Annotated in this window: 79 protein-coding genes and 1 pseudogene; 47 read left to right on the forward strand and 33 right to left on the reverse strand. The window is 71.4% G+C overall.

Going from position 1 to position 88,512, the window contains the following annotated elements; genetic code table 11:
- The 3 genes and pseudogenes from IH25_RS43025 to IH25_RS0127920 all read right to left on the reverse strand — a co-directional run.
- Positions 1-3,751: pseudogene (locus IH25_RS43025) on the reverse strand (putative T7SS-secreted protein); the annotation flags it as partial.
- Positions 3,751-4,401: a hypothetical protein gene (locus IH25_RS0127910; RefSeq protein WP_030616402.1), complete on the reverse strand. Its 651-nt coding sequence runs from the start codon at positions 4,399-4,401 to the stop codon at positions 3,751-3,753. The pseudogene IH25_RS43025 and the gene IH25_RS0127910, both read right to left, overlap by 1 nt.
- 357 nt (positions 4,402-4,758) lie before the next feature.
- Positions 4,759-6,477, reverse strand: a complete 1,719-nt coding sequence (locus tag IH25_RS0127920; protein WP_037655731.1) for a chitinase — start codon at positions 6,475-6,477, stop codon at positions 4,759-4,761.
- 371 nt (positions 6,478-6,848) lie between these two features.
- Here IH25_RS0127920 and IH25_RS0127925 point away from each other — a divergent pair, with 371 nt between their 5' ends.
- The 20 genes from IH25_RS0127925 (at position 6,849) to IH25_RS0128020 (ending at position 26,836) form a co-directional block, all read left to right on the forward strand.
- On the forward strand, positions 6,849-7,670 hold the full coding sequence (locus tag IH25_RS0127925; RefSeq protein WP_245172903.1) for a hypothetical protein: 822 nt from the start codon (positions 6,849-6,851) through the stop codon (positions 7,668-7,670).
- 59 nt (positions 7,671-7,729) lie between these two features.
- Positions 7,730-8,434: a Flp pilus assembly protein CpaB gene (gene cpaB / locus IH25_RS0127930; RefSeq protein WP_030616414.1), complete on the forward strand. Its 705-nt coding sequence runs from the start codon at positions 7,730-7,732 to the stop codon at positions 8,432-8,434.
- A gap of 9 nt (positions 8,435-8,443) precedes the next feature.
- Complete coding sequence (locus IH25_RS0127935; protein ID WP_030616417.1) at positions 8,444-9,679, forward strand: AAA family ATPase; 1,236 nt, start codon at positions 8,444-8,446, stop codon at positions 9,677-9,679.
- A 104-nt stretch (positions 9,680-9,783) separates the two neighbouring features.
- The gene (locus IH25_RS0127940) at positions 9,784-10,113 is read left to right on the forward strand and encodes a pilus assembly protein (RefSeq protein ID WP_245172899.1); all 330 of its coding nucleotides are present in this window, start codon (positions 9,784-9,786) and stop codon (positions 10,111-10,113) included.
- Between the two features lies 1 nt (position 10,114).
- The gene (locus IH25_RS0127945; protein ID WP_030616425.1) at positions 10,115-10,501 is read left to right on the forward strand and encodes a TadE/TadG family type IV pilus assembly protein; all 387 of its coding nucleotides are present in this window, start codon (positions 10,115-10,117) and stop codon (positions 10,499-10,501) included.
- A gap of 19 nt (positions 10,502-10,520) precedes the next feature.
- Entirely contained in the window at positions 10,521-11,858 is a 1,338-nt protein-coding gene (locus IH25_RS0127950) for a CpaF family protein (protein ID WP_030616428.1), read from the forward strand.
- 10 nt (positions 11,859-11,868) lie between these two features.
- The gene (locus IH25_RS0127955) at positions 11,869-12,813 is read left to right on the forward strand and encodes a type II secretion system F family protein (RefSeq protein ID WP_030616431.1); all 945 of its coding nucleotides are present in this window, start codon (positions 11,869-11,871) and stop codon (positions 12,811-12,813) included.
- A gap of 12 nt (positions 12,814-12,825) precedes the next feature.
- Positions 12,826-13,713 (forward strand): DUF5936 domain-containing protein, encoded by an 888-nt coding sequence (locus IH25_RS0127960; protein WP_030616434.1) that lies wholly within the window; start codon positions 12,826-12,828, stop codon positions 13,711-13,713.
- A 569-nt stretch (positions 13,714-14,282) separates the two neighbouring features.
- Positions 14,283-15,959, forward strand: coding sequence for a sensor histidine kinase (locus IH25_RS0127965; protein WP_342447381.1), 1,677 nt, complete (start codon positions 14,283-14,285; stop codon positions 15,957-15,959).
- Positions 15,960-15,970: 11 nt separating this feature from the next.
- The gene (locus tag IH25_RS0127970; RefSeq protein ID WP_030616439.1) at positions 15,971-16,735 is read left to right on the forward strand and encodes a response regulator; all 765 of its coding nucleotides are present in this window, start codon (positions 15,971-15,973) and stop codon (positions 16,733-16,735) included.
- A 113-nt stretch (positions 16,736-16,848) separates the two neighbouring features.
- A complete protein-coding gene (locus tag IH25_RS0127975; RefSeq protein WP_030616442.1) occupies positions 16,849-17,046 on the forward strand; it encodes a Flp family type IVb pilin in 198 nt (65 codons plus the stop codon).
- Positions 17,043-17,759 carry a pilus assembly protein TadG-related protein gene (locus tag IH25_RS0127980; RefSeq protein ID WP_030616445.1) on the forward strand — a complete coding sequence of 239 codons (717 nt, stop codon included), beginning with the start codon at positions 17,043-17,045 and terminating at the stop codon, positions 17,757-17,759. The genes IH25_RS0127975 and IH25_RS0127980 overlap by 4 nt, the downstream gene beginning before the upstream one ends.
- 17 nt (positions 17,760-17,776) lie before the next feature.
- Entirely contained in the window at positions 17,777-18,358 is a 582-nt protein-coding gene (locus IH25_RS0127985; protein WP_030616448.1) for a hypothetical protein, read from the forward strand.
- A gap of 7 nt (positions 18,359-18,365) precedes the next feature.
- A complete protein-coding gene (locus tag IH25_RS0127990) occupies positions 18,366-18,989 on the forward strand; it encodes an OmpA family protein (protein ID WP_030616450.1) in 624 nt (207 codons plus the stop codon).
- A 279-nt stretch (positions 18,990-19,268) separates the two neighbouring features.
- Positions 19,269-20,945: an NAD(P)/FAD-dependent oxidoreductase gene (locus IH25_RS38680; RefSeq protein ID WP_051754158.1), complete on the forward strand. Its 1,677-nt coding sequence runs from the start codon at positions 19,269-19,271 to the stop codon at positions 20,943-20,945.
- 247 nt (positions 20,946-21,192) lie between these two features.
- A complete protein-coding gene (locus tag IH25_RS0128000) occupies positions 21,193-23,103 on the forward strand; it encodes a GMC family oxidoreductase (protein ID WP_107058482.1) in 1,911 nt (636 codons plus the stop codon).
- Between the two features lie 92 nt (positions 23,104-23,195).
- Positions 23,196-24,338 (forward strand): ferritin-like domain-containing protein, encoded by a 1,143-nt coding sequence (locus tag IH25_RS0128005; protein WP_051754159.1) that lies wholly within the window; start codon positions 23,196-23,198, stop codon positions 24,336-24,338.
- 22 nt (positions 24,339-24,360) lie between these two features.
- Complete coding sequence (locus tag IH25_RS0128010) at positions 24,361-24,906, forward strand: hypothetical protein (protein WP_030616461.1); 546 nt, start codon at positions 24,361-24,363, stop codon at positions 24,904-24,906.
- Between the two features lie 17 nt (positions 24,907-24,923).
- Positions 24,924-25,841 (forward strand): myo-inosose-2 dehydratase, encoded by a 918-nt coding sequence (gene iolE / locus IH25_RS0128015; RefSeq protein WP_030616464.1) that lies wholly within the window; start codon positions 24,924-24,926, stop codon positions 25,839-25,841.
- A gap of 2 nt (positions 25,842-25,843) precedes the next feature.
- A complete protein-coding gene (locus IH25_RS0128020) occupies positions 25,844-26,836 on the forward strand; it encodes a sugar phosphate isomerase/epimerase family protein (protein WP_030616467.1) in 993 nt (330 codons plus the stop codon).
- Positions 26,837-26,877: 41 nt separating this feature from the next.
- Here IH25_RS0128020 and IH25_RS0128025 read toward each other — a convergent pair whose 3' ends face one another.
- The gene (locus tag IH25_RS0128025) at positions 26,878-27,267 is read right to left on the reverse strand and encodes a DUF192 domain-containing protein (protein ID WP_030616471.1); all 390 of its coding nucleotides are present in this window, start codon (positions 27,265-27,267) and stop codon (positions 26,878-26,880) included.
- A 51-nt stretch (positions 27,268-27,318) separates the two neighbouring features.
- Here IH25_RS0128025 and IH25_RS0128030 point away from each other — a divergent pair, with 51 nt between their 5' ends.
- The 6 genes from IH25_RS0128030 to IH25_RS0128055 all read left to right on the forward strand — a co-directional run bounded on the left by IH25_RS0128030 (position 27,319) and on the right by IH25_RS0128055 (position 35,021).
- Positions 27,319-28,227: an LLM class flavin-dependent oxidoreductase gene (locus tag IH25_RS0128030; protein ID WP_268694947.1), complete on the forward strand. Its 909-nt coding sequence runs from the start codon at positions 27,319-27,321 to the stop codon at positions 28,225-28,227.
- 73 nt (positions 28,228-28,300) lie between these two features.
- Positions 28,301-29,086, forward strand: coding sequence for a class I SAM-dependent methyltransferase (locus tag IH25_RS0128035; RefSeq protein ID WP_030616477.1), 786 nt, complete (start codon positions 28,301-28,303; stop codon positions 29,084-29,086).
- Positions 29,087-29,851: 765 nt separating this feature from the next.
- The gene (locus IH25_RS0128040; RefSeq protein WP_030616480.1) at positions 29,852-30,625 is read left to right on the forward strand and encodes an isoprenyl transferase; all 774 of its coding nucleotides are present in this window, start codon (positions 29,852-29,854) and stop codon (positions 30,623-30,625) included.
- A gap of 349 nt (positions 30,626-30,974) precedes the next feature.
- Positions 30,975-32,300 carry a PhoH family protein gene (locus IH25_RS0128045; protein ID WP_030616483.1) on the forward strand — a complete coding sequence of 442 codons (1,326 nt, stop codon included), beginning with the start codon at positions 30,975-30,977 and terminating at the stop codon, positions 32,298-32,300.
- 398 nt (positions 32,301-32,698) lie between these two features.
- Positions 32,699-33,415: an aggregation-promoting factor C-terminal-like domain-containing protein gene (locus IH25_RS0128050; protein ID WP_030616486.1), complete on the forward strand. Its 717-nt coding sequence runs from the start codon at positions 32,699-32,701 to the stop codon at positions 33,413-33,415.
- A 151-nt stretch (positions 33,416-33,566) separates the two neighbouring features.
- Complete coding sequence (locus IH25_RS0128055; RefSeq protein WP_037655739.1) at positions 33,567-35,021, forward strand: AI-2E family transporter; 1,455 nt, start codon at positions 33,567-33,569, stop codon at positions 35,019-35,021.
- A gap of 20 nt (positions 35,022-35,041) precedes the next feature.
- Here IH25_RS0128055 and IH25_RS0128060 read toward each other — a convergent pair whose 3' ends face one another.
- Both IH25_RS0128060 and IH25_RS0128065 read right to left on the reverse strand, forming a co-directional pair.
- Entirely contained in the window at positions 35,042-35,575 is a 534-nt protein-coding gene (locus IH25_RS0128060) for an alkyl hydroperoxide reductase (protein ID WP_030616493.1), read from the reverse strand.
- A 3-nt stretch (positions 35,576-35,578) separates the two neighbouring features.
- Entirely contained in the window at positions 35,579-36,133 is a 555-nt protein-coding gene (locus IH25_RS0128065; RefSeq protein WP_030616495.1) for a peroxiredoxin, read from the reverse strand.
- A 135-nt stretch (positions 36,134-36,268) separates the two neighbouring features.
- Here IH25_RS0128065 and IH25_RS0128070 point away from each other — a divergent pair, with 135 nt between their 5' ends.
- Positions 36,269-37,222, forward strand: a complete 954-nt coding sequence (locus tag IH25_RS0128070) for a LysR substrate-binding domain-containing protein (RefSeq protein WP_030616497.1) — start codon at positions 36,269-36,271, stop codon at positions 37,220-37,222.
- Between the two features lie 99 nt (positions 37,223-37,321).
- Here IH25_RS0128070 and IH25_RS0128075 read toward each other — a convergent pair whose 3' ends face one another.
- From IH25_RS0128075 to IH25_RS0128095, 5 genes are all read right to left on the reverse strand, one after another.
- Complete coding sequence (locus tag IH25_RS0128075; RefSeq protein ID WP_030616499.1) at positions 37,322-39,655, reverse strand: ABC transporter permease; 2,334 nt, start codon at positions 39,653-39,655, stop codon at positions 37,322-37,324.
- Positions 39,652-40,341 carry an ABC transporter ATP-binding protein gene (locus tag IH25_RS0128080; protein ID WP_030616500.1) on the reverse strand — a complete coding sequence of 230 codons (690 nt, stop codon included), beginning with the start codon at positions 40,339-40,341 and terminating at the stop codon, positions 39,652-39,654. The genes IH25_RS0128075 and IH25_RS0128080 overlap by 4 nt, the downstream gene beginning before the upstream one ends.
- Complete coding sequence (locus IH25_RS0128085) at positions 40,338-40,862, reverse strand: PadR family transcriptional regulator (protein ID WP_030616502.1); 525 nt, start codon at positions 40,860-40,862, stop codon at positions 40,338-40,340. The genes IH25_RS0128080 and IH25_RS0128085 overlap by 4 nt, the downstream gene beginning before the upstream one ends.
- Before the next feature lie 160 nt (positions 40,863-41,022).
- The gene (locus IH25_RS0128090) at positions 41,023-41,274 is read right to left on the reverse strand and encodes a type II toxin-antitoxin system antitoxin (protein ID WP_030616504.1); all 252 of its coding nucleotides are present in this window, start codon (positions 41,272-41,274) and stop codon (positions 41,023-41,025) included.
- Complete coding sequence (locus IH25_RS0128095) at positions 41,271-42,182, reverse strand: SPFH domain-containing protein (RefSeq protein WP_030616506.1); 912 nt, start codon at positions 42,180-42,182, stop codon at positions 41,271-41,273. Before IH25_RS0128095 ends, IH25_RS0128090 begins: the two co-directional genes overlap by 4 nt.
- 216 nt (positions 42,183-42,398) lie before the next feature.
- On the opposite strand from IH25_RS0128095, the gene IH25_RS0128100 reads away from it, so the two are divergent.
- The gene (locus IH25_RS0128100; protein ID WP_030616508.1) at positions 42,399-44,726 is read left to right on the forward strand and encodes a transglycosylase domain-containing protein; all 2,328 of its coding nucleotides are present in this window, start codon (positions 42,399-42,401) and stop codon (positions 44,724-44,726) included.
- A 69-nt stretch (positions 44,727-44,795) separates the two neighbouring features.
- Here the strand turns inward: IH25_RS0128100 and IH25_RS0128105 are convergent, their stop codons facing one another.
- From IH25_RS0128105 to IH25_RS0128115, 3 genes are all read right to left on the reverse strand, one after another.
- The gene (locus IH25_RS0128105; protein WP_030616511.1) at positions 44,796-46,898 is read right to left on the reverse strand and encodes a SpoIIE family protein phosphatase; all 2,103 of its coding nucleotides are present in this window, start codon (positions 46,896-46,898) and stop codon (positions 44,796-44,798) included.
- Between the two features lie 268 nt (positions 46,899-47,166).
- A complete protein-coding gene (gene fomD / locus IH25_RS0128110) occupies positions 47,167-47,856 on the reverse strand; it encodes a cytidylyl-2-hydroxypropylphosphonate hydrolase (RefSeq protein ID WP_030616515.1) in 690 nt (229 codons plus the stop codon).
- Between the two features lie 83 nt (positions 47,857-47,939).
- Complete coding sequence (locus tag IH25_RS0128115) at positions 47,940-49,337, reverse strand: class II fumarate hydratase (protein WP_030616517.1); 1,398 nt, start codon at positions 49,335-49,337, stop codon at positions 47,940-47,942.
- Between the two features lie 103 nt (positions 49,338-49,440).
- Here IH25_RS0128115 and IH25_RS0128120 point away from each other — a divergent pair, with 103 nt between their 5' ends.
- Positions 49,441-50,964, forward strand: coding sequence for a ricin-type beta-trefoil lectin domain protein (locus IH25_RS0128120; protein ID WP_030616520.1), 1,524 nt, complete (start codon positions 49,441-49,443; stop codon positions 50,962-50,964).
- Positions 50,965-51,023: 59 nt separating this feature from the next.
- Here IH25_RS0128120 and IH25_RS0128125 read toward each other — a convergent pair whose 3' ends face one another.
- Complete coding sequence (locus IH25_RS0128125) at positions 51,024-52,718, reverse strand: fumarate hydratase (RefSeq protein WP_030616523.1); 1,695 nt, start codon at positions 52,716-52,718, stop codon at positions 51,024-51,026.
- Positions 52,719-52,863: 145 nt separating this feature from the next.
- Between IH25_RS0128125 and IH25_RS0128130 the strand changes: the two genes are divergently transcribed.
- Together IH25_RS0128130 and IH25_RS0128135 are read left to right on the forward strand one after the other, a co-directional pair.
- On the forward strand, positions 52,864-53,541 hold the full coding sequence (locus IH25_RS0128130) for a DUF1707 SHOCT-like domain-containing protein (protein ID WP_030616526.1): 678 nt from the start codon (positions 52,864-52,866) through the stop codon (positions 53,539-53,541).
- A gap of 175 nt (positions 53,542-53,716) precedes the next feature.
- Complete coding sequence (locus IH25_RS0128135) at positions 53,717-54,094, forward strand: WhiB family transcriptional regulator (RefSeq protein WP_078844453.1); 378 nt, start codon at positions 53,717-53,719, stop codon at positions 54,092-54,094.
- A 110-nt stretch (positions 54,095-54,204) separates the two neighbouring features.
- Here IH25_RS0128135 and glpX read toward each other — a convergent pair whose 3' ends face one another.
- A complete protein-coding gene (gene glpX, locus IH25_RS0128140) occupies positions 54,205-55,239 on the reverse strand; it encodes a class II fructose-bisphosphatase (RefSeq protein WP_030616532.1) in 1,035 nt (344 codons plus the stop codon).
- A gap of 127 nt (positions 55,240-55,366) precedes the next feature.
- Here glpX and IH25_RS0128145 point away from each other — a divergent pair, with 127 nt between their 5' ends.
- On the forward strand, positions 55,367-55,894 hold the full coding sequence (locus tag IH25_RS0128145) for a DUF4245 domain-containing protein (RefSeq protein ID WP_030616535.1): 528 nt from the start codon (positions 55,367-55,369) through the stop codon (positions 55,892-55,894).
- A gap of 75 nt (positions 55,895-55,969) precedes the next feature.
- On the opposite strand, the gene IH25_RS0128150 is transcribed toward IH25_RS0128145, so the two are convergent.
- The 4 genes from IH25_RS0128150 to IH25_RS0128165 all read right to left on the reverse strand — a co-directional run bounded on the left by IH25_RS0128150 (position 55,970) and on the right by IH25_RS0128165 (position 59,816).
- Positions 55,970-56,560: a malonic semialdehyde reductase gene (locus IH25_RS0128150; RefSeq protein WP_030616538.1), complete on the reverse strand. Its 591-nt coding sequence runs from the start codon at positions 56,558-56,560 to the stop codon at positions 55,970-55,972.
- A 259-nt stretch (positions 56,561-56,819) separates the two neighbouring features.
- Positions 56,820-57,050 carry an exodeoxyribonuclease VII small subunit gene (locus tag IH25_RS0128155; RefSeq protein ID WP_030616541.1) on the reverse strand — a complete coding sequence of 77 codons (231 nt, stop codon included), beginning with the start codon at positions 57,048-57,050 and terminating at the stop codon, positions 56,820-56,822.
- Complete coding sequence (gene xseA / locus IH25_RS0128160; RefSeq protein WP_030616544.1) at positions 57,047-58,255, reverse strand: exodeoxyribonuclease VII large subunit; 1,209 nt, start codon at positions 58,253-58,255, stop codon at positions 57,047-57,049. Before xseA ends, IH25_RS0128155 begins: the two co-directional genes overlap by 4 nt.
- Before the next feature lie 202 nt (positions 58,256-58,457).
- Positions 58,458-59,816, reverse strand: a complete 1,359-nt coding sequence (locus IH25_RS0128165) for an APC family permease (RefSeq protein ID WP_030616547.1) — start codon at positions 59,814-59,816, stop codon at positions 58,458-58,460.
- A gap of 64 nt (positions 59,817-59,880) precedes the next feature.
- Between IH25_RS0128165 and IH25_RS0128170 the strand changes: the two genes are divergently transcribed.
- Positions 59,881-60,897, forward strand: a complete 1,017-nt coding sequence (locus IH25_RS0128170; RefSeq protein WP_107058484.1) for a 4-hydroxy-3-methylbut-2-enyl diphosphate reductase — start codon at positions 59,881-59,883, stop codon at positions 60,895-60,897.
- A 29-nt stretch (positions 60,898-60,926) separates the two neighbouring features.
- The gene (gene ppgK / locus IH25_RS0128175) at positions 60,927-61,673 is read left to right on the forward strand and encodes a polyphosphate--glucose phosphotransferase (RefSeq protein ID WP_030616554.1); all 747 of its coding nucleotides are present in this window, start codon (positions 60,927-60,929) and stop codon (positions 61,671-61,673) included.
- Between the two features lie 201 nt (positions 61,674-61,874).
- Here ppgK and IH25_RS42545 read toward each other — a convergent pair whose 3' ends face one another.
- Positions 61,875-62,414, reverse strand: a complete 540-nt coding sequence (locus IH25_RS42545) for a DUF6542 domain-containing protein (protein WP_342447382.1) — start codon at positions 62,412-62,414, stop codon at positions 61,875-61,877.
- A gap of 341 nt (positions 62,415-62,755) precedes the next feature.
- Between IH25_RS42545 and ychF the strand changes: the two genes are divergently transcribed.
- Positions 62,756-63,844: a redox-regulated ATPase YchF gene (gene ychF / locus IH25_RS0128185; protein WP_030616561.1), complete on the forward strand. Its 1,089-nt coding sequence runs from the start codon at positions 62,756-62,758 to the stop codon at positions 63,842-63,844.
- On the opposite strand, the gene IH25_RS0128190 is transcribed toward ychF, so the two are convergent.
- From IH25_RS0128190 to IH25_RS0128210, 5 genes are all read right to left on the reverse strand, one after another.
- Positions 63,834-64,739, reverse strand: a complete 906-nt coding sequence (locus IH25_RS0128190) for a hypothetical protein (RefSeq protein ID WP_245172901.1) — start codon at positions 64,737-64,739, stop codon at positions 63,834-63,836. The genes ychF and IH25_RS0128190 overlap by 11 nt on opposite strands.
- A gap of 124 nt (positions 64,740-64,863) precedes the next feature.
- Positions 64,864-65,409, reverse strand: coding sequence for an HAD domain-containing protein (locus IH25_RS0128195; RefSeq protein ID WP_030616566.1), 546 nt, complete (start codon positions 65,407-65,409; stop codon positions 64,864-64,866).
- A 33-nt stretch (positions 65,410-65,442) separates the two neighbouring features.
- The gene (locus tag IH25_RS0128200; protein WP_030616570.1) at positions 65,443-66,135 is read right to left on the reverse strand and encodes a class I SAM-dependent methyltransferase; all 693 of its coding nucleotides are present in this window, start codon (positions 66,133-66,135) and stop codon (positions 65,443-65,445) included.
- A gap of 1 nt (position 66,136) precedes the next feature.
- A complete protein-coding gene (locus IH25_RS0128205; protein ID WP_030616575.1) occupies positions 66,137-67,048 on the reverse strand; it encodes a phosphotransferase family protein in 912 nt (303 codons plus the stop codon).
- A gap of 76 nt (positions 67,049-67,124) precedes the next feature.
- Complete coding sequence (locus tag IH25_RS0128210; protein ID WP_030616578.1) at positions 67,125-67,874, reverse strand: hypothetical protein; 750 nt, start codon at positions 67,872-67,874, stop codon at positions 67,125-67,127.
- Between the two features lie 221 nt (positions 67,875-68,095).
- On the opposite strand from IH25_RS0128210, the gene IH25_RS0128215 reads away from it, so the two are divergent.
- The 3 genes from IH25_RS0128215 to IH25_RS39975 all read left to right on the forward strand — a co-directional run bounded on the left by IH25_RS0128215 (position 68,096) and on the right by IH25_RS39975 (position 71,824).
- Positions 68,096-69,451, forward strand: coding sequence for a hypothetical protein (locus tag IH25_RS0128215; RefSeq protein ID WP_030616580.1), 1,356 nt, complete (start codon positions 68,096-68,098; stop codon positions 69,449-69,451).
- A 1-nt stretch (position 69,452) separates the two neighbouring features.
- Positions 69,453-69,989 carry an NUDIX domain-containing protein gene (locus IH25_RS0128220; RefSeq protein WP_030616583.1) on the forward strand — a complete coding sequence of 179 codons (537 nt, stop codon included), beginning with the start codon at positions 69,453-69,455 and terminating at the stop codon, positions 69,987-69,989.
- A 101-nt stretch (positions 69,990-70,090) separates the two neighbouring features.
- Positions 70,091-71,824 (forward strand): AIPR family protein, encoded by a 1,734-nt coding sequence (locus IH25_RS39975; protein WP_078844454.1) that lies wholly within the window; start codon positions 70,091-70,093, stop codon positions 71,822-71,824.
- Here the strand turns inward: IH25_RS39975 and IH25_RS0128230 are convergent.
- Positions 71,815-72,087, reverse strand: a complete 273-nt coding sequence (locus tag IH25_RS0128230) for a CPCC family cysteine-rich protein (protein WP_078844455.1) — start codon at positions 72,085-72,087, stop codon at positions 71,815-71,817. The genes IH25_RS39975 and IH25_RS0128230 overlap by 10 nt on opposite strands.
- Positions 72,088-72,387: 300 nt before the next feature.
- Positions 72,388-73,701, reverse strand: coding sequence for a hypothetical protein (locus IH25_RS0128235; protein ID WP_030616594.1), 1,314 nt, complete (start codon positions 73,699-73,701; stop codon positions 72,388-72,390).
- Between the two features lie 172 nt (positions 73,702-73,873).
- Here IH25_RS0128235 and IH25_RS0128240 point away from each other — a divergent pair, with 172 nt between their 5' ends.
- The gene (locus IH25_RS0128240) at positions 73,874-74,437 is read left to right on the forward strand and encodes a dihydrofolate reductase family protein (RefSeq protein ID WP_030616597.1); all 564 of its coding nucleotides are present in this window, start codon (positions 73,874-73,876) and stop codon (positions 74,435-74,437) included.
- Between the two features lie 292 nt (positions 74,438-74,729).
- Here the strand turns inward: IH25_RS0128240 and IH25_RS0128250 are convergent, their stop codons facing one another.
- Complete coding sequence (locus IH25_RS0128250; RefSeq protein ID WP_030616600.1) at positions 74,730-75,734, reverse strand: NADP-dependent oxidoreductase; 1,005 nt, start codon at positions 75,732-75,734, stop codon at positions 74,730-74,732.
- 125 nt (positions 75,735-75,859) lie between these two features.
- Complete coding sequence (locus IH25_RS0128255; protein ID WP_030616602.1) at positions 75,860-76,546, reverse strand: SDR family oxidoreductase; 687 nt, start codon at positions 76,544-76,546, stop codon at positions 75,860-75,862.
- 115 nt (positions 76,547-76,661) lie between these two features.
- Here IH25_RS0128255 and IH25_RS0128260 point away from each other — a divergent pair, with 115 nt between their 5' ends.
- A complete protein-coding gene (locus IH25_RS0128260) occupies positions 76,662-77,222 on the forward strand; it encodes a TetR/AcrR family transcriptional regulator (protein ID WP_030616605.1) in 561 nt (186 codons plus the stop codon).
- 398 nt (positions 77,223-77,620) lie between these two features.
- On the opposite strand, the gene IH25_RS0128265 is transcribed toward IH25_RS0128260, so the two are convergent.
- Positions 77,621-78,190, reverse strand: a complete 570-nt coding sequence (locus IH25_RS0128265) for a hypothetical protein (RefSeq protein ID WP_030616607.1) — start codon at positions 78,188-78,190, stop codon at positions 77,621-77,623.
- A gap of 238 nt (positions 78,191-78,428) precedes the next feature.
- On the opposite strand from IH25_RS0128265, the gene IH25_RS0128270 reads away from it, so the two are divergent.
- Positions 78,429-79,823, forward strand: a complete 1,395-nt coding sequence (locus IH25_RS0128270; protein WP_078844456.1) for a DUF1266 domain-containing protein — start codon at positions 78,429-78,431, stop codon at positions 79,821-79,823.
- A gap of 83 nt (positions 79,824-79,906) precedes the next feature.
- Here IH25_RS0128270 and IH25_RS0128275 read toward each other — a convergent pair whose 3' ends face one another.
- On the reverse strand, positions 79,907-81,136 hold the full coding sequence (locus IH25_RS0128275; protein WP_030616614.1) for a serpin family protein: 1,230 nt from the start codon (positions 81,134-81,136) through the stop codon (positions 79,907-79,909).
- A 292-nt stretch (positions 81,137-81,428) separates the two neighbouring features.
- On the opposite strand from IH25_RS0128275, the gene IH25_RS0128280 reads away from it, so the two are divergent.
- The 6 genes from IH25_RS0128280 (at position 81,429) to IH25_RS0128305 (ending at position 87,987) form a co-directional block, all read left to right on the forward strand.
- Entirely contained in the window at positions 81,429-82,508 is a 1,080-nt protein-coding gene (locus IH25_RS0128280; protein WP_037655744.1) for a DUF4190 domain-containing protein, read from the forward strand.
- Between the two features lie 162 nt (positions 82,509-82,670).
- Entirely contained in the window at positions 82,671-83,423 is a 753-nt protein-coding gene (locus tag IH25_RS0128285) for a GntR family transcriptional regulator (protein ID WP_030616620.1), read from the forward strand.
- A gap of 384 nt (positions 83,424-83,807) precedes the next feature.
- Positions 83,808-84,002, forward strand: a complete 195-nt coding sequence (locus IH25_RS0128290) for an SPOR domain-containing protein (RefSeq protein ID WP_030616622.1) — start codon at positions 83,808-83,810, stop codon at positions 84,000-84,002.
- Between the two features lie 30 nt (positions 84,003-84,032).
- Positions 84,033-84,467, forward strand: a complete 435-nt coding sequence (locus IH25_RS0128295) for a (deoxy)nucleoside triphosphate pyrophosphohydrolase (protein ID WP_030616625.1) — start codon at positions 84,033-84,035, stop codon at positions 84,465-84,467.
- A 200-nt stretch (positions 84,468-84,667) separates the two neighbouring features.
- The gene (locus IH25_RS0128300; protein WP_051754161.1) at positions 84,668-85,129 is read left to right on the forward strand and encodes an ATP-binding protein; all 462 of its coding nucleotides are present in this window, start codon (positions 84,668-84,670) and stop codon (positions 85,127-85,129) included.
- Between the two features lie 269 nt (positions 85,130-85,398).
- Positions 85,399-87,987: a SpoIIE family protein phosphatase gene (locus IH25_RS0128305; RefSeq protein ID WP_030616632.1), complete on the forward strand. Its 2,589-nt coding sequence runs from the start codon at positions 85,399-85,401 to the stop codon at positions 87,985-87,987.
- On the opposite strand, the gene IH25_RS39980 is transcribed toward IH25_RS0128305, so the two are convergent.
- Positions 87,950-88,318, reverse strand: coding sequence for a hypothetical protein (locus IH25_RS39980; protein ID WP_209445384.1), 369 nt, complete (start codon positions 88,316-88,318; stop codon positions 87,950-87,952). The two genes, IH25_RS0128305 and IH25_RS39980, sit on opposite strands and share 38 nt — an antisense overlap.
- Positions 88,319-88,512 lie beyond the last annotated feature (194 nt).

The following is an 88,512-nucleotide window of genomic DNA, read 5'->3' on the forward strand; positions in this document are numbered from 1 at the left end:
GCGGAGTTTGGCGGTGCGGCGGCCCAGGGGGTCGTAGGTGTAGCGCCAGCGGGTGCCGTCCGGTGTCACCACCGACGTCAGGCGGTCCTCGGCGTCCCATTCGTAGTGCCAGGTGTCCGGCTTGCGGGACAGGCGGGTCTTCCGGCGCAGGGTGATGCGGCCCAGGGCATCGTGTTCGTAGCGGACGTTGCCGGCCCGGGTGATGCGCGTGCCGGTGTAGGAGCGGGGGCCCGTCGACTCCGCTCCGGGGTGGGTCGCCGGCCAGGCGGCTTCGGTCTGGTTGCCTGCCTCGTCGTAGGCGTAGCGTTCCGTCCAGCCTGCCGCGTGGACCGCCGTCACTCTGCCCGTCGCGTCCAGGGTGCTGGACCCTCCGGCCGCCGGCGCCGGTCACCGACTGGGTCGTCAGGCGGCCCAGCGGGTCGAAGGACTGCTCCAGGGTGATCGTTCCGCCGACCAGGCGCTTCAGTTCGTGCCCGGCCTCGTCGTACGTGAAGTCGATCGTCCGGCCCGATGCCACCATGGCTGTGCGGCGGCCCGCCGCGTCGTACGTCCACGTCGTCTTCGCCCCGGTCGGGGTTACCCGGCTGATGCGGCGGCCCAGGGCGTCGTAGGTGTACGTCACCGTGCGGCCGTCGACCGTCTCCGAGCGCAGGCGGCCGTGGCGGTCGCGCAGGAGGGACACAGTCGTGCCGTCCGGGCCTACCGCGTGGGCGAGTTGGTCGGTCAGGTCGTAGGCGTACGTCGTGGTGCCGTTTGGTGTGGTCTTGCGGAGTACCTGGCCGAGGGCGTTGCGGGCGAACGTCGTCTCCTCGCCGAGGGCGTTCCGCCGTGCCGCCAAACGGCCTGCCGCGTCGTACTCGTACGTCAGCGTGCGGTGGTCGAAGTCCGTTTCCCGGGCCAGGTGGCCTGCAGGGTCGTACTCGTACGTCCAGGTCAGGCCCTGCGGGTTGGTGACCTTCGTCAGGCGCAGCTCGGTGTCGTGGGTGAACTCGTAGCGGACGCCGTCCGGGCCGGTGCGGGCGGTCAGCAGGTCGAAGTGGGTGTACTCGAAGCGGGTGACGCCGCCGAGGGGGTCGGTGTGGGTGGTGCAGTTGCCCTCGCCGTCGTACGTCCACGTCTCCGTCGTGCCGTCGGGGGCCGTGCGGTGGGTCAGCCGGCCCTCCACCGTCCATTCCAGGCGGGTCGTCGCGTCGGCCGGGTCCGTGATCGCGGTCGGGAGGCCGAGGGCGTTGCGTTCACAGCGGGTGGTCGCGCCCAGGGGGTCCGTCACCTGCACCGGGAGGCCCGTGCGGTCGCAGACGACCGTTGTCGTGTGGCCCAGCGGGTCCGTCACCGAGGTCAGGTGGCCGGCCTCCGTGTAGGTGAAGCGGGTCGTCTGACCGGCCGGGTCCGTCACCGACGTGCGGTTGCCCCGCTCGTCGTACGTCTGGCGGATCACCGTGCCGTCCGCGTTCACCACCCTCACCGGCAGGCCCAGAGCGTTGTACTCCGCCCTCGTCTCGCGGCCGTCCGGGCGGACCACCCGCGTCAGGTTGCCCGCCTCGTCGTACTCGAACGCCGTGGTGTGGCCCAGCGGGTCGGTGATGGACAGCAGGCGATGGTGGCGGTCCCGGCGGTAGTGGGTGGTCGCGCCGAGCGGGTCGGTCTCCGCGACCACCTGCCAGGTGTCGTTGACCAGGTAGCGTCGGGTGTGACCCTCGGCCGTCGTCACCGTTGTCGTCCGCAGGCCCGTCTCCGGGTCCGGGTCGCCGTAGCTCAGGCGCAGCGCCATGTGGCCCGCCTCGCCGGCCTCCGCGACGCAGCGGTCCTGCTCGTCGTAATCGTAGGTGTAGCCGCGGTCGTTCGTGTCCGTCCAGGACGTCACCCGGCCCCGGTCGTCGTAGCCGAAACGCAGCGCCAGGCCGGAGGAGTTGACGACCTCCGTCAGGTTGCCGTCCGTGTAGCCGAAGCGCTTCAGTTCCTCGCCGGTCGCGGCCAGATGGTACGCCGTGACGCGGCCCGATTCCGTTGTGACGCGGACGCCCTGGCCGGCGCTCGTGTGCACGCCGCGCGGGGTGCCTTCGGTGTCGTACTCGAAGGTGATCCAGTTGCCGTTGCGGTCGTCGATCTGTTCCAGGAGGGCCAGGTCCGGGCCTCGGTCGGCGAAGTGGCGTACCCGGCCGGTGTGCGGGTCCGTGATCGTGTAGCCGCCGTCCACCCGGTCCAGGGTGAGGCGGGGGCCGTGGCTCGCCAAGGTGGGCAGGCCGGGTGCCGGGTGGGGGTACGAGAGAAGGAGGCCGTCCTCCGTGACGTAGACGACTCCCTCCGCGTCGACCTCCAGGCGCTCGTCCAGGGTGGAGGACCAGGAGGGGCCGAACCAGCGGCCCAGGTGGTAGCCGGACTCCACCCGGCGGGTCAGCAGCAGGGGGAGTACGCCGGGGAGCGTGACGTCCGTCTGCGGCAGGTACATCCTGCCGGTGGCCACGTTGACCGGGTCGCCGCAGCCCTTGGTGCTGTTCTGGTCGTGAGAGTGCTTCGGCGGGTCGTTCTCGACCGTGTCCCGGGCCGACTTTCCGGCCGCGTCCTCCGCGCCTTGTCCGACCGCGTTGCGGGCGCCCTTGCGCGCCCCTTGCTCAGCGGCTTCCTCCACGCCTCTCTTCAGTCCGAGGCGCAGTCCGCCGCGTGCCAGTCCGGCGCCCTTGCTTCCGATGAGTTCGGGTACGAGGCGGCCGAGGAACTCGGAGGGGTCTTTGCGGAAGGTGTCCCACATGGCTTTCGCGGCCTGGTCGGGGTGGGCGGCGGTGGTGACCAGGCCGGAGAGCGTCATGCTGACGTTCTGCAGGTAGGCGGCGGGGTGGGTGAGATTGTAGGGGTCGACGGGGTTGACCCCGCGGACGAAGGTGACCAGGCCGGCGGTGCCCTTGATCATCCCGCCGGCGAAGTGGGACAGTTCCAGGCTCGTGGCCACGGCCCCGTCCATCACGTCGGTCTTCAGGCGCTCCAGTGGCGGGGGTTCGGCCGGTGCGTGTGCCATAGCCGAGCGGACCTTGGCCTGAGCGTCGGTGGCGGCGGTGTTGCGCTGCTCGCGGGCTTTGGCCAGCTGGTGGAACGCGGCCTGCACATCGGCCTTGCCCGGGTCCTGGAACTCGCCCGGCGAGGGCCCGGGGTCCTCACCCGCGTCCGCTTTCGCCTTGTAGGCGGCGACCTTCTCCTGGTGGGCCTCGAACGCCTCCTTGGACGCCTTTACGCCTTTGTTGTACCGGCGGACGGCCTCCTCGGCCTGCTTCTGCGCCCACGTGACGGTGTCGGCGTACGCCTCCAGCGCGCCGGCCGCCGTCCGGCACGCCTCGGCCGCCTGCGCCCACTTGGCCGGGTGCACACCGAACTTCTCACGGAAGGCGTCCCCGCCCTCACCCTGCCAGCCGGAGGAGTCGACCTTCCTCAGCCCTTGTCCGACCCGGTCGAACGCACCGTGGAAGTCCCGCAGGTGCTTGGCGGCCTCACGGATCTTCGACGGGCTGCCGTGGACGAGCTCGTCGGCCTCCTCGCTCTCACCGAGCTGCTGCTCACCCGGCGTGGCCCCCAGATCGGAGGCGACCCCGTCTCCCCAGTCCTCCACCACGTCGGCCCACTGGTGCGCCCCGAGACGGTCCAGGCCCTCACCGATCTTGTCGGTGGTGTAGTCGACACCCTTGCCCAGCCACTTCTTGCCGCCGTCGACCAGGTGCTCACCGCCGTCAAGGATCTTGTTGGTGATGTTCCCCAGGCCCATCAGCCCTCACCCCCCGCCTGGCCGGCGGCCCGCGCGCGGGACTCGGGGGAGGGGTCGAAGGTCTCGGCCAGCATCTCCTCGTACCGCTCGGCCGAGACACCGAACCTCTCCTGCATGTCCTCCCGGTCCAGGCCCGGCAGGGCGGCCTGGTCGGAGGTCAGCACCTCATAGGAGGCGTCCGCCCAGCCCTGCCTGCTGTTCGCCCACGCCTGCCGGAACGACTCCTGGCTGTAATCCACCCCCGAACCGGAGTCCACGATCTGATCCCAGCTCCTGTTCTGCACCTCCTCCTCGGAGGCGTACGGGTTGCCCACGACCGCGTTCCCGGCGACCTTGAAAGCACCCCTCACGTACTGGTCCGTCTCGTGGTACGTGCCCGCCGCCAGACCCGTCTTCGCCGCGAAGTCGTTCCCCTCGACCACCAGCGCCCGCACCCCCCACTCCCAGCGCTCGCAGAACGACGCGAACTCATCCGTCAACCCCTGATGACCCAGTTCCAGACCCGACAGCGCCAGACCGGAAAAGCCCCGCCCGGCCCCCGCCCGGCTGTCCATCCCCAGCTCCTTCAGCTCCCCCAGCGCCTCGGTCAGACCCTGCGCGATCAGGCCCAGCCCCTGCGTCGTCAGGTCCTTGCCCCCGCCTCCGCTCACCGCACGTCCCCCGTCCCGCCGTCGGCGTCCACCGCCACCCCATCCGGCACGATCCCCCGTACATCGGAACTCACCCGGTAGCGCCGCCGACTCGCGCCTTGCGCGCGCGCTTTCCTCGGCGGCCTCTGTCGGCGGGGCTCGGACGCGTCCACGTAGTCGTACAACCGTGACCTGCGTGTCTGCCCCACCGAGTCGGTCTCTCCCCCGTGTTCGGCCATGGCCGGGATCATCACACCGCTGTGGCGGTGGGGCCAACGCGATACCCGGGCGAGGGATCGAGTCCGGCCATCTCGGGGCGTACGCGGCGGCGCCCGGACCGTGGGGTGGTCCGGGCGCCGGGGGAGGGGACGGGGGCGGTTACGGGAGGGCGTGGACGTGGGCTCCCACGCTGGTGGACCAGGCGTTGCCCGAGGCCGCGTCCCAGTTGGTGGACCAGGTCATCGCGCCGCGCAGGTCGGGGTAGGTCTTGGACGGCTTGAAGGTGCCGCAGTTGGCGGCCTTGGTCAGGCAGTCCAGGGCGTTGTTGACGACCGCCGGGGAGACGTAGCCGCCGCCCGCCGCGCGGGTGGAGGCCGGCAGGCCGAGGCCGACCTGGGACGGGGACAGGCCGCCCTCCAGCTGGATGCAGGCCAGCGAGGTGAGGAAGTCGACCGTGCCCTGGCTGTAGACCTTGCCGTCACAGCCCAGCATCGAACCGCTGTTGTAGTACTGCATGTTGACGACCGTCAGGATGTCCTTGACGTTCAGGGCCGTCTGGAAGTACGAGTTCGACGTCGACTGCATATCGATCGTCTGCGGGGCCATCGTGATGATCAGGGACGGGCCCGCCTTCGCCGACAGGGACCGCAGGGCCTGCGTCATGTACGTCGCGTTCAGGCCGTTCTCCAGGTCGATGTCGACGCCGTCGAAGCCGTACGTCTGCATCAGGCCGTACACGGAGTTCGCGAAGTTGGCGGCCGAGTTGGCGTCGCTGACCGACACCGAGCCCTTCTCGCCGCCGACCGAGATGATGACCTTCTTGCCGGCCGCCTGCTTGGCCTTGATGTCCGCCTTGAACTGGTCGACCGTGTAACCGCCGAGGCCGGCCGAGTCCAGGTTGAAGGTCACCGCGCCCGGGGTCGACGTGGCGTCCGCGAAGGACACCGCGATGATGTCGTAGGCGGCGGGGACGTCCGACAGCTTCTGGACCGTGGCCCCGTTGTTGAAGTTCTGCCAGTAGCCGGTCACCGCGTGCTTGGGCAGGGAGCCGCCGCCCCCGCCGCCCGAGCCGGCGGTCGTCGTGCCGGTCACGGTCGCCGACTTCGCCGACTCGCCCGCCGCGTTGGTGGCCGTCACCTGGAAGGAGTACGCCGTGGAGGCCGCGAGGCCGGTCACCGTCGCCGAGGTGCCCGACACCGCCGTGACCTTCGTACCGTCGCGGTAGACGTTGTAGCCCGTCGCGCCGGTCACCGCCGACCAGGACAGGGAGACCGAGGACGACGTCGTCCCGGTGACGGTCAGGCCGGCGGGGGCGGCCGGGACCGTGGGGGACGGGTTGCCGCCACCGCCGCCGTCGGGGCCGTAGACGGAGAGGTCGTCGGCGTAGTAGGCCGCCTGGCCGTACCAGCCGTGGGTGTAGACCGTGACCGAGGTGGTGGAGGAGCCGGTGGTGAACGTCGTCTGGAGCTGCTTCCAGGACGGCGTGTCGGGGGTCCAGGTGGAGACGTCCGTGGTGCCCGTGCCCGTCACGCCCAGGTAGGTGTAGCCGCCCTGGACCCACGCGCTCAGCGTGTACGTCGAGTTGGGCTTGACCGCGACCGTCTGGGAGCACTTGGCGGTGTCCTGGCCGGCCGGGGTCGCCTTCAGCGCGCCGGTGCCGCCGTGCACGGGGGACGTGACCGTCGCGCCGCTGCCGGCCGTGCACGTCCAGTCGGTGAGGCCCGACTCGAAGCCCGCGTTCCGCACGTTGTTCACGTCCGCCGCCGAGGCGGGGGAGGCCGCGGCGAGGCCCGCGACCGAAAGGGCCAGGGCGGTGGCGGCGGACCATGCCGCGAGGCGCCGTCCGGTGGGTCTGGATATGCCTGGTGCGCGGTCCACTGAAGCCTCCGGTGGGGAGTCGGGCAGGGGAGAAGAGGGGAGAGAGAGGACGGTGGCCACCGCTCGCCCTACAAGTTGGTCCAGACCAATCCGGGGTGTCAAGAGGTCCAGACCGGATTGGTTCCGAGTCGACGGCTCAACCCGTGCCGGCCCGGCGGCTCAACCTGTCCTGGTTTGGCGGGGCTTGCGGCGGGAGAGTTCCCCACCGGCTTCCCCCACGCTGTTCTCCCGGTGATACGGCCGTGGATACAGTGCTCGGGTAGTCACGCAATGAAGTCGTCCCGGCGCACCGGAGTGATGCCGGTGGGCCGACGGATGGGAAGAGCGGAGAGCTGCGCGTGCCAACAGCCATTGCCGTGACCAGCGCCGACATGGCGCTGCCGGCGCAGGACGAGCGGACCGTGCCCGCCGTCGTGCTGACCGGACTCGACCGCGGGCCGCTGGACGAGGGCCTCGCCGGACTCCACCGGCTCACCGAGCAGTACGGATACGTGGTCGTCGTCTGTTCCGAGGCCACCCCGGAGCCGGTCGTCCGGCGGCTGCACACCCTGCGCGCGCTGCTGGAGAGCGACCGCATCGCCCTGTTCCGGCCCGCCCTGCCCCCGCTCGGCGTCGCCGTCCTGGCCCGGCAGTTACGCCAGCTCGCCTCCTGCGAGCTGAGCCCGGGCGTGCTCGCCTCCGCCGGGCGGCTGCTCACCCACTACATCCACGCCGGCGCCGTCCTCGGCTCGGTCGCCCGGCTGGACCGCGTCCCGGTCGGGCTGAAGGCGCACGCCAGATCATGGGTGCCCGGCAGCCAGTTCGCCGTCCTCGCCCACCCCGAACCGCAGGTCGTCAGGGTCGGCCCCGAAGCCACCCTCAAGGGACCGGAGTTCGGCACCTGGATGCTCGTCGCCAAGGGGCAGTCGCACAGCGACTGGGTCGCCGGCCTCGGCACCCGGTGGGGCGTGCACGGGGTGCGCGAGGCCCCGCTGCCCGCCGAGTCCCCGGTCTGGTGGGGGACCGGCCGCCTGGTCGAGTTCTGCGGCTACCTCGCCGACCTGTCCGTCCTGTACCAACTGGTCACCTCCGTACGGCAGACCCGCTGTCACTGGTGCGGCCTCGACGTCATAGGCGACCGCTGCGTCTTCTGCGGCGCCATCTCCCAAGTCTCCGCGTCCCCCCGCGCCCTGGAAGCGCGAACGCCCGCCTGACCTGCGCGAACCTGACCCGTCCCGCTCGAGTCGATCCCCCCGATGAGGTTGCACGGTCCATGAACTCCCGTCAGCGCCGCGGCGTGATACTGCTGATCCTGTCGGCCCTGTGCGCTCTGGGCGCGTTCGCCGGCGTGCTCTCCTTCGTCCACGACGTGAACACCAAGGTCGGACCCGAGACCACCGCCTACCGGGTCAGGTCCGAGGTGAAGCCGTACACCACCCTGGACGCGGACCAGTTCGAGAAGGTCGAGATGCCCAGGCGGTGGCTGTCCGGCAACGCCGTCACCGACCTGGCGCAGATCCGCGGCAAGATCGCGGTGACCACCCTGCGCGCGGGCTCCCTGCTCCAGACCGACATGATCGTGGACCGGCCCGCCCTCCAGCCCGGCCAGCAGGAGGTCGCCATCATGATCGACGCGGCGACCGGCGTGGCCGGGAAGATCACCCCCGGCTCGCGCGTCAACGTCTACGCCACCTTCGAGGGACGCAAGGAGGGCGACCCGGACCAGTCGAAGATCATCGTCACCAACGCCCGGGTGCTCGACGTCGGCCGGATCACCGCCCTCGAACCCGACGACGACAGCCGCCGCCGGCCCACCGACGCCGTTCCCATCACCTTCGCGCTGTCCACCCTCGACGCCCAGCGCGTCACCTACGCCGAGTCCTTCGCCCAGCGCGTCCGGCTCGCGCTCGTGGCACCCGGCAGCGAGACCAGCGTCCCCGACCAGGACCGCACCTACGAACTCGCGACGGACAAGTGAGAGGCGGCCATGCCCACCAGGATCCTCCCGGCCGGCGCGGACCCGGACGCCGTCCGCTCCCTCACCACGCTGCTCAGCCAGCTCCCCGACGCCGAACCGCAGCCCCCGGTCACCGACTCCACCCAGCTGGTGGACACCCTCGCCCGGCTGGCCGCCGAGTCGGTCGACGAGCTGCCCGAGGTCGTCGTCGTCCACGAACGCATCGGCCCCGTACCGGCGCTGGAGCTGATCCGCGAGGTCGCCTTGCGCTTCCCGGCCGCCGGCGTCGTCCTCGTCACCAGCGACGCGAGCCCCGGCCTGTTCGCCGCCGCCATGGACTCCGGCGCCCGCGGCCTGGTCGGACTCCCGCTGTCGTACGAGGAACTGGCCGGCCGGGTGCAGGCGGTCGCCCAGTGGTCGGCGGGGGTACGGCGCCACCTCGGGCACGGGGCGGAGACGCCCGCCGGGGCCGGGGGCACCGTCGTCACGGTCAGCGGCGCCAAGGGGGGCGTCGGCGCCACGCTGACCGCCGTCCAGCTGGCCCTCGCCGCCCAGGCCTCCGGCCGCGCCACCGCGCTGGTCGACCTGGACCTGCAGAGCGGCGACATCGCCTCCTACCTGGACGTCCAGTTCCGCCGGTCGGTGGCCGACCTCGCCGCCATCACCGACATCTCGCCGCGCGTCCTGGCCGACGCCGTCTTCCGCCACGACACCGGGCTCGCCCTGCTCCTCGCGCCCGCCGAGGGCGAACGCGGCGAGGAGGTCACCGACCGGGCCGCCCGGCAGCTGATCGGCGCCCTGCGCTCGCGCTACGAGGCCGTGGTCGTGGACTGCGGCGCCCAGCTGAGCGGGGCCGGCGCCGCGGCCGTCGAGACGGCCGACACCGCGCTGCTGGTCACCACCCCGGACGTGATCGCCGTACGCGCCGCCAAACGCACCGTACGGATGTGGGACCGGCTCCAGATCCGCAAGGCCGAGGAGACCACGGTCGTCGTCAACCGGCACACGCGCGGTACGGAGATCCAGCCCGCGCTGGTGCAGCGCATCACCGGCACCGCGCTCGCCCGGACCGCCGTCCCCGCGGCCTTCAAGGAGTTGCAAGGGGTCGTGGACGCCGGACGGCTGCACGAACTCGACGGCAGGAGCACGGTGAAGCAGGCACTGTGGGCGCTCGCGGCGGAGCTGGGACTGGCCAGGGCGGGGGAGCAGCCCTCGCACCGGGGAACCGGCCGGGCCGCGGTGGGCTTCAGGCGGCGGAAGGAATGAGCGGCGCCATGGGAAGGCCGGACGGGGACCGGGGAGACGGGGTCGGGGGAGACGCGGTCCGGGCAGCCGGGGACCGGGGACAGGTCAGCGTCGAATTGCTCGGCATGACCCCGCTGATCCTGCTGACGCTGGTGCTGATGTGGCAGGCCGTGCTGGTGGGCTACACCTTCACGCTCGCCGGGAACGCGGCCGACGAGGCGGTGCGGGCCGCCACGGCGGCGCCCCGGGGCGGCGCCCGGCAGGCCGCCTGCGCCGAGGCCGGGCTCAAGCACCTGTCGGGGGCCTGGCGGGGGGACGCGTCGGTGCGGTGCAGCACCTCCGGCCACGTCACGGCCGACGTCTCCGTCAGGGTCCCGGTCCTCTTCCCGGGCGTGATCTCCTTCCCCGCCACCGTGCACGGCCACGCCGGGGCCGTGGAGGAGGTGACACGCTGAGATGCCGTACCGCCGAGCGCGCGCCGAGACGCCGTACCCCTGGACACGCGCCGGGAGGCGAGCGCGCGACCGGGGGCAAGTCGCCCTCGAATACCTGGGGTTCATCCCCGTCCTGCTGATCGTCGGACTGGCCGGGGTCCAGCTCGGTGCCGTCGCCTACGCCGCCGAGCAGGCCGGTACGGCGGCCCGGGCCGGGGCGCGGGCCGCGTCCCTGGACCGGTCCTACGCCGAGGCCTGCGCCGACGCGGTGAGCGGCGTGCTGGACGTGTCCTGCTCGGCCGCCGAGGGCGAGGACACGGTGACCGTCACCGCCACCGTCCGCATCCCCGCCCTCGTGTGGGACCTGGGCGACGCCACCAAGTCCGCGACCATGCCGCTCGACCACTGACAAAGGAGGCGACAGACCCATGAGCCTGCGGGCACGCATCAGCGCTCCGGAGGAGCACGGCAGCCGGGGCGAGGACGGACACCTGGTCGCCTCCTACCGGGCCAAGCTGCTGGAGGAGATCGACCTCGCGGAGATGAGCGCGCTGGCCGCCGCCGAACGCCGGGCGCGCCTGGAGCGGGTGCTCGGGCACATCATCAGCCGCGAGGGACCGGTCCTGTCCACCGTCGAACGGGCCCAGCTGATCCGACGGGTGGTGGACGAGGCGCTGGGTCTCGGCATCCTCGAACCCCTCCTGGAGGACGCGTCCATCACCGAGATCATGGTCAACGGCCCCGACGCGATCTTCGTGGAGCGGGGCGGCCGGGTAGAACAGCTGCCCCTGCGGTTCGTCTCCGCCGACCAGCTGATGCAGACCATCGAGCGGATCGTGTCGACGGTCAACCGCCGCGTGGACGAGTCCAACCCGATGGTGGACGCCCGGCTGCCCTCCGGCGAGCGGGTCAACGTCATCATCCCGCCGCTGTCCCTGACCGGCCCGGTGCTCACCATCCGCCGCTTCCCGCGCTCCTTCACCCTCCAGGAGCTGATCGGCTTCGGCTCGCTGGACGAGCACATGGTGTACCTGCTGGCCGCCCTCGTGCAGGCCAAGTTCAACATCATCGTCTCGGGCGCCACCGGCACCGGCAAGACCACCCTGCTGAACGCCCTGTCCGGGCTGATCCCGCCGCACGAACGCATCATCACCATCGAGGACTCCGCCGAACTCCAGCTCCAGCAGAGCCATGTGGTCCGCCTGGAGTCCCGCCCGCCGAACGTGGAGGGAAAGGGCCAGGTCACCATCCGTGACCTGGTCCGCAACTCGCTGCGCATGCGGCCCGACCGGATCGTGGTCGGCGAGGTCCGCGGCGGCGAGTCCCTGGACATGCTCCAGGCCATGTCCACCGGCCACGACGGCTCGCTGGCCACCGTGCACGCCAACAGCGCCGAGGACGCCCTCACCCGGCTCCAGACCCTCGCCTCGATGTCCGACGTCGAGGTGCCCTTCGTCGCCCTGCACGACCAGATCAACAGCGCCGTCGACGTCCTCGTCCAGCTCACCCGGTTCGCCGACGGCGCCCGCCGCATCACCGAGATCGCGCTGCTCGACAGCCACGGCGGGGAGCCGTACCGGCTGGCCACCGCGGCCCGTTTCGAGGCGCGGCCCATGACCCCGGACGGCCGGGTCCACGGTGCCTTCCGGCACTTCCCGCTCCCGCGGCGCACCGCCGACCGCCTCTACATGGCGAGCCAGCCCCTCCCGCAGGCCTTCGGCGTGGCCCGCTCCGCCGACCAGCTCGCCACCCGAGAAGCCAGGTAGGACCCCCACCATGTCACCGAGCACCCTCGCCCAGCTCGCCACCGGTGCCACCCTGCTGGCCTGCGTCCTGGCCGTGGCCGGCGTGCACGCCTACGCCTTGGGCCGGGCCCGGCGCGCCGCCCTCGTCGACCGCCTCGCGCACACCGGCCCGCCCCCCGCGACCGGGCGCAGACGCCGCTTCACCGCCCTGGACCGGCGGCTGCGCCGCACCCGGTTCGGCCGCTGGCTGGAGCGGCGCCTGGCCGCGACCGGGCTGAGCGTCACCCCCGGCGAGTTCTTCGCCGCCATGCTCGCCGCCGTCGCCGCGCTGTGGCTGATCGGCCAGGCCACCCTGGCCCCCTTCTTCGGCCCGCTCGCCGGACTCCTCGGCATCGCGGCGGCCCTGCAGTTCCTCAACTGGCAGCGGCAGAAGCGGATCGAGCGCTTCATCGGCCAACTCCCCGAACTCGCCCGCATCCTGGCCAACGCCACCCACGCCGGCCTCGCCCTGCGCACCGCGATCGGCATGGCCGCGGAGGAGCTGGAGGCCCCGGCCGGCGAGGAACTGGCCAAGGTCGCCGACCAGTTGACCATCGGCCACTCCATGGAGGACGCCCTCGGCGAGCTGGCCGATCGGCTGCCCTCCCGGGAACTCGTCGTCCTGGTCACCACGCTGGTGCTGTCCAACCGGGCGGGCGGGCAGGTGGTCTCGGCGCTGCGCAACCTGACCGAGACGCTGGAGGAGCGCAAGGAGACCCGGCGCGAGATCCGCACCCAGCTCTCCCAGGTGACCATGACCTCGTACGCCGTACCCGTTCTCGGGGTCGGCGCGTTGTTCCTGATGAACGGCGTCAAGGACGGCGCGCTCGACCGCATGACCGGCTCCCCCGCCGGCCAGGTCTGCGTGCTCGTCGCCTTCGTCATGTACGCCGTCGGCTTCGTCCTGATCCGCCGGCTCAGCCGGATCGACGTCTGAGGGAGGTGACCCGTGGAGCTCCTGCTCGCCCTGCTGACGGGCGCCGGTGTCTGGGGCGTCTTCGCCGGCCTGCGCATGTACCGCGCGGACGCCCGGCTCCCCGCCGACCTCGCCGTCGCCCTGGAGGTCGGCGCCACCCGCACCGGCGTGGTCGGCTCGGTCGTCGACCGCCTCGGCATGCGCTGGGCACCGCTGGTGCTGCGCCTGATGGGGCCGCGGCTGGTCGCCCGCTACCGCCGCAGGATCGACCTCGCCGGCAACCCCGGCGGCCTGACCATCGACCGCTACGCCGCCCGCCGCGCGGTCTACGGCGCGCTGGGCGGCGTCGGCTTCCTGGTCTTCCTGCTGCGCGGCCAGTGGTTCGTGGCGCTGCTCCTGCTGGCCTTCGGGGCGCTGTGGACCGAGGTCGGGCTCTGGTCGGCGATCCGGGTCCGCAGACAGGTCATCGAACGCACCCTGCCCGACTTCCTGGACGTGCTGGCCGTGGTGGTCAGCGCGGGCCTCGGCTTCCGCCAGGCCCTGGACCGGGTCGCCGCCCGCTACGAGGGCCCCTGGGCCGACGAGTTGCGCATCACCCTGCGCCAGATGGACCTCGGCATGAGCCGCCGCCAGGCTTTCGCGGAGCTGCGCCGGCGCAACGACTCCGAGCAGGTGGCGATGTTCGTGACGGCGTTGCAGCAGGGCGAGGAGCTGGGCGCGCCCATCGTGGACACCCTGGTCTCCCTGGCCAAGGACATGCGGCGCACCGACGCCCAGAACGCCCGCCGCAAGGCCGCGCGGGCGGTGCCCAAGGCCACGCTGATGATCACCACGTTCATGGTCCCGGCGACGATGCTGCTGCTGGGCGCGGGCCTGCTGCTCGGCTCCGGCGTCGACTTCGGCTCGCTCACCGGGAAGTGAGGACGGACGTGACGGCGATGGGGGTGACGGGCAGGGGGGCGCGCTTACTGGAGCGGTTACGCGGGACGGGCAACGGCCCCCGCCGGACAGGACCGGGGCGCCCTGGCGCCGGCGACCTTGGGGCGCGACCGGGGCGCCTTGGCGCGGAGGGTTCCGGGGGGCGACCGGAGCGTCCTGGCGCGGAAGGCTCCGGGGCGCGACCGGGGCGTCTTGGCGCGGAGGGCCTTGGAGTGTGGCCGGGGCGTTCTGGTGCCGAGGAACCCGGGGCGTGGCCGGAGCGGGTGGGTGCCCAAGGTTCCGGGGTGCGGCCGGAGCGGGTGGGTGCCCAACGCTCCGGGGTACGGCCGGGCGGGGCAGGTGCCGGAGGCTTCCGGGCGTGGGTGCACGGCACGGGCGGCGGGCCGCGCTGGGCGTGGGTGCGCGGCATGGGTGGCGGACCACGCCGGGCGGAGCCGGGGCGTCCTGACGCCGAGGAACCCGGGGCGTGGCCGGAGCGGCTGGGTGCCCAAGGTTCCGGGGTACGGCCGGGCGGGGCGGGTGCCGGAGGCTTCCGGGCGTGGGTGCACGGCATGGGTGGCGGGCCGCGCTGGGCGTGGGTGCGCGGCATGGGTGGCGGACCGCGCCGGGCGGAGCCGAGGCGTCTGCGTGCCGGACGGCGCTGGGCGCTGCCGGGGCGTCTCGGTGCCCCACACCTCCCGGCGCGGCCGGGCCGGGCGGCGCGCGAGCCCGTTCCGCCGGCCGAGGCCGTTCCGCCGGTCGAGCCCGGCCTGTCGGTCGAGTCCGGCCCGTTGGTCGAGCCCGGCCTGTCGGTCGAGTCCGGCCCGTTGGTCGAGTCCGGCCCGTTGGTCGAGTCCGGCCTGTCGGTCGAGCCCGGCCTATCGGTCGAGCCCGGCCTCTCGGTCGAACCCAGCCCGCTGGCCCAGCCCAGCCCGTTGGCCGAGCCCACCCCGCCGGCCGAGCCCGCCCCGCCGGTCGAGCCCGTTCCGTCGGTCAAGCCCTCCGAGAAGCTTCAGGTCAGCGCTCTTCAGGCGATGTGCCGGCAGGTCTTCGGGTTCCGGCTGGCCATGATCGTCGTATCGGCGCCCGCCGCCCTGCTCAACGCGGCCCCCGGGCTGGGCGTCCGCCTGGCCGGCGCGGCCGTGGTCGTCACCGTCATGGTGTCCTACGTCCTCTTCCGCGACTGGGAGCGCTTCGGCCCCCTGCTGCTGCGCCACCCGAGCCTGCTGGCCGCCGACACCCTCTTCGGCTCCTTCCTCCTGGTCTCGGCGGGCCCGGACACCACCCTCGCCTACGTCAGCGTCTGCACCCCCCTGCTGGCCGGCCTGGTCTACAGCTGGCGCGGCGCGGCCTGCTTCGCCTCGCTGCAAGCCCTGATCCTGCTCGTGGTCCACACCGCCCTGAAGGCCGGCCGGCCCGAGCCCGTCGCCGAGGCCCTGCTGCTGCCCGGCCTGTGCGTCATCGCGGGCGCCATGGGCTCGACCCTGCGCAACCTGATGCTCCGCTTCGGCGCCGCGACCGAGGCGCTGACCACCGCGCGGGCCCGGCTCGCGGCGGCGGAGGCGGTGAGCGCCGAACGCGCCCGGCTGGCAAGGGAGATGCACGACTCCGTGGCCAAGACCCTGTACGGCGTGGCCCTCGCCGCCGACGGACTGGCGGCGACCGCGTCGGCCGGCGCCCCGGACCCCGCCCGCATCCGGCGGCAGGCGGAGCTGGTGTCCCGCTCGGCGCGCCGGGCGGCGGCGGAGTCCCGGGAGCTGCTGGCCGACCTGCGCCGGGACCCGGAGCGGGCGCCGCAGGAGATCCCGCTGTGGCGACTCCTCGCCCACCGGACCCGGGAGTTCGGCCGGCGCACCGGCCTGGAGGTCACCTGCCACTGGCCGGCACACCACCCCGCCCCCTTCCCGGCCCTGCCCGCGCCCGTGGCCCGGCACGTCCTCGCCATCGCCACCGAGGCCCTGGAGAACGCCCACCGCCACGCGCGCGCCGGCCGGGTGGACGTACGGGTGACGCTCGACGGACACCTGCTCGGCCTCGCGATCCACGACGACGGCACCGGCCTGCCGCCCGGCACCACCCTGGAACGGCTGCGCGAGCAGGGTCACTTCGGGCTGCTCGGCATGGTCGAGCGGGCCGCGCAGGCGGGCGCCCGCATCCGGATCGGCAGGGGCACGCACGACCGGGGCACGGAGGTACGCCTGGACATCCCCCTGCCCCGGCCCGCGCCCCGGACCCCCGTCAACCCCTGAGAGGAGGCACCATGCGTCCCTTGCCCGGCACCCCCCGGCCCGGCTTTCCACCGCCGGCCCCGGACACCCCGCCCCTGCGGCTGCTGATCGCCGACGACAACCCCGTGGTCCGGGCCGGCCTCGTGGCCCTGCTCTCGGCCGGCGCCGGGACCACGGTGGTGGCCGAGGCCCGGGACGGCCGGGAGGCGTACGAGGGTGCGCTCCGGCACCGGCCGGACGTCATCCTGCTCGACGTCCGCATGCCCGGTGTGGACGGCATCTCGGCACTGCCCCACCTGGTGCCGCTGGCCCCCGTCATGATGCTCACCTACAGCCACGAGACGCAGACCGTACGGGAGGCGCTGCGGCTGGGGGCGGGCGGCTACCTGGTGCACGGCGAGTTCACGACGGAACAGCTGGTGCGGGCGGTACGGGACGTACGGGAGGGACGCCCGCACGTGACGCCCGGGGCGACCAGGGCGTTACTGACGGCACTCCGGTCCGATGCGACTGCACACACCAACCTCAACTCCGTTGAAAAGTCGGCCATTTCCGAACCCCAGGCTCTTTCGCAGTTGCAACCACCTGTGGGACATTCGTTCCGCTCCCGGTTCCGGCTGAGTGAGAGGGAGGCGGAGATCATGGACCTCATCGCGTCCGGCATGACCAACCAGCAGATCGCCGCCGCCTGCTTCATCAGCGAGAAGACGGTCAAGAACCACATCAACCGCATCTTCGCCAAGCTCCACAGCACCACCAGGTCCCAGGCGACCGCCAAGTGGCTGGGGGTGGCGTGAGATGACGGCGCGGCGGAGCGAATGGGTCCGCGGTTGGGCCCTGGGGCCCTTCGGGGACGGGGGCGGCCGGCCGTACGGTGCCCGGACCGGAGGCGAAGCTGGAGGGGAAGACCGTGAGCAAATGGTTCCGCACCACCGCCGCGTATCTGCAGTCCCGGGCCGCGCGCGGCGACCGGGGACAGACCGCGGTGGAGTACCTCGGCATCATCGCGGTGGTCGTCGCGATCGTCCTGGCGATCACCGGCACGAGCATCGGCCAGTCGATCTACGACGCGATCACCAACAAGATCGCCGAGGTCACCGGCGGCTGATCCACGCACGGCACGACAGGGGGCAGGCCTTCCCCATCTACCTCACGGTGGTGGCGGGCCTGCTCTTTCTCGCGTTGGCCTACCTCGCGGTCGGCCAGGCGGCCGTGAACCGCGGCGGCGCCCAGACGGCGGCGGACGCGGCGGCCCTGGCGGCGGCGCAGGAGACCCGCGACCAGCTGGCGGACCTGTGGCGGGAGAACCTGGACGACCCGGCGAGCTGGGGGGCCATCTTCGAGGGGGCGGGCGCCGGCGATTCCTGCTGGCGCGCCGACCAGCTCGCCGCGCTGAACGACGCGGCGGTGCGCTGCGCGTTCGACGCGCCGCTGAGCTATGTGGTCGACGCCCGGACGAACAAGTCCGTCGGCGACTCCGTCGTACCCGGCACCGAGAACGTGCACGCGACGGCGCACGCCAGGGCCGTCATAGAACCGCTCTGCACGCCGCCCGAGACCCGGCCCGGGCCGCCCGGGGACCCGACGGGACCGTCCGGCGATCCGACGGGACCGCCCGGACAGGGGTCCCCGTCGCCCGGGGACGGGTCCCCGCCCCCGGGGGACGGGCAGCGGCCCCCCGAGCCCGGCGACACCCCGCTGCCCCCGCTCACCTGCGAGGACAAGGTCTGGCATCCCGAGCCGGACGACACCTCGGAGCTGCCGGGGCCCGAGGACCTCTTCGACGTCCACCTGGCCGACTCCCCGGCGAACGACCGATGACGAAGGAAGCGACAGTGATGAGCATGCGGTTCGCTGCGAAGGCCCGCAGGGGGCTGGTCGCCTTGACCGTTGCGGCCGGTCTGGCCGCCGGGGTGACCGGCTGCGGGGGAGGCGGGGGCGGGGACGACAAGCCGAGCGGACCGGCGTCCGCCTCCACCGCCGACGGCCCGGGCCCGAGCACCCAGGAGGGCGAGTCCGAACAGCCGCTGGCGGAACTGCGCGGGTCGGACGGCCTGTTGCTGCGGATCACCTCCGCCGAGCGCGACGCGGGCGGTTTCGTGACGGTCAACGGCACGCTGAAGAACGACGGTGCCCGGACCGCCGTCATCCCCTCCGCGCTGAGCGGCAACGAGACCGAGATCATCAAGAACGGCAGATCGCTCGGCGGGGCCACGCTGGTCGACCCGAAGGGCAAGAAGCGGTACTACGTGCTGCGGGACACCGAGGGCCGGCCGCTGACGACCACCGGCTTCACCACCCTGAAGTCCGGCGCCACCCTGGCCGTCTTCATGCAGTTCCCGGCGCCCCCGGCCGGCGTGACCGAACTGGACTTCCAGCTGCCGACGTTCACCTCCGCCGGCCTCAAGGTCTCCGGGTGAGGCACACGTGACCACCACACCCCGCCTCGCCCTCGCCGGCGCCCTGCTGCTGTGCCTGCTGCACCTGCCCGCCACCCCGGCCGCCGCCGACTCCACCGGCCCCGGCGAGCCGCCCCTCACCGAACCCACCGCCGCCGCCCCCGTCGACGTCGACCCCACCGACCCCGACCTCAAGCTCCCCGAGGGCGCCACGCTCGCCGAGGCCAAGGTGCTGGACATCAAGCTGGTCGTCGAGGAGCAGAGCGGCGACGAGCGGCGCGAGGACACCAACGCCGACGTGACCTTCGCCCTCCAGGCCGAGGTGCTGTTCGGCAAGGACAGCGCCAGTGTGGGGGAGGAGGCCAAGACCCGCATCGCCACCATCGCCGAGGAGATCAGGAAGCAGCGCGCCACCCGGGTCCGCGTCTTCGGCTTCACCGACAGCCTCGGCACCACCACCCACGGCGTCGCCCTGTCCAAGCGGCGCGCCAACGCCGTACAGGCCGTACTGGACCAGGACCTGAACACCCCGTCCATCACCTTCGACGTCCGCGGCTACGGCGAGCAGTACCCGATCGCCGACAACGCCACCGAGGCCGGCCGGAAGAAGAACCGCCGGGTGGAGGTGTCGTTCCCCCGCACCGGCCAGTGACCGCACTCAGCACGTGGAGACCCCGACAGCACAGGGCAGACGCCGACGCCGAGGCCGCGCAGCAGTTGCCCTCCTGGTGCGCCGTCCGCTGATCGGGTGAGGCTCCGCGCGCCTCCGTGCCGGTTGTGCCGCGGGCAGTGATCTTGGGGCGAGGCCGCCCGCTTCTGGTGGCCGCACTGGCGGCATGGCAGTGCCCTGACGCTCCGCCGTCGCCCGTCCTCGACACGCGTCCGCACTCGCGGACCGCGGTGCCCTGACCGCGATGCTGAAGGAGCTGTGATGCCCGGCACCACCGACCGACGCGCCACCGTTGTGGTGGCAGGCGCAGACCGCTGGTCGGCGCAGGACCTGGCCGAACGGATCGAGCGCTATTTCGCCGGTGCCTACGAGGTGCTGAGCGCGGCCACCCGTGGTGAGGCCGAGCAGGTACTGGAGGGCGCCGCGTCGGCCGGACGGCGTGTCGCGGCCGTGGTGGCGGCGGAGGACCTGCCCGACGGACCGGGCCTGGACCTGCTGCGGGAGACCGGCGCCGTTCCGCCCGCGGGGCGCCTGCTGCTGTCCGACAGCGCTACCCGGGCCGGCGGTGAGGTCCAGAACGGCATCCAGGTCCTGCCTGCCCGTCCGGACGAGGACGACCTGTGGCCGCGGCTGGAACGGATGCTCTACGACACGGCCCCCGAGGACCAGCAGAAGGTACTGGTCGAAGGCGACCGCCGCGATGCCGCCGTGTACCGCGTGGTCCGTTTCCTGCTGCTCAACCACGTCCCGTTCGCCGTCCGGGACAGCCCCACGGGGCAAGCGGGGGTCATCGTGAGGATCGATGAGCGACAGTGGCGGAACCCGCCGCTGATCGCCCTGGCCGAGGCGCTGCACCTGACCAGGTACAGCGGCGGCACCGACTACGACGTGGTCGTGGTCGGCGGCGGGCCGGCGGGGCTGACCGCGGCGATCAACCACGCCGGCCTGTTCGGCCACAAGGTGCTGATCGTCGAGAACGAGGCGCCCGGCGGCGCGGCCGGTACCGCCGTCAACGTCATCGACAACCACTTCGGCTTCCCCGACGGCATCGTCGCCGGTGAGCTGGCCCAGCGAGGACTTCACCAGGCGCTGAACATGAAAGTGGAGTGGCTCCCCGCCTGCCGGGCCGAGAGTCTGTCGACGCTGGAGAAGCGCGATGCCGGCGACGGGCAGCCCCCGCTCAGGCGCCTGCAGGTGACAGCGCGTCGCGACGACGGCCGGCCGGTCGGACTGAGCGCCGCTGCCGTGGTGGTGGCCTGCGGAGCGGCCGCCCGCCGCCAGGGCGGGAAGCACGAGCGCGATTACGAGGGCCGCGGCGTCTACTACATGGCCCTGCCCGCGGACGCCGAGCAGGTCTCCAAGGACGACTCGGTCGTGGTCGTCGGTGCCGGCGACACCGCGGGTCGCGCCGCGCTGATGTTCGCGCAGAAGTCCACCAAGGTCACCCTGGTCGTCCGCGGCACCCTCGAAGGCTCTGTGATGCTGCCGCGACTGGTGGCGCGCATCAAGCAGTCCGGCATCGTGGTCCGCGAGAAGACCGAGATCGCCGAGTACGTGGGCACGAACGGGCGGCTCACCGACGTGCGGCTGCGGACGCTCAACTCCCTGGAGACCCTGCCGGTGCGCGCGGTGTACGTGCTGATCGGCGCGGACCCGGACACCAAATGGCTCCAGAGCGCAGGCGTCCAGTTGACCAAGGGGTACGTGGCCACGGGTACCGATGTCACCGGTACGGCCGTACCCGCGTACGCCACCAGTGTGCCGGGGGTCTTCGCCGCCGGAGACGTGCGGTACCGCGGGGTGCGTCGCATCGCCATGGCCGCGGGAGAGGGAGCGGCGGCCGCGCTGGCCGTCCACAACTACTTCACCGGCCGCGCCCAACTCCTGCGGATGGACGGCGACACGGCCAACGCGGCGCTGGGCGCCTACTACGCCTGACCAGTCCCGGATTCCCGTCGAACGCCGAAAAGGCTCACCGGTTACGCCCGACGGTGGATTCACCGGCAAGATCCCCGCTGCGGTGAACCGGAATGACAGCGGCATATGCAAGCCTCGTATCGAGGCCCTCCCCGCGATCCCCCAGTGAATCGACGCATCCGTTCTGACGGCTGGTCGGGGCTGAGAGCGGGCGTTTCGCCCATAACCGGGGTGAGTTCACCCCCAGACCCGACAAGGGGCGTCAAAGATGTCTTACGACGGTACGGACCAGGTGGTCTTTCCAGCCGGTGCCGCGACGCAGACCAGCGCCGCGGAGGCAGCGCAAGGCGAGTGGGATGCCGTGGTCGTCGGTGGCGGCATGGCGGGTTCCATCGTCGCCGAGCAGCTGGGCCAGGCAGGCTACAAGGTGGTGATTCTCGAAGCCGGCCCCGGCAAGGACCTGGACCTCGCCGAGTACGAGTCGTACCTGTCGCGGTTCTACGGCGCGGTCGTCAAGGACAACCAGTCTCCGTACCCGTTCAACCCGAATGCCCGGATGCCCAGGAGCACCGACACCATGCCGGTGGATCCGAGCACGCCCCGAGACGACTTCTACCTCGTGCAAGAGGGCGAGTACTGCACGGACACCACCTTCACCCGGGTCCTCGGCGGCACCTCCATGCACTGGGAGGGCAAAGCGCTGCGCATGCTTCCCGAGGACTTCGACCTGCGGACCAAATACGGCCAGGGCCTGAACTGGCCGCTCGGCTATGACGACCTGGAGCCCTACTACCGCAAGGCCGAGGCCGAACTGGGCGTGGCCGCCGAAGTCGAGGACCAGGCATACCTGGGAATGCATTTCCCGAAGGGATACGTGTTCCCGATGCACCGCATGCCGCTGTCGTATCTCGACCAGACGGTCGCCCGGGGCGTGGACGGCATGCGGGTCACCCTGGCGGACGACGAATACACACTCCAGGTACGGAGCTTTCCGCAGGCCCGCAACGGCGTGCCGAACGCCGCGTACGACGGCGGCAAGGGCTTCGTCCCGGTCGGCGCGGTCAGCACGAGCCAGGCGGAAGAGGGCGAGCGCTGCCAGGGCAACACCAACTGTGTGCCGCTCTGCCCGGTGCAGGCCAAATATCACTCGGGAAAGACGCTGGCCAAGGCGCTCAGCAGGGGCAACGTCGAGATCGTGACGCAAGCCGTCGCGTCCAAGGTCGAGATCAACGAGCATGACCGACGAGTGGCCGGGATCACCGTCAAGAAATACGAGTCGCTCGACTCCGAGAAGTACGAGGAGTACACGGTGAAGGGCACCGTGTACATCCTCTGCGCGCACGCCATCGAGAACGCCCGGCTCATGCTGGCCTCCGACATGCAGCGCATGAGCCGCAGCAAGCTGATCGGCCGCAACCTGATGGACCACGCGTACCTGCTGACCTGGGGTCTGCTGCCCCAGCCGGCCGGCACGATGCGAGGCACCACCTGCACGGGCGGGATCACCGACCTGCGCGGCGGGCGATTCCGCGCGTCCCAGGCCGGATTCGGCGTGGACATCCACAACGACGGCTGGGGGTGGGCGACCGGCTCGCCCTACACGGACCTGGTCGAACTCGTGGACAAACGGGGCCTGCGCGGGCGGGACTTGCGCAGGACACTCGGGAACCAGATCTCCCGGCAGCTTCTGCTGGCCTTCATGATCGACCTGCTGCCCGACAGCAGCAACACGGTCACCGTGGACGAACGGTACAAGGATGCCCTCGGCAATCTGAAGCCGGTCGTGTCCTTCAAGATCCCGCCCTACACCATGCGGGGCGCCGCGTTCGCCCGCAAGCTCGCGACCGACATCTTCGAGAAGCTCGGCGCCGAGGACAGGACCACGTACGACAAGGACAGCTACAGCGCCGTCGAACACGACGGCCAGTGGTACAACATCGTGGGCGGCAACCACCTGGCGGGCACGCACATCATGGGGACCGACCCGGCGCACTCCGTGGTCGACCACACCCAGCACTCGTGGGACCACGAGAACCTCTACCTGGTCGGGCCGGGCAGCCTGCCCTCGATCGGGACGTCCAACATCAGCCTGACCATGGCGGCGCTCGCCTTCCGCAGCGCGGGCCACATCGTCAGGCACCTGCGTGCCGCGAAGGCGCCGGCCGTCGTCCGCGCGTAGACGGCTCACCGATCGGCGCGTCGCACGCGACACCGTGATCGGCGGGTCGCCCGCGACGCCACCCACCGCCCACCGCCCACGATTGGGGGAACATGTCCGTTCCAGAGGCAGAGCCCGCTCCGGACCCCAAGATCAAGACCATCGAGGAGCTGTACGACTACCTCTACAAGGGGCTCCAGCTGGAGCATGCGACGCTCCCGCCCTATCTGACCGCGCTCTACTCGCTGCATCCGGGGAAGAACTCGGATGCCCGGCATGTCATCAGGGTCGTGGCCGTCGAGGAGATGCTGCACCTCACCCTGGTCGCGAACGTCCTCAACGCCGTGGGCGGGAAACCGGACCTCACCAAGCCGGGATTCGTGCCGAATTACCCGACGCGTCTGCCGTGTGGCCCCGATTACTTCGATGTCCACCTCCGGCCGTTCTCGCGGGAGGCTCTCGACACGTTCCTGAAGATCGAAAAGCCTCCGGAGGCGGCTACCGAGGCGGACCGGTTCGTACCGGTGGACTGGACGGCCCTCGGACTGACGTCCGACGGAGCGCCGCCGCCACCGGCGAAACTGGCGGAACTCGAGGAGTCCGGGACGATCTTCGGCCTCGTGCCGGGAGATCCAGCCATGCGTTTCTCGAGCATCGGTGAGTTCTACGAGGAGATCATCCGGGGCATCAACCACCTGGAGGACCAGGCCCGTCAGGCAGGGACGACGATTTTCACCGGCGATCCCGCTCGCCAGGTGACCCCCGAGTACTACTACTCCGGTGGCGGCGACGTGATCGAGGTGACGGGCCGCGACACCGCGGTCGCGGCACTCACCCTCGTCGCGGAGCAGGGCGAAGGGCTGCACGGCGGCATCTTCGACAGCCAGGATGAACTCGCCCACTACTACAGGTTCCAGCAGCTGGAAAAAGGAAGGTACTACCAGAAGGGCGATGAGCCGGACTGTCCTTCCGGCCCGGAGCTGAACGTCGACTGGGGTGCCGTCTATCCGGTGAAGCCGGACATCAAGCTGGCGGATCTCGCGGCAGACCCGGAAATCCTGGCGGCGGCCAAGGAATTCAACCAGTTCTACGCCACCTTCCTGACCAGCGTCAATCTGGCCTACAACGGCCGGCCCGACCTTCTGCTTAAGGCGGTCTGGGAGATGTTCCGCATGCGCGACAGCATGAACCGGCTCATCCGCAACCCGCTCACCGGGCATTCCGGGGCGAACGCCGGCCCGACATTCGAGCTCTAAGACCGTCGACGGAGGCGGGATCATGACGCAAAGCACGGACGCGGAGAACAAGCTGCGCGAATTCGTGAAGTTCTCTGCCACTGTGACCGGGTTCAGCGAGTTCGACCTATGGGGAACCGGTCAGGCGGAGGCGTACTACGAGACGGCCGTGAATCAGGAAGGGCAGGAGGCGATCGAGAAGGCGATGGCTTCCGATCCCTCCGCCGTCCCCGCCGATCCGGTGGTGGGAAGCATCGTCAAGCTCTGGTACGTCGGCGTCTGGTACGGCCCGGAACTGGCGGGACGCATGGACGTGGCGGCCTGGACGGCGCCCGGGCGCAGCGGAGCGAAGCCCGCCGTCCCGGATGACAGCCGGCCCGAGGGCAGCCGCCCCTGGCTGGCCGCGTCCGGACGACACCAGGCCGGGGAAGAGCGCGCGCACGGCGGAGACGGACGCGAACCCCTGTTCGTCGTCTCCCCCGACGCCTACACCGAGGGACTGCTGTGGCGGGCGATCGGCGCCCACCCGTCCGGCGCGAAGGCGCCGGGCTACGGATCGTGGGTCAATCCGCCCGTATTCGAGGACTGACAAGAGGAGAAAGTGCCATGACCAGCACCGTCCCGAACCTGGGCCCCGACAAGGTGTCACTCGGCGTCACACCGACGCTGTGGTGGAACGACGACTTCCCGCTGATCGACATCGGGATCCCGTTCGAGCAGTGCGTGAGCGAGATGGCGCTCGCGGGATTCCAGGGCTGCAGCATCGGTCACAAGTACCCGGCCGACCCCGCCGTACTGAAGAAGGCACTCGACCTGCGCGGACTGAAGGTGTCCGAGCCCTGGGTGAGCACCTACTTCACCATCGGCGAAAAAGACCGGACCATCGAGAACTTCAAGAGGCAACTGGAGTTCCTCGAGAAAGTGGGCGGCAGGGACATCGTGGTCGCGGAATTCGGGCTGTCGTCACACCTGCAGCCCATCCCGGTCTTCACGCACCGCCCCGAGTTCACCGACAGAGAATGGGATCTCCTCACCGGCGGGCTCAACGAGATCGGCAAGCTCGCCGCGGACAGAGACATGCGGCTCTGTTACCACCATCACATGGGCACCGGCGTGCAGACGGCCGCGGACATCGACAGGTTGATGGCGGACACCGACCCGGACCAGGTGCATCTGCTGTTCGACACCGGGCATCTCCGGTTCGCGGGCGACGACCCGCTCGAGACCGCCGAAAAACACAAGCAGCGGATCAAGCACGTTCACCTCAAGAACGTCCGCCAGTCCGTGGCCGACAAGGTGAGGAGCGACCACCTGTCCTTCCAGGAGGGCATCCTGCAGGGCGTCTTCACCGTGCCCGGAGACCCGGAAGGCGCGATCGACTTCGAGCCCGTCCTCTCGACGCTGGGGGAAGCCGGCTTCGAGGGATGGCTGGTCGTCGAGGCCGAACAGAACCCGGCGACGGCACACCCGCTGACGTACGCCAAGACGGCCCGTGGTTACCTCGCCGAAGTCCTGGGATGGTAGCGATGAGCACACACGACATCTATCTCAGCTTCTTCATGTTCACCGTCGACCTGCACCCGGATGATTCCCGGTACACCGAGGTCGTCGTCCGGCACATGACGGAGCTGCGGGACATCGGGTACACGGGCTTCGACGTGCCCGTCTTCCCGAACGGCGGGGGCGACCCCCAAGCGGACGTACCCCGCTACGAAAAGCTCAGGAAGGCTCTCGACGAAGCCGGCCTGGAGAACGTGGGTCTGACCACCAACGTGGCCACGACGCCGGCCTGCGACCCCACCTCGCCGGACCCCGAGAAACGCGAGGCGGCCCTGGCCTACCTCAAGTCCCGGGTGGACATCACAGCGGCCCTGCGCGGCACCATCATGGCGGGCCCCGTCCTGTTCCCCTACAACGTGTTTCCCACCCTCAACGGCGTACCGCTGTGGAGTGACGCGCTGCAGGACTGGCTGCGGCCCCGGTACGACATCGCGCGACCGCTCTTCGACCGGCTCGGCGCCTACGCGGAGGAAAAGGGCGTCCGGGTCGCCATCGAACCCGTCGACCACTGGGAGACACCGGCCCCGAACATGGTGCGCGACGTGCTCGACTTCCTCGCGGGCGTGCAGGGTCCGCACATCGGCGTGTGCGTGGACAGCTCCCACGTCGTCCTCGGCAGCAGCGGCCCGGAGGCGTACCGCCGCGACATCCGGGACGCCGCCGAGCAGCGGCGCCTGCACTACGTGCAGGTGTCCCCGCCGGACCGCGGCGAGGTCGCGGACAGCTGGATCCCCTGGCGCACGTTCCTCGATCCCATCCTGCCCGAGTACGACGGACCGCTGCTCATCGAGGTCTTCAACGCCATCCCGGCATTCCTCGACTCGTTGCGGCTGACAAGGCGGAAGTTCTGGATCCCCGGGGAGGACGAGCCGGTCGCGGGCGTGCCGAGCGCCTACGAGGTCGCCGAGGACGCGATCAGGAAACTGCGCTCGGAGCTGGCCACACCGCACACGGCCTGATCCGGGCCGCCCACCGGCCACGGCGCCGCTCCCCGGCTCCGTCACGAAGTGCGCGACTCCACCCACCCCTCCACCTCCACCCGCACACCAGCCCGTACCCCCCACGCCGCCATCGCCCCGGCCGCCGCCTCCAGGACGTGCCGGGCGCGTGGGCGCGGCAGGCCCAGGCGGCCCGGGGGCATCGTGCGCACGGCGAGGACGGTGAGGCGGCGGTCCAGGTAGGCCACGTCGATCGGGATCCGCATCCCGAACGTGTGCACCCCGCTCGCCGGTGACAGCAGCATCGCCCCGTCCACCGCGTCCCGGCCCAGCAGGCCCCTGGTACGGGCCCGGTAGGAGGCCGCGACCTCCAGCGGAACGGAGGCGGCCGGCACCTCCCCGGTGTCCGTCCGCACGACCAGCAGCCCCCGCCCGTCCCGCCAGCGCCCCATGGCCCGCCCTCCGCTTTCCGTGGCTGCCAACTCGCCACATCCGTAAATGCGTTGTCCTTTCGCGTCCTCCCCACTAGGAAGGGCGCTATGACAGGACTCGGTGCCGTATTCCGCCCCCAGCTTCCTCCCGAGCGACTGCGGGCCGTCGCCCGCGTCGCGGACGAGACGGGGCTCGACGAACTGTGGCTGTGGGAGGACTGCTTCCTGGAGGGCGGCGTGTCCACGGCCGCCGCCGCGCTCGCCTGGACCGAACGGGTGCGGGTCGGCATCGGGCTGCTGCCCGTGCCGCTGCGGAACGTGGCCGTCACCGCGATGGAGGCGGCCTCGCTGGAGCGCATGTTCCCCGGGCGGGCCGTGCTGACCGTGGGACACGGCGTGCAGGACTGGATGGGCCAGGTCGGCGCCCGCGCCGCCTCGCCGCTCGGCCTCCTCGGCGAACACCTCGACGCCCTGCGCGCCCTGCTGCGCGGGGAGCGGCTCAGCGTGCGCGGGCGGTACGTCCGACTGGACGACGTCGCCCTCGACTGGCCGCCGCCGCGCCCGGTCGACATCCTCGCGGGCGCGACCGGCCCCCGTACGCTCCGGCTCAGCGGCGAGAAGGCCGACGGCACCCTCCTCACCTCCGCCACGCCGGCGGACGGCGTACGGCGGGCCCGGGAGCTGATCGAGGAGGGGCGGCGGTCGGCCGGCCGCACCGGCGCGCACCGGATCGTCGTCTACCTGCTGACCGCGACGGGCGCCGGCGCCGAGTCCCGGCTGCGTGCCGAGCTCGCCGCCGAGGGCCTGGCGTCGGTGCCGGACCTGGGCGTCGCCGGGGACGCGGAAGCGGTGGCCGAGGCGGTACGGCGGCTGGCCGAGGCCGGCGCGGACACCGTCGTCCTCCAGCCGACGGCCGACGAACCCGACCCGGAGTCCTTCGTACGCTTCGCGGCGGAACAGGTCGCACCCCTGATCCGCTGATCGTTCGGCCGAGGGGGTGCCGGGCCTGGGAAATCCGCGCGCCCCCGCGCCGCTCACCTGGGATCATGGCCGTATGAGCGCCGACCGTTCCTTCGAAGACCTCGTGGCCGAGGGTGTCGCCGTGCCCACCGAGGGGTGGGACTTCTCGTGGTTCGAGGGGCGGGCCGGCGAGGCGCGGCCGTCGTGGGGGTATGCCCGGTCGGCGGGGGAGCGGCTGGCGGGGGCCGAGGCCGCGCTGGACATCCAGACCGGTGGCGGGGAGGTGCTGGACTTCGCGCTGGGGCGGGCGGAGCCGGCCCGGCCGGTGCTGGTGACGGCGACCGAGGGCTGGCCGCCGAACGTGGCCAGGGCCACCGCCCTGCTGCGGCCCCGCGGCGTCGTCGTGGTCGCCGCCCCGGACGACGCGCCGCTGCCCTTCGCCGACGAGGCGTTCGACCTGGTGCTCAGCCGGCACCCGGTGCGTCCGCACTGGGCAGAGATCGCCCGGGTGCTGCGGCCCGGCGGGACGTACTTCGCCCAGCACGTGGGGCCCGCCAGCGTCTTCGAACTGGTCGAGTACTTCCTCGGGCCCCAGCCGGAGGAGGTGCGCCGGGCCCGTGACCCCGAGCGGGAGCGGGCCGACGCCGAGGCGGCCGGGCTGGAGGTGGCCGGCCTGCGGGCGGAGCGGCTGCGGATGGAGTTCCACGACATCGCCGCCGTCGTCCACTTCCTGCGCAAGGTCGTCTGGATGGTCCCGGGCTTCACGGTCGAGGCCCATGAGGCACGGCTGAGGGCACTGCACGAGCGCATCCGGAACGAGGGACCGTTCGTCGCGCACAGCACCCGGCACCTCTTCGACCTGCGCAAACCGGAACGCTGACCCGTAGGCGCACAGAAGCGGGCCGGAACAACGGCACGTACGCAAGTCGTCACGCTCAGGAAACCGGGTTTCCACATTGTTATCGCCCCGGGTTCACATGAGTCCCATCCGTCACGTAAGTTCAGACCAAGGTAATTCGCGCCGGCAAAGCCGCGCGGCCGGCAGCGTGCGGTGGAGGGGGCCGCGCGACGCCGTGGAACCGCCTCGGGCCACCCCCCGGACACCGGACCGGGCCCCGGCGCCGTAGCGGAACGGTCAAGTCCGCCCCGTGTCGGCGGGGTCGCCCATCGGAGGGACCCGGGACGACATCGCGGTGTTTCCCCGAGACGGCCCAACCCTTGTGAATCCGTTTGCATCCGAGCGGATTCTCCTGGGAATCCACTGTGAACCGCCCCGGAAACACCCCTGAATCCCGCATTCCGCGAACGGCCCGGCGTCGTCGCGCGATTCCGGAGAGTAGTTGTGGGGCGTCGATGCACCCACCATCCCTTACGAAGGGTTATGGTGGAAACCCCCCCTCGGGCCGGTCCGTCTCCCCCCCACGGACCGGCCCGTTTTTTCTTGGCGGCGGACGGCGGGGTTCCGGAACCACCCGCCCCCGGTCCGGCGTCCCCCCGAAGGGGCGCGGCCCCCGGCGGTGTACGACACCGGCGCGTGGCCAAACCCCAAACCGGACCGAGCCCGAGGCAGCGGTAGGCTCAACGGCTCCGGCTCCCCCTACGGCTCCGGCACCCCCTACCCCGCGCCCAACCCCCGGAGGGTCACGTGAACCTGCGCGACAAGCTGCGCGGTCTGCTCGTCAGGCTCTACGCACGCCGGGTGGAAGGTCACCTGGATCACGCTCAGGTGCCCAAGCACATCGGCGTCATCGTGGACGGCAACCGCCGCTGGGCGAAGGCGTCCGGCTCCAGCACCGAACACGGGCACCGGGCCGGTGCCGACAAGATCACGGAGTTCCTCGGCTGGTGCTCCGAGACCGACGTCGAGGTGGTCACGCTGTGGCTGCTGTCCACCGACAACTTCGAACGGCCGCAGGCGGAACTGGTCCCCCTGCTCGGCATCATCGAGGACGTCGTGCGCACCCTCGCCGCCGACGGCCGCTGGCGGGTGCACCACGTCGGCGCGATGGACCTGCTGCCCGCCGGCATGCAGCGCACGCTGAAGGAGGCCGAGGAGGCCACCGCCCACAACGGCGGCATACTCGTCAACGTGGCCATCGGCTACGGCGGCCGGCAGGAGATCGCCGACGCCGTGCGCTCCATGCTGCACGAGGCGCAGGACCGGGGCCTGTCCATGGAGGAGGTCGCCGAGTCCGTCGACATCGACATGATCGGCCGTCACCTCTACACCGGCGACCAGCCCGATCCGGACCTGGTCATCCGCACCAGCGGCGAGCAGCGGCTGTCCGGATTCATGCTCTGGCAGACCGCTCACTCCGAGTACTACTTCTGCGAGGTCTTCTGGCCGGCCTTCCGGAAGGTCGACTTCCTGCGCGCCCTGCGCGACTACGCCGCACGTCACCGCCGTTACGGCGGCTGACCGCCCCCGCACCGCCCCGTCGCCGCCCGGTGACGGGGCGTCGTCGTGTCTCCCGATTGGCGCAGGCGTAACAAGGAGTTCACCGGCCCGCCGGTGGCCGCATTTGCATGGCGGCGCGTGTTCGAGGGCATAAACCCAACAGGTCGACGCCCGAACCACGGGCGTCGGATCTCAGCGGGCGGCTCGGGGCCGTCCGCCCGGGAGGCCCTTTGCACCAGCCCGACCGTGCGGTCACGGCACGGAATCAGCCGCGGCGGGCCGGTTCACGGCCCGCCGTGCGCGGGGGCCAGACACCGGTCCAGCAACTCCTCGTCGCTCCCCGACCACATCCGAGGGGGTACGTCCTTCCGTGGTGACCAGCACAAAGCGCCACAAGCCCGACCGGCGCACCTATGTTCTCGACACCAGCGTCCTGCTGGCCGATCCCAACGCCCTGACCCGCTTCGAGGAACACGAGGTCGTGCTCCCCGTCGTGGTGATCACGGAGTTGGAGGCCAAGCGGCACCATCCCGAACTCGGCTACTTCGCCCGGCAGGCCCTGCGCCTGCTGGACGACTACCGGGTCCGGCACGGCCGCCTCGACGCACCCATCCCGACCGGGGACCTCGGCGGAACGCTCCGGGTCGAGCTCAACCACTCGGACCCCAGCGTGCTGCCCACGGGCTACCGACTGGGCGACAACGACTCCCGCATCCTCGCGGTGGCCCGCAACCTCCAGGCCGAGGGCTACGACGTCACCGTCGTGTCCAAGGACCTGCCGCTGAGGATCAAGGCGTCCTCCGTCGGTCTCCTCGCCGAGGAGTACCGGGCCGAACTCGCCATCACGGAGAACTCCGGCTGGACGGGGATGTCGGAACTCACCCTGCCCGGCGAACAGGTGGACATCCTCTTCGAGGAAGGACACGTGTACGTCCCGGAGGCGGCTGGTCTGCCCGTGCACACCGGCCTGACCATCCAGTCCGAGCGCGGCAAGGCGCTCGGCCGGGTCACCGCCGAGGGCAACGTCCGCCTGGTGCGCGGCGACCGGGAGGCGTTCGGCATCAAGGGCCGCAGCGCCGAGCAGCGCATCGCGCTCGACCTGCTGCTGGACCCGGACGTCGGGATCGTCTCGATGGGCGGCCGGGCCGGCACCGGCAAGTCGGCGCTGGCGCTGTGCGCGGGCCTGGAGGCGGTGCTGGAGCGCCGTCAGCACCAGAAGGTGATGGTCTTCCGGCCGCTGTACGCCGTCGGCGGCCAGGACCTGGGCTATCTGCCGGGCACCGAGGCGGAGAAGATGAGCCCGTGGGCGCAGGCCGTCTTCGACACCCTCTCCGCGGTCACCAGCCGCGAGGTCATCGAGGAGGTCACCGCGCGCGGGATGCTGGAGGTGCTCCCGCTCACCCATATCCGCGGCCGCTCGCTGCACGACGCGTTCGTGATCGTCGACGAGGCGCAGTCGCTGGAGAAGAACGTCCTGCTGACCGTGCTGTCCCGGATCGGCGCGGGCTCCCGGGTGGTCCTCACCCATGACGTGGCCCAGCGGGACAACCTGCGCGTGGGCCGCTACGACGGAGTGGTCGCCGTGGTGGAGAAGCTGAAGGGGCATCCGCTCTTCGCCCACGTCACGCTGACCCGGTCCGAGAGATCCCAGATCGCCGCACTGGTGACCGAGATGCTGGAGGACGGCCACATCTGATCCGGCCGCACACCGGTGGGCGCCGCCCGGCAAAGGCTCAAGAGCCTAGCCGGGCGGCGCCGTCATGCGTGGGACTTTCCTGAAATCCCCAGGGCCAAACGGGATGTGAGCTTTCACACGCAACACAGAATTGCCACACGGCGTCCGGTTACGGCAGAGTCTCGTTCCTGTCAGGCCCCGCATACGACACAGTCGTGCCCCCAGCGGCACGGCGCCCCGCAGGCCCCACCAACTCCATAGAGTCGTCGTATGCCGCCCGCGCACCACGCGGCGCTCCCCGCAGGGGAGTTGCCCACCGGGCCCGCGCCTCCCGTGACCCCGCAGTTGGGAGGCCTGTGTCAGGGGCACGATCGCGTCCGCCAGGGTCACCGAAGCGGGCGATGCTGGAAGGAAACCGTGTGAGCCGGATTTCGGTCCGGGGATTCGCAGTGGCCTCGGCCACCGCGGTCACCGCTGTCGGAAGCGTCGTCGGCGTTGCCTCGGGCAGCACCGCGCAGACCAACGACGCCGCCGAGGCGACGGCAGCCGACACCACGCTCCTCGCGGACATACCCGCGGGTCAGCAGGCGCAGGTGCAGACCGCGTCCCTGACGCAGCAGGCCGACGCGCAGGCCATCGCCGCGGACGCGAGCGCCAAGAAGGACGCCGAGGAGGCGGCCCGCAAGGCAGCCGCCGAGACCGCGATCGCGAAGAAGAAGGCCGCCGAGGAGAAGGCCGCCGAGGCCGCCAAGGAGGCCAAGGAGCGCCTCGAGGCCAAGGCCGCGGCCAGCCGTGGCGGGATCGATGTCCGCGACTCCTCCAGCTTCCCGGTCCAGGGCAGCTACAGCGTGGCGCAGATCCAGGCGATGGCGCGCCAGATGGTGGCCGGCGGCCAGTTCGCCTGCTTCAGCAACATCGTGGACCACGAGTCCAGCTGGAACTACCAGGCGGTCAACGCCTCCTCCGGTGCCTACGGTCTCTTCCAGGCCCTGCCCGCCGGCAAGTACGCCTCGGCCGGCGCCGACTGGCGGACCAACCCGGCGACCCAGATCAAGTGGGGCCTCAACTACATGAACGAGCGGTACGGCAGCCCCTGCCAGGCCTGGTCGTTCTGGCAGGCCAACCACTGGTACTAGGCCACCCGCCGGCCCACCCGGCCCCGGCCCGGCCTCGCGCAGCCCTTCCCCGTTCCCAGGGGAGGGGCTTTCGCCCTGTACGGTCTAACGCGGACGACTCCACGGGGGAGTGGTGGCGAGTACGCGGGGACGCGGGGGAAGGGGACGGAGCATGGCGCGAGTACCACGATGGCTGGGCCGGATCGGACGCGGTCTGGCCGAGATGAGCGAGCGGCTGGACGAGCGCCGCGCCGAGGTGGAGAAGGAGCGGGACGAGCCCGGTCCCGAACCGGCGGCCGAGGTGTCCGCCGCCGAGCCGGCGACCCCGCCCGCCCGCGGGACCGCGCCGCCCGTCCGCCGGGCCGCGCCCGGCCGCCGGCCGGATCCCGCCGAGGCCGTGCCCTGGGGCGTCCGGGTCGCCGCCGAGGCGGGCTGGCGACTGCTGGTGCTGGCCGGCACCCTGTGGGTGCTGATGCGGGTCATCAGCGCGGTCCAGCTGGTGGTGTTCGCCTTCGTCATCGCCCTGCTGGTCACCGCCCTGCTCCAGCCGACGGTCGCCCGGCTCACCCGGCGCGGGGTGCCGCGCGGACCGGCCACGGCGCTCACCGCCATCAGCGGGTTCGTCGTCATCGGTCTCATGGGCTGGTTCGTGACCTGGCAGGTCATGGAGAACATCGACACGCTCTCCAACCAGATCCAGTCCGGCATCGACGACCTGCGCAACTGGCTGCTGAAGAGCCCCTTCCACGTCACCGACAAGCAGATCAACCAGATCGCCAAGAACCTCCGCGAGGCGATCGGCGCCAACGCCGACCAGATAACGTCCGCGGGCCTGGAGGGCGTCCAGGTCATCGTGGAGGCCCTCACCGGCATCCTGCTGGTGTTCTTCTCGACGCTCTTCCTGCTCTACGACGGCAAGCGCATCTGGGAGTGGTTCCTGAAGCTGGTGCCCGCCGCCGCCCGCCCGGGCGTGGCCGGGGCCGGCCCGCGGGCCTGGCGCACGCTGACCGCCTATGTGCGCGGCACGGTGCTGGTCGCCCTCATCGACGCGATCTTCATCGGCATCGGCATCTACTTCCTGGACGTGCCGATGGCCGTCCCGCTGGCCGTGTTCATCTTCCTGTTCTCGTTCATCCCGCTGGTCGGCGCGGTCGCCTCCGGCGCGCTCGCGGTGATCGTCGCACTGGTCACCCAGGGCGTGTTCGCGGCCCTGATGACGCTGGTGGTGGTGCTCGCGGTGCAGCAGATCGAGGGCCATGTGCTGCAGCCGTTCATCCTCGGCCGCGCGGTGCGGGTGCATCCGCTCGCGGTGGTCCTGACCGTGGCCGCCGGCGGCATGGTGGCCGGCATCGGCGGCGCCGTGGTGGCCGTACCGCTGGTCGCGGTGACCAACACGGTGGTGGGGTATCTGCGGACGTACGCGCAGCAGCAGTCCGGTGAGGCCGTGGACGAGGACGGTGCCGCCGGGACGGAAGCGGACGCTCCGGCCTCCGGCGAGGGACCCGGGAAGCCCGCCGGCGCGGACTCCGCGGACTCCGGGGACAACCAGGACACCCCGGACGCCGAGGACAAGGCCGCCAAGGACACCGACGCCGGGAACGACGAAGACCCCGCCCACCAGGAGTGAGCGGGGTCTTCGCAGGGGTCCTACTCGGCCAGGACGGCCTCGGCGTCCACGGTGACGGCGATCGCCTGCACCACGGAGGCGATCTTGAACGCCTCCTGGACGGTCTCGCGCTCCACGCCGGCCTTGCGCAGCACCTGCTCGTGCGAGTCCAGGCACATGCCGCAGCCGTTGATCGCGGAGACCGCGAACGACCACAGCTCGAAGTCGACCTTCTCCACGCCCGGGTTGCCGATGACGTTCATCCGCAGGCCCGCGCGCAGGGTGCCGTACTCGTGGTCGGACAGCAGGTGCCGGGTGCGGTAGAAGACGTTGTTCATCGCCATGATGGCGGCGGCCGACTTGGCGGCCTGGTACGCCTCCGGCGACAGGTTCGCCTTCGCCTCCGGCTCCAGCTCACGCAGCACGATCGGGGAGCGGGAGGCGATCGCGGTCGCCAGCACCGTGCCCCACAGCTGCTGCGCCGGCAGCTCCGAGTTGCCGATGACCGAGCCCAGGTTGAGCTTCAGGTCCTTGGCGTAGTCCGGGATACGGGACTTCAGGGAGTCGAGGGACATGGGTCACTCACCGGCCAGCAGCGCGACCGGGTCGAGGGTCTCGTCGCCCTTGGACCAGTTGCACGGGCACAGCTCGTCGGTCTGCAGGGCGTCCAGCACCCGCAGGACCTCCTTGGGGTTACGGCCCACGGAACCGGCGGTGACCATCGTGAACTGGATCTCGTGGTTCGGGTCGACCACGAAGACGGCGCGCTGGGCGTAGCCGTCCTCGCCCTCGATGCCGAGGTCGCGCATCAGCTCGTGCTTGGGGTCCGCCATCATCGGGAACGGCAGGTCGGTCAGGTCCGGGTGGTCCTTGCGCCAGGCGTGGTGCACGAACTCGGAGTCACCGGAGAAGCCGAGGATCTGGGCGTCGCGGTCGGCGAACTCCTCGTTCAGCTTCCCGAACGCGGCGATCTCGGTCGGGCACACGAACGTGAAGTCCTTGGGCCAGGCGAAGACCACGAGCCACTTGCCCTCGTAGGACTTGTGGTTGATCTGCGCGAACTCCTTGCCCTTCTCCAGCGAGACGCAGGCGGTCAGATCGAACTCGGGGAACTTGTCACCGACAGTGAGCACAGGCTCTCCTTGCAGCGAAGAAACTTCCCTTTTGGGGGGCGTTTCCCATGGGGTTGGACTCTGCCGATGGTGGCACAGGGTGCATTGATTAGGGAAATAGCTACACTCGGTCGTGTTGATTGGAGGTGCTTATCAGTGACGGTAGGCAACGGAAAGCGACGGCAGCCGACCCTGTCGCAGCTGCGGGCGTTCGTCGCCGTCGCCGAGCATCTGCACTTCCGGGACGCGGCGGCGGCCATCGGGATGAGCCAGCCCGCCCTGTCCGGCGCCGTCTCCGCGCTGGAGGAGACCCTCGGGGTGACCCTCCTCGAGCGTACGACGCGCAAGGTGCTGCTCTCGTCCGCGGGGGAGCGGCTGGCCGTGCGGGCCAAGGCGGTGCTGGACGAGGTCGGCGCGCTGCTGGAGGAGGCCGAGGCGGTCCGGGCGCCGTTCACGGGCGCGCTGCGCCTCGGGGTGATCCCGACCGTCGCGCCGTATCTGCTGCCGGCCGTGCTCCGGCTGGTGCACGAGCGCTACCCGCAGCTCGACCTGCAGGTGCACGAGGAGCAGACCGCCAGCCTGCTCGACGGCCTGCACTCCGGCCGGCTCGACCTGTTGCTGCTCGCGGTGCCGCTCGGTGTCCCCGGCGTGGTCGAACTCCCCCTGTTCGACGAGGACTTCGTGCTCGTCACCCCGCTCGACCACTGGCTCGGCGGCCGGGAGGGCATACCCCGCGAGGCCCTGAGGGAGCTGCATCTGCTGCTCCTGGACGAGGGCCACTGCCTGCGCGACCAGGCCCTCGACATCTGCCGTGAGGCGGGCCGCGAGGACGCGCCGGTCACCACCACGGCCGCCGGGCTGTCCACGCTGGTCCAGCTGGTGGCGGGCGGCCTCGGCTGCACGCTGCTGCCGCGCACCGCGCTGAAGCTGGAGACCTCCCGCAGCAGCCAGCTGCTCACCGGCTGCTTCGCCGACCCGGCCCCGAGCCGCCGGGTCGCCTTCGCCATGCGCGCGGGCGCGGCCCGCGCCGCCGAGTACGAGGAACTGGCGGCGGCGCTGCGGGAGGCGCTGCGGGCCCTGCCGGTGCGGGTGCTGGACGGGCCGGAGTAGCGCTCCCGCGCCCGAAGGGGTGCGGGTCTGTATCGGCATGCGGCTCCGCCGCGTGGGCGCGACCGGCCACAACGGCGCCGCACCCGGCCCACGACGGACTCACTCCGTGCGCAGCCCCTCCGGCCGCATCATGCGCAGCAGCGGCGGCAGGCTCAGCAAGGTGACCACCAGGACCACTCCCGCGCCCGCGCCCGCCATCGACAGCACGCTCGCCCACTCCACGGACACCGCCGTGTCCGTCATCTTCAGCAGCACCGAGCCGAGGGCCACGCCCACCGTCGAGGCCAGCAGCAGCCCGAGCGAGACCGGTACCGCCGTCTGCCACAGCACCGACAGCCCCAGTGTGCGGCGCCGGGTGCCGAAGGCGACCAGCGACGACAGCAGCTTGCGCCGCTCGCGCAACTGCTCCAGCTGGGAGACCAGCAGGCTCGCCCCGATCAGCACCAGCACGCAGACCGCGCCGACGAACAGACCGGTGCGCAGGGAGGTGTACTTCCGGGACTCGGTGGTCGCCGTCCAGTGCCAGACGGACGCGAGCCGGTCCACCCGTGCCGCGGTGTTCCGCACGTACTGGTCCGCTTCCGGCACCGACAGGTCCAGGCGGGCGTAGACCTGGTGGTACATCGTCGACGCGGCCCCGGACGGCAGCGCGGACGGGGTGACCAGCAGGCCGTTGACGTACGACTGGAGCGCGTCCTTGCGCGCGGTGACCTGGCGCACTCCGGCCGGTACCGTCCACGGGATCTCGCGCCCGCGCACGCCGTCCGAATAGCTGGCGTCGATGAAGCCGTGCCGGCCCGGCCGGGCGAAGGCCAGGTCGTCGGGCTCGTCGCGGGGGTCCGGGACGACGAACACGTCACCGTCCCGGCAGGACGGCAGGTGTGCCAGTTCACGCAGCGCGGCACAGTCGCCGACGGTGATGCCCACCGTGGTGCCGGGGTCGCGGCGCCGGTCGCCCACCGAGCCGGAGGAGATCGCCACCGCCGCCCGTACACCCTTGGTCCGGGGGAACTCGCGGGCCGCCGCGGGCAGCGCGGACCCGTTCGAGAGGTTGATCTCCACCGACGCGCGGTCCGGATCCTGGCCGGTGTTCCGGGTGTACTGCCCTTCGACACCCGCGAACAGCATCTGCAGCGCGATCGCCCCGGCCACCGCCACGGCGATGCCGTTGACCATGCGGGCCGCCGTACCGCTGCTCAGCTGGAGCCGGCGCACGGCCAGCTGCCAGGAGACCGGACCCGCGCCGAGCCGGGCCACGACCGCCTCCACCGCCCAGGGCAGCAGTGCGCTGACGCCGACCAGGAGCAGCAGCACGCCGCCGATGACCAGGTATTCGTTGAAGTCGCCGTGGGACCGGCCCTTGCCGATCATCGGGTACAGCAGCGCGAGGCCCGCCAGGGGCAGCAGCAGCCGCCACCACAGGCGCCGCCGGGCCTGCTTGGCCGTGCGCACCACGCCGAGCGGTTCGACGGCGACCCCGCGCATCGCGAACAGCGTCACCCCCACCGCGGCGGCCGGGACCGCCACCGCGACCAGGACGGCCAGGGCCAGGGAAGGGTTGAGATAGCTCGGGAAGATGCTCACGCCGAGCACCTCGACCGAGCCCGCCGCCTGCCGTCCGACCAGGAAGAACACGGTGCCGACGGCTAGGCCGAGCAAGGCTCCGGCCAGCGCCTCGCCCGCCGCGATCCGGCGGGTCATCCGACGGTCGGACCCGACCAGCCGCAGCGCGGCCAGCCGGCGGTCGCGCCGCTCGCCGCCGAACCGCACGGCCGCGGCGATGAACACGGCGACCGGGGTGAGCAGGGCGACGAACACCACCAGCGTCATCATGATGAGCACCGGGTCGGCCCGTTCGGGGGTCGGGTGCCGGTCCCCGAACGCGGTCAGCCGTACCACGTGCGAGTTGTCCTCCCTCACCGCCAGGTGGTCGGCGCCCGCGTAGAAGGCCAGTTCGTGCGAGCCGATCAGCCCGGGCTCGCCGATCGTGCCGGTGATCCGGTCCGCCAGCCGTTCCCGCAGCAGCCTGCCCTCGTCGGAGGTGAGCAGTTTCTTCAGCGCGGGGGAGACCACCATCTCGCCCGGCGCGGGGAAGCGGTCCACGCCCGGCGGCAGCGGCGCCCGCGCGCCCTCGGGTTCGAGGAAGCGTCCCCGGACGTCCTTGTCGTGCCACCTGGTGTCGGCCATGCCGACCAGCACGGTGTTCCCGCCCTTCGGCGGCACCTTCTCGCTGTAGGTGAGGTCCGTGCGGGCCTGCTCGCGCTGGTGCCGTGCCGCCAGCACGTTCGGCACCGCGGTCGTCAGCAGCAGCAGTGCCACGCCGAGGCCCACGCCGACCGCCGTCAGCACCATCCGGACCCAGCCCTCGCGCCCGCCGGTGACGGCGAACCGGACGCCCATGCCCAGGTCCCTGGACCACTGCCGGAGGTTCATATGGCGCGCTCCATGTCCCGGGACCTGCCGTCGCGTACGACGATCTCCCGGTCGGAGTAGGCGGCCACCCGGGCCTCGTGGGTGACCAGCACCACGGCCGCGTTGGTGGAGCGGGCCGCGTCGGTCAGCAGCTCCATCACCCGTTCGCCGTTGAGGGAGTCGAGCGCGCCGGTCGGCTCGTCGGCGAACACCACCCGGGGTCCGGTGACCAGCGCCCGCGCCACCGCGACCCGCTGGCCCTGGCCGCCGGAGACCTCGCCGGGCCGCTTGCCCTTGAGGTCGTCCACCTCCAGGCGCTCCATCCAGGTGAGCGCGGCCCGCTCGGCCTCCTTGCGGGGGCTGCCGTTCAGCCGCAGCGGCAGGGCCACGTTCTCCACACAGGTCAGCTCCGGCACCAGCTGGCCGAACTGGAAGACGAACCCGAAGTCGCTGCGGCGCAGCGCGCTGCGCGCGGTGTCGCTCAGGCCGGAGAGTTCGCGGCCGTCGTAGGTGATGGAGCCGGAGTCGGGCGGCACGATGCCGGCCAGGCAGTGCAGCAGCGTCGACTTGCCGGAGCCGGAGGGGCCCATCACGGCGACGACCTCGCCGGGGTGGATGGAGAAGTGGGCGCCGTCGAGCGCGACCGTGGGGCCGAAGGTCTTGCGCAGGTTCTCGGCGGCGAGCAGGGAGCCGGGGGGAGGGGTCACCGGGTCACCGCCGCACGGAGCTTGTCGAGGCGCGCGGCGGTCAGTTCCAGCCAGCGCAGGTCGGCCTCCAGGTGGAACAGGGCGTGGTCGCAGATCAGTTGGTCGGCGAGGTCGCCCTTGCGCTTGCGGTCGGTGAGGATGCGCATGCTGCGCAGGTGCTCGGACCGCTGGGTGTCGAGGATGTCGGCGGCGTCGCGGTGGGTGAGGAGGGCGAGGACGACCTTGGTGTAGAGGGTCGACTGGAGGTACTCCTCCGGCTTCTCCGGGGTGGCGAGCCAGCGTTCGACGTCGGTGATACCGGCGTCGGTGATGGCGTACCGCTTCCGTTCGGGGCCGCCGCCGGCCTCGATCCCGTCGACTTCCACGAGACCGTTCTTCAGCAGCCGGGACATCGTGGAGTAGACCTGGCCGTAGTGCAGCGGCCGGTCGTGACCGAACTTCTCGTCGAAGGCGCGCTTGAGGTCGTAGCCGTGGCGCGGGCCGGACTCCAGGAGTCCGAGGAGGGTGTGACCGATGGACATGACGGCACTCTACACAGCGTGTATACCCACCATGTATACACCGGGTGCAGAGTGGGCGAGCGGGAGTATGTCGGCGCAGGTCAGACGCCTTTGTCAGACTTTCGTAACAGCCGCGGGCGCCCGGTACGACGACGGCCGGGCCCCGGTACGGGAGCCCGGCTCAGGCCGGCGGGGTGTCGGGGGCGGAGTCGCCGGGCGGCCGGCCCCGGCGGGGCAGCGGACCCGCGTCCCCCGGGAGCCGCCCCGCCTCCGCGAGGGCGCGCCGCAGCAGGAACTCGATCTGCGCGTTCGCCGACCGCAGCTCGTCCCCGGCCCAGCGGGCCAGCGCCTCGTACACCGCCGGGTCCAGCCGCAGCAGCACCTGCTTGCGCTGCCGCGGCCGGTTCCCGGGTGTGGGTGCCGGGTCGGTCACTGGTAGAGGGTTCCGGTGTTCAGGACCGGCTGCGGGGCGCGGTCCCCGCACAGCACCACCATCAGGTTCGACACCATCGCCGCCTTCCGCTCCTCGTCCAGGTCCACGATGTCCGCCTCCGCTATCCGGGCCAGCGCCGCCTCCACCATGCCCACGGCGCCGTCGACGATCTGCCGCCGGGCCGCGACGACCGCGCCCGCCTGCTGCCGCTGGAGCATCGCCGAGGCGATCTCGGGAGCGTACGCCAGATGCGTGAACCGGGACTCGACGATCTCCACTCCGGCCGTCTCCACCCGGGCCTGGAGCTCGCGGGCCAGCTTCTCGGTGATCTCCTCGGCGTTGCCGCGCAGCGAGAGGCCGTCCTCGTCGTGGGAGTCGTAGGGGTACTCGATGGCGATGTGCCGCACGGCCGTCTCGGTCTGCGTGGCGACGAACTCGGCGAAGTCGTCCACCTCGAAGGTGGCCTGGGCGGTGTCGCGCACCTTCCACACCACGACCGCGGCCAGCTCGATCGGGTTGCCGTAGGCGTCGTTGACCTTCAGCACGGCGGTCTCGTGGTTGCGCACCCGGGTGGAGATCCGGGTCCGGGAGGTGAACGGGTTCACCCAGCGCAGGCCGTCCTGCCGGATGGTGCCCCGGTAGCGCCCGAAGAGCTGGACCACCCGGGCCTCGCCCGGCGCCACCGTGTTCAGGCCGCGCATCGCGATCAGGGCCGCGAGCAGCACGACGACACCGGCGGCGACGAGCCCGCCCCGGACGCCGGCCGAGGAGACGGCCCCGGCGGTCCCGAACAGGGCGGCGGCGGCGCCGAGCCCGAGCAGGCCGAGCAGCAGCGCGAGCCCGCCGCCGATGCTGTGGGCCTGGAACTCGCGCACACGCGGAGCGGGCATCTCGGGTATGTCGGTCATGGGGGTTCCCCGTTCGTTGGAGCATCTAGCGTTGGTCTAGCTAAGTGATATCACTTTTTCGAATGCAGGCAACCCTGTGCGACCCCCGAACGTCGGTTCCCTACGGGTGGGTGCTGATTGTCACGTCCATAAAAGACCGGATCGGTCGCCCTTTGTCATATAGGCGGGTGTTAGCTTTCCAAGCTGACCCCGAGACGGAAGCGAGCGTAGGGACCCATGGGACGAGCGGAAGAGAGACGAGCGCGACAGCGTGGTGGTCACCGCGCGGCGCCCAAGCGCCGCCGCTCCGAACCCGCGGCGGCCGGCAAACCCCCCAAGAGTCTCCTGCGCCGGATGTTCACCTGGAAGAAGATCCTCGGCACCGTCTTCGGCGTGTGCCTGCTCGCCATCCTCGGCTTCGTCGGCCTGTACCTGTACGTCGACATCCCCGAGGGCAACGCCGCCGCCCGGCAGCAGAGCAACGTCTACAAGTTCAGCGACGGCACGCTGCTGGCCCGCAGCGGCAAGGTCAACCGCGAGATCGTGGACCTGTCCAAGGTGCCCCGCAAGGTCCAGCTGACCTTCGTCGCCGCCGAGAACAAGAGCTTCTACAGCGACTCCGGCGTCGACTTCAAGGGCACCGCCCGCGGCCTGCTCAACACCCTGCGCGGCCGGGGCAAGCAGGGCGGTTCCACGATCACCCAGCAGTACGTCAAGAACTACTACCTCAACCAGGACCAGACCGTCACGCGCAAGCTGAAGGAGCTGGTCATCTCGTTGAAGGTGGACCGCGAGAAGTCCAAGGACGACATCCTCGCCGGCTACATCAACACCAGCTACTACGGCCGCAACGCCTACGGCATCCAGGCCGCCGCCCAGGCCTACTTCGGCATCGACGCCGAGGACCTCTCGGTCGAGCAGGGCGCCTATCTGGCCGCGCTGCTCCAGGCGCCAAGCCAGTACGACTGGGCGGTGGCGACCGACACCGGCAAGCGGCTGGTCACCGAGCGCTGGAACTACGTCCTGGACAACATGGTCGAGGAGGGCTGGCTCACCAAGGACCGGCGCACGGCCATGCGCTTCCCCAAGATCAAGGAGCCCAAGCGCGCCCCCGGCCTCGACGGGCAGAAGGGTTATCTGGTCGAGCTGGCCAACCAGCAGCTCGAACAGCAGCTCATGGCGCAGGAGGGCCTGACCCAGTCGCAGGCGGAGAACGCGGTCGAGGGGAAGGGCTGGACCATCACCCTCAACATCGACCGCAAGAAGCAGGCCGCGCTGGAGCGGGCCGTCCGCAGCGAGCTGACCAGCAAGCTCGACAAGACCAAGCGCAAGGTCGACGGCGACATCCAGCCCGGCGCCGTCTCCGTGGACCCCGAGACCGGCAAGATCGTGGCGCTCTACGGCGGCCAGAACTACTACGAGCACTGGACGAGCAACGCCACCCGCAGGGACTACCAGCCGGCGTCCACCTTCAAGCCGGTCATCCTCGCCGCCGCCCTGGAGCGCGAGGCCACCACGCAGGCCGGCAAGCCCATCACCGCCAACACCGTCTACGACGGCGACAACCGGCGCCCGGTGCTGGACCACGGCCGCCCGGTCGGCTTCGCCCCGCCCAACGAGGACGAGGCCGACTACGGCAGGATCACCGTCCAGGAGGCGATGAACAAGTCCGTCAACTCCGTCTTCGCGCAGATGGGCGTCGACGTCGGCATGGACAACGTCATGAGCACGGCGAGCAGCCTCGGCATGGACACCAAGGGCATGCCGGCGGTGCCCGCCCAGACGCTCGGCTCGATGGGCGCGAGCCCCCTGGAGATGGCCGGGATCTACGCCACCTTCGCCAACCACGGCCACAAGGTGACCCCGACCATCATCAAGTCGGCCGAGAGCAAGAGCCGCACGGTGGACATGCCGGACCCCGTCGGCGGTACGGTGCTCAGCCGCACGGCCGCCGACACGGTCACCTCGGTGCTCACCGGCGTGGTGGACGACGGCACGGCCAAGACGTCCGTCGCCGCCAACCCGCTGCGTGACGGCCAGCAGGTGGCCGGCAAGACCGGCACCTCCGACGAGAACAGGTCCGCCTGGTTCACCGGCTACACCCCCGACCTGGTCACCTCCGTCGGCCTGTTCGGCGAGGACCCGAAGACCCACGGCCATGTGTCCATGGAGGGCGCGACCGGACTGCTTCCGGGGCGCGGCCGGATCAACGGCGGCGGCTACCCGGCGCAGATCTGGGCCGCCTACACCTTCGGCGTCACCGACCGGTCCGCGTTCGAACTGGACACCACCCAGGGCGCGGCCGTCGCGCCGCCCCCGCCGCCGTCCAGCAGCGCGCCGCCGACCCCGTCCACGACGCCGTCGCAGACCCCGTCCGAGACCCCGAGCGAGACGCCGTCCCACACGCCGTCGCAGACGCCGTCCCAGACGCCGAGCCGGACGCCGTCCCACACGCCGTCGCAGACGCCGTCCCAGACGCCCACCACCGGGCTGCCGACCGAGCCCACCACCGAGGAGCCGCCCGACCCGGACGACGACGGCCGCTTCGGCCACCTCGGCCAGTAGGACCCGCACACGCCAAGGGGCGCCCGGAGGAGACTCCGGGCGCCCCTTGGCGTCGTAGCGCCGTCCGGCTCAGCGGTTCAGCTCGAACCACACCACCTTGCCGGTGCTCAGCCGGGTCGCGCCCCAGCGCCGGGCCAGCTTGTTGACCAGGTACAGGCCGCGCCCGCCCTCGTCGGTGGCCCGGGCCTGCCTCAGGCGCGGCAGCTGCGGCACGTCGTCGCCGACCTCGCAGCGCAGCACGTCCGTGCGCAGCAGCCGCAGCGTCACCGGCCGCGACGCGTACCGCACCGCGTTCGTCACCACCTCGCTGACCAGCAGCTCCACCGAGTCCGACAGGTCCTCCAGGTCCCACCGGGCGAGCGCCCGGCGGGCCAGCCGGCGGGCCTGGCCGGGGGCGGTGCGCTCCGGCTCCAGCGTCCAGTACGCGACATCGCTCGGCGCGATCCCGTCGAACCGGGCCGCGAGCAGCGCGATGTCGTCGTCCCGGTCGCCCGGGCCGAGCATGTCCAGCACCTCGTCGCACAGCGCTTCCAGCGGCGGCGGATGGTCCGGCCCGGTCAGCTGCGCGGTCGCGGCCAGCCGCTCCCGCAGCTGCTCTATGCCGGTCCACACGTCCCGCAGCCGGGACTTCACCAGCCCGTCGGTGTACAGCAGCAGGGTTGCCCCGGCGGGCGCGTCCAGCTCCACCGCCTCGAAGTCCACCCCGCCGACCCCGATCGGCGCGCCCGGCGGCACCCGTAGCACCTCCGCCCGGCCGCCCAGGTGCAGCAGCACGGGCGGCGGGTGGCCGGCGTTGGCGATGGTGATGCGGTGCGTCACCGGGTCGTAGACCGCGTACAGGCAGGTCGCCATGCGGTCGGTGCCCAGGCGCTGCGCCTGCTCGTCCAGGTGGTGCAGCACTTCCTGCGGCGGCAGATCGAGCCCGGCCAGCGTCTGCGCGGTGGTGCGCAGCTGGCCCATGATCGCCGCCGAGGTCATCGAGTGGCCCATCACATCGCCGACGACCAGGGCGACCCGGCTGCCCGGCAGCGGGATCGCGTCGTACCAGTCGCCGCCGACCCGCGCGGTCTCCGCCGCCGGCAGATACCGCGAGGCCAGCCGGACACCGGTGGGCCGGGGCAGGGTCTCGGGCAGCATGGTGCGCTGCAACTCGTCGGCGATGTACGCCTCCCGGCCGTACAGCACCGCCTTGTCGATGCCCAGCGCGCTGTGCGTGGCCAGTTGCGCGGCCACCAGCAGGTCGTCCGCCTCGAACGCCGGCTGGTCCGGGCGGCGCAGGAACAGCGCCGCGCCGATCACCCGGCGCCGGCCGCGCAGCGGCGCGAGGATCGCGTGCTGCCCGCCCGGTACGACGCCCTCGCCGCTCTCGCCGAGCAGTTCGGGCAGCGCGGCCCGGGCGGCGGGCGCGTCCGCGAACACCGGGCGCACCCCGCGCAGCACCTCGTTCAGCGCGCCGCCCGGCCGTACCTCGCACAGCTCGGTGGTCAGCGCCGACAGGTCCGCCAGCACCGACGGCTCCGGCTCCGGCTCGAACGCCGCCGGCAGCAGCACCCCGTCGGTGTCCCGCTCGTCCGGTATCCGGTCGGTGCGCCGCAGCCGCAGCACCACCGGACCGGTGGGCCGCTCGTCGCCGACCGGCAGCGGATCGCGCAGATAGACCAGGATCGCGTCGGAGAACGTCGGCACGGTGGCCCGGCACAGGCCCATCACGATCTCGTCCAGATCGAGCCCGCGGGCGATGCGCCGGGTGGCCGCGCCCACGAACCTGAGCCGGTCGCCGTCCCGCCGCATCGGCATCGGCCGCCCCGAGGGCACCGTCCGCCCGGTACGGCGCTCCGGACCGCCCGGCGCGCGCTCCGGATCGGCGCCGGGCTGTGCCGGGATGCCGTCCGGCGCGGGCCGCGGGCGCAGCGCGTCGGGTTCGGTGATGGCGGGCTGGGAGTGTTCGGGGCCGCCCACCGGGTGCTCCTTCCCCATGCCGTCCTTTCCCTTGCCACGGGACGTGGCCGTGCCCGGGCCGGCGGGCGTGGTGTCGGCACGGGCCTGCGCGGGTAAGGCCGGCTCGACGGGTTGCCGCGCGGACTGCTCCGGGGCACACAGGAACGCCCCGCGGGCCTCCGCGGGGTCGGCGCCCGGCTGGGGGCGCTCGATGGAGGTGGGCTGCTCCGTCACGCGTGTCGCATCCGTCCGTCCGGGGCTGCGCGCCGGATGCGCCGGGCGCGCAGTTGGTCCCGCCGAAGTCCCGATACCCGCAATACGTGCCCAGGGAACGGAATTCCCGCGGGGCCGGCTTTCGTGGTGGTGCCCTGGTACCCCTCGCTCACGTCCTGCCGTCCCTCGGTGACGATCGGTCAGCCCCGGCGCATGCTCCGGTAGTTGCGTTCACGCGCCCTTGCGGAGGACGATCCTACGTTTCTCGCCCGGGGGCGCATCAAGGGTCTCATGAGGACACATGCGCGGGCGTGCGGTCCCAGTCCTCGGGTAGAGAAGGTACTCCCCAGGAGGGATCCGGGCGCCAGTTCTGCCAGCCGTCCGGGAACGGCGGTCCCCACGCGCGGATGACGTCCACCGCCTCGAGGCCCGCCGCCCGCACCCGTTCTGCGGTCGCCGGGTCCATCAGCCCGTCCCGCTGGGCCTGCGCGAACTCGTCCTCGTCCCGCCAGCGCCAACTGCGGTCCGGCTCCACGGTGATGTCCAGGAAGTGGTCCTCGGAGTCCACCCCGCCCGCCCAACGCATAAGCGGCTGCTCCAGGTTGACGTACCAGTTCTTGAACCGCCAGCCGGGCTCCCAGAACAGCCACACCGACCAGGGCCGGCCGGGCTGGGCGAGTTTCAGCACGCCCGTGCCGAACCAGCGGTCCCGCCGCACCGTGCGCGGCTTGGTGTAGCGGGACTCCAGCGGCTCCCGGTGCACGGGCGTGCCGTCGGCCAGGATCGGTTTCACGCACTCGGTGCCGGGGGCCAGCCACACCGCGAGTAGGTCGGCGTCGTCGCGTACGACGGTGACGGGCCGGGCGATGTGGAACTGCTCGCCCCCGTTCTCCCGGTAACGCCACAGGATGTGCGTTCCCGGGCTCCAGTGCGCCGCCGCTCCCGCCGTCACTCGTGCCATCGCTCCGTCGTCCGTCATGGACAGATTTTAGGTGCCGCCGGCATACGACGCTGCGGCGCGCGTCACGGCCGCCCCGGGTGGCCGGAAACGTTCGCCCGCGGTCACGGACGCGTCATCCGCAGGACGTCCAGCGCCTCGTCGAGCTGCCCGAGCGTCAGGTCGCCGCGCTCCACGTACCCGCTCTCCAGGACGACTTCGCGGATCGTCTTGCGCTCGGCGAGGGACTTCTTGGCGACCTTCGCGGCCTCCTCGTAACCGATGTACTTGTTCAGCGGGGTGACGACGGACGGGGACGACTCGGCGTACTCGCGGGCGCGTTCGCGGTCGGCGGTGATGCCGTCGACCGTCCGGTCGGCCAGCAGCCGGGAGACGTTGGCGAGCAGCCGGATCGACTCCAGGACGTTCTTGGCGAGGACCGGGAGCATCACGTTCAGCTCGAAGTTGCCGGCCGCGCCGGCGGTGGTGATGGTGGCGTCGTTGCCGATGACCTGCGCGGCGACCATCAGCACGGCCTCGGGGACGACCGGGTTGACCTTGCCCGGCATGATCGAGGAGCCGGGCTGGAGGTCGGGCAGCCGGATCTCGGCCAGACCGGTGCGCGGGCCGGAGGACATCCAGCGCAGATCGTTGGCGATCTTCGTCAGGCCGACCGCGATGGTCCGCAGCTGCCCGCTGGTCTCCACGATGCCGTCGCGGGCGCCCTGGGCCTCGAAGTGGTCGCGGGCCTCGGTCAGCGGCAGCCCGGTGACCCGGGCGACCTCCTCGATGACGGCGGCGGAGAAGCCGGGCGGGGTGTTGATGCCGGTGCCCACCGCCGTGCCGCCCAGGGGCAGTTCGGCCAGGCGGGGCAAGGACGCGTGCAGGCGCTCGACGCCGTACCGGACCTGTGCCGCGTACCCGCCGAACTCCTGGCCGAGGGTCACGGGGGTGGCGTCCATCAGATGGGTCCGCCCGGACTTCACCACGTCCGCGAACTCGGCGGACTTGCGCTCCAGGGCCGCGGCCAGGTGCTCCAGGGCCGGGATCAGATCGTGGGTGACGGCCGCGGTGGCCGCGATGTGGATCGAGGAGGGGAAGACGTCGTTGGACGACTGGGAGGCGTTGACGTGGTCGTTGGGGTGCACCTCGCGCCCGAGCCGCTCGCCGGCCAGCGTCGCGATGACCTCGTTGGTGTTCATGTTGGACGAGGTGCCGGAGCCGGTCTGGAAGACGTCCACCGGGAAGTGCTCGTCCCACCGGCCGGCGGCGACCTCCCCGGCCGCCTCCTGGATCGCCCCCGCGATGTCCTCGTCCAGCACGCCCAGCTCGGCGTTCACCTTGGCCGCCGCCGCCTTGATGCGGGCCAGGGCCTCGATGTGGGCCCGTTCGAGGCGCTGTCCGGACACGGGGAAGTTCTCGACGGCGCGCTGGGTCTGCGCGCGCCACTTGGCATGGGCCGGGACCCGGACCTCGCCCATCGAGTCGTGCTCGATCCGGTACTGCGGCTCTTCGGTCGTCATCGTCGTACCTCCGAAAACATGAGCACGTGTCGCGTCACGCGTATTCCCTATCTGACTACCCGCCAGTAAATACCGGGGGTAACACCTGCTTCGGGGAGGCGTCATGAAACGCGTCGGATCCATCGGGTCCAGGATCAGAGGTACGGCCGCCGCTGTCGCGACGGCCGCCACCGTGTTCGCGGGCCTCGCGGCCCCCACCGCCCACGCGGCCCCCGCCGCCACGGCGGCCACCCCCCTCCCGCCCGACCTGGAACGCGTCCGGGCCGCCGAGGCCACCGCCCTCTACGGCGACCCGGCCGAGCGGCCCCTGGCCGACCGCAAGACCTCGCTCATCTCCCTGGGTGACAGCGAGATATCCGGCGAGGGCGTCGGCTCCTACGAACCGGGCACCAACGGCCCGGACAACTGGTGCCACCGCTCGCCCCAGGCTGCCATCCACCGCACCGGCATCCCGGCCGACGTCACCTACAACGTGGCCTGCTCCGGCGCCTACACCGGCAACATCCGCATCGGCGGCGCCAGGCAGTACGCCGACGAACTCGTCCAGAGCGACAGCCTCGCCGTCAAGGCCCGCACCACCCGGATCAAGATGATCGTCCTCGTCGCCGGCGCCAACGACGACCTCCAGTTCGGGCCGGTGATGACCGACTGCGTCACCCGCTACCTCACCCTCCAGGGCACCTGCGAGCCGAAGTACGCGCCCGGCTGGCAGGCCCGGGTGGACGCCCTCGTACCCAAGGTGGAGGCCACCGTCGCCGACCTGAAGGCGGTGATGCGGGACGCGGGCTACGCCGACGGCGACTACAAGCTGGTCCTCATGGGCTACCCGAGCCCCATCGGCCCCGACATCCACGACAACCCCGACTTCCCGGGCAAGCTCCCGGGCGGCTGCACCGGCTACGACTCCGACAGCGCCTGGGGCCGCGACAGCGCCGTTCCGCTCTTCGAACGCGGCATGCGTGAGGCGGCCCGCCGCAGCGGCGCCTCCTACCTGGACAACTCCCGGCTCTTCCACGGCCACGAGGTCTGCATGGAGGACACCTGGGCGCGGGGCCTGTACGTGGACCTCGCGAACCCCTTCCCGCCGGACTCCGACTCGGTACGCCAGTCCTTCCACCCCAACGCCCGCGGCCACGCCGCCTTCGCCGCGTGCCTGACCCGGTTCTACGACTCCGGGCTGCGCGAGGCGGGATGCGCCGACCCGGCGAGCACCGGCACGCCCGAGCTGTACCCGGGCGCCTGGGACGACGCGTTCCGCCCGCTGACCGGCCAGGCCACCGGTGCCTGTCTCGACGCCTCGGGCGGAGCGAGCGCCGACGGCACCGAGGTCATCGGCTGGGACTGCCATGGGGGCCGCAACCAGGGCTGGTGGTACGACACCGGGCGGGGCGCGCTGCACCTGGAGCTGACCCACGACCGCTGTCTGGACGTGCCGGGCGGCTTCTACACCGCCGGCACGGGCCTGGTGCTGTGGAACTGCCACGGCGGCGCCAACCAGCGGTTCGTCCGCCAGTCGGGCACCCTGCGCCCGGCGGCGGCACCGGGCCTGTGTCTGACCCTGACGGCGGCGAAGGAGCGGGCCAGGCTCCAGCCCTGCGACGGCTCGGCGGCCCAGCGCTTCAGCTGACCGCCGGACCGGGGCGGGCGCTTTCGTGCTCCGTACGACGCCCGCCCCGGGTTGCGCGACTAGGCCAGCCCGGGACCCCGTACCGGAATGGTGGTGAACGTCGGCTGGGGCGCCGGGTCCTGGAAGAAGTCGTTGCCCTTGTCGTCCACCACGATGAACGCCGGGAAGTCCTCGACCTCGATCTTCCAGACGGCCTCCATGCCCAGCTCCTCGTACTCCAGGACCTCCACCTTCTTGATGCAGTCCTGGGCCAGGCGGGCGGCCGGGCCGCCGATGGAGCCGAGGTAGAAGCCGCCGTGCGCCGCGCACGCGTCGGTGACCTGCTTGCTGCGGTTGCCCTTGGCGAGCATCACCTTCGAGCCGCCCGCCGCCTGGAACTGCTCCACGTAGGAGTCCATGCGGCCGGCCGTGGTCGGGCCGAAGGAACCGGAGGCGTACCCCTCGGGGGTCTTGGCCGGGCCGGCGTAGTACACCGGGTGGTCCTTCAGGTACTGCGGCATCTCCTCGCCCGCGTCCAGCCGCTCCTTGATCTTGGCGTGCGCGATGTCACGCGCCACGACCAGCGGACCGGTCAGCGACAGCCGGGTCTTGACCGGGTACTTGGTCAGCTCGGCGAGGATCGTGTCCATCGGCTGGTTCAGGTCGATCCGCACCACGTCGGACGACTCGTCCAGGTGCTCGTCCGTGGTGTCCGGCAGGAAGCGCGCCGGGTCGGTCTCCAGCTGCTCCAGGAAGACGCCCTCGGCGGTGATCTTCGCGACGGCCTGCCGGTCGGCCGAGCAGGAGACGGCGATGGCGACCGGGCAGGACGCGCCGTGCCGGGGCAGCCGGACCACGCGGACGTCGTGGCAGAAGTACTTGCCGCCGAACTGCGCGCCGATGCCGATCTTCTGCGTCAGCTCGAAGACCTTCTCCTCCAGCTCCTTGTCCCGGAAGCCGTGGCCGAGCGGCGAGCCCTCGGCCGGCATGTTGTCCAGGTAGTGCGCGGAGGCGTACTTCGCGGTCTTCAGCGCGTACTCCGCGCTGGTGCCGCCGACGACGATCGCCAGGTGGTACGGCGGGCAGGCGGCCGTACCGAGCGACCGGATCTTCTCCTCCAGGAACTTCATCATGGAGGACTCGTTCAGGACGGCCTTGGTCTCCTGGTACAGGAAGGACTTGTTGGCCGAGCCGCCGCCCTTGGCCATGAACAGGAACTTGTAGGCGCCGCCGTCGGTCGCGTACAGCTCGATCTGGGCGGGGAGGTTGGAGCCGGTGTTCTTCTCCTCCCACATGGTGAGCGGAGCCATCTGCGAGTAGCGCAGGTTGAGCTTGGTGTAGGCGTCGAAGATGCCGTGCGAGAGGTGCTTCTCGTCCTCACCGGCCGTCAGCACGTTCTGCCCGCGCTTGCCCATGACGATCGCCGTGCCGGTGTCCTGGCACATGGGCAGCACGCCGGCCGCCGCGATGTTCGCGTTCTTCAGCAGGTCGAGCGCCACGAACTTGTCGTTCGCCGACGCCTCGGGGTCGTCGATGATCCGGCGCAGCTGCGCCAGGTGGGCCGGGCGCAGATAGTGCTGGATGTCGTGGATGGCCTCCTCGGCCAGCTTGCGCAGCGCCTCCGGCTCCACCTTGAGGAACGTCCGGCCGTCCGGGCCCTCCACGGTGGACACGCCTTCGGAGGTCACCAGCCGGTACGGGGTGGTGTCCTCGCCCTGGGGGAGCAGATCGGTGTACGCGAACGCTGGGCGGGTTGGGGGGGAAGTACGAGGCATCTCAGCCTATTCCTCACTCTGACGGACGGCGGCCCGCCGACGCTGGCGAGCCTCCCCAGCGTAGAACCTGCCGCCGGGCGTGAACCTGTGAGGTGCCGCTCAGTCAGGGCTGTCGCGATCTATCGTGTTTCGGTACGCTGCGGTCGTGGACTTTCAGAAGCAGACCGCACCCACACCCGCGACCGAGCTGCGCGCCTCGGACGCCGACCGCGACCGGGTCGCCGACATGCTCCGCGAGGCCCTGGCCGAGGGCCGGCTGACCGCCGACGAGCACGCCGAGCGCGTGGACGGGGCGTTGCACGCCAAGACGGTGGGTGAGCTGGAGGTCTTCATCCGGGACCTGCCCGCCGCCTACCAGCCCCCCGCCGCCCCCGCCCCGCCCCGCCCCGAGCCGGGCGCGATCCCGGTGGCGGCCGACGCCAACGTGGTGGCGGTGTTCAGCAGCGCCGTGCGCCGGGGCCGCTGGCGCGCCGGGCGCCGGCTGCACGCGTACGCGGTCTTCGGCACCGTGGAGATCGACCTCAGCGAGGCGATCTTCGAGTACCAGCACGTGGTCATCAAGGCCGTCTCCGTCTTCGGCGAGGTCAGGATCCGGGTCCCGGAGAACATCTCGCTGCGCGGCACCGGGGGCGGGGTGCTCGGGAAGTTCGAGGTGAGCCCGCTGGACTCGGCCGACTCCGCGGCGCCCGTCGTCTACGTCGACGGCTGGGCGGTCCTCGGCGCCGTGGAGGCGCGGCCCCGGCGCGGCCGGACCGTCTCGGACATCCTGGAGCGCGTCCAGGACAAGGTCGACCGGAAGCTGAGCAGGCACCTCGGCCGTTGAGGGGCGCGAATCCGCCGGTGACCGGAACGTTCCGGTCCGCCTGCGGCGCCGGGGCAGGGGCGGGAACGAGCCGCCGCGCGCATCACCGGCGCCAACGCTGTGCATAGGCGCGCGCACAGCGGGTAGGCCTTGCTGCATCGTCTCTCGCTCGCGAAGCCGTCGTCAGGAGTAGACCGTGCTGCAACCGCCGCATTCGTCCCTGCAGGTAGCTGGCGTTCCGGTCCAGCGGGTGCCAGCGCGAGACAGGGACCAAGACGCACCCTGGCACACCGAGGCGGTGTGCCGGCGCGACGAGGCCGGGCTGTTCTTCGCCCCGTCGAAGGAGCCGACCGCCGCCCGGCTGTCCCGCGAGGAGGCGGCCAAGCGGGTCTGCGCCCGCTGTCCGGTCATGGTCGAGTGCCGTGAGCACGCCCTGCTCCAGCCCGAGCCCTACGGCGTCTGGGGCGGCCTGACGGCGGCCGAGCGCCGGGTGGTCCTGGCGCGCCGGCGCCGCCGCGAGGTGGAGCTGAAGAAGGCGGCGCGGGCGGCGGCGGCGAACCGCATGGCGGGCTGAGACGGCCGAAGAAGGGGCACCCTCCGCGCACGGAGGGTGCCCCTTCTCACGGGCTTACGGGCCCACGGGCCTGCTCGGCCTTGCGGGTTGTCCTTACGGGCTCCGGGGCCCTACTTGGCCCGGTCGAAGTCGATCGCGCTGTAGGCCCGCAGCTTGCGCAGCCGGTGCTCGGAGTCGATCCGGCGGACCGTCCCCGACTTCGACCGCATCACGATGGACTCGGTCAGCGCCGTCTCCGAGCGGTACCGGACCCCGCGCAGCAGCTCCCCGTCGGTGATGCCGGTCGCGACGAAGAAGACGTTCTCCCCGGCGACCAGGTCGTCCGTGGTGAGCACCCGGTCCAGATCGTGCCCGGCGTCGATCGCCCGCTGCCGCTCCTCGTCGTCCTTCGGCCACAGCTTGCCCTGGATGGTCCCGCCCAGGCACTTCACGGCACAGGCCGAGATGATGCCCTCGGGGGTGCCGCCGATGCCGAGCAGCAGGTCGACGCCGGTGCCCTCGCGCAGCGCGTACACCGAACCGGCCACATCGCCGTCGGAGATCAGCTTGATGCGCGCGCCGGCCTCCCGGACCTCCCGGATCAGACCCTCGTGCCGGGGCCGGTCGAGGATGACGACGGTGACGTCCTCCGGCGTGGACCGCTTGGCCTTGGCGATCCGGCGGATGTTCACCTCGACGGGCGCGTTGATGTCGACGAAGTCGGCCGCCTCCGGGCCGGTGACCAGCTTGTCCATGTAGAACACGGCGGACGGGTCGAACATCGCGCCGCGCTCGGCGGCGGCGAGGACGGCGATCGCGTTCGGCATGCCCTTGGCGGTCAGCGTGGTGCCGTCGATCGGGTCCACGGCGATGTCCACCTCGGGACCGGTGCCGTCGCCCACGTGCTCCCCGTTGAAGAGCATCGGGGCCTCGTCCTTCTCGCCCTCGCCGATGACGACCACGCCGTTCATCGACACGGTGGAGACGAGGGTCCGCATGGCGCGCACCGCGGCACCGTCGGCGCCGTTCTTGTCGCCGCGCCCCACCCAACGGCCCGCGGCCATGGCGGCGGCCTCGGTCACCCGGACCAGCTCCAGGGCGAGGTTGCGGTCGGGAGCCTCCGAGGGAACATCGAGCTCGGACGGCAGGTGATGGTGTTCGGTCATCGGAGCGCACCTTTCTGATACGACGACGGCCGGATGAGGGTCTTGGACCCGACTCTATCGTTAGGCATACAAAATGAGCAGGGGACCCCACGGATGAGCGCTTGGGGCACCTGCGACGATAGGGGGCGTGGCAGGTTCGAACCGCAAGCAGAAGACGGCCCGGGACATGGTGCTCTCCCTGGCCCTGATCGTCATCGCGTCGCTGGTCGTGTACTACTTCACCATTCCGCACGACGATCACGCTCCCGAGGTCCAGCGGGTCGACTACCGGGTCGAGCTGCTCACGGCCCGCCGGGCGGCGAGCTACCCGGTGGCCGCGCCCGAGGGCCTGCCGAGTACCTGGAAGCCGACCTCCGTACGCTCCGAGGGCAAGGACGTGGGTCGCTGGCACCTGGGCTTCCAGACCCCCGACGGCCAGTACGCGCAGGTCGAGCAGTCCACGCGCAAGCGCACCGACTTCATCGCCGACGCCACCCAGGGCGGCTCGGCCACCGAGCGGACCGAGCGGATCGGCGACCGCACCTGGACCCGCTACACCGGCGGCCGGTACGACGCCCTGGTGCTGGAGGACACCCCCGGCTCCACCACGGTGGTGTCCGGCACCGCCTCCTTCAAGGACCTGACGACGCTGGCGGCGGCACTGAAGGCGGAGTGACCCCACGCGCGCTCCCCCGTACGTATGAGGAGGCCCCCGGCACTGCCGGGGGCCTCCTCATACGTACGGGGGGCGTCAGACGGTGGTGACGACGTCCTCGTAGGCCAGGCGCGGGGAGCGCGGGAACCAGGCGTCCGGGCCCGGCTTGCCGATGTTGACGACCATCAGCGGGGTGTGGTCGTCGTCCAGGAACTCCTTGCGCACGCCCTCGAAGTCGAGGCCGGTCATCGGGCCGGCGGCCAGGCCCGCGGCGCGGACGCCGATGATGAAGTACGCGGCCTGGAGGGTGGCGTTCATCGCGGCGGCGCCCTCCCGGACCTGGCGCTCGCTGAAGAACGCGTCCTTGGCCTGCGGGAAGTGCGGGAAGAGGGCCGGCAGCTCCTCGTGGAACTCGTTGTCCGCGGACAGGATCGCGACCAGCGGGGCGGCGGCGGTCTTGGGCTGGTTGCCCTCGGCCATGAGGGCAACCAGGCGCTCGCGGGCCTCGGGGGAGCGGACCAGGGTGATGCGCAGCGGGCTCTGGTTGAAAGCGGTGGGGCCGTACTTGACCAGGTCGTAGATCGCCTGCACCTGCTCCTCGGTCACCGGCTCGTCGGTGAAGGTGTTGGCGGTGCGGGCCTCGCGGAACAGCAGGTCCTGGGCGGCGGGGTCAAGAACGAGAGACATGCGTGTACTTCCTGGGTGCGCGTCCGGTCCGACGGGACGCCGGACCGGCTGACGCGGTCGACCCTACGCCAGCTAGGTTTAACGTTCAACTAAAGCGGGGGCGCGGTGAGCCGCCTCACAGCCCGGGCGGGCCGTACGACTCGCCGGCAGCGCGGGTGGCCCGTACGGACTGCCCGGCAGCGTGGGTGGCCCGTACCGGCCGGCCGGCAGGGCGGGGTGGCCCGTACCGGTCGGCCGACAGCCCGCGTGCCCGTACCGGCTACTCGTCCGCCCCTTCGGCGCCCCCCTCTTCCTCGGCCAGGGCCGCGTCCAGCCGGGCCCGGGCGCCCTCCAGCCAGCGCCGGCACACCTTGGCCAGCTCCTCGCCGCGCTCCCACAGCGCCAGGGACTCCTCCAGCGTCGTACCGCCCGCCTCCAGCCGCCGTACGACCTCGATCAGCTCGTCCCGGGCCTGCTCGTAGGAGAGCGCCTCGTCCACCTTGCTCGTCATCCGTCCACCTTCACCGTCAGTTCTCCGTCGGCGACCCGGGCCCGCAGCGCCTCGCCCGCCGTCACCTCGGCCGGATCGCGCACCACGTGCCCGTCCGCCCGTTGCAGTACCGCGTAGCCGCGCCGCAGCGTCGCCGCGGGGGAGAGGGCCACCACGCGCGCGTGCGTGTGCGTCAGCTCCGAGTCCGCGCGGTCCAGCAGATGCCCCAGGGTCCGCCGGCCGCGCTCCAGCAGGGACAGCACGTGGTCGGCGCGCTCGTCGAGCATGCGGTGCGGATCCTGTATCGCGGGCCGGGCCAGGGCGTGCGCCAGCCCGCGCTCCTCCCGCTCCACGAACGCCGCCGCGCACCGCCGGGCCCGGTCCCGCAGCATCCGCACCCGCTCCAGCTCCTCGCCCACGTCGGGCACGACCTTCTTGGCCGCGTCCGTCGGCGTGGAGGCGCGCAGGTCCGCGACGTAGTCCAGCAGCGGGGTGTCCGGCTCGTGCCCGATCGCCGACACCACGGGCGTACGGCAGCCGGCCACCGCCCGCACCAGCTGCTCGTCGGAGAACGGCAGCAGGTCCTCCACGCTGCCGCCACCGCGCGCGACGATGATCACGTCGACCTCGTCCATCGCGTCGAGCTCCTTGACCGCCTGCACGACCTGCGGGACGGCGTGCACCCCCTGCACGGGGACGTTGCGCACCTCGAAGCGGACGGCGGGCCAGCGGTGCCGGGCGTTCTCCAGCACGTCCCGCTCCGCGGCGGAGGCCCGGCCGCACACCAGCCCGATCAGCTGCGGCAGGAACGGCAACGCCTTCTTCCGCTCGGGCGCGAAGAGCCCCTCCGCCGCCAGGGACTTCTTCAGCTGCTCCAGCCGGGCCAGCAGCTCACCGACGCCGACGGGCCTTATCTCGGCGGCGCGCAGGGACAGCTGGCCGCGGGGCGCGTACCACTCGGGCTTCGCCAGTACGACGACCCGGGCGCCCTCGCCGACGACGTCCGCGACCGCGTCGAAGACCTGGCGGTAGCAGGTCACGCTGACCGAGATGTCGTGCGAGGGGTCGCGCAGGGTGAGGAACACGACACCGGCGCCGGGGCGGCGCGACAACTGCGTGATCTGCCCTTCGACCCACACCGCGCCGAGCCGGTCGATCCATCCCCCGATCAGCCGCGACACCTCGCCTACGGGCAGGGGGGACTCCGGGGACGTGTTCACAGCCATGCGGTCGAGAGTAACGGCCGGTACTGACAGCGGGGTGGCCGCGCGGGTGTGCGCCGTGGGGGCGGGGCGCGTCGCCGGGGGCGGGTGCGCGCCATAGAGGCGGTGGCGCGTTGCCGGGTGCGGGTGCGGGTGCGGGTGCGGGCGCGGCTGCGTCGTGGTCGCTCGCGCGGTTCCCCGCGCCCCTCCGGGGCGCACAGGCCGGCTATCCGGGCACCCGGCCCCGCTGCCCCACCAGCACCCCCAGACCGAGCACCAGCCACACCGCCCCCACCACCTGGGCCACCCCGGACGCCGCCACGATGACGGCCACCGTGATGCCGGCCCCGGCCACCGGCACCAGCACGTGCCGCCACCAGCTCACCTCCGCCCGGCGCCGTACGAAGTACCCCACCACGCTCGCGTGCAGCAGCGTGAACGCCGTCAGCGCGCCGATGTCGACCACCGAGACCAGCTTGTCCAGCCCGTCGTCCCGCCGCGCCGCCCACCCGGCCGCGACCAGCGTGACCACCGCCGCGCACAGCAGCGCCACCCGTGGCACGCCCCCGTCCGTCCGGGACAGCGCGCGCGGCAGCCGCCGGTCGCGGCCCATCGCGAACAGCAGCCGCCCGGCCGCCGCCTGCCCCGCCAGCGCCGCGAACGCCGCTCCGACCGCCTTGCTCGCGGCCACCAGATCGTGCAGCCACGTGCCGACCGAGGAGTCCACCGCGTCGTAGAACGCCGCCCCCTGCCGCCCGGGATCGCGCGCGAGCCCCGCGGACGACACCGGCTCCAGCAGCGCCACCAGATACGTCTGCGCCACGAACAGCACCCCCGCCAGCGCCAGACAGAACAGCAGCGCCCGCGCCACCCGCGCCGAGCCCCCGGTGACCTCCTCGGCGAACGTCGCGATGGCGTCGAAACCCAGGTAGGACAGGACCGCCACGGACACCGCGCCGAGCACCGCGGCCGCCGCGAAACCGCCCTGCGTACCGTCCCCCGTCAGCGGCGACAGCGCCCCCCGCTCCGCCCCGTCCCGCGCCAGGACCACGACGGCCGAGACCACGAACACCAGCAGGACCGCGATCTCCAGGGCCAGCACGGCGAAGCCCACGCGCGCGGCGGCCCGTACGCCCCACAGGTTCAGCAGCGTCGTGAGCAGCACGGCCAGCGCCGTCCACACCCACCGGGACACCTCCGGGACCAGCGCGTTCATCGCGATCCCGGAGAAGAGATAGGCCACCGCGGGGATGAGCACGTAGTCCAGCATCGCCATCCAGCCGGCGACGAACCCGGCCCCCTTTCCGAGCCCCGCGCGCGCGTAGGCGTACACCGACCCCGCCTGCGGGACGACCCGCACCATCTGCGCGTAGCTGAACGCCGTGAACCCCATGGCGACCGTCGCCACCGCGTACACCAGCGCCACCGCGCCGTGCGACCTGGCGTCCAGCGCCCCGAACACGCCGACCGGCGCCATCGGGGCGATGAACAGCAGCCCGTAGACCACGAGGTCCCGCAGGCCCAGGCTGCGCCGGAGGCGATGGCCCGCGTCGGCCCCGGAGGTTGTCGTTCCGGTGTTGGACATACACACAAGTCTTCCCCGCGGAGTGTGGGGAAGCGATCTCTGGGCTGGTGAACGCGGCCGTACGATGGGACGCATGACCGCTTCGTCTGGCCGCCGTGTCCTGCTCGCCGCCCCCCGGGGCTACTGCGCCGGCGTGGACCGCGCCGTGATCGCCGTCGAGAAAGCCCTGGAACAGTACGGGGCCCCGATCTACGTCCGGCACGAGATCGTCCACAACAAGTACGTGGTGCAGACCCTGGAGAAGAAGGGCGCCATCTTCGTGGAGCGCACGGAGGAGGTGCCGCCCGGCAACATCGTCATGTTCTCGGCGCACGGCGTCGCGCCCGTGGTGCACGAGGAGGCCCGCCAAGGCCGGCTCGCCACCATCGACGCCACCTGCCCCCTTGTCACCAAGGTCCACAAGGAGGCCGTCCGGTACGCCGCGGAGGACTACGACATCCTCCTGATCGGACACGAGGGCCACGAGGAGGTCATCGGCACCTCCGGCGAGGCCCCCGACCACATCCAGCTGGTCGACGGCCCCGAGGACGTCGCCAAGGTCGAGGTCCGCGACCCGTCCAAGGTCGTCTGGCTCTCCCAGACCACCCTCTCCGTCGACGAGACCATGGAGACCGTCGACGCGCTGAAGACCAAGTTCCCGGGCCTCGTCTCCCCGCCCAGCGACGACATCTGCTACGCCACCCAGAACCGCCAGCTCGCCGTGAAGCAGATGGGCGCCGAGGCCGAGCTGGTCATCGTCGTCGGCTCGCGCAACTCCTCCAACTCCAAGCGGCTGGTCGAGGTCGCCAAGCTGGCCGGCGCCCGCGACGCCCACCTGGTCGACTTCGCCGACGAGATCGACGAGTCCTGGCTGGAGGGCGTGACGACCGTCGGCGTCACCTCCGGCGCCTCCGTGCCCGAGGTGCTGGTCGAGCAGGTTTTGGAGTGGCTCGCCGAGCGCGGTTACGGCGACGTGGAGCTGGTCAGGGCGGCCGAGGAGACGATCACCTTCTCGCTGCCCAAGGAACTGCGCCGCGACCTGCGCGAGGAGGCGGCGGCACTGGTGGCCGAGCGCGGCGGGAGCGGCACACCGGCGGCGTGACCGTCAGTGGTCCGTCGTAACGTGGAGCCATGCAGATCTTCGGCGTGGACATCGGCGGATCCGGGATCAAGGGCGCCCCTGTGGATCTCGAACGGGGCGACCTGGCACAGGAGCGCCACAAGGTGCTCACCCCCCATCCGGCGACGCCCGAAGCCGTCGCCGACGGGGTCAAGCAGGTGGTGGACCACTTCGGGTGGACCGGGCCGGTCGGCCTGACCTTCCCCGGAGTGGTCACCGGCGGCGCCACGGTCCGTACGGCCGCGAACGTGGACCCGGGCTGGATCGACACGGACGCGCGCGCGTTGTTCGGCGACCGGCTCGGCGGCCTGCCGGTGACCGTGGTGAACGACGCGGACGCGGCGGGCGTCGCCGAGATGGAGTTCGGCGCCGGCCGGGGCCGCCGGGGCACGGTCATCCTGCTCACCTTCGGCACCGGCATCGGCAGCGCCGTCTTCGTGGACGGCGCCCTGCTCCCCAACACGGAACTGGGCCACCTGGAGCTGAACGGCCACGAGGCCGAGAAGCGCGCCTCCAGCAAGGCCAAGGAGGACCACGACCTCAGCTGGGAGCGCTGGGCGCGCCGCGTCCAGCGCTATCTCCGGCACGTGGAGATGCTGTTCTCCCCGGAGCTGTTCATCATCGGCGGCGGGGTCAGCCGCAAGGCGGACAAGTTCCTGCACCTCATCGAGGACGTCAAGGCCGAGATCGTCCCGGCGCGCCTCCAGAACGACGCGGGAATCGTGGGCGCGGCGATGAGGGCGGGGCAGTCGGGGTGAGGGGGAGCAGTCGGTGTCACTCGGCTGAGGAGAGCGGGGTGGTCGGCTACCGATCACCCGGTCACCGTCACCGGTGACCGACCGCCGCCTGCTGACCGGTGGCCGCCACGCCGGGCCGATGGGGGCACCGGGCGACGGGGATCCCGGAGTCGACCGGGACCCCGGAGTCGACCGGGACCCCAGGCCGACGGGGGAAGGGCGTCAGCCGCGCCGCTGCCGGCCCCGTACCCACCGCACCCGGCGGACGAGCACGATGGCCGCGGCCAGCAGTGTCCCCCCGTACAGCCACCCGGCCTGGGTGGCGAGCCCGGTGACCAGCCCCATCAGCCGGCCGAACAGCCCTCCGCCGCCCTCCGCGACCGGCAGCAGCCCCACCGCGAACGCGATCGGCAGCACCACGGGCGCGCTCAGCACGTCCCCGCCGCGCACCCACAGCGCGGTCAGTACGCACACCGGCAGGAACAGCACGCCGTAGACCGCCGGGGAGGCACCGAACAGCAGCTGGTCCAGGCAGCCGAGCAGAAACATCGCCACGGCGCAGAACAGCCCGCTGCCGAGCCCGGTCAGCCGGGGATTGGGCAGCCGGGACCCCGAGGGTGGGGCCGCGGACGACACCCGGGTCCGCCGGCCGGAGCGACCGGCACCCGCCCCGGCCCCGCTGCGGCCGCTGCCGTCGCTGCCCCCGCGGGCGCTCCCCGGGCGTCGCCGGCCCTGGGAGGGCATCGGGGAGGGAGGAGTCATGGGAGGCACGGGACCCTTGGAAGCCTCCGAAGCCCTGGCACCAGGTGACGCCCCGGGGGCCGGCGAGGTCGGGGGCTGCCGCAGGCCTCTGGGGCGCTGGGGCGGCATGCCGCGTCGCGGTCCGTCGTTCGGGGGTCGCTGCCTGTGTTGCTCCACAGGAACCAACCTAGGTCTGTTTATGTGCTGAATCAGCCCCCAGACACGCCGGGCGGGGGAGCTTGGCCGGGCGTCCGACGCGCTCGTGAGGCGGACGCGCGGGACGCCGTAAACTGGTGGATCGGCCAGTGTCGGTCTCTGGCCCCTGGCAGCCCCTGGCCCACTCAACTACGGGAAGTCGCAACGTGTCGCTCACGATCGGAATCGTCGGCCTGCCCAACGTCGGCAAGTCGACCCTGTTCAACGCCCTGACCAAGAACGACGTGCTGGCGGCCAACTACCCGTTCGCCACGATCGAGCCGAACGTGGGCGTGGTCGGCGTGCCCGACGCCCGCCTCGCCAAGCTGGCGTCGATCTTCAAGTCGGAGCGCATCCTTCCGGCCACGGTGGACTTCGTCGACATCGCCGGCATCGTGCGCGGTGCGTCCGAGGGCGAGGGCCTGGGCAACAAGTTCCTGGCGAACATCCGCGAGTCCGACGCGATCTGCCAGGTCATCCGCGCCTTCAAGGACGAGAACGTCGTCCACGTCGACGGCAAGGTCTCGCCGAAGGACGACATCGAGACGATCAACACCGAGCTGATCCTCGCCGACCTCCAGACCATCGAGAAGGTCCTCCCCCGCCTCCAGAAGGAGTCGCGGATCAAGAAGGACGTCGCGCCCAAGGTCAAGGCCGTCGAGGAGGCCAAGGAGATCCTGGAGAAGGGCGAGACGCTCTTCGCCCACGGCATCGTCCAGGGCAGCGAGCGCGCGGAGCTCCTGCACGACCTGCACCTGCTGACGACGAAGCCCTTCCTCTACGTCTTCAATGTCGACGAGGACGAGCTGGTGGACGAGGACTTCAAGAACGAGCAGCGTGCCCTGGTCGCCCCCGCCGAGGCGATCTTCCTCAACGCCAAGCTGGAGGCGGACCTCGCCGAGCTGGACGAGGAGGAGGCCCTGGAGCTCCTCCAGTCCGTCGGCCAGGACGAGCCGGGCCTCGCGACCCTGGCCCGCGTCGGCTTCGACACCCTCGGCCTGCAGACGTACCTGACGGCCGGCCCCAAGGAGTCCCGCGCCTGGACGATCAAGAAGGGCGCCACGGCCCCCGAGGCGGCCGGTGTCATCCACACCGACTTCCAGAAGGGCTTCATCAAGGCCGAGGTCATCTCCTTCGACGACCTGGTCGAAACCGGCTCCGTCACCGAGGCCCGAGCCAAGGGCAAGGCCCGCATGGAGGGCAAGGACTACGTGATGCAGGACGGGGATGTGGTGGAGTTCCGCTTCAACGTCTAATACGTTCGGCGAAAGGCCGTCTGACCTGCGACGGAGCGGGTTGGGCGGCCTTTGCGGTCCGGTCCTCACGCTGGCGGCCGAGTCGTTCCGGAGCCGCGGTGTCCTCGGGTTGCTCTTCCAGCCAGCGGATCGCCTGCTCCTGCTCCTGGCCGCCGAACGGGTCCTCCGCCAACTCGCCTGCCCGGTCCAGGGCCGCGCGGCGCTCCTTCTCCGCAGTGACCAGACCAGTGACATCCTCACCCCAGGCAGCCAACCGTTCTCGGGCGATCCACCGGTAGTACGAGTCCGCGCTTACGGCAAGGACCTCGCGAACGGCGGGCGCGTACCGGGGTACGGACGAGGTGAGGGCGGGGTCGGCCAGGAGCAGGGCGGTGGCCGCGAGCGCGGCCTCCCTCACCAGTGGATCGTCGTCGTCGCAGAAATCCGCGATACGGTCGTGGAGTATTGGCCTTGACGCACGAGCGGCAGCCAGATCCTGCGCCGCGCCGACGCCGTCCTCGACGTTCAGGCGTGCGATGTCGGCGAACGAAGCCAGCCAGTTCAGCAGTTCGGCGCGAAGCGACCGCCGACCAGCTCTGCTCTCCCACCGGTCTTCGGCGAGGGTGCGCGGATCGTCGAGAAGACAGGCGAGGACCAAGGCTGCCGGAGCGGTCGCCGGAAACACCTGCTCCTGATTGAGGAGCAGCCGATACAGATCGCCTACCGCCCGTACCTGGCGGGCCGGGTCGGCGGCGAGCACAGCGCCGAGGGTGTCCGGTGTGTCAGGCACACCGTGCCGGCCCGTACAGACGTGCGGCAGCTCTTCCCAGGCGGTGCCGGCGAGCTCTGCCTGTGCTCTGGGTGGCAGTAAGCCGACGGGAGCACCAGAAAGGTCTGGGGTCATCTCGTTGATCACGACCGCAGTGTTCCAGCAGAGTCCGACATCAGCGCCGCCGATACGCGCCACAGACCGTAGGCGGCTCACGCTCGAGCAACACTCTGATGCCCTCGCTGCTCGTGGCAGCGAGGGCATCAGGACGTCAGGCGGCGCGGGCTGTGGGTAACTGCGCGACCCACCTCGTGACCTCGGTCAGGTGCTCGGGCTGCAGCCCGTGGTGTGGGTCGGGCTGAATGAGGAGGGTCGCCGTTCCCTTCGCAGTGCGCTCCACCGCCCATTCATGGTCGAGGCCGGTGAAGTCGTCGTCGATCCAGACGGCGGGGGCGTCACCCAACCACGCGTCGACGTGGTCGCGCTTCCACAGGTAGCCGTTGGGGTGGCTGGTGGTGATCTGCGGACGTGGGAGATTGACGTACGGCAGGGCCGGGAGGTCGAGAAGGGGCCCGATGAGGGTGGTGGCGTCCTGCCGCCAGCTGGTGCACCAGGCCGGAGTGACCAAGCCGGTATAGATGACGTCCATGAGCAGGCGGCCGTGGTCGGGGTTGAGCCAGACGGTGACCGGGTTGTCGTCGCTGCGGCCGGCGGGGACGACGTCGTGGCGGGCGTGCGTGGCCGGGGTCGAGCCGTGCTCGTCGGGGAAGGGTATGAGGACGCCGTCGATGTCGATAAGCAGGTAGGGCGGGCGCATCGGTTCCTCCGGGGGAAGCCGGGCGGGTGGCTGTCAGAGCTTGCGGGCGCGGATCAGCAGGGTGGTGGGCCAGTGGCCCATGCGGGGGTCGTTGAACTCCTGGGCCGAAGTGAGCCAGAAGCCCGCTCGGCTGAGGTGCCTTTCCCAACGGTCGGTATCGAACTCCCATCGGGCGATGGGGAGCCGAGTGCGGTCGGGCAAGGTGACGAAGTCGCGGCGGGGCCGGCCGTCGCCGGAGGGGCTTCGACCGCCGCGCTGCGGGTGGGGGACAGAGAAGGCCAGCACTCGCCCGGGCGTGAGGCGTTGGGCGATGGCCGGGAGCAGGAGCTCGGGGGCGACGAGACCGATGGCTCCGAAGACGGAGTAGATCGCATCGAACTGCTCGTCGGAGGCGTGCAGGTAGTGCAGCGCGTGGCCGGCCACGAAGGTGAGGTTGTTCAGCCGTCCGTAGTGGGAGCGGGCGCGGCGGACTTGGAGGCCGACCAGGTCGACGCCGGTGACGTGCGCGCCGTGGCGAGTGGCGAGGTGGGCGGCGTTGTGGCCGGGGCCGCAGCCGAGTTCCAGGAGTCGCTTGCCGCGCAGGTCGGGGCCGAGGACGTCAGCTCCGGGCCCTTGGCCGGGTCTCGTGGTCCATTCCATCCGTGCGGGTACGGACAGGGGTTCGGCGAGTCCAGCGGCGGTGCGTTGGAGCGCGTGGGCGTGCCAGGGGGATGCCTGGGCGAGCACGTCAGATCTCCAGGACGTGGAGGACGTCGGTGAGGTGGCGGCGGACAGCCTTGATGTAGGCGGGGTCGGTAGCCGGGTCGTCGATCCAGCGGACGGACTGCTCCATGAACCACTCGACGGCCCACATGCGGTGCCAGCCCAGGGCCCAATTCTCGGCGGTGAGCCCGCCGCGCGGGGCGAGGGCGTCGGGGGTGCCGCCGGCGGTGACGTACTGCTCCAGGAAGACGCGCAGGCGGACGGGGTACGGGGGCTCGATGGTGCCGTGCCAGCTGGCGAGGTCGAGCAGGCCGGGGCCGGTGAAGGCGCGGGCGAAGTCGAGCAGCCGCCAGCCGCGCTCGCCGATGTGGAGGCTGGTGGGGTGGAACTCGGAGTGCACCCAGCCGAACGGTTCCAGCGTCGCTCCGGCGGAGCGGGCTTCGGCGGCCTTGGCGATACGGTCGAGCGCGTCCTCGACATCGTCGGCGTCCTGCCACCGGTCAGCCTTGCGCAGCCGTTCGAGGTGTTCCAGCGCCCGGGCCGGGAGCGTGCGCAGCCGGTCCTGGTCGAGGATGGGCAAGGGCGGAGCCGTACGGGTTCCGTGCAGGATCACGGCCGCGGCGACGCCGTCGAGGTCGTCGGCCTCGCGGACGGACGGTCCGAGGTCCTCCATGAGCATGCCGAGCCAGCCGTCCAGGACGGCGGAGGCGTGGACCTGGGGGACGGGTACGCCGAGGGTGTGGGCCAGGCGGAGGGCCTGGTCCTCGCTGTCGAAGGGCTTCTTGGCGTACTTGAAGACGGCCGTGGAGCCGTCGGGGAAGGTCACGCGCTCGACGCCGGACATGGACCACACGCGTACCTCCTCCCGTACGGTGGTGGTCCGGCCGGTCGCGGTGAGCAGGTTGTCGAGGAGTTCGGCGCTGGGGTTCGTGGTCACAGGAGGGCTCCGGGTAGATGGTGGCGTCCGGGGCGGGCGAGGGATGCCGGCCCGCCCCGGAGCCTGATCGGTGGGGTTACGCGGCGGGGTTCACGCGGTGGGCGTAGACCTGCTCGATCCAGCCCGCCTTGAAGGCCGCGAGGTCGTCGCGGAAGTTCGCCATCGAGGCACCGTAGGGCGCGACCACGCCGCCGGACTGGTCCGGCACGGACTGGCAGCCGTGCACGAGCCGGCCGCCGAGCGCCGCGTGGGCCTTGATGGACTCGATCCGGCGGTGCTCGTTGAACCAGCCGCCGTGGTAGACCTCGTCGAGCATCCCGCCCATCTCGTCGTCCAGATCGAAGACGACGGACGTGGCGGCGGGGAAGAACCAGCACGGGCCGACGTTGGAGATGTGCCCGTCCAGCTCGACCTTGTTGAGCGCCATGAGCGTGGCCGCCTCGCGGAGCATCCGCAGGTGGTCGGCGGTGATCTGCGGCAGGCCGAGGCCGGCCAGGTGCTCCTCGCGGAAGAGGCACGCGTACACCTCGTACGCGGTGGCCAGGACGCGGGCCGCGTCGGACGTGGACTCGCTGTGCTGCTTGATGAAGTCGAGCGCGAGCTGCTCGACCGCGCTTTCGGTCGTCTCGTCCACGTCCAGGAGCTGGGACTTGACCAGCTCCCAGTCGGCGACGAGCCAGGTGTTCGACTCGAAGCGGAAGAAGTACTCGGCCGGGTCGATGGTGATGTGCCGGCCGTCGACCTGGATGCCGGGCAGGCGGCTCCAGCGCGGGTCGAACGCCTCGGGCAGCTCGACCGTGATGGCCGTGGTGTCGATGGTGGTCACCGTGTCTCCGTCTCTGATTGGCCGGGTTCGGGCACAGGAATGCCCGAGCCTGGTGTGGGCGTACGGAACTTCGGGGTGCCGCCCGGACCAAGGGGGAGCCTGGATCACGGTCGCGCCGTTCCGGGCGGCTGCTGATAAGTGAACCGGCGGTCACGCTGAGTGGGTACGGTGGAAGGCAGTTGAAGCGGTATACGCGGTTTACAGCTCCGGTGGAGGCGATCGTGGCGGCGCCGAGAGAACCCAACTCCCGTCTGCGTGACGTCATCGCGGCGGTCGACTGCACCTACGAGGCCCTCGCCAGAGACGTACGGCGCATCGCCGCCGAGAACGGCGAGATTTTCCAGACCAACAAGTCGGCCATCTCCCACTGGGTGAACGGCACCCGTGCCCCGTCGGGCCGAGTAGGCCAGTACCTCGCCGAAGCGCTGTCCCGTCGAGCGGGGCGCACGATCACCCAGACCGAGATCGGCTTCCAGGCCAGCGATGACGAAGCGCCGGCGGAATCCGACCCCGTCCTCGCGGCTACCGACCTGGGCCGGGCTGACGTCGAGCGCCGCCGCTTCCTTGCCATCGCGGCCTTCACCACCGCCGGCGTCGCCATGCCACTCGGCTACGACCACGAAGCCACTGCCCGCATGCTCCGCGCCCGCACCGGCACGTCCCAGGTCGGGGCGGAGGACGTGGACGTCGTACGTCAGATCACCGCGGCCTTCAGTGCGGCCGACGAGCGCCTCGGCGGCGGGCACGGCCTGACCACCGTCACCGCGTACCTCGCCGACACCGCCGCCCCCATGCTGCGCGGACGCTTCCCCAACGAAGCCTTACGCCGGGCCGCCTTCGGCGCCGTCGCCGAACTCGCCTACCTCGCCGGATGGAAGCACCACGACCTCGGCCAGGAAGGCGCCGCCCAGCGCTACTACCAGGTCGGCTACAAGCTCGCCTGCGAAGCCGACCCCCACGGCCACGCAGCCTGGATGATGCGCGCCCTCGCCCACCAGGCCCTGAGCCTCAAACAGCCCCACCACTGCGTCGACCTCGTTGAAGGCGCCCTGCGACGCGGTCTCGGCCACGTCGACGGCCAGACCGAGGCCCTCCTCCACATCACTCACGCCCGCGCCTACGCCGCCACCGACGAGAATTCGTCGGCCGCACGCGCCCTGCTCGCCGCCGAGGACGCCCTCCTCCGTGACGACGGCCCTCAGCCCAGCTACTCCCGCGTGAGCGGCCCGGCCGCCGGCACCGTGGCCAGCCACACCGCCCGCACCCTGACCGACCTCGCGGACCACATCGGCACCGAACAGCAGCACCGCGACGCCCTCACCCGCTGGGACCCCGAGAAGTACAAGCGCGTCCACGCCCTCACCCACGCCGACCTCGGCGACAGCCTCGCCGCTCAGGCCCGCGCAGACGAGGCCGTCGCCGCCTGGACCCAGGCCCTGGTCCTCATGGAGGGCATGACCTCCGACCGGACCCGTAAGGCAATCACCTCAATCCGCTCCACGCTCGCGGTCTACCAGCGCCGCCGCGTTCCCGGTGCCGCCGATCTCGCCCGCCGCGCCCGCGAGGCCCTCGCCTAACATGCCCAACAACCCGCCCGACGAAGGGAACACCGTGGCCCAGCAGACCAACGACCAGCCGAAGGCCCTCAAGCCGGCGCTCGAATCGATGACCCTGCTGGTCGCCGCCGTCATCGTCCACGACAAGGCCACCAACCGCGTCGTCCTCCTCCAACGCAGCGAGAACGCCAAGTTCGCCCAGGGCATGTGGGACCTCCCCGTCGGCAAGAGCGAGCCGGGCGAACCCATCACCGAAACTGCGGTGCGCGAGCTCTACGAGGAGACGGGCCTCACGGTGAAGCCCGAGTCTCTCAAGGTCGCCCACATCATCCACGGAGCCTGGGGCGTCGAAGCCCCCAACGGCTTCCTCACGGTCGTCTTCGCCGCCCACGAATGGACTGGCGAACCCGAGAACCGCGAACCCCGCAAGCACTCCCAGGTCCGCTGGGTCGACGCCAACGCCATCCCCGACGCCTTCGTAGACACCACGGCAAGTGCTCTCAGCCACTACCTGGATGGAGGCGCCCAAGTTTCACTTGATGGCTGGCTGCAGGTGTAGCGAGCAGAAAGAATGAGGGTTGACCTCAATCGATAGGCCGAAAACAAGCAGACGCGCCGAAATGCTATCCCCTAAAACAGATTTCAAGGACGGCGGAGCTAATGACTAGCAATGACCTGGTTCTCATCGATCAGCTCCTCAAGCAGCGACAGCAGGAGCGAGTAACTCCGCTCGCCGATGACAAAGCGTTTGAAGTTTTTGCTTGCGAACAGGCGGTGACTCTCGGAGAGCTGTCGCTGGAGGAAATCGAGGCAGGAGTTCTCGGAGGCGGTGACGACGGGGCTATCGACGGGGTCTATGTCTTCCTGGGTGAACAACTGCTGATGGAAGATAGCGAAGTCCTCGGGGAAGATTTCAAGGCGACGACTGTTGAGCGAGGCACGCGGCTGACACTTTGGATGGTTCAGGCCAAGACTACTCCGTCATTTACGGAAACTGCCCTCGATCTGGTTTCCTCGTCTGCTCGTCGCCTTCTCGACTTGTCCGCGTCTGAAGAGGACTTGCGTCAGCTCTATAATGATTCTGTTGTTGAGCGGGTTGGGCGGTTCCGTACCGCATTGCGGGCGCTGGCCACGAGGCATCCGAAAATTGAAATTCGGTTCTCGTATGTAACGCGCGGTGACACTGAAACGGTTAATGCTAAAGTCCTAATCAAGGTGCGCGACTTGGAGTCGCAATTCTCCAGGGTTATGGCCGGGGCGGTGGGGAAAGTGGAGCTTCTGGGGGCGGCAGAACTCTGGAAGCGCGCCAACTCTGCACCCTCCTACACTTTGACACTCCCCTTCCAGGAAAGTATCACGCATGGTACTAGCCATATCGTGCTAGTCAAGATTCGAGACTACCTGGCATTCTTGCGTGATGAGGATGGTTCTCTGCGGCGCCATATCTTTGACTGGAATGTGCGTGACTATCAAGGCGAAGTCGAAGTAAATCGCGAGATTCGAGCCTCGCTAATAGATGATAATGCTCCTCAGTTCTGGTGGCTTAATAACGGTGTCACCATCGTGTGTTCCCGGGTTTCCACCGTGGGTAAGGAGCACTCTCTCGATGACGTGCAAATTGTCAATGGCTTGCAGACCTCTCACACCTTGCACCGAACGCTAGAAGAGCTGGCTGTTAGTGACGCAGAACACCCTGCGCTCGAACGCTTGCTCCAGGTCCGGGTGCTGGTGACGGAGGATGCCAGCGTCCGCGACAAGGTAATTCGAGCCACGAACCGTCAGACCAGCGTTCCGGTCGCTTCATTGCATGCCACGGATGAAATTCAGCGCCAGATCGAGAAATATTTCCTGGAAAATGACTGGTTCTACGATCGCCGTAAGAATTACTACCGAAATCAGGGTCGACCTGCAGGTCGAGTGGTAAGTATCCCGCTGCTGGCTCAGGCTGTTATGGCGATGGGGCTCAGTCAGCCACATAACTCTCGCTCTCGGCCATCCAGTCTGCTCAAGGATGATACCGAATATAAGCGAATCTTCTCCGCCGACATTCCCCTCAACGTCTACCTATGGCTTGCGCGGACTCAGAGCGAGGTAGATTCCTTCCTCTCGTCTGAGGCCGCCGGTGCTCCTGCGGCCGAGCGAACCAACCTGCGCTTTCACTTGGCCATGCTGGCTGTGGCTGAACTGCTGGGTCGACGGGTCCGTAGCCCAAAGCAGCTCAAGCAACTTGCCACTGATGATCGGCACAGTACCCCGGAGCTTCTTTTGGGGCAGCTGCAGTTCCTTCGTGGTCACTTTGAGGAGCACGCCAGCCGTACTGGCGACACGCAGGACAAGATTGCCAAGCGTTCCGATTTTGTGGAATCTCTTCTCGGAGCAGCCGGCTACCTCTGAGTATTTGGGCCAGTCCAGAGAGCGTGCGTGGCAGCGTCGGCGCTACTCCGTGTGCAATGGATAAACTGGTCGCAGGCGCCGAAGTCCTGGTGGTTCCGCTGGGCCTTGATCAGGGAGACCTGGTTCGCGCCGCCGCCCATGGTCGGCTGGCGGAACTGGACCCCGTCGTCCTCCCAGAAGCAGACGGGGCAGATCTCGTACGAGCCGGGCATCGCGTCCAGCACGCGGTGCCCGCAGCAGGGACAGGGGCAGCGGTCGTTCACCTGGGCAGTCTCCTTACCGGTCCCGCCGGTGTGCCATGGATTTCTCTGCCTCAGGCCCCGGCCAGTCCGCAGGACACCCGTAAACGGCCGTCGGGGGCCAACGCACGTCAACGAGGAATCCCAGGTCAGCGCCCTGCTCGGGGCTCCGCCGCAGGTCAGGATCAGTCCGCAAACATTCCGGTTCAACGTGTAGCGGGTGACTTACCACTACATCGCTGATCTGGCAGATGTGCAGGTCAGAAGGGGTCCGGCTCTTTGGGGTCGGGCCCCTGGTTTTTTCCCGTGCCGGGATCGTGCTCCTCACGGTCGGTCGGGCCAGAAGATTGACGAGGGGAGTCGGACGGAGGGCAGGTGCACCGCCTGGATCGGTCCCAGAGCGGTGGCGGCAGCACGAAGGGCCTCGTCGTGGGTGCCGGAGCCGAGGACCTCGGCGGAGCAGGCAGGACAGTCTCCGGGGTGGCGGGCGTGACCGGTGCTGCGATCCCTGGAGCCTCGGACGTGCGCGAAGGCGTCGTCTGGAAAATCGGCCCGCACGGCATGCCAGACCCCGGCCCGTTCGGCCTCGGGCAGCCCGGCCGCCACCGCCGGCCGCATCGGCGGCCACAGGCGGCCGTGGTCCTGGACGAGGAACACCCGGTCGGTGAAGTCGACGCTGTCCCCCTCGGGGCGCTCCCGCTCCAGCCACGCCCGGGCCTCCTCACGGGTGCCCGGCCCCCACAGGTAATCCGTCGGGAACCGTGTGGTGTCGTAGCGGGTGTCGAACTCCGCCCAGTGAGCGTCATTCCAGCGACTGCCCGGGATGAAGGGGATGGCCCGCACCACGACGTACTGGTACGCGTCGCTCTCGTCATCTTCCATGGGGTCGGAAGCGGTGAGCGCGCCGGCGGGTTCCATCCGTGCCCGCCCGGAACCGTTCCAGCTCAGCACGGTGATCTCCCGGTGCAGGGGTGCCGGGTACAGGCGCCCATCGGGAGTGGCCTGCCCCCACAGCTGGTTGATCAACTCCGCCAGATCCCGCACCGTTCGGGCCGCCCCGACTGGAGTATCGACATGGTGGCCGGAGGGATGGGCAACGTGGTTTCGCAGCTTGGCCAGTGCGTCTTCGACCGCTCGGCTGCGCCGCCCGCGGAGCAGACCCGCCGTACGTGCCCACAGGCGGAGCCCGTGCAGCATCCCGTTGAACTCGATGGCGTGGGTGTCGACGACCAGCTTCGCGCGTTGCCGCGTCATCTTGTCCGCGCGCTTCTTGACGTCGTCGTACGACGTGACGGTGTAGGAGACGTCCGGGGCCTGGGGGAGACGGAAGGTGATGGTGCCGGAGCACCACTCCATGAAGCGGTCGCGCAACGCCTGCTCGTAGATCAGGAGTGCCTGGTCGCCGACCATGGTGTACACGTCGTAGCACAGCACGCCGTAGGCGAAGACGGTGCGCAGCCGCTCGAAGGAGTCGCGTGTTCCCGCCGCGACGCCCTCCGCCAGGTCACAGTCGGCGATCTGCCGCTGCTGGAACTCCGTGGCGTCTTCGGGCGTCATGCGGCCGCCGAGCCCGCAGGGGGTGAACGCCAGAGACAGATCGTCCGCAGCGCGCAGTTCCTCAAGCGGCCGTATCTCCATGTACTTCTCCTCGCAATAGGAAACGGATCAGCCTGCCCCTCCGGGCCTCTGGTGCGATGAGTCTGCGATGGAGCCGCCGTCGAGGACTACCTGCGACTCGGATCGCGGACCGATGAGTTGTCCGCGCGCGCCGGTCTGTACGCGTGAAAGCGACTCGCGGAAGGCTGGCGCCATGCGGAAACTGATCTACGGCATGAACCTGAGCCTGGACGGCTACATCGCCGCGCCGGGCGACGACATCGGCTGGAGCGTGCCGAGCGACGAGCTGTTCCGGTTCTGGTCCGACCAGTTGCAGGCGACCGAACTGACGCTGTACGGGCGCAAGCTGTGGCAGACGATGAGCTCCTTCTGGCCGACCGGCGACCAGCGGCCCGACGCCACCCCGGCCGAGATCGAGTTCGCGCGCCGCTGGCGGGACATGCCGAAGGCAGTGTTCTCCTCGACGATCGACAAGGTCGACTGGAACACCCGCCTGGTCACCGGCGACGCGGTCGCCGAGATCACCCGGCTCAAGGCCGAGGACGGCGGCCCGATGGACATCGGCGGCGCGACGCTCGCCGGGGCGGCCATGCGGGCCGGGCTGATCGACGAGTACGTGCTGGCCACCGCGCCGGTGCTGGTGGGCGGCGGCACGCCCTTCTTCACCGCACTGGACAGCTGGGTGAACCTGAACCTGGTGGAGACGCGGACCTTTCCCTGCGGTGTGATCCTGACCAGATACGTGACGAGGCGCTGAATGCCCGTCAAATGAACAGCACCGCGTCGCGGGCCATCGCTTCGACGGTGTCGGGGACGGAGCCGGCCGACGCGCCGACTCCGCGGTTGCCGAAGGCGATCACCCGGGGTGGTCACCCGGGGTGATCACCCGGCGCCGGGCGGCGAGTCCGTCGGTGACGCGGTGGGCGTGGGGGGACCGCTCGGTGCGCTCGTGACCGGTTCCTTCTGCCGGATGCGGAAGGCACGGGTGGCAGGGAGGCGGTATCCGCTCGCTGACCGGGACCCGTCGGCGGTGTGGCGAGTGCCGGCCCTCACATCATCGCGATGACGACCTTGCCGGCCTTGGCGCGGCCCTTCTCGGCATACTCCATGGCTTCGCGGGTCTGCTCGAAGGGGAAGACGCGGTCGACGACGGGGCGGATCGCTCCGGCGTCGACGAGCCGGGCGAGTTCGCGCAACTGGTCGCCGTCGGCCTTCATGAACAGGAAGGAATAGCTCACGCCCCGGCGCTTGGCGTGGCGCCGGGTCTTGAGGCTCAGCGCGTTCATCACCTGCGTCAGGACCGGGTTCGCGCCGAGCTCGCGGGCGAAGTCCGGGTCGGGCGGCCCGGCGATGCCGATGACCTTCCCGCCTGGCTTGAGGACCCGCAGCGATTTCTCCAGGGTCTTGCCGCCGAGGGTGTCCAGGACGACGTCGTAGCCCTCCACGAGCTCCTCGAAGTCCTGGGCGCGGTAGTCGATGACGATGTCCGCGCCGAGTTCCTTGACCAGGGCGGCGTTGGCCGCGCTCGCGGTGGTGGCCACGTGTGCGCCCAAGTGCCTGGCCAGTTGGAGGGCGATGGTGCCCACTCCACCGGATCCCGCGTGGATCAGGACCTTCTGGCCCGGCTGGACCCGTGCCCTCTCGACCAGCGCCTGCCATGAGGTGAGGGCTACCAGGGGAAGGGAGGCGGCCTCCGTCATGGTGAGGGTGGCCGGCTTGTGGGCCAGGTCGTTCTGGTGGACGACGATGAGTTCGGCGAAGGTTCCGATGCGGTCCTTGCCGGGCCGGGCGTAGACCTCGTCACCCACCGAGAACCGGGTGACGGCCGAGCCGACCCGGACCACCACTCCGGCGAAGTCGTTGCCCAGCACGAGGGGGAGGCGGTAAGGGAGGATCAGCTTGAAGTCGCCGTCGCGGATCTTGAAGTCCAGCGGGTTGACGCTCGCTGCGTGGATCTTGACCAGCACCTCGTCGGCGCCCGGCTCCGGATCGGGCAGCTCGGCGGCGCGCACCGCGGACTGGTCACCGTACTTCTGGATCAGGTAGGTCTTCATCGCCGTCTTCCTGTCTCGTCCGCACAGGGACGGGATCTGCGCCCGCTGCGTGCTGCCCGGTGCGAGGTACTTCCTGGTGTTCACTGCTTGTCCATGACGCCCCACGCCGCTGCGGCGGGCGCGCCTCACGCTGCGTTCGGCGATGCGGCCAGGCTCTGCTTCACCTGCCGGGTGGTCTCGTCTGCGAGGACCTCGGGCAGTCCCCGCTCGATGCCGGACAGGGCCTGGGCGGCGACCTCGGCGGGATCGGTCTTCTGGCCGGCGGGAACGCCGGCGGCCATGTCGGTGTCCATGTATCCGACGTGCAGGGCCGTGACGGTGATGCCGCGGGGCGCCAGTTCCTCCCGGGTCGCGTCGGTCAGCGCCCATGCCGCGGCCTTCGCCGCGGCGTAGGCGCCGAGGCCGGCGGGGTGCAGCCAGGACAGGACCGACAGCACGTTGAGAACGGCGCCGCCGCCGTTGGACTCGATGACCGGGGCGAAGGCCCGCGTCACGGCGAGCGGGCCGAAGAAGTTCACCTCCATCTCCAGGCGCACCGCGTCCGGGCTGCCCGCCACCAGGGGCGTTCCGGTGGAGATGCCCGCGTTGTTGACCAGCAGCGTCGCGTCGGAGGCGGTGCGAGCCGCCGCTCGGATCGACTCCGCGTCCGTCAGGTCGAGCCGCAGCGGGATGACACCCGCGAGGTCCACCCCTTCGGGGCGACGGGCCGCTGCGTACACCTTGGCTCCGTGCTCCACGAGCTGGGTGGCCAGATGCCGCCCGAGCCCCCGGTTGGCCCCGGTGACCACTGCTACCGCGTCCTTGAGTTCCATGCCCGCTCCCAGCGTCACGGCCGCCGTCAAGCGGCTCGCGTCCATTAGATTACGTCGCCAATCTAAGCACTGGTCTAAGATAGATGCCAGTCGACATCCAATTGGGAGGTGGCGGATGGGTCGCGTATCGCAGGCGCAGGCGCAGGAGAACCGCCGACGGGTCGTGGAAACCGCGTCCCGCCTCGTCCGGGAACGGGGGACCCACGTCAGCGTCGCCGACCTCATGAAGGCGGCCGGTATGACCCACGGCGGCTTCTACAAGCAGTTCGCCTCCAAAGAGGCACTCATCGACGAAGCCACCGCCCACGCGTTCGGCGAACTCGCCCGGCACCACAAGGACGGGATCGATCAGCACGCCGGGCAGCGCGAGGCCGCCCAGCGGGCGCTGATCGACACCTACCTCTCCGCCGAGCACCGCGACAGCGCGGCAGACGGGTGCCCCGTCGCCGCACTCGCCACCGACATGGCCCGTGACGGCGGGGAAAGCGAGGCCCGCCGCGTCTACACCCAGGGAGTGGGCGACTTCGCCGACTGGCTCGCCACCAAGGACCAGGACGGCATCACCCGGCTGTGCACCATGCTCGGCGCACTCGTTCTTTCCCGGGCCACCAAAGGGTCCCCGCTCTCCGAGGAGATCCTCGCCACCGCACGCCGGGCGCTGACGGCCACCGACTGACCGGACCACGTTGGGGTGTGGCATGCCGCAGGAAAGGTGCGCCTCTCGCTTCCGCGCGCCCGGCCGTGTCGGGGTGACCGGTGGCTCCGGCTCCGGGGCCGGCGCGTTGGCGGCGTGGTCGGGCAGGAGACCGGCGGCAGCCGTGCGGATCGCGCCGCGGCCGGCACCGTGGTCGCGGGGGAGTGTGGCGATGGACCGGAGTGACGTCCCGGACGTGCGCGTCTCGGTGGCAGGGCCACCAGCCTTTCTCGCGCGGTGGGCGCGTCCAGTCGGCCGGGCGGTCATGGCGCCTCGACCGTAGCGACTCGGCGAGGTCCGGGGCACGTGATCGTCAAGGGGGGACCGCCTTCCTGGTCGTCCTGCGGCGCTCGGACGGGCTCGGTTTCGTTGTCGTGGGGTTACCGGGCTGCGTGGAGGGCGCGGGGGCGGGTCAGAGGGGTGAGGGCTGCCATGAGGATGAGGGCTGCCAGGGGGAGCAGGTCGAGGTTGACGGTGATCAGGAGGAAGAACACGAACGCCAGGGCCGGGCTCCAGATCGGGAGCTGCCTGGGGCGGGTGGTCACCAGCATGATCAGGAGGGTGAGCAGGCCCAGTTGGAAGGCCAGGGGGCCTGCCAGTTGCAGGGGGGCGGGCAGCGGGGCCGTGTCGGAGAGGGCGGGGAACAGGTCGCCCAGGATCACCCACACGAAGCAGGCCGCGCCGAACAGGCCCGCGGCCGTTGCGGCGCCGGCCGCGGTTCTCATCCGGGCCGTGGTCGCGGGGATCAGGGCGCGTAGTTCCCTCACCAGCACACCCAGCAGGAGGAACGCGGCCAGGAAGCATAAGTGGCCGATGTTCCAGGCCAGTCCTGGGCCGTGGTGGCCGTCCATGCCGTCGATCAGGCGCAGTACGCCGTACGACAGCAGGAGAAGGGGGATGAGGGTGCAGCACAGTCGGGACAGCCGGGATGCGGGGAGTGTCGAGGTCATGTATCCACGGTCCCGGTCCGGGGCGCGTCCGGGCATCCGGACGATCCCCCAGCGGTCCCTGGCAGGGCCCCTAGGGGTTGGGCGGGTGGGGCAGCGGGAGGTGGACCACCACTCCCGCGGCCCGCGCGGCCCCGGCGAAGCACCGGGCGGGGAGTCCGGACCCTGCCGGTGCCGGCCGGCCGGCGGGTCGTAGAGTGGCGGCCGCAGTCATGATCACGGAGACGTACGGGGGTACGGGGTGTTCGGCGGCCGGAAGCGGACGGCGCGGCAGGACGAGGACGGTGCGGGGGCGCGGCCGGCCGAGCGGTACGTCGTCGGTGAACTCGACGACCACGACGAGGCGTTGCCGGACGTCCCGGTGCCCGAGCCCGGCACCTGGCAGGCCCCCGACGCGCTCGAACAGCACCTGTACGACCTGCTGACCCGGCACGCGCGGGGCGAGTGGCCGGACGCGGAGGCGGCCGAGGAGGCGCGGGGCGATCTGATCCTCGCCTACCTGGAGGCGCTCGCCGGCGACCTGGTGTACGTGCCCTTCCGCCGCGAGGAGACCTCGCCCGACCCCGGCCTGCGCACCTTCCCCGTCCAGAACACCCGGATCGGGCGGCTCGTCGCCGTCTACACCCGCGGCCTGCTGCCCCGCCCCCATCCGCACGTGGTCTACGAGGCGTACACCCTGCGCGAGCTGGCCGACGACCTGCCCGATGACGTGGACGGCATCGCCGTCAACCAGCGGACCCCGTGCCCGCTGCTGCTGGCGGCCGACGACGAGGAGCGCCAGGTCTGGCGGGCGCTGCACAACGAGCACTGGGACGAGGACGGCCGCGCCGACCGGCTCGTCACCCGGCGCACCGGCGCCCCGCCCACCGGCCCGCTGCTGCACGGCCTGGCCCTCGGCGCCCAGATGTGCTTCGTCAACGGCGAGGCGTGGAACAACCCGCACTACCACGGGCTGGGCCTGTCCATGGAGCACCAGCGGCTCGCCAAGTGGTGGGGCGTCACCGACCGCGCGGAGTGGCAGGAGACCCAGCGGCGCCTCCTCGACCGGGAGATCACCCCCTGGTACTGGGAGTTCGTCCTCGACACCCGTGCCACGCTCGCCTACCGGCACGCGGACGGGCGGTTGCAGGCCGTCGACGCCACCGTCTGGCGGGAACGCGTGGAGACGACCCTGCGCGAGCGGGCGGCACCCCTGCCGGAGGACGAGATCGGGCCGGACTGGGAGGACTTCGTCGCGCACGTCGTGGGCCTGGTCGGCCAAGTGCTGCGCTACGAGGCCCGGTTCCGCGCCGACGGCCTGCTCGCGCCGGACGCCGCGGTGCGCTCGGTCGCCGCCTGGGACCTCGGCCGCGCCTCGATGATGGCCCGCTGGGGGTACGGCGCCCGCTTCGCCACCCGCTCCGAGATGCGCGAGGCCGTGGTCGAGGCGAGCCGGGCCGCGCAGTGCGCCCACACCTCGTGGCCGGACTTCTCGGCCGGCTACGCGCTGGGCCGCTGCCTGCACTTCGACGACGAGGAGTTCGGCGGCTGGTACCAGGAGATGCTGGCCGCCCACCAAGCCCTGACCACCCACCCCGACAGCCCCTGGAACACCGTCCCCTTCCGCCTGCCGCAGGGCACGGAACTGGGCGGCTAGCCTCCACCACCGGCCCCCCGGAAACCGGCCCCCGGAGATCGCCCGCCGGCCGGGCCCCGGCCCGCCGGTCCCTCCGGTTCCGCTCAGAACGTCGGCGGAATACTCGGTCCCGGTCCCGGTCCCAGGCCTGTCGCCGGGTACGGGGCGGGGTCCGTGACCCAGCCCGCGGCCAGCACCAGACGGGAGTCGCGGTCGGCGGCGAGGAAGCCGAAGGGGCGGTCGAAGGCGACCCGGACGACCGTGGTCTCGTAGCGGAACTCCGGAAGCCCGCCCGCCATCATCGGCACCGCCGTCACCGCCCCCGCCTGGAAGCCCAGCGCGCCGAACCGGGCCACCGCCGACTGCCGGGCCTCGCCGACGGCCAGCGGGTGGTCGCTCACCCCGGGGAAGTGCCCGGCCCCGGTGTCCATCGCGGTGGTGAGCCCGAACAGGCCGGACAGGGCGAGCAGATCGTGATCGGCCCGGACCTCGTACGCCACCGTCCGCACGTCCAGCGTCCTCGGCTCCGGGGTGACGGCCGGCTGCTGCTCCACGTACAGGCCGGGGCCGACGTGCCCGTGCGGCAGGGCGCCGCCCGCGGTCAGCGGCAGGCCGCGCTCCACGATGCCGACCCCGGCCGCCAGCACCTGACCCGGCGCCATCCGCTCCTCGCCGAGCACCAGATGGACGTCGACGCCGTTGTCCCCGGGAACGGTCAGCGCGGTGACGAAGCCGTCCGGGGTGCCCGCCACCCCCACCCGGTCCGGCCGCACGCTGCGCCGGTGCAGTCCGCGCAGGGTACGGCCCTGCCAGGGCCCGGCATCCGGCTGCGACGGCAGCTCGGTGAAGGGCTGACGCCACCGGGTCCGCAGGGTCAGCGCGCCGGCCAGCACCATCCGGGTCTCGCGGGTCAGCGTCACCGGCATCCGCTCGACCAGCCCGCCGGTCCGCTCGGCCGCCCACGCGTCCAGCCGCTCCTGCGCGGTGACCAGGTCGTCCCCGAACCGGCCGTGAGCGCCGGCGGGCAGCCCGGCCCGCCACTCCTCGCGCAGCACGAGCCCGTGGTGCGTCCACAGGCCGAGCGCCGCGTCCAGACCGGACACCGACGCGAGCCCCGCCAGCAACTCCCGCGCCGCCCCGGCCGCCTGATCGGCCGGCACCCCCAGGGCACCGGCCAGCTCCGCGCGCGCCGGGCCCGCCGCGCCGTCGGCCAGGAAGGCCAGCAGGGGCCACACACCCGGAGCCGAGAACACCGTTCCCCCGGACAGGGCCTGCGCCCAGCGGGCCGTCAGCCCGTTGACCCGCCGGACCGTCTCCTCGGTCACCCCGCTCACTCGTGCCCCTCCCGGCCCGCCTTGCTCATTCCCACCCGGCCCCGCTCGTCCCACGCCCGTCCGGGGCCGTGTTCCGCCCCCGCCCGGGCCCCGCTTACCATGCGGCCAGTCGTACGTCAGTCCAGCCGCCGGCCGCCGCCGGTCCTGTGCTGCCGCCGCCCGACCCAGGAGCACGGTACCGGTGTCCATACCCCCGCCTTCCGGGCCCCACCAGCCAGAAGGGTCCGTTCCGCCGCATCCGGGGCCGTACGGCCCGCCGGCTCAGCCCCAACCCCCGGGCAGCTCACCGGGGTTGCCCGGGTACCAGCCGTGGACCCAGGGCTACCACCCGCACAATGCCCCGGCGCCGGTCAACGGCCTCGCCATCGCCTCCCTGGTGCTCGGGGTGCTGTGCTTCCTGCCCGGCGCGGGACTGGTGCTGGGGCTGGCCGGGCTGCGGCAGATCCGCCGGCGCGGTGAGCGCGGCACCGGGCTGGCCGTGGGCGGCGCGGTGCTGTCCGGGGTGGGACTGCTGCTCTGGACGCTGCTGTTCGCCACCGGCGGGGCCTCGTCCCTGTGGCACGGAATCAAAGAGGGCGCACGCGACGGCGCCGGAGTCTCGCTGACGGAAGGCCAGTGCTTCAACGCGCCGGGCGGTGCGCTGACCGGTGTGACCTACGACGTGGACACGGTGTCGTGCGCCGGCGCCCACGACGGCGAGGCCTTCGCGTCCTTCCGGCTGCGGGGCGGCGGCGCGTACCCGGGGGACGACATGGTCGCCGACACCGCCGACGAGCGCTGCCAGGCCCTCCAGGACGGTTACGCGATGGACGGCTGGGCGGTGCCGGCGTACGTCGACATCTACTTCCTGACGCCGACCGAGGACAGCTGGGCCGCCGGGGACCGCGAGGTCACCTGCGTGTTCGGCCACACCGACGAGGACGGCCACCTGACCGGGTCGCTGCGCAACGACGAGACAGACCTGGACGCCGACCAGGTCGCCTATCTGAAGGCCGCTCACGTGCTCAACGCGGCGCTGGAGTCCGCCCCCGGCGAGGAGTACGTGGAGGACGACCTGGCGGGCCACAAGGCGTGGGCCGGCCGGGTGTCGGCCGCGCTCGGCGAGCAGGCCCGGATGCTGCGCGCGCACTCCTGGCCCGACAACGCCGCCGGGCCGGTCGACGCGCTCGCCGCCGACCTGGACAAGGCGCGCGCGGAATGGGCGAAGGCGGCCCGGGCCGGGGACGCGGACACCTTCTCCGCGCACTACGAGAACGGCCTGGACCTGATCGACCCCATCCGCGCGGTCTTCGTCCGGTCCGTCCTCGGGCTGGCCACCACCCCGCCGTCGGTGCGGGGCGACGAGGGGAGCGACGGCCGCATGCAGGTGTGAGCCGGTGCGGACCGAGGGCACCTATACGGGAGACAAAGTGCCTGCGTAAAGGCGTACCCCCCGCTACGTCATCACATCGAGTGATTCTCTGGCCTTTGCTTGCACGGCTGAACCCACGGTTGCCAGGCTGTTGCTGTCTGTACAACCTGAGGGGAGTGGCCAGTGGCTTTCGGTGAGCAGCCGGCGTATCTGCGTGTCGCGGGTGATCTCCGCAAGAAGATCGTCGACGGCTTGCTGCCGCCCCACACCCGGCTGCCCTCGCAGGCCCGCATCCGGGAGGAGTACGGCGTCTCGGACACGGTCGCGCTGGAGGCCCGCAAGGTGCTGATGGCCGAGGGGCTGGTCGAGGGCCGCTCCGGCTCGGGCACCTATGTGCGCGAGCGGCCCGTGCCCCGGCGGGTGGCCCGCTCCGGATACCGCCCGGCAGGCGGCGCCACGCCCTTCCGGCAGGAGCAGGCCGACACGTCCGTGCGCGGCACCTGGGAATCCCGCAGCGAGCAGGCCGAGGCCGACGCGGACATCGCCGAGCGGCTCGCCATCCAGGCCGGCGACCGGGTCATGTGCACCCGGTACGTCTTCCGGGAGGCCGGCGAGCCGATGATGCTCTCCACCTCCTGGGAGCCCCTCGCGGTCACCGGCCGCACGCCCGTGATGCTGCCCGAGGAGGGCCCGCTCGGCGGGATGGGCGTGGTCGAGCGGATGCGGGCCATCGACGTCATCGTGGACAACGTCACCGAGGAGGTCGGCGCCCGCCCCGGCCTCGCCGAGGAACTGCACCTGCTCGGCGGGGTCCCCGGCCATGTGGTGCTGGTCGTCCAGCGCACCTACTTCGCCTCCGGCCGCCCGGTCGAGACCGCCGACGTGGTCATCCCGGCCGACCGCTACCGCGTCGCCTACCACCTGCCCGTGAAGTGACCTCCGGCCCAGCCGCCCGGCCGGCCCGCGCGGAACTCCGCGCTCCGCTCGACGTGAGCTAGCGCACACCCGCGTGCGCCGCCGGTCCCGTCGACGGCGCCAGCCGGCCGCCGCCGCTCCCTCCCGGCGCCCGGCGGTCCGGCCGTCTTCGCAGGTGGGCCCCCGGGAGGCCCGGCAGTCCGGCGGCCCGGGGCGGTGCCGTCTCCGACGGCGCGTTCGGCCGTGCGCGCCCCCCGGCGTTCTGGCTGGTTGCGTACCTCTTTGTGAAAAGCCGTATGCGCAGCGTGAAGGTAGGGCGTACGCTCGGGCATATGCGGAGTGCGGTTTCCTTGTCCGCGGAAGGCGGGTGGAACGGTGCGGGAAGGGGCACGGGCGGTGGGGGCGATGAGTGAGGGTACGGTCTCCCTGCCCTGGATCGTGATACGGCAGGACGACAACGGCAATCGCTACCGCGTCGGCCGGTACGCGACCCGCGCGGAGGCGCAGAAGACCGCCGACAGCCTCGGCGGCGGCCAAGGCCGCGAGCAGCTCTACTGGGTGGAGCGTATCGGCCAGAACGGGGACGGCGCGCACAACTGACCGGGTGTGCGCTCCCGTAGGCTCCCCTCCATGACGCGCACGAGTGCCCAGGTGGAACCGATCGTGGTGGTGGGAGCCGCCCTGCTGGACGGCGGCCGGCTGCTCGCCGCGCGCCGTAGCGCGCCCGCCGATCTGGCCGGGCGCTGGGAGTTGCCCGGCGGCAAGGTCGAGCCCGGTGAACGGCCCGAGGACGCCCTGGTCCGCGAGCTGCGCGAGGAACTGGGCGTCGACGCCGAACCGGTCGAACGCGTCCCGGGGCAGTGGCCGCTGCGCGCGCCGTACGTTCTGAGGGTGTGGACCGTCCGCCTGCGCCCCGGCTCGCCCGTCCCCCGGCCCCTCCAGGACCACGACGAGCTGCGCTGGCTCACCCCGGACCGCGTCTGGGAGGTGGACTGGCTCGACCAGGACGTCCCGGCGGTGCGCGAGGTGACCAGCCGCTGGACCACGACACACGACCACCCCTGACAAAGCCCACGACCACGCACCGACCCGGCTCCCGGGCCCCCACGGCCGCGCGCCGATCCGGCCCTTGGGCCTCTGCTTCCCCTGCGCCGGCCCGGTCCCGGACCTCTGCGCTGTCCCCGCCAGGCACCCTGCGAAGCACCCGTACGCCGTTCGTGCCACAGTGCGCCGCCCCGTGCGGTACTGCCCGCCGTATATCGGGTATGTCCCCATTAACCCCACGAAACCGGACGTGGTGGGCTCCGCTGGCCTGGGAAGTGATCGGCGTGATCGACACCGATGGCGGCTGCGCCGAGTGGACCTTCCCCGCGGAGCCGGGCGCCGTGCGCTCCGCCCGCGCGGTGGTCCGGGGCCAGTTGCACGGCTGGGACCTGGACTCCGTCGCGGACCTCGCCGCGCTGCTCGTCAGCGAGCTGGTCACCAACTCGCTGCGGCACGCCACCGGCCCCATCGGCGTACGGCTGCTGCGCCCCGCCGCACTGGGCGACGCCCTGCGGGTGGAGGTCTCCGACCCGCTCCCCGACCCCCCGCGCGAACGCGTCGCCCACCCCGAGGACGAGAGCGGGCGCGGCCTCCAGCTGGTCGCCGGCTCCTCCCGCCGCTGGGGCACCCGGCCCGGGGCGCAGGGGAAGACGGTCTGGTTCGAGCTGGCGGTACCCGGGTAGGCGGGGCACCCACGGGGCACGGGGGTGTACAGCCGTCGACGTGCCGTACGGCGTGCGCGCCGGGGGCGCACAGGGTTCGGCGGCGTGTGGTTCGGCGGTGTGTTCCCTGGTTAGAAGAGTGGGAGTGTTGTCACGGACCGGTCCGAAAAACATCTGGACCGACCTGTGATCGTGAACACCGTGTCCTGTGGCGCCGTAGTGCTGGATACTGCGGGCAGCCGCCCCCGGTGACCGGTGCCGGACGCGGTGAGCTGGAGGGGACGGTTCGCGTGAGCGAGATACCAGCGAAGGCCACGGAGTCCGAGGACCCGTCGGACGGCGCGAGGAGTCAGGCCGCACAGGCGGAGGCGGCGGCCGGCGACGCCATGTGGCAGAGCAGTCCGCCCGGCTCCATCTACGACTACATCCGGGTGGCGTCCTTCTCCATCGGCCCCGGCGGCCTCGTCGACCAGTGGAGCCTGCGCGCCGAGCAGCTGTTCGGCATCCCCGCCGGCCGCGCCGTCGGCACCGACCCCATAGAGGCCTTCGTCGATCCCGACCTGCGCGAGCGCGGCCAGCGGAAGATGGCCGAAATCCTCGACGGGCGCGAGTGGACCGGAGTGGTGCCGTTCCGGATGCCGGACCGGCCGGACGGCACCCGCGGCGAGGAGGGCCTGGCCGAGGTGTACGTCATGCCGACGCGCACCGCCGAGGGCGAGAAGGCCGCCGTCTGCATCGTCGTGGACGTACGCACCCTGCGCAGCATCGAGACCGACCTCGCCGCCTCGCAGGCGATATTCGGCCAGTCGCCTTTCGGCTTCCTGCTGATCGACACCGACCTGCGGGTCCGCCGGGCCAACGAACGCTTCGCCTCCATCTTCGGCGGCACCCCCGACGACCACCGGGGCAAGGGCGTGCACGACTATCTGCCGCGCCCCGAGGCCGAGCGGGTCTCGGCCACGCTGCGGCGGGTGCTGGAGACCGGCGAGTCCATCACCGACATGCACGTCACCGGGTATGTGCCCGGCTCCGAGGAACGCCGGCACTGGTCCATCAACCTCTACCGCGTGCACAGCGGCAGCGGCCGGCCCATCGGTGTCGCCTGGCTCGGCACGGACATCACCGCCCGCCGGGCCGCCGCCCGCGAGGCCGCCGCCGCCCGCCGCAACCTCGCGCTGCTCAACGAGGCCGGCGCCCGCATCGGCAACTCCCTGGACCTGGAGACCACCGCCCGCGAACTCCTCGACGTGGTCGTCCCCGGCTTCTGCGACCTGGCCACCGTCGACCTCTACCAGGGCCTGCTGGCCGGCGACGAGACCCCGCCCGGCCACGCCGACGGCAGCGCCGAACTGCGCCGCGTCGCCTTCGCCAGCGCCGTCTCCGGCGCCCCCTTCAGCAGCGCCGGGAAGCCCGTCGACGTCGGCGCGGTCCACCACTTCCCGTTCCACTCGCCCTGCGCCGAGGCCCTGCGCACCGCCCGCCCGCAGCGGGTGCCCGCCGAGGAGGGGGGCCTGGTGCAGTCCACGCTGGCCGTGCCGATGGTCGCCCACGACACGGTCGTGGGACTCGCCCAGTTCGCCCGTACCAAGGGCAGCGAGCCGTTCGGCGACCGGGACCGGGACCTCGCCGTCGAACTGGCCGCGCGCGCCGCCGTCTGCATCGACAACGCGCGCCTGTACCGCCGGGAACACGAACGGGCGCTGATACTGCAACGGTCCCTGCTCCCGCCCGGCGACCCCGAGGCGTCCGGCCTGGACATCGCCTGCCGCTACCTGCCCGGCAACGCGGCGACCGAGGTGGGCGGCGACTGGTTCGACGTCATCGAACTGCCCGGTCACCGCACGGCGCTGGTCGTCGGCGACGTGATGGGCCGGGGTCTGCGCGCGGCCGTCGCGATGGGCGAACTGCGCACCGCCGTACGCACCCTGGCGCTGCTGGACCTGGAACCGGCGGAAGTGCTCTCCGCGCTGGACGAGATCGCCCGCGGCCTCGGCACGCCGGGCGGGGTCCAGCAGGCCACCCGCACGGCCCGGCAGCCCAGGGACGCCGACCTGTCCGAGGTGTACCTGGCGACCTGCGTCTATGCCGTCTACGACTCCGTCACCAGACGATGTACGTTCGCCAACGCGGGCCATCTGCCGCCGGTGCTGGTCGAGCCCGGCGAGCCGGCGCTGATGCTCGACGTGCCGCCGGGCATGCCGCTCGGCGTGGGCGGCGAGCCGTTCGAGGAGGTCGAGGTCGAACTGCCGGAGGGCGCGCTGCTCGCCCTGTACACGGACGGCCTGGTCGAGTCCCGCGACCACCCGCTGGACGAGGGCCTCCAGGCGTTCATCGGGGCGCTCACGGATCCCTGCCGGCCGCTGGAGGACGTCTGCGACCACGTCCTCAGCACCCTCGACACCCACCACGGCGAGGACGACATCGCCCTGTTGATGGCCCGGGTGCAGGGGCTGCCCGCGGACTCCGTCGGGGACTGGACGCTGCCCCGCGAGCCGCGCAGCGTGGGCCGGGCCCGCGAGTACGCCCGCGACCGGCTCCAGTCCTGGGACCTGGAGCCGCTGATCGACACGACCGAGCTGCTGGTCAGCGAGCTGGTGACGAACGCCCTGCGGTACGGCGAGGGGGAGATCCGGCTACGGCTGCTGCTGGACCGCACGCTGGTCTGCGAGGTCTGGGACTCCGGCCTGGTCCAGCCGCGCCGCAGGCGTGCCCGGGACACCGACGAGGGCGGACGGGGCCTGCAACTGGTCGGGCTGCTCAGCGCCGCGTGGGGCTCACGGCGGACGCCGCGCGGCAAGACGGTGTGGTTCGAACTGCCGCTGCCCGGCGGGGAAGGCAACCTCACCGACCCGGCGGAGGCCCTGCTGAGCCTCTTCTGACCCTCCCCGCGCCCGCCCGCCCCGGAGTCGTCCGGGTGCGGGCCCGCCGGGTGCGCCGCAGCCGGCCGTACCCGGCCAGGGCCACGGCCGCGATGCCGGTGACGACCGGCAGCACGAGGTCGGCGGCCGGCGTGCCCTCCGGCCGTGGCGGGGCGGAGCGCGCCGTGGTGTCGGCGCGAGCCGTGGGAACCGGATCGGGGGTTCCGGCCGTCATCAGCGGCAACACCAGCCACACGGTCCCCGTCAGGACGCCCAGCAGGGCGTGCGCCACCCGCACCCGTATGTGCGCCATGGCACGCCGGGGCCGGCCCCGCATCGGGAAGGACGTCACCTTTCGGAGCGTAGGGGCGGGCCGACGGCTCCGCGAGCGGGGCGGCCACGGGTGGGGGACCGGCCACACGAGGGGGCGGAAATGGGCGGGAAGCGGATGGACGAGGCCCGGGGCGACGACGGCCACGCGGACGAGAACGCGGCCCGCGACGACGCGAACACAGCGGACATACCGGACCCGGACGCGACGACGAA

It is taken from the genome of Streptomyces achromogenes subsp. achromogenes, from assembly GCF_000720835.1.
GTDB classification, from domain to species: domain Bacteria; phylum Actinomycetota; class Actinomycetes; order Streptomycetales; family Streptomycetaceae; genus Streptomyces; species Streptomyces achromogenes.

Coding starts and splice junctions, on each gene's coding strand:
- IH25_RS42545 (WP_342447382.1), bottom strand. CDS start 62,414: ATGACTCCTCCCTCCCCGATGCCCTCCCAGGGCCGGCGACGCCCGGGG.
- IH25_RS0128235 (WP_030616594.1), bottom strand. CDS start 73,701: ATGGAGATACGGCCGCTTGAGGAACTGCGCGCTGCGGACGATCTGTCT.
- IH25_RS0128220 (WP_030616583.1), top strand. CDS start 69,453: ATGCCCAACAACCCGCCCGACGAAGGGAACACCGTGGCCCAGCAGACC.
- cpaB (WP_030616414.1), top strand. CDS start 7,730: ATGAACTCCCGTCAGCGCCGCGGCGTGATACTGCTGATCCTGTCGGCC.
- IH25_RS0128020 (WP_030616467.1), top strand. CDS start 25,844: ATGAGCACACACGACATCTATCTCAGCTTCTTCATGTTCACCGTCGAC.
- IH25_RS0128170 (WP_107058484.1), top strand. CDS start 59,881: ATGGGACGCATGACCGCTTCGTCTGGCCGCCGTGTCCTGCTCGCCGCC.
- IH25_RS0128005 (WP_051754159.1), top strand. CDS start 23,196: ATGTCCGTTCCAGAGGCAGAGCCCGCTCCGGACCCCAAGATCAAGACC.
- IH25_RS38680 (WP_051754158.1), top strand. CDS start 19,269: ATGCCCGGCACCACCGACCGACGCGCCACCGTTGTGGTGGCAGGCGCA.
- IH25_RS0128060 (WP_030616493.1), bottom strand. CDS start 35,575: ATGTCCCTCGACTCCCTGAAGTCCCGTATCCCGGACTACGCCAAGGAC.
- IH25_RS0128115 (WP_030616517.1), bottom strand. CDS start 49,337: ATGACGACCGAAGAGCCGCAGTACCGGATCGAGCACGACTCGATGGGC.
- IH25_RS0128000 (WP_107058482.1), top strand. CDS start 21,193: ATGTCTTACGACGGTACGGACCAGGTGGTCTTTCCAGCCGGTGCCGCG.
- IH25_RS0128120 (WP_030616520.1), top strand. CDS start 49,441: ATGAAACGCGTCGGATCCATCGGGTCCAGGATCAGAGGTACGGCCGCC.
- IH25_RS0127965 (WP_342447381.1), top strand. CDS start 14,283: ATGGGTGGCGGGCCGCGCTGGGCGTGGGTGCGCGGCATGGGTGGCGGA.
- fomD (WP_030616515.1), bottom strand. CDS start 47,856: ATGACGGACGACGGAGCGATGGCACGAGTGACGGCGGGAGCGGCGGCG.
- IH25_RS0128165 (WP_030616547.1), bottom strand. CDS start 59,816: ATGTCCAACACCGGAACGACAACCTCCGGGGCCGACGCGGGCCATCGC.
- IH25_RS39975 (WP_078844454.1), top strand. CDS start 70,091: ATGACTAGCAATGACCTGGTTCTCATCGATCAGCTCCTCAAGCAGCGA.
- IH25_RS0128010 (WP_030616461.1), top strand. CDS start 24,361: ATGACGCAAAGCACGGACGCGGAGAACAAGCTGCGCGAATTCGTGAAG.
- iolE (WP_030616464.1), top strand. CDS start 24,924: ATGACCAGCACCGTCCCGAACCTGGGCCCCGACAAGGTGTCACTCGGC.
- IH25_RS0128095 (WP_030616506.1), bottom strand. CDS start 42,182: ATGACCGACATACCCGAGATGCCCGCTCCGCGTGTGCGCGAGTTCCAG.
- IH25_RS0127950 (WP_030616428.1), top strand. CDS start 10,521: ATGAGCCTGCGGGCACGCATCAGCGCTCCGGAGGAGCACGGCAGCCGG.
- ppgK (WP_030616554.1), top strand. CDS start 60,927: ATGCAGATCTTCGGCGTGGACATCGGCGGATCCGGGATCAAGGGCGCC.
- xseA (WP_030616544.1), bottom strand. CDS start 58,255: ATGGCTGTGAACACGTCCCCGGAGTCCCCCCTGCCCGTAGGCGAGGTG.
- IH25_RS0128240 (WP_030616597.1), top strand. CDS start 73,874: ATGCGGAAACTGATCTACGGCATGAACCTGAGCCTGGACGGCTACATC.
- IH25_RS0128260 (WP_030616605.1), top strand. CDS start 76,662: ATGGGTCGCGTATCGCAGGCGCAGGCGCAGGAGAACCGCCGACGGGTC.
- IH25_RS0128025 (WP_030616471.1), bottom strand. CDS start 27,267: ATGGGGCGCTGGCGGGACGGGCGGGGGCTGCTGGTCGTGCGGACGGAC.
- IH25_RS0128255 (WP_030616602.1), bottom strand. CDS start 76,546: ATGGAACTCAAGGACGCGGTAGCAGTGGTCACCGGGGCCAACCGGGGG.
- IH25_RS0128265 (WP_030616607.1), bottom strand. CDS start 78,190: ATGACCTCGACACTCCCCGCATCCCGGCTGTCCCGACTGTGCTGCACC.
- IH25_RS0127935 (WP_030616417.1), top strand. CDS start 8,444: ATGCCCACCAGGATCCTCCCGGCCGGCGCGGACCCGGACGCCGTCCGC.
- IH25_RS0128035 (WP_030616477.1), top strand. CDS start 28,301: ATGAGCGCCGACCGTTCCTTCGAAGACCTCGTGGCCGAGGGTGTCGCC.
- glpX (WP_030616532.1), bottom strand. CDS start 55,239: ATGACCGAACACCATCACCTGCCGTCCGAGCTCGATGTTCCCTCGGAG.
- IH25_RS0128290 (WP_030616622.1), top strand. CDS start 83,808: ATGAGTGAGGGTACGGTCTCCCTGCCCTGGATCGTGATACGGCAGGAC.
- IH25_RS0128055 (WP_037655739.1), top strand. CDS start 33,567: ATGGCGCGAGTACCACGATGGCTGGGCCGGATCGGACGCGGTCTGGCC.
- IH25_RS0127985 (WP_030616448.1), top strand. CDS start 17,777: ATGAGCATGCGGTTCGCTGCGAAGGCCCGCAGGGGGCTGGTCGCCTTG.
- IH25_RS0128100 (WP_030616508.1), top strand. CDS start 42,399: ATGGGACGAGCGGAAGAGAGACGAGCGCGACAGCGTGGTGGTCACCGC.
- IH25_RS0128125 (WP_030616523.1), bottom strand. CDS start 52,718: ATGCCTCGTACTTCCCCCCCAACCCGCCCAGCGTTCGCGTACACCGAT.
- IH25_RS0128195 (WP_030616566.1), bottom strand. CDS start 65,409: ATGCGCCCGCCCTACCTGCTTATCGACATCGACGGCGTCCTCATACCC.
- IH25_RS0128155 (WP_030616541.1), bottom strand. CDS start 57,050: ATGACGAGCAAGGTGGACGAGGCGCTCTCCTACGAGCAGGCCCGGGAC.
- IH25_RS0127940 (WP_245172899.1), top strand. CDS start 9,784: ATGACCCCGCTGATCCTGCTGACGCTGGTGCTGATGTGGCAGGCCGTG.
- IH25_RS0128295 (WP_030616625.1), top strand. CDS start 84,033: ATGACGCGCACGAGTGCCCAGGTGGAACCGATCGTGGTGGTGGGAGCC.
- IH25_RS0128075 (WP_030616499.1), bottom strand. CDS start 39,655: ATGAACCTCCGGCAGTGGTCCAGGGACCTGGGCATGGGCGTCCGGTTC.
- IH25_RS0128250 (WP_030616600.1), bottom strand. CDS start 75,734: ATGAAGACCTACCTGATCCAGAAGTACGGTGACCAGTCCGCGGTGCGC.
- IH25_RS0128085 (WP_030616502.1), bottom strand. CDS start 40,862: ATGTCCATCGGTCACACCCTCCTCGGACTCCTGGAGTCCGGCCCGCGC.
- IH25_RS0127955 (WP_030616431.1), top strand. CDS start 11,869: ATGTCACCGAGCACCCTCGCCCAGCTCGCCACCGGTGCCACCCTGCTG.
- IH25_RS0127970 (WP_030616439.1), top strand. CDS start 15,971: ATGCGTCCCTTGCCCGGCACCCCCCGGCCCGGCTTTCCACCGCCGGCC.
- IH25_RS0128150 (WP_030616538.1), bottom strand. CDS start 56,560: ATGTCTCTCGTTCTTGACCCCGCCGCCCAGGACCTGCTGTTCCGCGAG.
- IH25_RS0127925 (WP_245172903.1), top strand. CDS start 6,849: ATGGCGCTGCCGGCGCAGGACGAGCGGACCGTGCCCGCCGTCGTGCTG.
- IH25_RS0128300 (WP_051754161.1), top strand. CDS start 84,668: ATGTCCCCATTAACCCCACGAAACCGGACGTGGTGGGCTCCGCTGGCC.
- IH25_RS0127945 (WP_030616425.1), top strand. CDS start 10,115: ATGCCGTACCGCCGAGCGCGCGCCGAGACGCCGTACCCCTGGACACGC.